Raw genomic sequence first — 113,875 nt, forward strand, 5'->3', positions numbered from 1 at the left:
TGCGGAGAGACGAGCCTTGCTGTCTGTGCCACCGCAACAGGTGAGGGCCACTCTCTGGGGAAACCGGGGAGGTGGTGTGCCGCTGCCGGACCGTCCGGCAGCGGCACACCGCATCCGCGTCAGGGGAGTCATCCCTCGGTCGCCAGGGTGAGGCCCGAGCCCAGTACGTCGTGGCCCGGCCAGCCGGCGTACTCGCGGCGCCAGTACATGAGGGGTCCGCGGGCCTGCAGGGCGTCCCCGCCGACGATCGTGCCGATCACCACGGTGTGGTCGCCCGCCGTGATGGCCGAGTCCAGCCGGCACTCGGCGTAGGCGACGGTGTGGTCCGCAAGCCACGGCAGGCCCAGTGCGTCGGCCGGCTGCCAGGCGACCGAGGCGAACCGGTCCTCGGCCCGGGACGCGAAGTGCGAGGAGACCCACTCGCGGTGGGCGCGCAGGACGTTGACGGCGAAGGCCCCGGTGCCCAGCATCTCCCGCAGGACCCGGCTGCGGGAGTTCACGCAGACCAGCAGCAGGGGCGGGTCCTGCGACACGCTGCACGCGGCGCTGCACGTGAAGCCGCAGGGCTCGCCGCGGGAGTCGAGCGTGGTGACGACGGTCACGCCGGTCGGCAGCGCGCCCATGACGGCGCGGAACGTCTCCGGCTCGACCGGCGGTGCCGAGGACGCGGGTGGTGTCGGCAGCGACATGGACGTCTCCTTCACGGCTAGTGCACGGGGGCGGACGCGCGGCCGACGACGCCCCGCGCGGGCGCGGGCAGCCGCCGGTGCGAGCTGCGCCCCCGGGAGTCGGCGGCGAGGATCTCCTGGTGCAGGTGCCACAGCTCGGACGACGGTTCCAGGCCGAGCTCGCGGCGCAGCAGCTCGCGCACGTTCTGGTAGGCGTGCAGCGCCTCGCTGCGGCGTCCCGCCTTGTTCAGCGCCACGATGAGCTGGCCGTGGAACCACTCGTTGAGCGGGTGCACCGTCACCAGGGAGCGGAGATCGGCGATCATTTCGCGGTAGTTCCCCAGCTTCATTTCCGCCGAGACCCGCAATTCAAGCGCGGCGATATGGCGTTCTTCCAGGTTCACCACATATCCGCGCAGGACGTTTCCGCAATCCACGCCGGCCAGCGGAGTGCCTGTCCAGAGTGCCAGTGCCTCTTTTGCGTGCTGGGCTGTCGCCCGGAAATCCTGGGCCGTTGCCGACACCTTGGCGCGGGCGATGAGCGTGTCGAACTGCTTGATGTCGACCTCGTGGTCCTCGACCCGCAGGACATAACCGGGCGCCGCCGTCCTGACGATGTCCTCGGCCTTCTCCGGACCCACCACACGCGTCAGTGACCTGCGCAGATGGTAGATGTAGGTCTGGGTCGTGGTGATCGCGGTCTGCGGCGACTTGTCGCCCCACAGCTCCTCGATCAGCGTGTCGAGACTGACGACCTGATTCGCCCTGAGCAGGAGCAGGGCTAATACTTTCTTGACTTTCGGGGCGTGCGGCGTGCATAGCTGACGGTCGTGCATCACTTCCAGTGGTCCGAGAAGCCTGAATTCCATTTACCTGTCCTTTCCGGAGCAATAAGACGGGTTCTGGATTACCTCTGGCCTGAACTTTATGTGCAGCAGAGGTTGTGGGCAACGGGGCCTTCTGAAGGTTGCCTCACTTGAACCGGTAGGACCGGTGCCGATGTAACTTTCGATGTAGTCGGACCCGGCGGGGCGCGCCCTATGCGGTGGTTGTCCGACTTGCTCTGTGGCGGGAACCTTTCCTCCGCCGCCGCTTGAACGACTCTCCGATCGCCGATGCCACGGTGTTCGCTCCGTACGCGACCCTTCCTGTGCAGAGGAGCGTCATGCCGATCGCCTCGCCGGTGGCCCCGATCCCGGCTCACTCACTGCTCGTCTTCCTCCTCCAGGCCGGACTGCTGCTGCTCCTGGCGCTGCTGTTCGGCCGACTGGCGACACGCCTCGGACTGCCCGCCGTGGTAGGGGAGTTGTGCGTGGGCGTGGTGCTCGGGCCCTCGGTGCTCACCCATGTCGCCGGGGGCCTCGCGCGGTGGCTGCTGCCCCAGCAGCCGGAGCAGTTCCACCTGCTGGACGCGGTGGGGCAGATCGGGGTGCTGCTCCTGGTCGGCGTCACCGGCATGGAGCTCGATCTCGGCCTGGTGCGCCGCAGGGGACGGACCGCGCTGGGCGTCAGCCTCGTCGGGCTGGTCGTCCCGCTGGGCCTGGGAGTGCTGGCCGGCTGGTACGTGCCGGAGTCGTTCCTCGGCGCGGCGGTGAAGGAGCGTCACGTGTTCGCGCTCTTCCTCGGCGTGGCCATGTGCGTCAGCGCGATACCGGTCATCACCAAGACGCTGTCCGACATGAACCTCCTGCACCGCAACGTCGGCCAACTGACCCTGGCCGCGGGCATGATCGACGACGTCGTCGGCTGGATCCTGCTGTCGGCCGTCTCCGCCATGGCCACCACCGGTGTGCACGCGTCGACCGTCGCGACGTCGCTGATGTGGCTCGCGGTGGTCGTCCTCGGCGCGGCGACCGTGGGGCACCGGCTGCTGCGCGCGGCCCTGCGGGTGTCCGGCCGCGGCCCCGGATCCGGGGGGCCGGTCGCGCTGGCGGTGGCCGCGATCGTGCTGTGCAGCGCCGCGACCCAGTCGATGGGCCTGGAAGCGGTGTTCGGCGCGTTCGTGGCCGGCATCATGCTGCGCCGGTCCGGCGGGATCGAGCTGTCCAGGCTGGCTCCGATGCGGGCCTTCGTGATGAGCGTGCTCGCGCCGCTGTTCTTCGCCACGGCGGGCCTTCGGGTGGACCTCACCGCGCTGCGCCGACCCGAGGTCCTCGGCATGGCTCTGGTGGTCCTGCTGCTGGCCGTGCTCGGCAAGTTCGTCGGCGCGTTCGTGGGGGCCAGGTTCAGCAGGCTCAGCCGCTGGGAGGCGCTCGCGGTCGGCGCCGGCATGAACGCGCGGGGCGTCATCGAGATCGTGGTGGCCTCGGTGGGGCTGCGGCTGGGCGTCCTGACGTCCGAGTCCTACACGATCGTGGTGCTGGTGGCGGTGATCACCTCGCTGATGGCACCGCCGATCCTCCGGTTCGCCACCCGGCGCATCGAGTACACCGCCGAGGAGGCCCTGCGGGCCCGGGTCGCCGCCCAGGCGCGGGGGGAGCGGCTGGACGTGGTCTGAGGACGTGCGGCGACGGCACGGACGGCGCGCCGGCGGGGAGCCCGCAGGTGCGCCGTCCGGGTGTGTGCCGTCCCGGGGCCGGGGGTCAGCCGCTCAGGAGGATGGAGACGGTGGTGCGGATGTGCTCGCGCAGCACGTCGGTGCTCAGGTCCTCGTAGAAGGACGTGTACATCACGAGCGGGCCCATCATCGCGCCGAACGCGCAGCCGAGCCGGATGCGGTCCGAGGGCGGCAGCGAGGCGTCGGCGAAGAGCGCGGCGAGCGGCTCGCCCTGGGCCTCGATCTGGGGGCCGAGGACCGGGTCGTCGGCGAACAGCTTCTGGAACGCGTCGTCGTTGCGGTCCCACACCATGAACAGCCGGCGGTGGGTCAGGGCGATCTCGATGATCTGGTCGAAGGCGCGCTGCCACGCCTCGGCGTCCTTGCCGGCCACGGTGAGCCGGTCGGCGATGCCGCCGTTCACCTCCATGATCTGCTCGACGATGGCCCGGGCGATGTCCTCCTTGGTGCGGAAGTGGTAGTAGATCGCCGCCTTGCTCACGCTGAGCCGCTCGGCGATCTCCCGCAGGGAGGTGCCGCCGTACCCCTGGGTCGTGAAGAGCTCCGTGGCCACCGCGAGCAGCCGATCGCGGGTGTTGCCCGAACCGGAGGATCCGGCGTCCTTCTTGCTGGCCTGGTCCTTTGCTGATGGCGCGACCATGACGTCCGACCTCTCCTTGACGATTGGCAAGTGACTCCCTTACCGTTTGGCAAGTGGCCACTGGCCGGTGTGCCTAATTCGGGCTTGCCGACGGGATCAATTATGGGATGCAGAGTAGCAATCCGGGATCCACGCGCGGTCTCAAGGCCCCGCACAGCGGTCGCAGCGCCCCTGACCCCGATTCGATGAGGAGAAATCCGTGTCTGTCTCTCCTGGAGGCGACATCGCCATCAGCGTCCGAGGACTCGTCAAACGCTTCGGCGACTACGAGGCCCTCAAGGGCGTCGACCTCGAAGTGCCCGCGGGCTCGGTCGTCGGGGTGCTGGGGCCCAACGGTGCGGGCAAGACGACGACCGTGCGCGTGCTCGCGACGCTCCTCAAGCCGGACGGCGGACAGGTGCTCGTGGGCGGCCACGACGTGAGCAAGGACCCCGCGGCCGTCCGCCGGGCCATCGGACTGACCGGGCAGTACGCGGCCCTCGACGAGTTCCAGGGCGGCCGGGACAACCTGGTCATGATCGGGCGCCTGGCCGGTCTGCGGCGCCGCGCGGCCCACGAGCGGGCCGACGAGCTGCTGGCGGAGTTCGACCTCGTCGAGGCGGCGGGCCGCCCGGTCAAGGGCTACTCCGGCGGCATGCGGCGCCGGCTCGACCTGGCCGCCAGCCTCGTGGCCCGCCCGCGCATCCTGTTCCTCGACGAACCCACCACCGGTCTGGACCCGCGCAGCCGCAACGTGATGTGGGACGTCATCCGCGATCTGGTGGCCGACGGCACGACGCTGTTCCTGACCACGCAGTACCTGGAGGAGGCCGATCAGTTGGCCGACCAGATCGTGGTCATCGACCGCGGCCGGGCCATCGCCAAGGGGACGCCCCGCGAACTCAAGTCCATCCTCGGCGGGGCCCAGTTGGAGGTCGTCGTCTCGGCCGGCGGGGATCTCGCCACGGCGGCCCTGGTGCTGGGCGGCTTCGGCACGGGCCCGGCCACCATCGACCCCGAGACCCGCCATGTGCAGGTGCCCGTGACCGCGCGCCCCCGGCTGGCGACGGACGTCGTCCGGTCCCTGCTGAGGTCCGGCATCGAACTGGACGACTGCTCCGTGCGGCGCCCGTCGCTGGACGACGTCTTCCTGGCGCTCACGGGCCACTCGGCCCTCGCCCGGGACGAGTCGGCCAGCGAGGACGGCGTCGTGGCCGCGGCCGGCTGAGCACGGCCCCCGTATTCCTGCATTGGAGAACCCGAGATGACGACCCTCACGGCGGTCCCCGGCCGCCTCGACGCCGGACCCGGCACGATCGGCAAGGTGCGCCAAGTGATCGGCGACACCCTGGTGCTCGCCCGCCGCAACCTCGCCCGGACGCTCAGCGAACCCGAGTCCCTGATCGACGTGACCCTGACCCCGGTGGTGTTCACCCTGCTCTTCGCCTACGTCGTGGGCGGTGCCATCGCGCTGCCCCACGGGGTGAGTTATCACGACTACCTGATTCCGGGCATGTTCGCGATGACCATGGCCTCGGCGTCTACCGGCACCGCGACCGCGGTCAACCACGACATGTCCAACGGGATCATCGACCGGTTCCGGTCGCTGCCGATGTCCCGGGCCGGGGTGCTGGCGGGACAGAGCCTCGCGGACCTGCTGACCACGATCATCGCCGTGATCGTCCTGGCCGCGACCGGTCTCGCCATCGGCTGGCGCATCCACACCGACTTCGCGCACGCCGTGGAGGGCTTCGCGCTCATCCTGCTCTTCGCCTACGCCCTCAACTGGGGGATGGCCTGTCTCGGCATGGTCTTCCGCAGCGCGGAGGGCGTGCAGCAGTTCGGGGTGCTGATGATGCTCGGGCTGACCTTCGTGTCGAGCGCGTTCGTCCCCACCTCGGGCATGCCCGCGTGGCTGCGCGAGGTGGCCAACTGGAATCCGCTGAGCTCGCTGTCGGCCGCCATCAGGGACCTGTTCGGCAATCCGAATCCCGCGAGCAGTGTGCACGCCTGGCCGCTCCAGCACCCGGTCCTCGCGACCACCGTCTACTCGGTCGGAATGATCGTCGTCTTCGCTCCGCTGGCCGTTCGCCTCTACCGTACCCGCACCGGCAAGTAGCAAATTCTGTACGTTTCAGACCCCCGCATTGCTGTGGGGGTCTGCGACGCATTCCCGGACGGCGTGCACGGCGGGCGCGGAGCGTTGAATTCCGCACCATCAAAGCCCGTTCCAATCTTTTACTATTACTGAATCTTTACCTGGTCCCCGGTCCGGTTGGGATACAGTGCATCGAAGGAATGCACTGAAAGTCTTCTCGCGTTGATGCTCTGTTCGATTGGCCCAGCGTGCTGTCGTGGTTCACATCGCACTAAACGGGGGGTTCGACGGATGGTGTCGAGACAGATCAAGATCCTTCTTGTTGATCACCAGACGCTTCTCAGGGAGTCCCTGGGATCGATGCTGGGCGCGGAGCGGGATCTGGCCGTCGTCGGCTGCGCGGTCGGAGGCGCGGAGGCGGTCGATCTGGCGGTCACGGTCCAGCCCGATGTCGTCATCGTCGACGCCGACCGGCCTGAGGGTGTCATGGAGACCTTCATGCAGCTCCGGGTGGCCGTCCGCGACTCCCGCTTCCTGGTGCTCAGTTCGCACGACCAGCCGGCCCTGCTGCAGGAACTCCTCGCGCTGGGAATCAGCGGCTATCTGACGAAAAGCGTGACGGTCCTCGAGCTGGTCACAGCCATCCGGACCGTGGCCGCACGGGACGGCCGGGTGGTGCTCTCGGTGGCCCGCGCCAGTATCGAACGCATTAGCCGCCCCGATGACGAAACCGCTCTCTCCCGCCGGGAGAAGGAAATCCTGACGCGGATAGCGGACGGATTGAGCAATGGGCAGATAGCCCGGCGGCTTTCTATTTCCGAGGGAACTGTGAAACGGCATGTGCACAGTATTTTCGTGAAACTCGGAGCCGTTTCCCGAATTGACGCCGTCAATAAGTATTCCGCTCTGCGTGCGGGGTGGGTGGCAGCGTACGAGTCGGTTTCCTGACCCGGTGCCCGACATGCCGAAAGGGACGGTCCGCGGGGACCGTCCCTTTCGGCGTGCGAGGACCGGTTCAGGTCCTGGCGCGCTCGGGTGCCTCGCCGTCCCGCTGGTGCGTCACGGCCGGCGCCTCCGGTGCCACGAGGTCACCGCCCTCCAGGTCGGGCAGCCGGCTCAGCAGGGCCGGGACGTGCCAGTTGCGCTCGCCGAGCAGGAGCATCGCCGCCGGCAGCAGCATGCCCCGGATGACGGTCGCGTCGATGAGCACGGCGATGGCGAGCCCGAGGCCCATCTGCTTCATCCCCTGGAGCGACAGGGTGCCGAAGATCGCGAAGACGCCGACCATGATGACCGCGGCGCTGGTGACGACGCCGGCCGTGGTCGCGATCCCGTGCCCGATGGCGTCCCGCGTGCTCATGCCGCGCAGTCGCGCCTCACGGATCCGCGACACCACGAACACGTGGTAGTCCATGCTCAGCCCGAACAGGATGACGAAGAGGAACAGCGGCAGCCAGGACTCGATGGCCCCCACACCCTGCGCACCGATCAGCGAGGCGCCCCAGCCCTTCTGGAAGACCGCGGTGAGGATGCCGTAGGCGGCGCCCACCGACAGCAGGTTGAGCACCGTGGAGGTGAGGGCGATGAGCGGCGACCGGAAGGACAGCAGCATCAGCAGGAACGCGAAGGCGATGACGAACGCGAACACCGGGGCGACGCTGGAGCCCAGCTTGTCGGCGAAGTCCTTGGACGCGGCGACGGATCCGCCGATCGGTGCCCGTACGCCCTCGACCTTGCCGAGCGTCTGCGGCCGCACCTCCTCGCGCAGCAGCCGCAGGCTCTTCTCGCTCCTGGCCCGCGAGTCGCCGCCGGTCAGCGGTACCTCGATGACCGCGAGGTTCTGCTTGCGGTGCACGGTCACCTGGACCGGGCCGCCGGAGGCGCCGGAGCTGACGGCGCGTTCGCGGAACGCGGCGATGGCGGCGGTCACCCGGGCGCCGGTGATGTCGTCGGCGGTCACCACGACCTCGGCGGGTTCGGGGCCGCCCGGGAAGGTCGTGCTGATGTCCTCGTAGGCGCGGACCATGGCCACGTCGCCGAGTTCCTGCTTGAGGGTGAGGTCCGCCGGATGCAGGGCCGTGGCCGGGACGGCGAGGGCGATCAGCGCGCCGGCGCCGATCAGCAGCGACAGCTTGGGGCGGCGCAGCACGGTGCCGAGGACGGCGCGCCAGACGCGGCTCTCGGCGTCCGGGGCCTGCCGGGCCGGCCTGCGCCAGGGCAGCCGTCCCTTCTCCACCCGCTCGCCGAGCAGCGACAGCACGGCCGGCAGGACGGTCACCGAGCCGATCATGGCCACGCCGACCACCAGCAGGGTCGCCAGGCCCATGCCCTCGAACTCGGTCATGCCGGTGAGGAACATGCCGGCCATTGCGACGATCACCGTGCTGCCGGAGACGAGGATGGCCCGGCCGGAGGTGGCCGACGCGATGTTCAGCGCCGTCCGGGCGTCCCTGCCGCGGGCCCTCTCCTCGCGCTCGCGGCGGAGATAGAAGAGGCAGTAGTCCACCCCGACGGCCATGCCGACCAGGAGCATCACGATGCCGGAGCTGTCGCTCATGGGCACCGCGTGACTGGCCAGCGCCACCAGACCGGTGGTGGCCACGACCGCGGTCAGCGACAGGATCACCGGCAGGACGGCGGCGACGAGGGCGCCGAAGGCGATGAAGAGGATGCCGATCGCGAGCGGCACCACCGAGTACTCGGCCTGGGCGAAGTCGTCGCTGAACGCGTCCCCGATGGTCTTGTCCGCGCTCGCGGCGCCGAACTCCTCGACCTTCATGTCCTTGTGTCGGTCCGCCACCTCCTCGACGGCGGTGAGGACCGGGCCCACCCGGTCGCCCGCGGTGGCGGGGTCCCCGGTGACGGCGAACTGCACCAGGGCGGCGTGGCCGTCCCGGGAGACGGCCTCGGTGTCGTAGGGCGAGCGGATGTCGGTGACCTGTCCGGTGGCCCGGACCGAGGTGATGACGTCGCTGACCGTGTCGCGGGCGGCCCTACCGGTCACCGCGCCGGTCGAGCGGATCAGCACCGACTCCAGCGCGGGGTCCTGGACGCCCTTGTCGTGCAGGGTCTTGATGACCTGTCCGGCCTCGCCGGGCACGGTGTCGTGGTCCGCCGCGTCGATCTGGCCCACGATGCCTCCGAGGGCCACGGAGACGACCGCGAAGAGCAGCCAGGCGGCCACCGCGGCCCAGCGGTGCTCGGCGCTCCAGCCGCCCATGCGGCCGGCGATGCCGCGCGGCCTGAAGGCCGGTTCCGTAGTGCTTGGGCCGGGTGGTCGGGTCCGGCTCTTTCCGTGTGCTCGCGCCACGGGTCAGCCCCCTTCGAGTGGTCGGGAAGGTCAGGGAAACGCAGATGCGCGGGCCGGCCGGACCGTCACTGTCTCATCGACAAGTACTTACTTGCCAAAAGGTAAGGGAGTCACTTGCCAATCGTCAAGTGAGGAGCTGGGTCAGGGCAGTTCGGAGAAAGGCCAGGTCCCCGCCGGGCCGCGGCGGCAGCAGCGGCACCACCCGGCTGCGCCGCGAGCGCACCTGGGGATGCCGGCGGGCCAGCATCGACAACCCCTGTCCGGGGCCCGTCTCCACCAGGGTGAAGTCGCCGTGCCGCAGCAGGTTGTCCAGCGCGGGCCAGAACAGCACCGGCTCGGCGAGCTGCTGGGCCCAGAAACCGCCGTCCGCCGCCTCGTGCGGGCGCACCGGCCGCCCCGTCCGGGTCGACCACACGCGGATCCGCGGCGTATGGAGCGACACCCCGCTGAACGCCGCCTCGAACACGTCGGCGGCGCCCGCCACCGCCGGGCAGTGGAACGCCTGCCGCGCGGGCACCCGGCGAGCCGCCAACCGGGCCGCGCGCAGGGCCTCCTCCACCTCGGTGAGGTGGGGCTCCAGCCCGCTCAGCACCGTCTGCGCGGGCGCGTTGACCGCGCCGACGGCCACCGCGCCCGGGACGCCCCCGGGGCCGCCCGGCAGCAGATGCGCGAGTTCCTCGGGACGCGCCGCCACCGCCAGCATGCCCCCGGGCCCCACGCCGGCCATCGCGGCGGACCTGGCCGACATCAGCCAGGCCGCGTCGGCCAGGTCGAACACCCCGGCGAGTGCGGCCGCGGCCAGTTCGCCGACGCTGTGCCCGAGCAGCACCGCGGGCCGGACGCCGTGGGCCAGCAGGGTGCGCCCGAGGGCGTAGCCGACGGCGAAGAGCAACGGCTGGGCGCGGCAGGCGTCGTCGAGCGGAACGCGCGGGCGCTCGCTCAGCCAGTCCTCGCGCAGCTCCGTGCCCTCCCGCCCGAGCAGGGTGAAGAACTCGTCCATGACGGCGGTGAACACCGGTTCGGGCCCGTAGAGTTCGGTGGCCATGCCCGGCTGCTGGGCTCCCTGACCCGGTAACAGCAGGGCGACGGGGCCGGTGGGGGAGACGGGGGCCGCGAGGGCGGACGCGCCGGTGGCGGGGACGGACGGCATGGTGGTCCTCCGGTCGAAGAAGTCGACGGGGACGACCGCCTTCGAAGCGGTCGTCCCCGGGCATGCCTCACCGCCGGCGCGGAACTCCGCGCCGGCGGTGAGGCACCGGACGGTGGAAGAGGGGCGGGGGCGCGGCCGTCGGTCAGGCCACGGTGCTCTCGAAGAGGTGCAGATACGAGTTGACCGGGCGGATGTCCCCGACCCGCAGCCCGGCCTGCTCCATCAGGGCCGCCAGCCCCTGCCGGGTGTGCTTCTTGCCGCCCACGTTCAGCAGGAGGAGGAGGTCCATCGCGGTGGTGAACCTCAGCTCGGGACTGCCGTCCACCAGGTTCTCGATCACGAGGACCCGGGCTCCCGGGCGGGCCGCGGCCACCGCGTTGCGCAGCGCCGTGACCGTGCTCCGGTCGTCCCACTCCAGGATGTTCTTGAAGAGGTACACATCCGCCTGGACCGGGATCTCCCGCAGGCAGTCGCCCGGCAGCAGCGTGGCCCGGGACGCCAGCGAACCGCCCTCGCCCAGCCGCGGGTCGGGGTTGGCGACCACACCCGGCAGGTCGAGCAGGGTGCCGCGCAGCCCGGGGTTCTTCTCCAGCAGGGTCGCCAGCACCAGCCCCTGGCCGCCCGCGATGTCGGCCACGCTCCGCACCCCGGACAGGTCGAGCCGCTCGGCGATGGCACGTGCGGAGAGCTGACTGGACTGTGTCATCGCCTTGTCGAACACCTCGGCCGAGTGCGGCGCCCGGGCGTGCAGGTACGCGAAGAACTCCTCCCCGTGCAGGGAGGGGAACACGCCCTTGCCGGTGCGGACGGCCTCGTCCAGGTGGGCCCACAGTTCCCAGGTCCACGGCTCGGTGGCCCACAGGACGTTGTACTTGATGCTGCGCGGGTCGTCCTCGCGCAGCAGCCTGGACTCGGCGGTGTGCACATAGGTGCCCGCACCGGTCTCGGCGAAGACGCCGTACGTCGTCAGCGAACGCAGCAGCCGGACGAGCGCCTCCTGGTCCGCACCCACGGCCTGGGCCAGATCGGCGGCGGTGGCGGGCTCCTCGCCGAGTGCCTCCGGCAGCCCGAGCAGGGCCGCGGCCCGGACCGAGGCGGCGCAGGCGGCGCTGTGCGCCAGCTCCCGCAGCCTCATGACCGGTCCCGGTACGGCGGTTGTCGCGTCGGTCATCACGAATTCCCTTCCCTCCAAGGATGCGCACGGGACACGGGCCGGCCGGCGACGGGGGGCACCGGCCGGCCCGCGGACGCGGTCATTCGCCCGCGTCGGCCTGACGCTCGGTCACCAGCCGGTACGGGCCGGCCTCCGCCCGGGCGAGCTTCATGATCTCCATCACCGGACCGCGGAACCCGTCGCTGGAGACCGCCTGCTTGTGGGCCGCGCCGTCCGTCCACTCCGCGGTCTCCACGTACACCTGCGGGTCCTGCACCGACCGGTACAGGTGGTACGCGCGGAAGCCGGGCTGCTCCGCCATGTAGTCGGTGATCTTCCCCAGCAGGCGCTCGAACTCCTCGGTGTCGCCGGACACGGTGAAACGGTTGACGAAGTGGTGCATGACGGTGGACTCCTTCGGATGGGAGGGGTGTTCCGGTGCGGTCCGCAGCCGTGCGCGCAACTCCTGACGGAGCACCTTGCCGGTGGGCGAACGCGGGATGCGGTCGGTCGCTTCGATGTGCTCGAGCCGTTCGTAGTACGGCAGTCCGGCGTTGACCTCGGCGGCCACGGCGGCCGGGTCGACGGTGCCCGCGCCCTCGGCGAGCACCACGAAGGCGTGCGCCACGGCACCGCTGAACTCGTGCGGCCGGTCGATCACCGCGCAGTCGGCGACGGCGGGGTGGCGCAGCAGCACCCGCTCGATCTCCGTCGGCGACACCAGCCAGTTGTCCCGTTTGAAGACGTCCTTGAGCCGGTCGACGACGTACAGGTACCCGTCGGCGTCCATCAGCCCGATGTCCCCGGTGGAGAACCAGCCCTCCGCGTCCGTGTCGTACGACAGGTCCCGGCCGAGGTAGCCCTTCATGAGCTGGGGCCCGCGGACCTGGATCTCGCCCCGCTCGCCCACCGGGCGCACCCGCCGCGAGTCGACCTCGACGATCCGGCACTCGGTGCCCGCCACCGGCCGCCCGGACGAGCCGGCGCGGGGTGCGGCCAGACTGTCGAAGTGCGTGGAGGGGGAGGTCTCCTGAAGGCCGTAGCCCTGCACCACCGGGACGCCGAAGTGCTGGCCGAGCGTGCCGGCCGCGGACCGCGGCAGGGTCGAGCCGCCGGAGAGGACCGCCCGCAGCGACGGGCACTCCAGCTCGGGCAGCCGCGGGTGCACGGCCAGCCGGGCCAGCCGGACCGGCAGGCTGTAGAAGTGCGTGGCGCGCAGCCGGTTCGCCGCGTCCATCGCGTCCGCCGGATCGGGCTCGGTGCACAGCACGAGGGTCCCGGCCACCGCGACCGTGACGGTCAGGTGCATCAGATGGAACGTCGGAAGGTAGTCGAAGACCACCGCGTCCGGGTCCAGACCGTGCGCCCGCGCCGACTGCGCCGCGTTGACCACCAGGTTGCGGTGGCTGAGCAGCACGGCCTTCGGCGCTCCCGTGGTGCCGCTGGTGAACTGCACACAGGCGACGGCCTCGGGATCGTCGTCCGGCACCGGCGGCCGCTCCAGCGGCCCGGCCCCGGGCAGTTCGTCCAGCACGGGTACGCCCTCGGGTACGCCGGCGTCCCGGTGCGTCGGCACGATGTGCCGCAGCTCCGGCAGCCGGCCGCGGACGCCGTCCAGGCGGTCGTGGAGCTCCGGGGGCGCCAGCACCGCCTGCGCCGCGCTGATGCCCAGGACATGGGCCAGCCCCTCCTCCCGGAGCAACGGGTTGACCAGGGCGGGGATGTTGCCGGAGCGCAGGATGCCGAAGAAGGCCGGGGCGAAGTGCCGGTCCAGCGTCGTGGTGAGGGCCACCACGGCGTTCGATGCGCCCAGCAGGGCGCGCAGCCCGGCGGCGTACCGGTCGGCCAGCGCCGACAGACCGGCGTAGTCGACCGTCCCCTCGTCGGTGCGCACGGCGGTGCGGTGCGGGGCCGACGCCGCGGCCCGCCGCAGCAGGTCGTCGATCCGGGGCCCGCCGAGCAGATCCGCCAGCGAACCGAGCGGCGCCCCGGCCGCCACCCCCTCGTGCGGCGCGCCCGGCATCACGAGCGCGGAAGGTCGTCGCGGTACACCTGCCGGCGCCGCACGAGGAGCCGGTCGCCCTCGCGCACCAGCAGGTCCTCGCAGGAGCAACTGAGCTCCAGTTCGGCCCTGCCGCCCTGGGGGGTGGCGAGCACCTGCGCGTACGTCACGGCCGTCACCGTGCCGTCGGCGTTGCGGGAGACCTCCAGCATGCCCAGCCAGTGACGGCGTCGGACACCCTGCTCCGCGAGCCGGCGGGTGGCCTCGGCCGCGCCCTGCCGGATGGCGGCGCGACCCTCCTGGGGCCGGGGGTGGGCGTTGGCGCGGAACACCCCGTCCTCGGTGAAGGTCTCGGCCCACTCGGCGACGTTCCCCTCGTCGAGGCTGCGCATCTGCCGGGCGTAGAAGTGCAGGACCTCCTGGTACAGCGCGGTGTCGTGGACGCTGTTCGCGGGCGGTGCCGACAACGGCATGACAGTCCCCCTTTCGATCACGGTGGCGTGGTGTGCAGCAGACGCTCGCACCGGCGCCTCGAGAACCGCTGGAGATCTCCTCACCGGTCCGTCCACCCGCCCCGGAAGGGTTCGAGGCATCCTCGGTCGCGCCTCGAACCCGGTCCGGGAGGCTGCCGGGGCATCCCGACGGAGGAGGACGAGATGACCACAGCGCATTCCCCGGGCACGGCCGGGGCGGGCGGTCCGCACCGCGCGGCCCTGGTGACGGGCGGCACCAGCGGGATCGGGCTCGCGGTGGTGACCCGGCTGGCCCGGCGCGGCATCCCGGTGTACCTGTGCGCGCGGTCCGAGGAGAACGTGTCCTCGACCGTCAAGGGGCTGCGGGAGCAGGGCCTGGAGGTGGACGGCCGGGCCGCCGACGTGCGCTCCGGCGAGTCGGTGCGGGCCCTCGTCCGCGCCGCCGTGGAGCGCTACGGGCCGATCACCGCGCTGGTCAACAACGCCGGACGCAGCGGCGGCGGCCGGACCGCGCAGATCACCGACGAGCTGTGGGACGACGTGATCGAGACCAACCTCAGCAGCGTCTTCCGGGTCACCCGCGAAGTCCTCACCACCGGCGGCCTGGAGGGCGTCGAGGGCGGACGGATCATCAGCATCGCCTCCACCGGAGGCAAGCAGGGCGTGCCCTTCGGCGCCCCCTACTCGGCCGCCAAGGGCGGTGTCATCAGCTTCACCAAGGCACTCGCCAAGGAGCTCGCGCCCACCGGGGTCACGGTCAACGCGGTCTGCCCCGGCTACGTCGAGACGCCGATGGCCGTCCGGGTGCGCGAGTCCTACGCGAACACCCGGCACCTGTCCGAGGAGGAGGTGCTCACGGAGTTCCACGCCAAGATCCCGCTGGGCCGGTACTCCACCCCGGACGAGGTGGCCGGCCTCGTCGACTACCTCGTCACCGACACCGCCGCCTCCATCACCGCGCAGGCCCTCAACGTCTGCGGCGGACTCGGCATCTTCTGACCCCGCGGGCCGGCGCCCGGTCCGACCCAGAGAAAGGCACGGCAATGCTGCGCACCGGAACCCAGCGCACCACGCACCACATCGACATCGACGCACCGGCCGGGACGGTCTACGGGATCATCGCCGACGCTCTCTCCTGGCCCGTCCGCTTCGCCCCGACGATCCACGTCGAGCGCGTCGAGGAAGCGGACCCGCAGACGGGGGGCGTGGAACGGCTGCGGATCTGGGCCACCGCCAACGGCGAGGCCAAGACCTGGAGTTCGCGCCGGCACCTGGACCCGGAACGGTCCCGGATCACCTTCCGGCAGGAGGTCTCCACGCCGCCGGTCGCCTCGATGAGCGGCGAGTGGATCGTCGAGGCCGGCACCGCACCGGGCACCGCCCGCCTCACCCTGCTCCACGAGTTCACCGCCGTCGACGACGACCCGGCCGGCCTGGAATGGATCGAGCAGGCCACCGACCGCAACAGCACGACCGAACTCGCCAACGTCAAGGCGCTGGCCGAGCAGGCCACGGACACCGCCGGCCTCGTCTTCGAGTTCGAGGACTCCACGCTGATCGACGCGGACCCGGAGGCCGTCTACCGCTTCCTGTACGAGGCCGCGGCCTGGCCGGACCGGCTGCCGCACGTCTCCCGGATGAGGCTGCGCGAGGACGTCGAGAACATCCAGTGGATGGTGATGGACACCGTCACCAAGGAGGGCTCGGCGCACACCACCGAGTCGGTCCGGGTCTGCTTCCCGGAGCAGCGGCGCATCGTCTACAAGCAGCTCGTCACGCCGCCGCTGATGACCGCGCACCTCGGCGAGTGGACCGTGGTGCCCACCGCCGACGGCGTGCGCGCCACCTCCTGGCACCGCGTGCGCCTGAACGAGGCCGCCATCCCCGACGTCCCACAGGCCGGCGGGACACGCGCGTCCGCGGCGGAGTTCGTGCGCCGCGCGGTCGGCGGCAACAGCGCGGCGACCCTCGCCCTGGCCAAGGCGTTCGCGGAGGCCCGGGATGACTGACAGCTCCGCGGGCCCCGAGGTCCTCGTGGTGGGCGCGGGCCCCGTCGGTCTCACGCTCGCCCACGAACTCGCGCGGCGCCAGGTGGCCGTACGGATCGTCGACCGGGCACCCGGCCCCGCGGTCACCAGCCGGGCCCTCGCCGTGCACGCCCGCACCCTGGAGATCTGCGAACAGATGGGCGTCCTGGACGGTCTGCTGCCGCGCGGCCGCAAGGTCGAGCACTTCACCCTGCACCTGCGCGGACGCACCCTGATCCGCTTCGACACCGACTACTCCACGATGCCCACCCGCTACCCCTTCAGCCTCATGGTCGACCAGGTGGTGACCGAGGAGGTGCTGCGCGAGCGGCTGTCCCAGCGCGGCGTCGAGGTCGAGTGGGGCGTCGCGCTCGACTCCTTCACCCCGTACGACGACCACGTGGAGGTGCGGCTCGTCGCGGCGGACGGCCGCGCGACCACCTCCCGCGTACCGTGGCTGGTCGGCACCGACGGGGCGCACAGCACCGTCCGCAAGAGCCTCGGCCTCCCCCTCCTCGGCGACGCCAGCGAGACCTGGCTCAACGCCGACGTCGAGACGGACGCCCCGCTCCCCGGGGACAGCAACCACCTGCTGCACACCGGCAAGGGCACCCTGCTGATGGTGCCCTTCCCCACCTCGGGCAAGTGGCGGGTGATCGACACCCAGGACATCACGGACGCGGACGACCCGGAGGCGATCAGGAACCGCCTCGCACGGAAGATCTCCACCGCGCTCGGCCGGCCCGTGAAGGTGGCACCGCCCACCTGGATCTCGGTCTTCACCGTGCAGCAGCGGATGATCACCGGCATGCGCGTCGGGCGCTGCTTCGTCGCCGGGGACGCGGCCCACGTGCACAGCCCCGCCTCCGGGCAGGGCATGAACGCGGGCATGCAGGACGCCTACAACCTCGCCTGGAAACTCGCCGACGTGGTCCGCGGCCACGCCGAGGACCGGCTGCTGGACAGCTACGGCGCCGAGCGCGTCCCCGTCGGCGAACGCCTCCTCGGCTCCACCCGCGTGGCCACCGCCCTGGTCGCCCTGCGCAACGCCCTCGGGCCCGTCCTGCTGCCGGTGGGCCTCGGCGCCGTCCGCCGGATCACCCCGCTCAAGCGGAAGCTGGAGCGCAAGATGATCCGCGGCTTCTGCGGACTGACCGTCGAGTACCCCGACAGCCCGCTCAGCCGGCCCGCCCCGCCCGGACCCGGCCCGCGGCCCGGACAGCGGGTGGGCTGCACCGCCGAGGACCGGCGCACCAGGGCCGGCTGGCGGGACCTGTGCGAGGAACTCCACGACCCGCGCTGGACGCTGCTGCTGCCCGCGACGGCCGGCGGGCGGCCCACCGGGGAACTGGTCGGGCGGCTCGACGCGACCCACGGCCGGGCGGTCTCGGTCCGCCGCCTCTGCGACACCGGCGACACCTCCGGGCCCCGCCCGCTGCTGGACCCGGACGGCGTCCTGCGCCGCGATCTCGGCCTCGGGACAAGGGACTTCGCGCTCATCCGGCCCGACGGCCACCTCGCCGCCCGCGGACCGCTGGCCGACGGCGCGGACCTCGACCACGTACTGCGGTCCGCCGGACTCACTGCGGCCCGCAGCACGTCCGCCTCCCTGCCGGAAGCGTCCTGAAGTCCCCAACCCCACACGTCAGTTCACAGCCGTACGAACGGAGAGAAGTCATGAGTCAGAACCAGGAGGACGCCTACCGGCGGCTGCTGGCCGAGCGCAGCGGCGGTCGCGGCGTCCTGGTCACCCTCAAACGCGACGGCCGCCCCCAGCTCTCCAACGTGGGATACAGCTACGACCCCGCCACGGACACCATCCGGATCGCCACCACCGACGACCGGGCCAAGACGCGCAACGCCCGCCGGGACCCCCGGGTCACCTTCCACGTGACGACCGAGGACATGTTCGCCTTCGGGGTCTTCGAGGGCACCGCCTCGGTGTCCGAGGTGGCCGCCGACCCGTACGACGCCGTGGTGGACGAGCTCTGCGACATGTACCGCGCCACCCAGGGCGAGCACGAGGACTGGGAGGAGTTCCGCCGGACCAAGGTGAAGGACCAGCGGCTCGTGCTGCGCGTGCAGGTCGAGCGCACCTACGGCTTCATCTTCCGGAAGAGCTGACGATGACGACCCACGCGGCGCCGGCCGTCACCCGGCAGAGCCTGCTGGACACCCTCCAGGCCTTCAAACGCACCAGTCTGCTCAGGGCCACGGTCGAACTCGGCGTCTTCGACGCGCTCGCCGCCGGCCCCCTGGACCCCGGCCGGCTCGCCCGTGCCGTCGGCGCGGACGCCCGGGCGCTGCGCATCCTGCTCGGCGCGGCCGCCGCCACCGGACTCCTCGTCCGGGACGGCACCCGCTTCGCCCTCCCGCCCGGCGCCGCCGAACTCCTGGTCAGCGACAGCCCCCAGTACGCCGGACACGCGCTGCGGATCAACGTCAGCGACTGGGAGTGGGAGGCGATGCGCGACCTCGCCGCCGTGGTGCGCAAGGGCGGCACCCTGCTCGCCCCCGACGCCACCGAGCCGGGGTTCTCCTACTGGCGGGACTTCGCCGCGGACGGCACCTTCGTGACCCGGGCCGCCGCGGCCGCCCTCGTCGAGTCCACCCGGGCCTGGGCGGACACCGTGCCGGTGCCCCGGGTGCTCGACGTCGGCTGCGGACACGCCCTGTTCGGCCTGGAGTTCGCCCGGCTGCACCCCACCGCCGTCCTGCACGCCCTCGACCGCCCCGACGTCCTCGACCAGGCCCTGGTCCACGCCGGGCGCATGGGCCTCGCGGACCGCACCCACCGCATCGAGGGCGACGCCTTCACCGCCCCGCTCGCCGGACCGTACGACCTGATCGTCGTCGCGAACCTGCTGCCCATGTTCCCCGAGGACCAGGGCGTCGCCCTGCTGCGCCGGCTCTCCGGCGCACTGCGCCCCGGCGGGCGTCTGGTCACCGTCGGGTTCACCGTCGACGGCGGCCCCCCGGCCGAGGAGCACGCGGCCCATCTGCTGTCCCTGCTGATGCTGGTCTCCACACCCGGCGGCGAGGCCCACTCCCTGGACACGACACGCCGGATGGTCGCGGCCGCCGGACTGACGGAGGTCTCCACCCACCGGGTCGATCCGCTGCCCGTACACGTCGTGACGGCCGCCCCGGGCGCGCCGGCGGCCGTGGACACACAGGAAGGAACCAAGCGATGAAGTACGCACGGGTCGGGGACAGCGGTCTGGTGGTGAGCCGGATCGTCTACGGGAACGCCATCACGCACGGGGACCAGGTCGACGAGTCGGTCGCCCGGGACTGCGTACGGGCCGCCCTGGACAACGGCATCACCACCTTCGACACCGCCGACCTGTACGCCGAGGGCCGGGCGGAGGAGATCCTCGGCCGCGCCCTGGCCGGCGTCCGCCGCGAGGAACTGGTCGTGTGCACCAAGTCGGGCCGCTGGGCCAGGCCGGGCGACCCCAACGCCGGCCGGCTGTCCCGCAAGCACATCCTCCAGTCGGTCGACGCCTCCCTGCGCCGGCTGGGCATGGACCACGTGGACCTCTACCAGACGCACCGCCACGACGCGGAGACCCCGCTGGAGGAGACCGTCGAAGCCCTCGCCGACGTCGTCCGCGCGGGCAAGGCCCACTACATCGGGGTGTCCGAATGGCCGGCCGACCGCATCCGCGAGGCGGCCCGCATCGCCCGGGAACTGCACGTCCCGCTCATCGCGAACCAGTCCCAGTACTCCCTCCTGTGGCGGGTCGTGGAGGCCGAGGTGCTCCCGGCGAGCCGGGAGGCGGGCGTCGGCCAGATCGCGTGGATGCCGCTCGCCGGCGGCGCGCTCACCGGGAAGTACCGGCCCGGGGCGCCCTTGCCGGAGGGCAGCCGGGCCGGGTCGGGTCCGGGCGGCGCCAAGTCCATCGGCCGCTGGGACTACCTCAACGAGAAGGTGCTCGCCGCCGTGGCGGACCTGGCGCCGCTCGTGGCCGAAGCCGGACTCACCCTGCCCGAGACGGCGATCGCCTGGGTGCTGGGCCGGCCGGGGGTCTCCGCCACGGTCATGGGCGCCTCCCGCCCGCAGCAGGTGGCGCAGAACGCGGCCGCCGCCGACGTCACCCTCGACGACGAACTCCTGCGCCGCATCGACGCGGTGGTGGCCCCCGTGGTCCGGGACGACCCCTCGCTCACCCTGGATCCGCTCGGCCCCGCCGCGAAACTGTGAGGGGGAGAACCGCGTGATCTTCACCGACAAGGAGATCGAGTACCTCACCTCGCAGCCCTTCGGCCGGCTCGCGACCGTGGGCCCGCACGGCGATCCGCACGTCGTCCCGGTGGGCCTGCACTACAACCCGGACCTGGCGACCATCGACATCGGCGGCCTCAACCTCACCAGGAGCCGCAAGTACCGGGACGTCCGCGCGCGCCCGCAGGTCGCGTTCGTCGTCGACGACGTCGACCCGGCCGATCCGACGGCACCCCGGGGCATCGAGATCCGCGGGCTCGCCGAAGCCCTGGCCGAGGGCGGCCGGCGCCTCGGCGGCCAGGTGGCCCGGGAGCTGATCCGGATCACGCCGACCCGGGTCGTCTCCTGGGGCATCGAGGCGAACTGGCAGGCGGGCCCCTTCGCCCGCAGCGTGTCCCCGGACCACCGACGCACGGAGGAACCCCGATGACCGAACTCACCCATGAACTGACCGCGGCGGCACCCGCCCGCGTCCTCTTCGACCTGGTCGCCGACGTGGTCGAGGCCCCCCAGTACTTCCCCACCCATCTGCACGCCGAGATCGTCCGCACCGAGAGCGCCGAACGCGATCTCGTGGCCCGCTGGGTGATCGACGGCGGCGCGCCCCGGGGCTGGCGCCTGTGGCGGGTCCGGGACACCGAGAACCTGCTCATCTCCTTCGAGCACGAGACGCCCCGGCCGCCGCTGACCGCCATGCGCGGCGAGTGGCGCTTCGAGCGTCTGGCCGACGGCGGGACGAGGCTGCGGGTGCGGCACTCCTTCGACCTGGCCGAGGGTGCCGACCCGGCGGCCGCCGGCAAGGTGGCCCGTCAGCTCGACGACAACGTGCCCCGCCAGCTCGCCGGGATCGCCCGGCTGGCGGGGTCGATCGAGGCACTGCGCCGCGACACCCTGACCAGTGTCCGCACGGTCCGGGTGCGGGCGCCCCGCGAGGAGGTCGCGGCCCGCGCGGCCGGCACCCTCCCGGACGGCGCGGCGCACTGGGTGTGCGTCGAACCGTCCGAGGACGGCCTCGTGTTCAAGCGCCACACCGGGCTCGCCCCTCAACTGCACGCGTCGACAGGGGAGTTCCGGTTCACCGAGGAACAGGGCGGCACGACGGTCCGCCTGCGCAGGACCGTCACCCTGGCCGGCCCGGTCTCCGAGGAGGAGTCCCGCGTCGCCCGCAAGCAGCTCGACGCGGACGTGCGCGACCAGCTCACCGAGCTGGCCGGTACGGCGGCGGGCTGAGCCGCCCCGCTCCCCGCCGCCTGCACGGCTCGGCCCCGGAACCCTTCCCGGTTCCGGGGCCGAGCCGTGCGGTGCCACCGGGTCAGTCGCGCTTCGCGGCGACGACGACCGTGTCGTTGCCCTTCGCCAGCCGGGTGGCCGACAGGAAGGTGAAGCCCGACTTCTCCACCCAGGTACGGCACTCCGACACCGTGTACTCGGAGCCGCCCGGCGTGATCAGCCCGACGTTCAGACTGCCCACGAGGCTGCGCAGGTCCGGTGCCTCCTCGTCGAGCATCTGGTCGTAGACGACGACCGCCCCGCCCGGCGGCAGCACGGCGTGGGCGCGGTCCAGCAGCTCCTGGCGCCCGTCCTGCGACCAGTCGTGCAGCACGTGCCCGAACACCAGCACGTCGGTCTGCGGCAGGGTGTCGGCGAAGAAGTCGCCCGGGTGGAACAGCACCCGCCCGGACAGGCCCAGTTCGGCCATGTGCTCGTCGAAGAACGGCTGCACGGCGGGCAGTTCGAAGACCCCGCCGGTCAGGTGGGGGTGCCGGCGCACCAGTTGGGCGGCGACATTGCCCCGGGCGCCGCCCACGTCGACGAACGACGAGTACGCCGACCAGTCCACCGCCTCGGCGAGCTGCGGACCCACCACCCCGTTGTTGGCGTCCATGTGGACCAGGAAGTTCCGGGTGGCCTCCGGGTTGCTGTACAGCGTGGCGAACGCGTCCGCGCCGACCCCGGCCTTGGGCTCGCCGTCCCGCAGGGCCTCGGTGAGCCGGCCCCACGTGTGGTAGTGGCGCTGACCCGCGGTACGGATCCGGGCGCCCAGGTAGAGCGGGCCCCCGGGCACGAGGAACTGCTCCACCTCGGGCGTGAGGCGATACCGCGCGCCGTCCCGCCGGATCAGACCGAGCGCGGCCACCGCGCCGAGGAAGTCCCGCAGCAGACGCGGGTGGAGCTCCAGCCGTGCGCAGATCTCGCCCTGGCTCAGCGGCCCTTCGGACAGGAGCTCGAAGAGCCCCACCTCGACGGCGCTGTGCAGTATGCGGGCCTCGGCGTAGGAGGCGCTCAGGCGGGCGATCGCCGGCGCGTCCAGGGACGGCCCGGCGCTGGTGTCGCTGATGGTCATGAAGTGTCCTCGCATCCCTCGGGAGTTCGGATGACGGTCCATCGTCCGCACCCCGGGTCGAGGGTTCGTCGAGATGTCGGAGAGCACCCGTGCGGATCCGGACACTGGCGCGAACAGGGCTCTAACGCGGCTGGCTACGTTGCGGGGGACCGGACCAGCCGCTCCCGTTCCCCATCGGAGCCGACGCCCCATCAGGAGGCACAGCCATGCCCGGACGCCTGTTCACCTCGGAGTCCGTCACCGAGGGCCACCCCGACAAGATCGCCGACCAGATCAGCGACACCCTGCTGGACGCGCTGCTGCGGGCGGACCCGGCCTCCAGAGTCGCCGTGGAGACACTGATCACCACCGGCCTCGTGCACGTGGCCGGCGAGGTCACGACCGAGGCCGACGTGCCGATCGCGCGGCTCGTGCGCGAGAAGATCCTGGAGATCGGCTACGACTCCTCGGCGAAGGGCTTCGACGGCGCCTCCTGCGGGATCTCGGTGTCCATCGGCGCGCAGTCGCCCGACATCGCGCGGGGTGTCGACACCGCCTACGAGAGCCGCGTCGACGGCGACGCCGGTGACCTCGACCGGCAGGGCGCGGGCGACCAGGGCCTGATGTTCGGCTACGCCACCGACGAGACCCCGACCCTGATGCCGCTCCCCATCCACCTGGCGCACCGCCTGGCCGAGCGGCTGTCCGCGGTCCGCCGGGACGGCACCGTCCCCTACCTGCGGCCGGACGGCAAGACACAGGTCACCCTGGAGTACCAGGGCAGCCGACCCCTCCGGCTCGACACGGTCGTCGTCTCCTCGCAGCACGCCGCCGGGGTCGACCTCGACGCGCTCCTCGCCCCGGACGTCCGGCGGCACGTCGTGGAACCCGTGCTGGCGGAGCTCGGGGACGAGGGCATCAAGCTGGAGACGGACGGCCACCGGCTGCTGGTCAACCCGACGGGCCGCTTCGAGGTGGGCGGACCGATGGGGGACGCGGGCCTGACCGGCCGCAAGATCATCATCGACACGTACGGCGGCATGGCCCGGCACGGCGGCGGCGCCTTCTCCGGCAAGGACCCCTCCAAGGTGGACCGTTCCGCCGCGTACGCGATGCGCTGGGTCGCCAAGAACGTCGTCGCCGCCGGTCTCGCCCGGCGCTGCGAGGTCCAGGTCGCGTACGCCATCGGCAAGGCCCGGCCCGTGGGCCTGTTCGTCGAGACGTTCGGCACCGCCGTCGTCGCGCAGAGCCGTATCGAGGACGCCGTGCACGAGGTCTTCGACCTGCGTCCGGCCGCCGTCATCCGGGACCTCGACCTGCTGCGCCCGATCTACGCCCGGACCGCGGCGTACGGCCACTTCGGCCGTGAACTGCCCGAGTTCACCTGGGAACGCACCGACCGCGCCGAGGCACTGCGCCGGGCGGCCGGCGTCTGATCCCGAACGCCCGGCACCATCACGAAAGAGAGGCCGCCATGCGCATTGCCGTGACGGGATCGATCGCCACCGACCACCTGCTCCAGTTCCGCGGCCGCTTCACCGAGCAGTTGCTCGCCGACAGCCTGGACCGCGTCTCGCTCTCCTTCCTCGCCGAGGACCTGGAGATCCGCCGGGGCGGAGTGGCCGCCAACATCGCCTTCGGACTCGGCCGGCTCGGTCTGACGCCGTACCTGGTCGGCGCCGCCGGAGTCGACTTCGCCGAGTACCAGCTCTGGCTGAAGCGGAACGGGGTCGACACCGACTCCATCACCGTCTCGGACAGCCGGCACACCGCCCGCTTCATCTGCACCACCGACGCCGAGCAGAACCAGATCGCCACCTTCTACGCCGGTGCGATGGCCGAGGCCCGTGACATCAGCCTCCATCCGCTGATCGACCGCACCGGCGGCCTCGACATGGTCGTCGTCTCGCCGAACGACCCCGAGGCGATGCTCCGGCACACCCGGGAGTGCATCGCCCTGGGCATCCCCTTCGCCGCCGACCCCTCCCAGCAACTCGCGCACCTGGGACGCTCCGAGGTCCGGGCCCTGCTGGACCATCCCCGGCTGCTGTTCACCAACGAGTACGAGTCCGCGCTCCTCCAGGAGCGGGCCGGCTGGACCGAGCCGCAGATCCTGGGCCGCGTCGGCTCCTGGGTGACGACCCTGGGGGACCGGGGCGCCCGCATCCAGCGGGCCGGACACCGGCCGGTGCGGGTTCCCGCCGTCACCACCGCACCCACCGTCGATCCCACCGGCGTCGGCGACGCGTTCCGCGCGGGCTTCCTCGCCGCCGGCGCGTGGCGACTCGGTGAACAGGCAGCGGCCCGGCTGGGCTGCGCGCTGGCCACGCTGGCACTGGAGACGGTCGGCACCCAGGAGTACGCCCCGCGGGCACCGGTCCTGCTGGCCCGCCTCCACGATGCCTACGGCCCCGGGGCGGCCGCCGAACTCGCCCCGTTCCTGGAGGTGTTGCCGTGAACAGCCAAGTGAGCGCGCCCACCGTGCGCGAGGTCCTCGCCGGCGGGGTCCCCTTCTTCTCCTTCGAGGTCTTCCCGCCGCGGACCGAACAGGGCACACAGGCCCTGTGGACCACCGTCCGCCGGATCGAGGCGCTGTCACCGGCCTTCGTGTCGGTGACCTACGGCGCCGGCGGCTCCTCCCGGGACCGCACCGTGGCCGTCACCCGGCGGATCGCCGCGGAGACGACCCTGCGTCCGGTGGCCCATCTCACCGCCGTCGGGCACTCGGTGGCCGAACTGCGCCACATCCTCGGCCAGTACGCCGACGCGGGGGTCCGGGACGTGCTCGCCCTGCGCGGAGACCCGCCGGGGGACCCGAACGCCCCCTGGCGGCCGCACCCGCACGGCTTCCGCCACGCCTGCGAACTCGTCGGCCTGATCAAGGAGTCGGGCGACTTCGGCGTGGGCGTGGCCGCCTTCCCGGAGATGCACCCGCGCTCCGCCGACTGGGACAGCGACATCAGGCACTTCGTGGCCAAGTGCCGGGCCGGCGCCGACTACGCCATCACCCAGATGTTCTTCCACGTGGAGGACTACCTGCGGCTGCGCGACCGGGTCGAGGCCGCGGGCTGCGACACACCGATCATCCCGGAGATCATGCCCGCCACCGACGTACGCCAGATCCGGCGGTTCGCCGCCCTGTCCGGCGCGGCCTTCCCCGAGGACCTGGCCCGGCGCCTGGACGCCGCCCGGGACAGACCGGCCGAAGGGCACCGCATCGGCGTCGAGCACGCGACCGCCATGGCGCGTCGGCTCCTCGCCGAGGGCGCCCCGGGACTGCACTGCATCACCCTCAACCGGACCGCGGCCGCCCTGGAGATCCATCAGGGCCTGCGGACCACCGCGGGCGCGGCCCGGAACTGAGGGGCACCCGGGCCGGGGCGGCACGGAACAGGCCCACCGGCGCCCGACGGGGGATGGCGGGTGCCGGTGGGCCGCTTGAGGGCGGTGGTGCTGAGGTCAGCCGGCCACCAGGGACAGGCCGCCGTCGACCGTGACGACCTGGCCGTGGATCCAGCCCGCGTCGGGACGGCACAGCAGGGCCACGGCGTCGGCGATGTCGTCCGGAGCGGTCAGCCGACCCGCCGGGGTGCGCGCGGCGAGCGCCGCCGCCACCTGCGCCGGACCCTCGGCACCTGGCCCCTTGTCGATCTTCGAGGTGGAGACCGCGTTCACGGTGATGCCCGCCGGGGCCAGCTCCACGGCCAGATAGCGCACCAGGCTCTCCAGAGCGGCTTTGGCCACCCCCTGCGTCAGATAGGAGGGGACGACCCGGCCCGCGCCCGCGCTGCTCACCGCGATGACCCGGCCCGGCCGGCCGGCCATCAGCCCGGTCAGGACGGGCACACCGGCGAGCAGCGGCGCGAGCGCCAGGACGAGATCGTCCCGCACCTCCCGCAGCGAGGCCCGCGGCCCGGCCGGCGGACGCCGGTGCGCGGCCGCGTGCACGAAGACGTCCAGGACGCCCCAGGTCTCCCGCACCTCGTCGAGCACCCGCACGATCCCGCCCGGGGCGGTCAGGTCCGCCCGCACCGCGGTCACCGTGCCCGGCAGCCCGGACAGGGAGTCCAGGGCGTGCTTCGCGTCGGCGTCGCTGTGCCCGTAGACCAGCAGGACGTCGCCGCCGTCCGCGCACAGCCGGCGCGCGACCGCCAGTCCGACCCCCCGGGTACCACCCGTCACCACCGCTTTCCCGCTCATGAACACCCTCCTCCGGGCCGTGTGCGGTCCAGGGTCACCGGCCCCCGTCGACGAATGATCGAGAACGGATCGCGCGAACGCGGCGGTCCCTCGCCACCGTCCGGTCTCTAACCGTCCTCGAAGCGCGGCACCGACGCTGAAGGCCCGCCGGGCGGCGGTCCGTGCCCGAGGTCCAGGAGAAGGAGCCGACATGAGTGAACTCGGCCCGTACGAGCCGCGGTTCGAGGAGGTCGCCGACGGCGTGCACGCCTTCGTCCAGCCGGACGGGAGCTGGTGTCTGAGCAACGCGGGCGTCCTGCCCGGCAGCGACGTCACCCTCGTCGTGGACACCGCCGCGACCCGGGCCCGGGCCCTCAGGCTGCGCGCCGGGGCCGAGCGGCTCAGGGGCGACTCACGCCTGCTGGTGGTCAACACCCACCAGCACGGCGACCACACCTTCGGCAACTGCGTCTTCGCACCGGACGCCCTGTTCGTCGGCCACGACACCACCCGCTCGGACATGGCGACGTCCGGCCTCGGACTCCAGCGACTGTGGCCCGACGTGCCGTGGGGCGAGGTGCGGGTCACCCTGCCGGAGCTCACCTACTCGGACCGGATGACCCTGCACACCGGCCCTGACGAGGTCGAGCTGATCCACCCCGGCCCCGCGCACACCACGGGCGACACCGTCGTCTGGGTGCCGCACCGGCGGGTGCTGTTCACCGGGGACATCGTCATGAACGGGGTGACGCCCTTCTGCCTCATGGGTTCCGTCGAGGGCTCGCTGCGCGCGATACGGCTCCTGCGCGCACTGGGGCCCACCACGGTCGTGCCGGGACACGGCCCGGTCTGCGGACCCGAGGTGTTCGACACCTGCGCCCGCTATCTGCGGTGGGTGCAACGGCTCGCCGAGGACACCGTGTCGGCGGGCGTCTCCCCCCTGGAGGCGGCCCGCGAGACGGACCTGGGGGAGTGGGGCGCCCTGCTCGACCCGGAGCGCCTCGTGCCCAACCTCGTCCGGGCCGTCGCCGAGGCACGCGGCGGACCCCTGGGCGAACCGATCGACGAAATGGCCGCGTTCGGCGAGATGCTGGAGTTCCACGGCGGCCTCCCCACCTGCCACGCCTGAACCCGGCGCCCCCCGTTTCCCGGCCTGTCAGGAGAAAGGGCAGTCATGACCGTCGTACAGGACAATCCGTTCCAGGCGGCCCGCGACCGGGTCGCGGAACTCCACGAGATCCGCGCCGCCGTCCGGGAGGGTCCGGACGAGAGGGCCACCCGGGCCCAGCGGGCCAAGGGCAAGCTCACCGCCCGTGAGCGCCTGGCCCTGCTGTTCGACGACGGTGACTTCACCGAGGTCGAGGGCCTGCGCCGGCACCGGGCCACCGGCTTCGGCCTCGAGCACAAGCGGCCCTACACGGACGGGGTCGTCACCGGCTGGGGCCGGGTCTACGGGCGGATGGTCTTCGCGTACGCCCACGACTTCCGGGTCTTCGGCGGCTCGCTCGGAGAGGCGCACGCCGAGAAGATCCACAAGATCATGGACATGGCGTCCACGGCGGGTGCTCCCCTGGTGGGGCTGTGCGACGGCGCCGGCGCCCGGATCCAGGAGGGGGTCGGCGCCCTCGCCGGGTACGGCGGCATCTTCCGGCGCAACGTGCGCAACTCCGGGGTGATCCCCCAGATCAGCGTCATCATGGGGCCGTGCGCCGGGGGCGCCGCCTACTCGCCCGCGCTCACCGACTTCGTCTTCATGGTCCGCGGCACCTCGCAGATGTTCATCACCGGCCCCGACGTGGTCAAGGCGGTCACCGGCGAGACGATCACCCAGGACGAACTGGGCGGCGCCGACCCGCACGGCACGGTCTCCGGAGTCGCGGACTTCGTCCACGACGACGAGGCGGCCTGTCTGGCGGACGTCCGCTACCTGCTCTCCCTGCTGCCCGCCAACAACCGGGAGGCCGCGCCCGCCGAGCCCCCGTCCGACCCGGCGGACCGGCGCACCGAGACCCTGGCGGCCCTCGTCCCCGCCGACCCCCACCGCCCGTACGACATGCGCCGGGTCATCGAGGAGATCGTCGACGGCGGCGAGCACTTCGAGATCCGCCAGGGCTGGGCCCCCAACGTGCTGTGCACCCTCGCGCGGCTGGACGGCCACGTCGTGGGGATCGTCGCGAACCAGCCGTCCGTGCTGGCCGGAGTGCTGGACATCAAGGGCAGCGAGAAGGCCGCCCGCTTCGTGCGGTTCTGCGACGCGTTCAACATCCCGCTCGTCACCCTCGTCGACGTCCCGGGCTTCCTGCCAGGGGTCGACCAGGAGCACGGCGGCATCATCCGCCACGGTGCCAAGCTGCTGTACGCCTACTGCGACGCCACCGTGCCCCGGGTGCAGGTCATCCTGCGCAAGGCCTACGGCGGCGCCTACATCGTCATGGACTCGCGCTCGATCGGCTGCGACGTCTCCCTGGCCTGGCCCACCAACGAGATCGCCGTGATGGGTGCCGAGGGCGCCGCCGACGTGGTCTTCCGTCGCGAGATCGCCGCCGCGCCGGACCCCGAACTCGCCCGCAAGCAGTACATGGAGGAGTACCGGGAGCAGTTGATGCACCCGTACCACGCGGCGGAGCGCGGACTCGTCGACGACGTGATCGACCCGGCCGAGACCCGCCCCCGCCTGGCGGACGCCCTCGGCATGCTGCGCGCCAAGTACGTCGCCGCGCCCAGCCGCAAGCACGGGAACCAGCCGCAGTGACCGGCGACCTTGCCCGCCGTCCCGCCGCCGCGGCCTTCGAGGTGCGCTCGGGCCGGCCGTCCGAGACCGAACTGGCCGCCGTCACCGCGGTGTTGCTCGCCCTGGTCCGCGCGTCCGCACAGGACGCGGGACCCCGGGCGTCCGGTGCCCGGGCACCGCGCTGGCCGGCCGAGGAGCGCCCGCACGTGCCCTCGGGAGCGTGGGCGGCCGCACCCCGGGGTGCCGCGCGCACCGCGCCCTGACCGGCGGGGGAAGATGTTCCGGCACACGTTCCGATCGCTCGCCGTGCGCAACTTCCGGCTCTTCGTCATCGGCCAGATGTTCTCCGTCACCGGCACCTGGATGATGCTGGTGGCCCAGGACTGGCTGGTGCTGTCCCTGTCCGGTGACTCGGCGACCCAGCTCGGACTCGTCACCGGCCTGCAGTTCGCCCCCGTGCTGCTGCTCACGCTGCACGGCGGCACCCTCGCGGACCGGTGGGACCGGCGACGGCTCCTGGCGGTGGCGAACGGGGTCGCCGGGCTGCTCGCCGGGCTGGTCTTCCTGGTGGCCGTCGGCCCTGGGCTGCGCCTGTGGCACCTCTACGGGTTCGCCGCGGCCCTTGGCATGGTCACCGCCGTGGAGGCACCGACCCGCATGGCCCTGGTGGGGGAGATGGTCGGGGCCGAACTCCTGCCCAACGCCTCGGCGTTGAGCGGGGCGTACTTCAACGTCGCCAGGATGGTGGGTCCGGCGCTCGCCGGTCTGCTCATCGGCCGCCTCGGCGCCGCCTCCGTGTTCCTGCTCAACGCCGTCAGCTACGGCGCGACCGTGGCGAGCATCGCGCTGATGCGGGAGCACGAGCTGTGCTCGGCCCGCCCGCGGACCGACCCGCGCCACCGGAGCGGCGGGGTGAGCGCCGGACTCAGGCATGTGCGGGGGCGTTTTGACCTGCTGCTGCCGCTGGCCCTGCTGGCGGTCGTGGGCACCTTCGGCTTCAGCTTCCAGCTCACCCTGCCCGTGCTCGCCAAGGCGGAGTTCGGGACCGGCCCGTCCTCGTTCGGACTGCTGACCTCCGCGCTCGCGGCCGGCTCGCTGGGCGCCGCGCTCGTCACGACCGCCCGGGTGCGCAGACCGACGGCCGGAGCGGTGATCGGCGCGAGCGCGCTGTTCGGGCTGTGCGAGACCGCCTCGGGCCTGGCACCGACGTTCGCCCTGACCCTCGTGGCACTCGCCGCCACCGGTTTCGGGGCGGGCTACTTCGCGCAGGCGACCAACCACCGCGTGCAGTTGGGCGGCGACGCGCGGTACCGCGGCCGGGTGCTGGCCCTCTACGTCGTGATCTTCCAGGGATCGACCCCGCTGGGCGCCCTCCCGCTGGGCCGGCTCGTCGAGGCGCAGGGCGCCAGATCCGGACTCCTGGCCGGTGGCCTGGTCACCCTGGCGGCGTCGGCCGCGGCGCTGCTGTGGGCACGGCGGCGCGATCCACCCGTATATCGGTTGACCGGCGCGCCGGGCGAGGAGCTCAATACCCTCCATGGCCGACATCCAGGGCACGTACGACGATCTGTTCTCCGCGGTACCCAACGGGCTGGCGGCGCTGCTGGACGAAGGGGACGCGGGGGGCTCGGTGGCCGTCTTCGTGGACGGTGAGCCGGTGGTGGACGTCTGGGGCGGCTGCACCGACGCCGGCCGGACGGTCCCGTGGGAACGGGACACGATCACCAACGTCTACTCCACCACCAAGACGATGACGGCGTTGTGCGCGCTGATCCTCGCCGACCGCGGCGCTCTCGACCCGGACGCCCCGGTGGCCCGCTACTGGCCGGAGTTCGCCGCCGCCGGCAAGGAGAAGGTGCTCGTCCGGCACCTGCTGTCGCACACGGCCGGCCTGCCCCACTGGGAGGGCCCGGTCGAGGAGCTCTACGACTGGCCGGCCGCCACCTCCCGGCTCGCCGCCCAGCCCCTCCTGTGGGAGCCCGGCACCGCGGCCGGCTACCACTCGCTCACCCAGGGCTTCCTGGTCGGCGAGGTCCTGCGCCGGATCACCGGCCGCACGGTCGGCGAGTTCCTCGCCCAGGAGGTCACCGGCCCCCTCGGCGCCGACTTCCACATCGGCCTCCCCGCCGACCAGGACCACCGGGTCGCCCGCACGCTCCCGCCGCCCGGCCGCGACGAGGACTACACCGCGGGCGCCGCGAACAGCGACGCCCCGCGCACCACGGCGACCGCCTTCCGCCTCCGGGACGGCAACAGCACGGCCTGGCGGCGCGCCCAGATCCCCGCCGCCGGCGGGTTCGGCAACGCCCGTTCGGTGGCGCTCGTCCAGTCCGCGCTCGCCTGCGGCGGCACCGTCCGGGGCGTACGGCTGCTGTCGGCGGCGGGCGCCGAACGGGCCCGGGAGGAGCAGTTCAGCGGCGAGGACCAAGTGATCGGCATGCCCCAGCGGTACGGACTGGGCTACGGCCTGTTCGGCACCTCCTTCGGCTGGGGCGGCTGGGGCGGCTCCCTCGTCATGATCGACCCCGACGCCCGCATGGTGGTGGCGTACGCGACCAACCAGATGCGCGAACCCGCCGAGGACACAAGGGGGTTGGACCTCGTCATGGCCGCCTACGACGGCCTCCAGGGCCTCTAGCGCCGGCATCCCGTCCGAAGGGGCGGGGCACGGGAAAAACCCCGTGCCCCGCCCCTTCCCGTGTCCCTACACTCACCACGCAGCCCATCAAGAGGACGACGAGCGAGGGGAGTACGGCCGTGTGCGTGCGCAGCGCTGTCGCCGTTCCCCGGACGTCGTACGACGTGATCCTCGTGTCCTCGACCCTCCGGTGCCCGCTGCGCGGCCGGCACCGGACGCCCGCGACGACCGCCTGACCGAGGCCGGACACCGCCCCGCAGCCGCGGGCGACGTGCCGCCATGTCGTCGTACGGGACATCGCGCAGCCCTGTCATACCCACCACCCGAAAGGCCATGGGCCGTGCGCACCGACCGTCACACCGACCCGCTCGCCGTCGTCCGCAACCTCGGCATCCTCGCCCACGTCGACGCCGGCAAGACCACCGTCACCGAGCGGATCCTGTTCGCCACCGGCGCCACGCACAAGCGCGGCGAGGTCCACGACGGCACCACCGTCACCGACTTCGACCCGCAGGAGCGCGACCGCGGGATCACCATCTTCGCCGCGGCCGTGAGCTGCGCGTGGGACGGACACCGCCTCAACCTGATCGACACCCCGGGGCACGTCGACTTCGCCGACGAGGTGGAGCGCTCGCTCCGGGTGCTCGACGGAGCGGTCGCGGTGTTCGACGCGGTCGCGGGCGTGGAGCCGCAGAGCGAGTCGGTGTGGCGGCAGGCGGACCGGCACGGTGTCCCGAGGATCGCGTTCGTCAACAAGATGGACCGCGCGGGCGCCGACCTGGACGCCGCCGTCGACTCCATCCGCCGGCGACTGCATCCGGCCCCGCTTCTCGTGCAGATGCCCATCGGCAGCGAGGACGGCTTCACCGGTGTCGTCGACCTGGTCCGGATGCGGGCGCTGACCTGGCCGGTCGGCGGCACGCTGCTCGAAGGGCCGGTGCCGGACCCGCTGCGCGAGGAGGCGCTCGGACGCCGCCGCACGCTGGAGGAGGCCGTCGCGGAACGGCACCCGGCCGCCCTGGAGGAGTTCTGCGACCGGGAGACCCTGTCCGCCGGCACCCTCACCGCCGCACTGCGGGACCTCACCCGCGGCGGCGACGGCGTGGTCGTCCTGTGCGGCTCGGCCTACCGCGACCGCGGTGTCGAACCGCTGCTGGACGCCGTCGTGGCGTACCTGCCGTCACCGCTCGACGTGCCCGCCGTACGCGGCGGGAACGGTGAGGAACGGCCCTGCGACCCGGCGGCGCCCTTCGCGGCGCTGGCGTTCAAGGTGCACGCCACCGCGACCGGACGGCTGACGTACCTCCGGGTGTACGCGGGAACGATCGAGAAGGGAGCCACCGTGTGGGACGCGGGTGCACGCCGTACCGAGCGCGTCGGACGGATCCTGCGCGTGCAGGCCGACCGGCACGCCCCGCTGGAACGGGCGGTCGCCGGCGACATCGTGGCCGTCGTCGGGCTGCGGTCGGCCCGGGCGGGCTCGACCCTGTGCGCGCCGGACGCCCCGCTCGTGCTCGAACCGCCGAGCGTGGCCGACCCCGTCGTGTCCGTGGCGGTCGAGCCGCAACGGGCCGTCGACTCCGACCGGTTGGCGTCGGCGCTGGCCCGGCTGGCCGAGGAGGACCCCTCGCTCGTCGTCCGAACGGACCCCGAGACGGGTCAGACCCTGCTGTCCGGCATGGGGGAACTGCACCTGGAGGTCGCGGTGGAGAAGGTACGGCGTGAGCACGGCCTCGCCCTCACCGTCGGCCGCCCGAGGGTCGGTTACCGCGAGACGGTCGGGCGCGGGGTGTCGGGGCTGGTCTTCCGGCACGTCAAACAGGACGGCGGGGCAGGCCAGTTCGCCCACGTCGTGCTGGACGTCGAACCCTCGCGGGAGGCCTTCGAGTTCCGTTCCGCGGTCGTGGGCGGGCGCGTCCCGCAGGAGTACGTCCGCGCGGTCGAGGCCGGCTGCCGGGACGCCCTGGCCGAGGGCCCCCTCGGCGGGCACCCGGTGACCGGGCTGCGCGTCACCCTCACCGACGGGGCGACCCATGTGAAGGACTCCTCGGACACGGCCTTCCGCACCGCGGGCCGGTTCGGCCTCCGGGAGGCCCTGCGTGCCTGTGCGATGGTCCTCCTGGAACCGGTCGTCGAGGTCACGGTCACCGTGCCCGAGGACGCGGTGGGCGCCGTGCTCGGCGACCTCGCGGCCCGCCGCGGCCGGGTCTCGGGCTCGACCGCGCGCGGCGGTTCGACGGTCGTCACGGCGACCGTGCCGCTGGCCGAACTCTTCGGCTACGCCACGAGACTCCGCAGCCGCACCCAGGGCCGCGGCACCTTCACGGCCCGCCCGACGGGGTACGCGCCGGCACCGGCGGTGACGTCGGCACGGTGACGTGACGTGAGATCCGGGACGGCGGTCCCGGACACGAGGAGGAAGGGCCGGGCGGTCGCACCGCCCGGCCCTGCACCCCGCGCGCTGTCCGTTCAGCAGTCCCTGAACTCCGGCGACTGGTTCAGCACCTGCGAGCGCAGCGATGTGAAGCGGGCGTAGGCGGCGCCGTCGAGCGACTCCGGGCGGAAGGCGGCCACGCGGTGGCAGTTCTGGAAGGCCAGGGCGACGCCGAAGTGGCGTTCCAGGCTGCCGCGGATGGCGTCGCTGGCGAGCGCCCGCAGGAGCTGGCCGCGCTCCTTCTCGGACGGGGGAGGGGTCTGGTTGTCGGTGAACTCGGCCCGGCCGCCGCGCAGTTCCGCGGCGAGGGAGGCGATCAGGTCGTAGGCGTAGGGGAGGGAGGTGCGGACGGTGTCCACGAAGTCCTCCTCGCGGATGTCGCCCTGTTCGGCTTCGGCGAGGAGCTTCGGGGAGACGTCGAGAGACATGTGCGGGGGGTTCCTGTCCTGTTGTCGTGCACGGAAGGGAGGGGGTCAGCGGAGGGAGGCCGGCCCCGGGACGAAGTCCGGGTCCACCTGGGCGGCCAGGTCGAGGCGGGTCGCCTCGTTCGCCCAGGAGCGGGCGTTGCGCAGGTGGAAGTCGACGGCGTGGCGGTGGAGCGTCGGCCAGTCGCGGGGGTGGGCGTCGACCGTCTCGCGCAGGATCGACAGGGCGTGCCGGTTGTGCGGCTCCAGGCCGTCCGGGCCGTCCAAGTCGCCTTCGGTGCGGCCCTGTTCGGCGGCGCGCACCCACGGCGACTGGACCAGATGGGTCAACAGGTCGTCGCCCACGTGCTCCTTGAGGAAGAGCAGGTCGTCCTCGCCGGTCACCTTGTTGCCGACCACGGCGATCCGGATCCCGAACTCCCGCGCGTGGTCCCGGTACTGGCGGTACACGGAGACGCCCTTGCGGGTGGGTTCGGCCACCAGGAAGGTCACGTCGAAGCGCGTGAACAGGCCCGAGGCGAACGCGTCCGCGCCGGCTGTCATGTCGACGACGACGTACTCGCCGGGGCCGTCGACCAGGTGGTTGAGGTACAGCTCCACCCCGCCCAGCTTGGAGTGGTAGCAGGCCACGCCGAGGTCGCTCTCCTCGAACTCGCCCGTCACCATCAGCGGGACGTCACCGACCTTCCGGACGTGACGGGCGTGCAGCTCGTCGTCGCCCAGCAGCCGCAGCAGCCGTGAACCCCGGCCCGGCGGTGTGGTCTTGATCATCGCCTCGCGGGAGGCGATGCGCGGGTTGTCGCCGCGCAGGAAGTCCTTGATGTCGGCCACGTGCGCGCCCAGCGGAGGGGCGCCCAGGTCGTCGCCGTCGTGGCCCAGCGCCTCGGCGAGGTGCTGGTTGATGTCGCCGTCCACGGCCAGCACCGGTGCGCCGGAACGGGCCAGATGGCGGGAGAAGAGCGCGGACAGGGTGGTCTTGCCGCTGCCGCCCTTGCCGACGAAGGCGATGCGCACTACCGCTCCATCTTTTTGAAAATGGATGTCATGTCGGTAGGTTCTATGACGTGCGTTCGACCACTGTCAAATCACCCCGCGATCAAGGTCCGGTCCTTAATGCATATGATGTGCAAGTGCGTGACTACAGCATCAGGGCCGCGAGCCCGGACGACCTCGAAGGTGCGCGAGCCGTGATGCTCGACACCGTCTACCGCGACTTCGGAACCGGGTACGTGCCGCGCTGGCACGCCGACATCGTCGACCCGGCCGCCGCCTACCTCGTCCCGGCCCGCCACACCCTCCTCGTCGCCCTCGACCCGGACGACCGGGCCGTCGTCGCCACCGGCGCCCTCGACTCCCGCGGCCCCGCGCACCCGCCGAACCCGCGCGAGCTGGCCGAGCGCTACCCCGACGGCGAGACCGCCCAACTGCGCCGGATCTACGTCCGCCCCGAGCACCGCAGACGCGGCCTCGCCCGCCGCCTGGTCGACGAACTGCTCGCCTTCGCGGCCGCCGACGGCGGCTACCGCCGCGTGTATCTGCACACCGACCCGGCGGTCCCCGGCGCCGAACCCTTCTGGCGCTCGATCGGCAAGGTCGTGCACGACGAACGCGAGACCACGGGCGGCGCGAGCAACGTCGTCCACTTCGAGATACCGATGGGACGGTGACCGCGATGCGCCGCCGTCACGCACTCGGCTCCCTCCTGCTCGCCCCGCTGCTCACCGCCTGCTTCGCCGCCCAGGGCGGCGACTCCGCGGGCGAGACGGGCGACGGCTCCCGGCTCCGCGTCGCCCTCGCCTTCCCGCCCGCCGAGAACCTCTCCCCGTACGGCGGCGACGCCACCCTCCTCAGCCGCCTCGGCGTCAGCGAGGGCCTGACCGTCCTCGACGCCAACGGCGCCGCCGCCCCCGCGCTCGCCGCGTCCTGGCGCCGCGAGAACGACCGCACCTGGCTGTTCACCCTGCGCGAGGCCGCCTTCCAGGACGGCTCCGAGGTCACCCCGGCCGCGGTCGCCGCCGCCCTCACCCACGCCGGCGAGGCCGAGCCCGCCCCGGCCGCCCTCTCCGGCGTCACGCTGACGGCACGGGCCGCGGGCGACGCCGTACGCATCACCACGAAAGCCGCCGACCCCGTCCTGCCGCTCCGGCTGTCCAGCCCGAGCCTCGCCGTGTTCGCCCCGAAGGCCTACGGCAAGGACGGCCGGGTCGATCCCGTCGGCACCGGCGCCGGCCCCTTCGAGCTGACCGAGGTCACCGGCTCCGCCTCCGCCGCCCTCGACCGCTTCGACGACTACTGGGGCGGCCGCGCCCAGGCCCCCGGCATCGACGCCCGCTTCGTCGCCGACGGCACCGCCCGCGCCAACGCCCTGCGCACCGGCCAGGTCGACGTCGCCGAGGCGATCCCCGTCGCCCAGGCCGCCACCCTCGACAAGGCGCTGATCGAGGAGACCGCCACCACCCGCACCACGAGCCTGCACCTCAACACCCGGTCCGGCCCCTTCAGGGACCCGAGGCTGCGCGCCGCCGCCCGCGAGGCCGTCGACAGCTCCGCCGTCGTCAAGGGCGTCTTCGAGGGGTACGCCGACCCCGGCGCCGGCCTCTACGGTCCCGCCGTCACCTGGGCCGAGGGCAAGCGCGTACGGCCCACCGGACGCGCGACCGCCGCCGACGCGCACGGCACCTCCGTCACCCTCGCCACCTACGACAACCGGCCCGAACTCCCCGAGACCGCCCAGGTGCTCCAACAGCAGCTCCAGAAGGCCGGGTTCGAGGTCAGGCTGGTGGTACGGGAGTACGCGCGGCTCGAAAGCGACGCGCTCGCCGGGAAGTTCGACGCGTTCGTCGGCGCCCGCAACAGCCTCGTCGACACCGGCGACCCCGTCGGTGTCCTCGCGAGCGACTACACCTGCGACGGCGGTTACAACCTCGCCCGGCTGTGCGACAGGAAGGTCGACCGGGCGGTCGCCGATGCCGACGCGGTGGCCGACACCGGTGAGCGCCAGGACGCGGCGATGCGCGCCGAGGCGGCCGTCCTCGGCACCGACGCCGTGGTGCCGCTGGCCCACCAGGGCATCATCGTCGGCGTGGCCGACGGCGTACGGGGCGTGCTGCTCGACCCGTACGAACGGACCCTGGTCGGCGCCGGAACGCGACGCTGAGCCGTGGGGCAACGAGTGGCCACCCTGCTGTGGCGTGCCCTGCTCGCGGCGGCCCTGGTGTGCGGGATCGGCCTGCTGCCGTGGCTGTCGCGCACCGACCCCGCGCTCACCGTGCTCAAGGCGCGCTCCGCGGACCGCACCCCGACGCCGCGGGTCCTGGCCGACATCCGGGACCGACTGGGCCTCGACGAAGGCCCCTTGCACCTGCTCGGCCAGTGGCTCGGCGGGCTGCCCCGCGGGGACGCCGGCCGGTCCTGGCTGAACGGCACCCAGGTCACCCCGACCGTCGTCCAGGCGCTCGGGGTGTCCCTGCTGCTGGTGACGGTGGCGCTCGCGGTCGCCGCCGGCACCGCCGCCCTGGTGTGCGCCCGCACCCTGTGGCTCGGCGCGCACGGCCGCCTCGACGGGCGGCGGACCCGGGGCGGCGCCTCGGCGATGCTCGCCGCACTGCCCGAGTTCCTCACCGCCTCCGTGCTCGCCACCGTCGTCGGCGTCCAGCTCGGCTGGCTGCCCGCCCTCGGCTGGTACGGACCCCGCTGGACGATCCTGCCCGCGCTCGCCCTCGGCCTGCCCGCCGGGGCCGTGCTCGGACGCCTCCTCGACGACCTGCTGCCCGGCGCCTTCGCCGAACCCTGGGCGTCCGCCGCGGCGGCCCGCGGACTGCCGGGCCGTGCCGTCGCCGCCAAGGCGGTCCGCCGCTGCGTCCCCGCACTGCTGCCCAACCTGGGCCTGTTCGTCGTCGGCCTCACGGCGGGCTCCGTCGCCGTCGAGCAGATCTACGACATCCCGGGCCTCGGCCGCACCACCCTCCAGGCCGCCCTCGCCCAGGACCTGCCCGTGCTCCAGGCCGGCACCCTCGCCCTCCTGCTCCTCGCGGCCACCGCCACCGGCCTCGCGATCCTCGCCGTCCGCCGCCTGACCGGCCCGGCCCTGCGCGACGGCGCCCTGGACTCCCTGCACCGCCCGCGCCGGCCCACCCGCAGCGCCCTGCCCCTCCTGTACGGCGGTCTCCTGGCCGCCGTCGTGGCGCTCGGCCTGCTCCGCGACCCGCTCGCCCTCGACACCGGGGCCCGACTCCAACCCCCCTCCCGGGCCCACCCGTTCGGCACCGACGCGCTCGGCCGGGACCTGCTCGCCCGGGTCGCGCACGGGGCCCTCGACACCCTGCTGACCGCCCTCGCCGTCAGCGTCACCGCACTGGCGGTCGGCGTCCTGCTCGGACTGCTGCCCCGGCTGTCCGGGCCGCTCGTCGACACCGTCAACGCCGTACCGCCGGTGCTCGCCGCACTGCTCGTGACCGCCGTCGCCGGGAGCGGTGCCGCCACGCCCGCCCTCGCCGTGGCCACCGTCTCCTGGGCGGCGCTCGCCGCGCACACCTCCTCGCTGCTCCGGCAGGAACGCGCCACCCCGCACCTCGCGGCCACCCGGGCCCTCGGCGCGAGCCGCCGCTACCTGCTGCGGCACGAACTGCTGCCCGCGATCCTGCCGCCCGTCACCCGGCACGCCCTGCTGCGCCTGCCCGGTGTCGCGCTCGCCCTCGCCTCCCTCGGCTTCCTCGGCCTCGGCGCCCAGCCGCCCGCCCCGGAGTGGGGCCTGCTCCTGGCCGAGAACCAGCCCTACGCCGAACGCGCCCCCTGGGCCGTCCTCGCCCCGGCCGGCGCACTCGCCCTGCTGGGCGCGCTCGCGGTGAGCGCGGCGGGCGGGGTGCGGTGGCCGCGCCGGCGCGCGCGCACTCGTACCGCCCCGACGTACGTGCCCGCCCGGTCGGCCGAGGCCGAGGCCCGATGACGTCGACGCCGGTCGGCGCGCCCCGGACCGCGGCCCGCCTCCCGCCGCTGCTGCGGCTGCTGATCCTCACCCAACTCGCCTTCAACGTGGGCTTCTTCGCGGTGCTGCCCTTCCTGTCCGCCCACCTCGGGCAGGCCGTCGGGATGGCGGGGTGGCTCGTCGGGCTCGTCCTGGGGCTGAGGACCTTCAGCCAGCAGGGGCTGTTCGTGGTGGGCGGCGCGCTCGCCGACCGGTACGGGATCAGGCCCGTCGTCCTCGCCGGGTGCGTGCTGCGGATCGCCGGGTTCGGCTGGCTGGGGTTTGCCGAGCGGACCGGCGCGGTCATCGGGGCCGTCCTGCTCATCGGGTTCGCCGCCGCGCTGTTCTCGCCCGCGGTGGAGTCCGAGGTCGCGCGGCAGGCCGTCCTCCACGAGGAGGCGGGCGGTCAACGCACCCGTGTGCTGGCCCTGTTCACCGTCGCGGGACAGGCGGGGGCGTTCGTGGGGCCGCTGCTCGGCGCGCTGCTGCTGGCGGTGGACTTCCGCACGGTGTGCCTGGCGGGCGCCGGGATCTTCGTGCTCGTCCTCGCCGGGCACGCGTGGATGCTGCCGCAGCACATCCCGGGGCGCCAACGGGTCCGGCTGGAGGGCGGGTTGGGAACCCTGTTCCGCAACCGCCGCTTCCTCGCCCTGTGCTGCGCGTACGGCGCCTACCTGCTCGCCTACAACCAGCTCTACCTGGCCCTCCCCGACGAGGTGGAGCGCGCGACCGGCTCGCAGGCGGCGCTGGCCTGGCTGTTCGCCCTGTCCTCGCTGCTGGTGGTGACCGCCCAGCTCCCCGTCACCCGCCGGGTCGGCTCCAGGCTGTCGCTGCGCCGGTCGATGATGGCCGGACTGCTGCTGATCGGCGCCGGGTTCGCGGTCGTCGCGGTGTCCCGGCCCGCCGACTGGACCGGTACGGCGGGCCTGTTGCCCTCGGCCGGGTTCGTCGTCCTGCTCACCTTCGGGCAGATGCTCGTGGCGCCGGTGGCCCGCGCATGGGTCCCCGACCTCGCGGAACCGGACCGCCTCGGCCTCTACACCGGGGCGCTCTCCTCGGTCTCCGGCCTGATCGTCCTGGTCGGCAGCTCCGTCACAGGCTCCCTGCTGGCCGCGGACCTGCCGACACCGGTGCCGTGGCTGCTGCTGGCGGCGGTACCGGTGGCGGCGGTGGGGTTGCTGCCACGGAGATAGGCAGAACCCGCGTCGGCGGGAGGACTCCGGGGCGCGGCGATAGGGTCCACCCCATGGAGACTCAGGACATCCGGGTGGAGATCGCCCGGGAGGCGGACCAGGAACTCGTCGACGCCTTCGCGCGGATGCTGCCGCAGTTGTCCTCGACGGCCGAGGCCCTCGACCTCGCCGCGCTCGACCGCATCCTGGCCTGCGACGCCAACACCATGCTGATCGCCAGGTCCACGTCCGGGCCGGTCGTCGGCACCCTCACCCTCGTGATGTTCCCGGCGCCCGCGGGACTGCGGGCCCGCATCGAGGACGTGATCGTCGATCACGCGGCCCGCGGCCAGGGCATCGCCGGGCTGCTGATCAGGGAGGCCATCCGGCTCGCCCGGGAAGCCGGGGCCCGTACCGTCGACCTGACCTCCCGCCCCGACCGCGCGGCCGCCAACCGGTTGTACGAGCGGCAGGGGTTCCGCCAGCGGGAGTCGACGGTCTACCGGGTACCGCTGAAGGGCTGAGCCCATCGGAGCGAGTACGGGATCGGTTCCGCGCGTACCGCTGAAGGGCTGAGCCCCCTTCACGCGGTGACCGGGGGCGGCTTCGGGAGGTCCCGACAGTCACCGCGTCGGCCCGCGGACGCGGCGGGCTCTCAGGCACCGGCAGCGCACGGTGCGGACGCCGTACGGTCTGCCCGGCGCGGGCCGCGACCGGCCGCCGCTGCCACGCCGTCCCCGGTCAGGACGCCACGACCTGCGGCGTCGCTGCCGGGACGAGGTCCAGGAGTTCCTCCACGGCCGCCTGGTCCGCGCGGTGGGTGCGCCACAGCCACAGGACGTCCCGGCCGAACGACCACACCAGCGTGGCCAGGGCCACGGCCACCACGCCGAAGGTCGCCGCGAACGGCAGGTACCCGGACGCGGCCACCAGCAGCAGGATCCCCTGCAGCGCGGCCACCGTCTTGCGGGCCATGCTCGGCGGCAGCGGGGCGTTGAGCCAGTTCCAGACGCGGGCCGCGGCGACGAAGCCGTAGCGCATGGCGCCGATGAGGAGGACCCACGGGCCCTGGGACATCGACACGTACACACTGAGCACCAGGATCAGGAACGCGTCGACCTCCATGTCGAACCGCGCGCCCAGCGGGGTCGAGGTGCCCGTCGCACGGGCCACCTTGCCGTCGACGCCGTCGAGGATCAGGGCCACCGCCGTCAGGCCGACGAAGAGGGTGACCGGCGGGGAGTCCTGGAAGGAGTCCGCGACCAGGGCCGTGACCCCGCCCACCAGGGTCGCCCGGCCGAGCGTCACCCGGTTGGCGGGCCCGAAGGACCGCGGCCGGGTGCGGTGCAGCGCCCTGGAGAGCACGGCCCAGGTGGCGACGGCGAAGGCGAGGCCGGTCAGCCAGCCCGCCGGCCCCATGCCGATCGCCGTGCCGAGCAGGGCCAGCAACAGGATCTGAACGCCCGCTCCGACAGCGGTCTCCTGCTGGACCAGCCTTGCTTCGTAAGTGTTGTTCAGGGCCACCGCACATTCCTCCGGCCAGATGACAGAGTCGATCAAGGCCGCGTACTGTGCGCGGCCTGTGCACATCTCGGTACGTGAACGAGGTACGTGCACGGGTTGCCGATCGTTCAGGAGGTTCTCGATGAAGGCCGCCGCACGCGCGTTCTGGCTCCGCTCCCCGGGTGCGGGCGAGATACGGGACGCCCCCCTTCCGGCCCCCGGCGAGGACGAGGTGCTGGTCCGCTCGCTGTACTCGGGAGTCAGCCGGGGCACGGAGACACTCGTGTTCCGCGGCGGGGTGCCCGAGAGCCAGTACGCGGCCATGCGGGCACCGTTCCAGGAGGGCGACTTCCCGGGACCCGTGAAGTACGGCTACCTCAGCGTGGGGCAGGTGGAGCAGGGGCCCGCCGCGCTGAAGGGCAGGACCGTCTTCTGTCTGTACCCGCATCAGACGCGGTACGTAGTGCCCGCGAGCGCCGTGACGGTCGTACCGGACGACGTGCCCGCCCGGCGGGCCGTCCTCGCCGGCACCGTGGAGACCGCGGTGAACGCCCTGTGGGACGCGGCGCCCCTGGTGGGCGACCGGATCGCGGTGGTCGGCGGCGGCATGGTGGGCAGCTCGGTCGCCGCGCTCCTCGCCCGCTTCCCCGGCGTACGGGTCCAGTTGGTGGACGCCGACCCGGCCCGCGCCGCCACCGCCGAGGCCCTCGGCGTCGGTTTCGCGGCCCCCGCGGACGCCCTCGGCGACTGCGACCTCGTCGTCAACGCCAGCGCCACCGAACAGGGCCTCACCCGCTCGCTGGAGCTGCTCGGCGCCGAGGGCACCGTCGTCGAACTGAGCTGGTACGGCGACCGGAAGGTCGCTCTCCCGCTCGGCGAGGCCTTCCACTCCCGGCGCCTCACCATCCGCAGCAGCCAGGTCGGCACCGTCTCCCCGGCCCGGGCGAACCGCAGCTACGGCGACCGGCTCGCCCTCGCGCTGGAGCTGCTCGCCGACCCGGCGCTCGACGCCCTCATCACGGGGGAATGCGCGTTCGAAGAACTGCCGGAGGTGATGCCGGGGCTGGCCAGTGGGGAGATTGCGGCCCTCTGTCACCTCGTGAGGTATGACAAGAGCGCCTGACCTGAGAAAAGAGTGGGACCCGGCTGAACACGGGGAAGCGAGGAGCCGTACTACACGGCATCCCCCGGCAGGGATCAGTCGGGGGACCAGACGCGCCGCACCTGGAGGGTCGTCCGTTGTTCAGCATCACCGTCCGCGATCACATCATGATCGCCCACAGCTTCCGCGGCGAGGTCTTCGGACCCGCGCAGCGTCTGCACGGAGCGACGTTCCTGGTGGACGCCACCTTCCGGCGCCAAGAGCTGGACGACGACAACATCGTCGTCGACATCGGACTGGCCACCCAGGAACTCGGTGCCGTCGTCAGCGAGTTGAACTACCGCAACCTCGACAACGAACCCGACTTCGCGGGGATCAACACCTCCACGGAGTTCCTGGCGAAGGTCATCGCGGACCGGCTCGCCGAGCGCATCGAGAAGGGCGCGCTGGGCGAGGGCGCCAAGGGCCTGTCGGGCCTGACCGTCACGCTGCACGAGTCGCATGTGGCCTGGGCGAGTTACGAGCGTGCCCTGTGACCGACATGACCGCCGGGCGGACGGCCACACTCGACTACGTGCCCGTGCAGCACTCCGCCCTCAAGAAGGCCGAGATCATCCCGATGTCCCTGCGGTCCGTGCACTTCGTGATGCCCGGCGGCGTGGACGACCCGACCGCGCCGAGCGGCGGCAACGCCTACGACCGGCGGGTCTGCCTGGACCTGCCCGGCTTCGGCTGGCAGGTCGAGCGGCACGCGGTGGCCGGGAGCTGGCCCCGCCCGGGAGCGGCGGCCCGTACCGAACTGGCCCGCACCCTGCGGGACCTGCCCGACGACACCGTCGTCCTCATCGACGGCCTGGTGGCCTGCGGGGTCCCGGAGATCGTCGTCCCCGAGGCGCAGCGGCTGCACCTCGCCGTCCTGGTCCACCTGCCGCTCGGCGACGAGACCGGACTCGAACCCGCACTCGCCCTCGAACTGGACGCCAGGGAACGCGAGGTGCTGCGGGCCGTGTCCGCCGTGGTCGCCACCAGCGACTGGGCCGTACGGCGCCTCGTCTCCCACCACGGTCTCGCCCCCGAGCGGGTCCACGTCGCCACCCCGGGCGCCGACATCGCCCCGCTGGCCTCCGGCACCGACGGTGTCTCCCGGCTGCTGTGCGTGGCCGCGGTGACCCCCCGCAAGGGCCAGCACCGGCTGATCGAGGCCCTGGCCGGGGCGCGGGACCTGCCGTGGAGCTGCGTGTGCGTCGGCGGGATCACCCAGGACCCCGAGTACGTCGCGCACCTGCGGACCCTCATCGCGAAGTACGGCCTCCAGGACCGCCTGCACCTCGCCGGACCGCAGGCCGGGGCCGAGCTCGACGCCAGTTACCACGCCGCCGACCTGATGGTCCTCACCTCCTACGCCGAGACCTACGGCATGGCGGTCACCGAGGCCCTCGCCCGGGGCATCCCGGTGCTGGCCACCGACGTCGGCGGACTGCCCGAGGCGGTCGGCCGCGCCCCCGACGGCGGGGTGCCCGGCATCCTCGTCCCGCCGGAGGACCCCGCCGCCCTCGCCGCCGAACTGCGCGGCTGGTTCGGCGAGGCCGACGTACGACGCAGGCTCAAGGCGGCTGCCCGGGGTCGGCGGGCCGCCCTGGACGGCTGGGCGACCACGGCCCGCAGCCTGGCCGGCGTACTCGGCCGACTCCCGAGCGAGCCCAGGAGGGCGGCATGAGGAAGACGGCGACCGAGCAGAGCGGGAAGATCCCGGCCCAGCCGGGACCCCGGGAGGTGACGGCGGTGGAGTCCGGTGTGCCCTCCGACGCGGACGCGGTGATCCCCGGTGCCGGTCCCAGCACCCGTCCCGGTGAGCGTCCGACCGTACGTCTGCGGGACGCCGGGCCCGACGACGCCCCCCGGTACGCCCCCGAGTGGCTGGAGCTGCGGGAGGGGCCCGACGCGGCAGCGCGGGCGGCCGACCTGCTCGACCCGCTGCGCATCCGGCTGGCCAACCTGCCGGGCCGGGCCGGTCTCGTCATCCACGACCTGGGCTGCGGCACCGGCTCGATGGGCCGCTGGCTGGCGCCCCGCCTGGACGGCCCCCAGCACTGGATCCTGCACGACCGGGACCCCTACCTCCTGCACTTCGCCGCCGTCGCCTCCCCGCGCTCCGCGGCCGACGGCAGCCGGGTCACCGTCGAGACCCGCCGCGGCGACGTCGGCCTGCTCACCCCGGACGCCCTCGCCGGCGCCTCCCTGGTGACGGCCTCCGCCCTGCTGGACGTCCTCACCCGCGAGGAGATCGACGCCCTCGCCGCCGCCTGCACGGGCGCCGGCTGCCCGGCCCTGCTCACCCTGTCCGTGGCGGGCCGCGTCGAACTCGACCCGGCCGACCCGCTCGACGAGGAGATCGCCGACGCGTTCAACGCCCACCAGCGGCGCGGCGCACTGCTCGGCCCGGACGCCGTCACCGTCGCCTGCGAGGCGTTCTCCGAGCGGGGCGCGACGGTACGGCTGCACCCGAGCGCCTGGCGTCTGGGCCCCGCCGAGTCCGCGCTCACCGAGCAGTGGCTGCGCGGCTGGGTCGGCGCCGCCGTCGAGGAGCGCCCCGCACTCAAGGAGCGCGCCGAGTCCTACCTCAGGGACCGGCTGGAGGCGTGCCGCGCCGGTGAGCTGAAGGCCGTCGTCCACCACAGCGACCTGCTGGCGCTGTCCCGCCCGACGGGCGGAGCGTCATGAGCGTGGAGACGGTGCGGCCGGGGACGGGCCGCACCGAGGCGGGCCTGCCGGTACGGCGCCCCGCGGAACCGGCCGCGCCGACCACGCTCTCCCACCGGGCCCGCACCCTGCGGGCCGAGGTGGTCCGGACCCGGGACGACGTGCTCACCGCACGGACCGAGGCGCTGGTGGCCCGGGCCGAGATCCTCGAAGCGGCCGGTGTGCCCGCCACGGACCTGACCGAAGCCGCCGTCGCCCGGGACCGGATCGGCGTCATCGTGGCCGAGGCCCGGCCCCGCCGGCGCACCGCCTGGCGGGCGGCGCTGAACTCCCGTGCGCTGCGCACCCACTTCGGCACCGTCGCCGGCGTCACCATCCTCGCCCTCCTGCTGTGGCGCCTCGGCACCGGCGTCTTCCTGGACGGGCTGCGCCGGATCGACGCTCCCGCCCTGCTGGCGGCCCTCGCGATCGGCGTCCTGACCACCGTCTTCAGCGCCTGGCGCTGGCAGTTGGTGGCCCGCGGGCTGCGCATCCGGCTGCCGCTCGGCGAGGCCGTGGCGGACTACTACCGGGCCCTGTTCCTGAACGCGGCCCTGCCGGGCGGTGTGCTCGGCGATGTGCACCGCGCGGTGCGGCACGGGCAGAGCGCGGGCGACATGGGCCGCGGGGTACGGGCCGTCGTCCTCGAACGGGTCGCGGGACAGATCGCGTTGGCGGTCGTCGGCGGTGCCGTGCTGCTCTCCCTGGACTCCCCGGTACTGGCCGAGGCCCGCCACCTCGCGCCCCTGGCCGGTCTCGCCGCCCTCGGCGCGCTCGCCGTCGCGGTGGCCCTGCGGATGAACCGCACCCGCTCCGACCGCCGGAGCCGGGCCCTGGGCGCCGGTCTCGGCGAGGCACGCGAGGCACTGCTGTCCCGCCGCAACTGGCCCGGCGTCGCCCTCTCCTCGCTGGTCGTCCTCGCCGGCCACCTCGGGATGTTCGTGCTCGCCGCCCGCATCGCGGGCTCCGACGCCTCCGTGGCCGCCTTGCTGCCGCTCGCCGTGCTCGCCCTGCTCGCCATGGGACTGCCCCTGAACATCGGCGGGTTCGGCCCCCGAGAGGGCGTCACCGCCTGGGCGTTCGCCGCCATGGGCCTCGGAGCCGAGGTCGGCCTCGCGACGGCGATCGTGTACGGCGTCCTCAGCTTCGTGGCGAGCCTGCCGGGCGCGGCCGTCCTGGTCGTCCGCTGGTACCAGGGCCTGCGGCGCCCGGCGACGGCCTACTCCGCGTCGGATTCCGTCAGCATCGAGAAATACGCCCCGAAGGATGCCGCGAGGCTCTCCAGCAAGGCTTTCCCCTTTTCCGCCGAGCCCAGTGAAGGGCGCCCGATGACACCGGAATCGGTGTAACCGGACATACCGAGGGTGAGGAGATGACGACGGTCGTCCGCGACGAAATCGGAGGTCTCGTAACCGGGGCGCAGACATTCCGGGTGCGCGTGCAGAAGAATGGAGGTCTCGATTTCTCCGGCGTGCATGTCGGTGAGCAGCGAGGTGAGCACCCCCGCCTCCGTACGGGCGCTCTCCCAGTCCTCCGCGGCCGGGAACAGCGCCATCCGCTCCCCGCGGGCGGAGGCCTCCTGCACGACGTTGCCCAGCACGTAGTTGCCCCCGTGCCCGTTGACCACGACCAGGGCCTCGACGCCCGAGCGGCGCAGCGAGGCGGCTATGTCCCGAACCATCGAGTGAAGGGTGACGGCGGAGATGCTGACGGTCCCCGGCCAGGCCGCGTGCTCGTGCGAGCAGGAGATCGTCACCGGGGGGAGGAGGTGCACCGGGTACGCCGCGGCGATCTGCCGCGCGACGGCACAGGCGACGAGGGTGTCGGTCGCCAGCGGAAGGTACGGACCGTGCTGTTCGAAGCTCCCGACCGGAAGGACGGCGACCTGAGTTGAGACGCCCGCCCCCCGCGTCCGTACGTCTTCCGTAGTGTCCGTCGGCAACAGACCGTTCGCCGCCGACCGCATTCCCGAACCGCTCATCTTTTCACGGCCTTTCGTCTCTGCTTAGGAAACAGATCATGACAGACAAAGTTGGCGTCCTCGGCAAGAAGGCACCACAGCGCACCGGCGTGGAACGCGTGGTGAATGCCCCGCTGCCCACCGTGTACGGGAAATTCCAGGCGATCGGCTACCTCGATCACGACCGCGGTGACGAACAAGTCGCCCTGGTGCACGGCGACATAGGCGCGGACGACGTCCTCGTGCGACTGCATTCCGAATGCCTGACCGGTGACGCGTTCGGCTCCCAGCACTGCGAGTGCGGTGACCAGCTCGACGCCGCGCTGCGGGCCGTCGTCAAGGCGGGTAGCGGCATCGTCGTCTACCTGCGGGGACACGAGGGCCGGGGTATTGGTCTGCTCGCCAAGCTGCGCGCGATGGCGCTCCAGGCGGAGGGCCTGGACACCGTCGAGGCGAACCTCGCGCTCGGCCTGCCGGTGGACTCCCGCGACTACGGCGTCGCCGCCGGGATCTTCCACGACCTCGGCGTGAACTCGGTCCGCCTGATGTCCAACAACCCGCGCAAGCGCGAGGCGCTGCAACGGCACGGCATCAAGGTCTCCGAGACCGTGCCGCTGCTCATCACGCCGTGCGAGAGCAACATCACCTATCTGCGCACCAAGCGGGAGCGCATGGACCACCACCTGCCCCACCTGGACGCGGTGGCCCACCTGTCCTGAGTTCCGGGCGGATTCCGGGAGGGCGGATCCGGACAGGAAGAGGGAATGACCGACGACGTCCTCTTCCTCTCCGGACAGCAGGTCCCCGGCCCGCCCGACGCGGACACGGCCCTCACCGCGCCGCGGCCCTGGCACGGCAGGCCGGGCGACGCCGTGCCGCGGGCGGCGAAGGGGGAGCGCCGGTGAGCACGCGCACGGCCGGTGTCGTCGTCATCGGCGGCGGTGTCATGGGCACCAGCATCGCCCGCCACCTGGCACGCGCGGGCGTACCCGACGTGGTCCTCGTCGAGCGGGACGAACTCGCCTCCGGCTCCACCTCCAAGGCGGCGGGCGGGGTGCGGGCGCAGTTCTCCGACGAGCTCAACATCCTGCTCGGGGCCCGTAGCCTGGAGGCGTTCGGCCGCTTCGAGGAGGAGACCGGGCAGGACATCGGGCTGCACCGGGTCGGGTACCTGTTCCTGCTGTCGACGCCCGAGGAGGTCGCGTCCTTCGAGGCGGGCGTCCGGCTCCAGAACTCCCTCGGCGTCCCGAGCCGCATGATCGACCCGGCCGAGGCGCGCCGGCTCTCCCCGCTCATCACCACCGACGGCCTGCTCGCCGCCGCCTACTCGCCCGAGGACGGCCACTGCACCCCCGAGTCCGTGGTGCACGGCTACGCGGCCGACGCCCGCCGGCACGGCGCCACCGTGCTGCGGCACACCGAGGTCACCGGCATCGAGGTGCGCGGCCAGGACATCGCGGCCGTCGCCACCACCACGGGCCGGATCGCCACCTCCACGGTGATCTGCGCGGCCGGCGCCTGGTCACGGGCCGTCGGCGCGATGGTCGGCGTGGACCTGCCCGTCGAACCGCTGCGCCGCCAGATCGCGGTCACCGCACCGGTCGACGCGCTCCCGCCCGACCTGCCCATGACCATCGACTTCACCAGCAGCCTCTACTTCCACGCCGAGGGCCCCGGCCTCCTGGTCGGCATGTCCGACCCCGACGAGACACCCGGCTTCGACACCGCCGCCCACGACCGCTGGATCCCCCGCCTGGCGGAGGCCATGCGGCACCGCGCCCCCGCCCTCCTCGACCTGCGCCGCACCGGCGGCTGGGCCGGCCTGTACGAGATCACCCCGGACCACAACGCCCTCATCGGCGAGGCCACTTCGCTCTCCCGCTTCCTGTACGCGACGGGCTTCTCCGGCCACGGATTCCTCCAGGGACCGGCCGTCGGCGAGGTCGTCCGCGACCTGTACCTGGGCCGCGTACCCTTCGTGGACATCAGCCCGCTCAGCGCCGGCCGGTTCGCGGCCGACGCCCCGCGCCCGGAGGCCAACCGCGTATGACCGAGCTCCACCTGTGGCTGCGCCACGAGGTCCGTTCCACCGAGCGACGCACGCCCGTCGTCCCGACCGACGCCCGGCGCCTCGTCGACAGCGGCGTGACGGTGACCGTCGAGGAGTCCCCGCAGCGGATCTTCCCGGTCGAGCAGTACGAGGCGGTCGGCTGCGGTGTCGCCCCGGCGGGTTCGTGGGCCACCCGGGCGCCGCGGGACGCCGTGGTCGTCGGTCTGAAGGAACTCCCCGACGAGCCCGTCGCCCTGACGCACCGGCACGTCTTCTTCGGGCACGCCTACAAGGAGCAGCCGGGCGCCCGGGACCTGCTGCGCCGGTTCGCCACCGGGGGAGGGGCCCTGCTCGACCTGGAGTACCTGGTCGACGACCACGGCCGCCGGCTCGCCGCCTTCGGCTACTGGGCCGGTTACCTGGGGGCGGCCCTGGCCGTGCTCCAGCACCGGGGCAGGCTGTCCGCGCCCCTGGTGCCCACCTCGCAGGAGGAACTGGAGGAGGCGTTGCGGCCCGTCGCCGGGGACGAGGAGTTCACGGCGCTGGTGATCGGGGCGCTGGGCCGCAGCGGCCGGGGCGCCCGCGTCGCGCTGCGGGCCGCCGGGATCGAGCCGACCTGCTGGGACCTGGACGAGACCCGCGACCTGGACCGGCCCGCGCTGCTCGCCCACGACGCGCTGGTGAACTGCGTCCTCGCCACCAGCCCCGTGCCGCCGTTCGTCCGCGAGAGGGACCTGGACGACCCGGCCCGCAGGCTGCGCACCCTCTCCGACGTCACCTGCGACGTCGGCTCGCCCCTGAACGTCCTGCCGGTCTACGACCGCACCACCGAGTGGGCCGAGCCCGTGCGCCGCCTGCACAAGGAACCCGCGCTCGACCTGATCGCCATCGACAACCTGCCGTCCCTGCTCCCCGAGGAGTCCAGCGTCGGCTTCTCGGGCTCCCTGCTGCCCCTGCTGCTGGAGTTCGGGGTCGGCGGCCCGTGGGGGCGCTGTCTGGACCGGTTCCACCAGGCGTGCCGTGAACTCGGCATCGACGAAGGGGAATCGCACCGTGACTGACCCGGTACCCGCGACCGGCACCGTCCACTGGATCGGCGCCGGGCTCTCCACCGGCGGCGGTCTGGCCGCCCTGTGCGACACGGCCGACCGCGTGCTGCTGTGGCACCGCACCGAGGAGCGGGCACAGGAGGCCCTCGAAAGGCTGCGGCTGAACGGACGGGCCGCGCCGCGTGCCTACGCGCTGTCCGCGCTCGCGGCCGAACTGGCCCCCGGGGACGTCGTCGTGTCGATGCTGCCCGCGTCCGAGCACGCCCGGATCCTCGCCGTCTGCGTCCGCGAGCAGGCCCACTTCGCCTGCTCCAGCTATGTGTCCGACGCCGTCCTCGCCCACGTGCCGGCGGCCCGGAAGGCGGGACTGGTCGTCCTCACCGAGGCGGGCCTCGACCCGGGCATCGACCACCTCTTCGCGCACAGCCTCGTCGCCCGGGCCCGCGCGGCGATCGGCGAGGGGACACCGGCGTCGTACGGCCTCACCTCCTACTGCGGTGGTGTGCCCGCCGTCCCGAACGACTTCCGCTACCGCTTCAGTTGGGCCCCCGTCGGAGTCCTGAACGCCCTGCGCTCACCGGCCCGGTACATCGACCACGGCACCCCGGTCATCGCCGAGCGCCCCTGGGAGGCGACCCGGCGCCATGTCGTGGACGGGGAGACCTTCGAGGTCTACCCCAACCGCGACAGCGTCCCCTTCGTCGAGCAGTACGGACTGCCGGCCGCCTGGACCCCGCGGACCTTCGTGCGCGGGACCCTGCGTCTGGACGGCTGGCTGCGGGCCTGGGAGCCGGTCCTCGAGGAACTGCGGACCGGCGACGACACCCGCATCGCCGCCCTGGCCCGGGAACTGGCGGCCAAGTACCCGACGACGGACGCCGACCGCGACCGGGTCGTCCTCGCCGTCTCCCTCGACGTGCGCGCGGAGGACGGCCGCACCTGGTCCGGCGGCTACCTCCTCGACCTGGTGGGCGACGAGGACGACAGCGCCATGGCCCGCTGCGTCTCCCGCACCCTCGCCCTGGGCGTCGGCCACGTCCTGGACGGCTCGCTCCCGGCCGGGCTGCACCGCGCCGCCGAGACGGCCGCCCGCTCCGACCAGTGGCTGGGCGAACTGGCGCGCGGCGGCGTGCACTTCACCCTGCGCGTCGACGCGTAGGCCGCTCGGTGCACCGGGCGGCCGGACCTAGGCCACGACCGCCTCGTGGACCAGCCGCTTGAGGTCGGGGAAGAGCTTCAGCGTCTTCGGCCGCACCTGGGTGTGGAACTGCACGGTCAGATCGCGGACCGGGTCGACCCAGAAGGTCGTGGACGCCGCGCCGCTCCAGCCGAAGGTCCCGGGAGTGGTGGGTGCCAGGGTGCGGGCCGGGTCGATCACCACGGAGACGCCGAGGCCGAAGCCGACGCCGTCGTTGCCGGGTTCGTCGTGGGCGGGTCTGGTGCCGAAGGCACGCAGGTCCGCGCCGCCCGGGAGGTGGTTGGAGGTCATCAGGTCCACGGTCTCGGCCGACAGCAGGCGGGTGCCGTCCAGTTCGCCCCGGCGGCGCAGCAGCTCCGCGAACCGGTGGACGTCGTACGCCGACGCCGCCAGGCCGCCGCTGCCGGACAGCAGGCGGGGGCGGCCCCGCAGCGGGAGCCCGGGGACCGGCTCGATGGAGCCGTCGTCCTTCTCGCCGTACAACTCCGCGAGCCGGTGCGCCTGTTCGTCCCGCACCCAGAAGCCGGCGTCGGGCATCCCGAGGGGGCCGAAGACGCGCTCGGCGAAGAAGGCGTCGAGGGTCCGGCCGGAGGCGATCTCGATGACCCGGCCGAGGACGTTGGAGGCGACCGAGTAGTTCCACTGGGTGCCCGGCTCGAACTGGAGGGGCAGGCTCGCGTAGACGTCGACCGTCCTCGCGAGGTCGGAGCCGGGCAGCACGGACGACTCCAGGCCGGCCTCGCGGTAGAGGGCGTCGACGGGGTGGGAGCGGTAGAAGGCGAAGGTCAGGCCCGCGGTGTGGGTCATCAGGTGCCGGATGCGTATCGGACCGTCGGCGGGGCGGGTCGTGACGTCGTCGCCGGAGCCGGCCACGTACACGCGGGGTTGCGCGAACGCCGGCAGGTAGTCGGCGACCGGGTCGTCCAGCGACAGCCTGCCCTCCTCGACCAGCATCAGGGCGGCCACCGTGGTGACCGGCTTGGTCATCGAGTAGATCCGCCACAGGGTGTCCGCCTCGACCGGCAGGCCGGCCGCGAGGTCCCGGTGGCCGTGCGTGGTGAGGTGGGCGACGCGGCCGCCGCGGGCGACGGACACCAGGAAGCCGGGGATCCGGCCCTCGTCGACGCAGTGGACGAAATGCCGGTCGAGACGGTCCAGCGCCTTCGCGTCCAGCCCCACCTCACCGGGATCGACCTCTTGCCGAAGCTGTGCCATCGCTCTCCTCCGTCGCGTACGTCGAGGTGCGGACCGACCTACCCGGCCCGGACCGCCTCAGACATCATCGTCGCTCAGAAAACGGCGCCGAGCTGCGGGTCTGCCGTGATCGCGCGGCAACGGGAATGCCGGGCACGGCCGGGCCGGTTGATCGTGGCATGACCGAGAAAGCGACGCAGGACGCACTGCTCCGGCTGCTCTTGGAGAGCCACGGCGGGGTGCTGACCACCCTCAAGCGCGACGGCCGGCCCCAGCTCTCGAACGTCAGCCACGCCTACTACCCCGACGAGCGGATCATCCGGGTCTCCCTGACCGACGACCGCGCCAAGACCCGCAATCTGCGCCGGGATCCGCGTGCCTCGTACCACGTGACGACGCCGGACCGGTGGGCGTACACCGTCGCCGAGGGCACGGCCGAACTCAGCCCCGTGGCACAGGACCCGCACGACGACACGGTCGAGGAGCTCGTCCGCCTGTACCGCGACGTCCAGGGCGAGCACCCCGACTGGGACGACTACCGGGCGGCGATGGTCCGCGACCGACGGCTGGTGCTGCGGCTGCGGGTGGAGCGGGCGTACGGGATCCCCACCGCCACGGACTGACGACCGTGCCCCCGGTCCGCCGGTCCTACGCCCAGCGGCGCAGGACCGGCGGGCGATGCGTTCGGGGCCGGTGGCTGGCTACGGTGGCCGGTACATCGAGGGAAGAGGTCTCCATGCCCGTCAACGGCCGCAGCCACCTGCGCATAGCCCGTCCCTCCCGGGACCTGGCCGCCGCCGAGCGGTTCTGGGCCGAGGGGCTCGGGCTGGGGGTCGTGTGGCGTGCCGAGGGCGGATCCGAACCCGGTGAGCACGACCTGCTGATGCTCGGGTGGCCGGACGCCGGCTGGCACCTGGAACTCGTGCACGAGCAGGGCCGTCCCGTCGAACCCCGCCCCACCGAGGAGGACCTCCTGGTGGTCTACGTCGACGGGCCGGTGCCGGACGACCTGGTCGCCCGGCTGGAGGCGCACGGCGGCAAGCGTGTGCTCTCCCCGAACCCGTACTGGAACGAGTGGGGCGTCACCGTCGAGGACCCGGACGGGTACCGGCTGGTGCTGTGCACGCGGGGCTGGTCCAACCGGTAGCCGCGCCCGGCGGGGTCAGGCCGTCACCTTCTGCGGGTGCGGCACCTGCCGGGGCGTACGGGAGCCGAGGTCCTCGGTGGGGACCCGGTGGGTCTCGCGGGCGGTGAGGGCGGCGATCAGCGGCGGGACGCACAGGGCCGCGGTGAACAGGGCGACCGAGGACCAGTCGGTGCCGTCGGGGCCCGCTATCCGGGCCGCGAAGGTGACCGCGAAACCGGCCACCGCGAACCCGATCTGGGTGCCGATCGCCATGCCCGAGAGCCGGACCCGGGTGGAGAACATCTCGCCGTAGAAGGACGGCCAGACCCCGTTCGCGGCGCTGTAGACGACACCGAAGGCGACGATGCCGAGCAGCAGCGTCAGCGGGTAGTTGCCCGTGGAGATCGCCCACAGGTACAGGAACATCGTCACCGCGCTGCCCACCGCTCCGACCAGGAAGACCGGGCGCCGGCCGACGCGGTCCGACAAGGTGGCCCACAGGGGGATCGCGGCGAGCGCGACGAGGTTGGCCAGCGCGCCCACCCACAGCATCGACGAACGGCTCATCCCGACCGCGTCGCTCGTCGCGTACGCCAGCGCCCACACCGTGAAGATCGTGGAGACCGAGGCGATCAGCGCACCCCCGATCACCCGCAGCACGTCCGCCCAGTGCTCCCGCAGCAGCACCACGAGCGGCAGCTTCGGGACGCCCACCGACGCGGCGTGCTGCTCGAACGCCGGGGTCTCGTCCAGCTTGCGGCGGATCACGAAGCCGACCACGGCGACCGCCACGCTCAGCCAGAACGGCAGCCGCCAGCCCCAGGACAGCAGTTGGTCCTCGGGCAGCGCGGCGACCGGCAGGAAGACCAGGGTGGCGAGCAGTTGCCCGCCCTGGGTGCCGCTGAGCGTGAAGCTGGTGAAGAAGCCCCGTCGGTGCGCCGGCGCGTGCTCCAGGCTCATGGAGTTGGCGCTGGCCTGCTCCCCGGCCGCGGAGATGCCCTGGAGGACCCGGCACAGCACCAGCAGGACCGGGGCGAGGGTGCCGACCTGGTGGCGGGTGGGCAGACAGCCGATGAGGAAGGTCGACAGGCCCATCAGGATCAGCGTGAAGACCATGATCTTCTTCCGGCCGACCCGGTCGCCGACATGCCCGAGGAAGAGCGCGCCGACCGGCCGGGCCGCGTAGGCGACACCGAACGTGGCGAGCGACAGCAGGGTCGCGGTGGCCGGGTCGGACTCGTCGAAGAACACCTTCGGGAAGATCAGGGCTGCGGCGCTGCCGTAGATGAAGAAGTCGTAGTACTCCAGGGCGCTGCCGATCCAGGCGGCGGTGGCGGCCTTTTTCGGTTGCCCGACGGCTTCGGCGGGGTCGCGGGGGACGACGGTGGGCGTCACGGGGGTGCTCCTTCGGGGGGACTCCGGGAGCTATCCAGTTAATTAACCCACTGGATAGTTAGTAGCGGTTGCGGAGGATGGTGCGCCCACCGGTCTCGCGTGTCAAGGGGTGCCGCCGGGCCCGGATCAGTCCGCGGCGCGGTCCGCCGTCAGGTAGGCGATCACCATGTCGCCCAGCATGGCCCGGTAGTGCTCGCGCTGCTCCGGGGCGACGAGGTCGCGACCGAAGAGCGCGCCGAAGGTGTGCCGGTTGGCCACCCGGAAGAAGCAGAACGAGCTGATCATCGCGTGCAGGTCGACCGCGTCCACGTCGGCCGTGAACAGGCCGGACTCCTGCCCCGAGGCCAGGATGCGGCGGATCACGTCGAGCGCGGGGGAGCCGATCCTGCCGAGCTTCTCGGAGCCGGAGATGTGCTCGGCCCCGTGGATGTTCTCGATGCTGACCAGGCGGATGAAGTCGGGGTGCTGCTCGTGGTGGTCGAAGGTCAGCTCCGCCAGGCGCCGGATGGCGGCGACCGGGTCCAGGTGCTCGACGTCCAGCTCCTGCTCCGCCTCCCGGATCACGCCGTACGCCCGCTCCAGGACGGCGGTGAACAACTGCTCCTTGCCGCCGAAGTAGTAGTAGATCATCCGCTTGGTGGTGCGGGTGCGGGCGGCGATCTCGTCGACGCGGGCGCCGTCGTAGCCGGCCCGCGCGAACTCCTGGGTGGCCACGTCGAGGATCTCGGCCTGGGTGCGGGCGGCGTCACGGATCCGCCCGCCGGGTCGTGCCGGTTCGTCGACGCTGGTCATCGGGTTCCTTCGGGAGAGCGGCCGGTGCCGCAGATTGTAGAAGGCGCGGCCCCGCTCTTCCCCGGCAGCCGTCCGGCTGATATAGCTAACGTACTGGTTCGTACATTAGCGCTCGGCTCAGGAGGTCGCGTGGCCAGGGACTCGATTCTCGTCGGACTGATCGGCGCCGGTATCGGCCCCTCGCTGAGCCCGGCGCTGCACGAGCGGGAGGCGGACCGGCAGGGCCTGCGCTGTCTGTACCGGCTCATCGACATCGACGTGCTCGGTGTGCGCCCCGAAGCGGTCGGCGAGCTGGTGCGGGCCGCCCGCGACCTCGGCTTCGACGGGCTGAACATCACCCATCCCTGCAAGCAACTGGTCATCGGGCACCTGGACGCGCTCAGTCCGCAGGCCGAGGCGCTCGGCGCGGTCAACACCGTGGTCTTCGAGAACGGCCGCTCGACCGGGCACAACACGGACGTCACCGGCTTCGCCGCGTCCTTCGCGCGCGGGCTGCCCGACGTGCCCCTGGAGCGGGTCGTGCAACTGGGCGCGGGCGGTGCCGGTGCGGCCGTCGCGCACGCCATGCTCACCCTGGGCGCCGGGCGGGTCACCGTCGTCGACGCGCTCGCCGACCGGGCCGCCGCCCTCGCCGCCGCCCTGAACCGGCACTTCGGCCAGGGGCGTGCAGCCGCGGCCGGTCCCGACCGGTCGGCCGCGCTGCTCGCCGACGCCGACGGCCTCGTGCACGCGACCCCCACCGGTATGGCCGCCCATCCCGGCCTGCCCCTCCCGGCGGGTCTGCTGCGCCCCGAGCTGTGGGTCGCTGAGGTGGTCTACCGGCCCCTGGAGACGGAACTGCTGCGCACCGCCCGCGCGCTCGGTTGCGCCACGCTCGACGGGGGCGGCATGGCCGCCTTCCAGGCCGCGGACGCGTTCCGGCTGTTCACCGGGCGGGAGCCGGACGCGGCACGGATGCTCGCGGACATGACGGAACTGACGGGAGCGGTCGGCGCCCCCAAGTGATCCGGTGTCACTGCCGGTTGACGGTCCGGGTGACACCGGCGAAGACCGTCGTCGCCAGGATCCAGCCCGCGATGACCAGGGCGTACGACAGCGACTGGTACCAGCCCCGCGGGGCGAAGGCGCCCTCCTGGCCGAAGGAGATCACCGGCAGCAGCAGGTCGAGGGTGTAGAAGACCGGGTCGAAGTGCGGGGCCTCGTCCGCCTTCAGCGGCGGCGGATGGTGCAGGCCGAACGCGATCGAGCCGACGGCCAGCAGGGAGACCAGCCACACCCCCGCGCGCAGCGGGTGGAAGCCGTAGCCGACGGCGGCGTCCTGGACGTGCCCCCACAGCCGTCCGTACCAGGGCAGCGTCGCGCGACGGCGGCGCTGCTTGGCGAGCTGCACCAGCCGGGCGGCGTGGTCGTCGCCGATCCGGCGGTAGGCGGCCGTCAACTGCTCGTAGGCGTGCGGGACGTAGCCCTCCCGGTCGCGCTCCAGCATGGGCAGCCGGCGCTCGGCGGGCTCCTGGGGGGTGAGCGAGGTGTAGACGAGCTTGTTGAACTGCACCTCCTCCGGCACCACGTCGGGTTCCAGGAACAGGTCGTCGATCTGCGCCCGGCGCAGGCTGAGGGTGCCCTCGACGGGTGGCCCCTTGCGCAGCCAGAGCTCCCCGATGGTGGAGCTGTTCGCCCGGAGGGCGGCGTCGCCCGGGTTCGACAGATGCGCGTACGACAAGTCCAGCCGGCCCGCGATCCGGGCGCCCCGCAGGCCGATCCAGCCGAAGGTGTGCGACCGGCGCAGATGGAAGTCGCCCTCCACGACGAGGGTCTGCGCGTCGAGGACGACGTCGCCGGGGCGGCTGAGCCGGGCGTCGTTCAGGTTCACGGACCCGGCGACGGTGGCGCCGTTGAGCCGGACCTCGCCGTGGGCCCGCAGGCCCGGCGCCCACAGGTCGTCGCCGATGCTCATGTGGTTGAGCTGGAGCGCGGGTTCACCGGCGTCGACCGCGGTGATCTCGGCGCGCTCCATGAACAGCGCCCCGGCGATCTGCGCCCCGCCGAGCCGCACCGGGCCGTTGACCCGCGAGTCCGTCAGCCGGAGCACCGCCTCCACGTGCAGGGTGGCGGCGGTCAGCCCCGGCAGCACGGAACCGCTGAGGTTCAACTGGCGCAGCCGGCAGCCGTACAGCAGCGGTGTGTCGTCGAAGAAGCAGCGGCTGAGGCGTACGGCGTGCTCGACGGTGCCGTACTGCAGCTTGAGCACGCCGGTGATCCGGGCGCCCGCGAGCTTGAGCGCGGGTATCTCCCCGTCCTCCTGGGGGCCGTTGAGCATCAGCGCCCGCAACACGGAGGCCCGCACGGTCCGTTCGTCGCCCCACTCGGCGCCGCCCGTCGCGTCCTCGTCCTCCGTCGTCCGGAAGTCCACGGCCTCGCCCTTCGGGAAGGCGCGCCACACCCGCAGTTCGGCCGGGGTCAGGTTGTCGATCTCCATCAGCGGTGACTCTCCAACGCCCACGGCACGGTGTCAACACGCCCCGGGACGGCGACGGCCCGGGAGCCTGTGCTCCCGGGCCGTGGCACAACCGCCTTGCTACACCCTGGTGTTCCACTCCGCGATCACCGGGCGGTCGTGTTCCGTCGACAGACGGCTCACCGTGCCGGTCGCGAGCTGGAACAGACGCCCTTCCGCCGGGCCGAGGCCCAGCCGGCGGGCCGTCAGGACCCGCAGGAAGTGGGCGTGGGCCACCAGCACCACATCACCCTCGGGGAGGGCCGCGTCGACGCGGGCGAGGACCCGGTCGGCCCGGCGGCCGATCTCCTCGGGCGACTCGCCGGGGTGCCCCTCCGCGCCGGGCGGTACCCCGTCGGTCCACAGGTCCCAGTCGGGACGGGTGCGGTGGATGTCGACGGTGGTGACGCCCTCGTAACCGCCGTAGTCCCACTCGTGCAGGTCGGGGTCGGTCGAGGCGCCGGTGATGCCCGCCAGCTCGGCGGTGCGTATCGCGCGGCGCAGCTCACTGGTGAGCGCGAGCGAGAAGGTCCGGCCCGACAGGAGCGGAGCGAGGGACTTGGCCTGTTCCTCGCCGTGCTGGGTGAGGGGCAGGTCGGTCCAGCTCGTGTGCCGGCCCGACACGCTCCACTCCGTCTCGCCGTGGCGGACCAGCAGAAGATCCCCCACGACGCGCCTACTTCTTCGCTTCGACGGCGTGCCCGCCGAACTGGTTGCGCAGCGCCGCGACCATCTTCATCTGCGGGGAGTCGTCCTGACGGGACGCGAACCGGGCGAACAGCGACGCCGTGATCGTGGGCAGCGGCACCGCGTTGTCGACGGCCGCCTCCACGGTCCACCGGCCCTCGCCGGAGTCCTGGGCGTAACCGCGCAGCTTGTCCAGGTGCTCGTCCTCGTCGAGGGCGTTGACCGCGAGGTCCAGCAGCCAGGAACGGATGACGGTCCCCTCCTGCCAGGAACGGAACACCTCCCGCACGCTGTCCACCGACTCGATCTTCTCCAGCAGCTCCCAGCCCTCGGCGTACGCCTGCATCATGGCGTACTCGATGCCGTTGTGGACCATCTTGGAGAAGTGCCCGGCGCCGACCTTGCCCGCGTGGACATAGCCGTACGGCCCCTCGGGCTTGAGCGCCTCGAAGATCGGCTGGAGCCGGTCCACGTGCTCCTTGTCGCCGCCGACCATGAGGGCGTAGCCGTTCTTCAGGCCCCACACCCCGCCGGAGACGCCGGCGTCGACGAAGCCGATGCCCTTGGTGCCGAGCTCCGCCGCGTGCTTCTCGTCGTCCGTCCAGCGGGAGTTGCCGCCGTCGACCACGGTGTCACCGGGGGAGAGCAGCTCGCCGAGCTCGTCCACCACGGACTGGGTGGCGGCGCCGGCCGGCACCATCACCCACACCGTGCGCGGGGCCTCGAGCTTGTCCACCAGCTCGGCGAGGCTCGCCACGTCGGAGACCTCGGGGTTGCGGTCGTAGCCGATGACGGTGTGGCCGGCGCGGCGGATGCGCTCGCGCATGTTGCCGCCCATCTTGCCCAGGCCGATGAGTCCCAACTGCATGTCAGTGCACTTCCTTCAGTTCACGGTAGGCGGCCACCAGGGCGGTGGTGGAGGGGTCGAGGCCGGGGACGTCCGCGCCCTCGGTCAGGGCGGGCTCGACGCGCTTGGCGAGGACCTTGCCGAGCTCGACGCCCCACTGGTCGAAGGAGTCGATGTTCCAGATCGCGCCCTGGACGAACACCTTGTGCTCGTAGAGGGCGATGAGCTGGCCGAGGACGGACGGGGTGAGCTCCTTGGCGAGGATCGTGGTCGTCGGGTGGTTGCCCTGGAAGGTGCGGTGCGCCACCTGCTTCTCGGCCACGCCCTCCGCGCGCACCTCCTCGGCGGTCTTGCCGAAGGCGAGCGCCTGTCCCTGCGCGAACAGGTTGGCCATCAACAGGTCGTGCTGCGCCTTGAGTTCGTCGCTCAGCTCGCCGACCGGACGGGCGAAGCCGATGAGGTCGGCCGGGATCAGCTTGGTGCCCTGGTGGATCAACTGGTAGTAGGCGTGCTGCCCGTTGGTGCCGGGCGTGCCCCACACCACCGGCCCGGTCTGCCACTGCACCGGGTGGCCGTCGCGGTCCACCGACTTGCCGTTGGACTCCATGTCGAGCTGCTGGAGGTAGGCGGTGAACTTCGACAGGTAGTGCGAGTAGGGCAGGACCGCGTGCGACTGGGCGTCGTGGAAGTTGCCGTACCAGACGCCGAGCAGGCCCAGCAGCAGCGGGGCGTTGGACTCGGCCGGGGCGGTGCGGAAGTGCTCGTCGATGATCCGGAAGCCGTCGAGCATCTCCCGGAACCGGTCCGGGCCGATGGCGATCATCAGGGAGAGGCCGATCGCCGAGTCGTAGGAGTAGCGGCCGCCGACCCAGTCCCAGAACTCGAACATGTTGTCCGGGTCGATGCCGAAGTCGGTGACCTTCTCGGCGTTCGTCGACAGCGCCACGAAGTGCTTCGCGACGGCCTTGTCGTCGTGGAGACCGCCCGGGCCCTCCAGCAGCCAGGTGCGGGCCGAGGTGGCGTTGGTGATCGTCTCGATCGTGGTGAACGTCTTGGACGCGACGATGAACAGGGTCTCCGCCGGGTCCAGGTCCCGCACCGCCTCGTGCAGGTCGGCGCCGTCCACGTTGGAGACGAACCGGAAGGTCAACTCCCGTGCCGTGAAGGCCCGCAGGGCCTCGTAGGCCATGGCGGGGCCGAGGTCGGAGCCGCCGATGCCGATGTTGACGACGTTCCTGATCCGCTTGCCGGTGTGGCCGGTCCACTCGCCGGAGCGGACCCGGTTCGCGAAGTCGCTCATCCTGTCCAGCACGGCGTGCACACCCGGGACGACGTTCTCCCCGTCGACCTCGATCACCGCGCCGCGCGGGGCGCGTAGCGCGGTGTGCAGCACCGCCCGGTCCTCGGTGAGGTTGATCCGCTCACCGCGGAACATCGCGTCCCGCAGCCCGAACACATCGGTGGCGGCGGCCAGTTCCTGGAGCAGGGCCAGGGTCTCGTCGGTGACCAGGTGCTTGGAGTAGTCGATGCGCAGATCGCCCACGCGCACCACGTACCGCTCGGCGCGGCCCGGGTCGTCGGCGAACAGCTCACGCAGATGCGCGTGCTGCTCGGCGCGGTGGTCCTCCAGGGCCGTCCACTCGGGGCGGCGCGTGAGAAGGGGGGAGTCAGACATGAGCAGGCGTCTCCTTGGTGCCCTCGCCCCGCAGGGCCACGGCGTACATCTCGTCGGCGTCGAGGCGGCGGAGCTCCTCGGCGATCAGTTCGGAGGTGGAGCGGACCTTCAGCGCGAGGGTGCGGGAGGGCTGGCCCGGCAGGGACAGCGTGGCCAGCGGGCCCTCGGGGCGGTCGATGACGATCTCGCCGTTCGCGGTGCCCAGCCGGACGGCCGTGACGACCGGACCGTCGGTGACCACCCGGTCGATCCTCACCTTCAGCCGCGCCTCCAGCCAGCGCGCGAGCAGTTCGGCGGCCGGGTTCTCGGCCTCGGCCTCCACGGCCCCGGAGATGATCTCCGCGCGGGCCTGGTCGAGGGCCGCCGCCAGCATCGAGCGCCACGGCGTCAGCCGGGTCCAGGCGAGGTCCGTGTCGCCGGGCGCGTAGGAGCGGACCCGGGCGGCGAGGACGTCGAGGGGGTTCGCCACGGCGTACAGGTCGGTGATCCGGCGCTGGGCCAGCGCGCCCAGCGGGTCCTTCGCGGGGTTCTCCGGCGCGTCCACCGGCCACCACACCACGACCGGGGCGTCGGGCAGCAGCAGCGGCAGCACCACGGAGTCGGCGTGGTCGGACACCTCGCCGTAGGTCCGCAGCACGACCGTCTCGCCGGTGCCGGCGTCGGCGCCCACCCGGACCTCGGCGTCGAGGTGCGAGTTGGTGCGGTCGCGCGGGGTGCGGGCGTGCCGCTTGATGACGACCAGGGTGCGCGAGGGGTGCTCGTGCGAGGCCTCCTCGGCCGCCTTGATCGCGTCGTAGGCGTTCTCCTCGTCCGTGACGATCACCATCGTCAGGACCATGCCCACGGCGGGCGTTCCGATGGCGCGGCGACCCTGCACCAGCGCCTTGTTGATCTTGCTTGCCGTGGTGTCGGTCAGGTCGATCTTCATGGCCTGCGCCAGCTCCGTCCGTCTCGTGCGAGCATCTCGTCGGCTTCCTCGGGTCCCCAGGTACCCGACGCGTACTGCGCCGGACGGCCGTGGTTCGCCCAGTGCTCCTCGATCGGGTCGAGGATCTTCCAGGACTCTTCCACTTCCTGGTGACGCGGGAACAGGTTGGCGTCCCCGAGGAGGACATCCAGGATGAGCCGCTCGTAGGCCTCCGGGCTGGACTCGGTGAACGACTCGCCGTAGGCGAAGTCCATCGTCACGTCCCGGATCTCCATCGAGGTGCCCGGCACCTTCGACCCGAACCGGACCGTCATGCCCTCGTCCGGCTGCACCCGGATCACGATCGCGTTGGAGCCGAGCTCCTCGGTGGCCGTGGAGTCGAAGGGCGAGTGCGGGGCCGTCTGGAAGACGACCGCGATCTCGGTGACCCGGCGGCCCAGCCGCTTGCCGGTGCGCAGGTAGAAGGGGACGCCCGCCCAGCGCCGGTTGTCCACGTTCAGCCTGACGGCCGCGTACGTGTCCGTGGTGGAGGCCGCGTCGATGCCGTCCTCCTCCAGGTACCCGAGCACCTTCTCGCCGCCCTGCCAGGCGCCCGCGTACTGGCCGCGCACGGTGTGCTTGCCGAGGTCCTCCGGCAGCTTCACGGCCCTGAGGACCTTCAGCTTCTCGGTGAGCAGCGACTCGGCGTCGAAGGCGGCCGGCTCCTCCATGGCGGTCAGCGCCATGAGCTGGAGCAGGTGGTTCTGGATGACGTCACGGGCGGCGCCGATGCCGTCGTAGTAACCGGCCCGGCCGCCGATGCCGATGTCCTCGGCCATCGTGATCTGCACGTGGTCCACGAAGGACCGGTTCCAGATGGGTTCGTACATCTGGTTGGCGAAGCGCAGCGCCAGGATGTTCTGGACGGTCTCCTTGCCCAGGTAGTGGTCGATGCGGAAGACCTGGTCCGGTTCGAACACGTCGTGCACGAGGGCGTTGAGCTCGCGGGCGCTCTTCAGGTCGCGGCCGAACGGCTTCTCGATGACCGCCCGCCGCCAGGACCCCTCGGGCGCGTTCGCCAGCCCGTGCTTCTTGAGCTGCTGGACGACCTTAGGGAAGAACTTCGGCGGTACGGAGAGGTAGAAGGCGTAGTTGCCGCTGGTGCCGCGGGCCTTGTCCAGGTCCTCCACGGTCTGGCGGAGCTGCTTGAACGCCGTGTCGTCGTCGAAGTCGCCCGGGATGAACCGCATCCCCTCGGCGAGCTGCTGCCAGACCTCCTCGCGGAACTCGGTGCGCGCGTGCTCGCGCACGGAGTCGTGCACGATCTGCGCGAAGTCCTCGTCCTCCCAGTCCCGGCGGGCGAACCCGACGAGCGAGAAGCCCGGCGGGAGCATCCCGCGGTTGGCGAGGTCGTAGACGGCCGGCATCAGCTTCTTGCGGGACAGGTCGCCGGTGACGCCGAAGATGACGAGCCCGGAGGGGCCGGCGATCCGGGGGAGACGCCGGTCGCGCTCGTCGCGCAGCGGGTTCTCCCAGTCGGCGGTGATGGTCATTCCGCGTCCACTCCCTTGCTGTTCAGCGACTTCGTGACGGCGTCCAGGAGGTCCTGCCAGGCGGCCTCGAACTTGGCGACGCCCTCGTCCTCCAACTGCTGCACGACCTCGTCGTACGAGATGCCCAGTGCCTCCACGGCGGCCAGGTCGGCGCGGGCCTGCGCGTAGCCGCCGCTCACCGTGTCGCCGGTGATCACGCCGTGGTCGGCGGTGGCGTTCAGCGTGGCCTCCGGCATGGTGTTGACCGTGCCGGGCGCGACCAGCTCGTCCACGTAGAGGGTGTCCTTGTAGGACGGGTCCTTCACGCCGGTCGAGGCCCACAGCGGGCGCTGCTTGTTGGCGCGGGCGCCACCGAGGGCGGTCCAGCGGGACGAGGCGAAGACCTCTTCGTAGGCATGGTAGGCGAGCCGCGCGTTGGCGAGCGCCGCCCGGCCCTTGAGCGCGCGGGCCCGGTCCGTGCCGAGGACCGTGAGCCGCTTGTCGATCTCGGAGTCGACCCGGGAGACGAAGAAGGAGGCGACGGAGTGGATCATGGAGAGGTCGAGGCCGTTCTTCGCGGCCTTCTCCAGACCGGCGAGGTAGGCGTCCATCACCTCGCGGTAGCGCTCCAGGGAGAAGATCAGCGTGACGTTGACGCTGATCCCGAGGCCGATGACCTCGGTGATCGCCGGGAGGCCCGCCCTGGTCGCCGGGATCTTGATCATGACGTTCGGGCGGTCGACCAGCCAGGCGAGCTGCTTGGCCTCGGCGATCGTCGCCCGGGTGTCGTGGGCGAGGCGCGGGTCGACCTCGATGGAGACCCGGCCGTCCCGGCCGCCGGTGGCGTCGTGCACGGGGCGCAGCACGTCGGCGGCGGCGCGGACGTCGGCCGTGGTCATCATCCGTACGGCCTCGTCGACCGTCACGCCCCGGGCGGCGAGGTCGCCGAGCTGCTCCTCGTAACCCGCTCCGGAGCCGATGGCGGCCTGGAAGATGGACGGGTTGGTGGTGACGCCGACGACGTGCTTCGTGGCGACGAGCCCGGCCAGGTTCCCCGACTCGATCCGTCCCCGTGACAGGTCGTCCAGCCAGATGGAGACGCCCTCGTCGGAGAGGCGCCTGAGTGCTCCCGCGGTCGCGGTCGCTTCGGTCACAGTGATCATCTTCTTTCTGGCGGTCGGATCAACCACGCGCGGCGGCCAGTGATTCCCTGGCGGCCGCGACGACGTTCTCGGGGGTGAAGCCGTACTCGGCGAAGAGGGTCTTCGCGTCGGCGGAGGCGCCGAAGTGTTCGAGGGAGACGATGCGTCCTGCGTCACCTGTGAAGCGGTACCACGTGAGACCGATACCGGCCTCGATTGCGACCCGGGCTCGCACGGACGGCGGAAGGACGCTCTCCCGGTACTCCCGCGGCTGCTCCTCGAACCACTCCACGGACGGCATGGACACCACCCGGGTGCCGACCCCCTCCGCCTCCAGCCGCTCCCGCGCGGCGACGGCGAGCTGCACCTCGGAGCCGGTGGCGATCAGGACGACGTCCGGGGTCCCGGTGGAGGAGTCCCGGAGCACGTACCCGCCCCTGGCCGCGTCCGGGTTCGGCGCGTACGTCGGTACGCCCTGACGGGTGAGGGCGAGGCCGTGCGGGGCCGGGTCGGTGGCGTGCCGCTTCAGGATCTCGGCCCAGGCGATCGCGGTCTCGTTGGCGTCGGCCGGGCGCACGACGTTCAGGCCCGGGATGGCGCGCAGGGACGCGAGGTGCTCGACGGGCTGGTGGGTCGGGCCGTCCTCGCCGAGCCCGATGGAGTCGTGCGTCCAGACGTAGGTCACGGGGAGCTGCATCAGGGCGGACAGGCGCACGGCGTTGCGCATGTAGTCGGAGAACACCAGGAAGGTGCCGCCGTAGATCCGGGTGTTGCCGTGCAGCGCGATGCCGTTCATCTCGGCGGCCATCGAGTGCTCGCGGATCCCGAAGTGGACGGTTCGGCCGTACGGGTCGGCCTCCGGCAGCGCGTTGCCCTTCGGCAGGAAGGAGCTGGTCTTGTCGATGGTGGTGTTGTTTGAGCCGGCGAGGTCGGCGGAACCGCCCCACAGTTCCGGAAGGACCGGGCCCAGCGCCTGGAGCACCTTGCCGGAGGCGGCACGGGTGGCGACGGACTTGCCCTCCTCGAAGACCGGGATCGCGGACTCCCAGCCCTCGGGGAGCTGGCCGGCGACGATCCGGTCGAACAGCTCGGCCCGCTCGGGCCGCTCACCGCGCCACGCGGAGATCTGCTTGTCCCAGGCCGTGTGCGCCTCGGCGCCCCGGTCCAGGGCCAGCCGGGTGTGGGCGAGGACCTCGTCGTCGACCTGGAAGGCGCGCTCCGGGTCGAAGCCGAGGAGCCGCTTGGTGGCCGCGACCTCGTCGGCGCCGAGCGCCGAGCCGTGGGCGGCCTCGGTGTTCCGCGCGTTCGGCGCGGGCCAGGCGATGATCGTGCGCATCGCGATGATCGAGGGCCGGTCCGTCTCGGCCTGGGCCGCCTTCAGGGCGCCGTACAGGGCGTGGACGTCGATGTCGCCGTCGGCAGCGGGCTCGACGCGCTGGGTGTGCCAGCCGTAGGCCTCGTAGCGCTTCAGCACGTCCTCGGAGAACGCGGTGGCGGTGTCGCCCTCGATGGAGATGTGGTTGTCGTCGTAGAGGAAGACCAGGTTGCCGAGCTTCTGGTGGCCGGCGAGGGAGGAGGCCTCGGCGGAGATGCCCTCCTCCAGGTCGCCGTCGGAGACGATCGCCCAGATGGTGTGGTCGAAGGGCGACTCGCCCTCGGGGGCCTCGGGGTCGAAGAGGCCGCGCTCGTAGCGGGCGGCCATCGCCATGCCGACGGCGTTGGCGACGCCCTGGCCGAGCGGCCCGGTCGTGGTCTCGACACCGGCCGTGTGCCCGTACTCGGGGTGACCGGGCGTCTTGGAGCCGTGGGTGCGGAAGGCCTTGAGGTCGTCGAGCTCCAGCTCGTACCCGGAGAGGTAGAGCTGGGTGTAGAGCGTCAGCGAGGTGTGCCCGGGGGAGAGAACGAAGCGGTCACGGCCGGTCCACTCGGGATCGGCGGGGTCGTGACGCATCACCTTCTGAAAGATCGTGTACGCCGCGGGAGCGAGACTCATCGCGGTGCCCGGGTGGCCGTTGCCGACCTGCTGCACGGCATCCGCCGCCAAGAGGCGGGCGGTGTCGACGGCACGCCGGTCGAGTTCGGTCCATTCGAAGCTGTCCGGTGTCTGCGTGCTCATCTTCAAGAAGTCCTCGATCGGAGCGGGATTGCTGGTCTGACGTGTTCAAACTTAAAAGTCTGACTTTTACGAGGGAAGGTCGCCGTGTGTCAGCCTGTGGTGAAAGTGGGACACGGAACGCTCCAGGCAGGCGGCACGAGCAGGACATGGCGGACAGAACATCCCAAGGCTCCATCCAAGGTGGAGACGGTGACGGCGGCGTGGACGGGATCAGAACGTTCCCCTTCCCCAGCGAGCTGAGTGTGTGCGGAGTCGGCATGCAGGTCGGCCCCATGGGAGCCGACCGCACCTGGCACGCGGATGCCCCGTTGGAGCGCGTGCACCGCATCGACTTCCATGTCGTGATGCTCTTCGACGGCGGCCCCGTGCGCCACATGATCGACTTCGCCGAGTACGAGGCCGCAGCGGGCGACCTCCTGTGGATCCGCCCGGGCCAGGTCCACCGCTTCTCACCGACGAGCGAGTACCGCGGAACCGTCCTGATCATGCAACCGGGCTTCCTGCCGCGGGCCACGGTGGAGGCGACGGGGCTCTACCGCTACGACCTGCCGCCCCTGCTGCGCCCCTCCGCCGCCCAGTTGGCGGGTCTCAAGGCCTCGCTGGCCCTGCTGCAGAGGGAGTACGAGGACACCGCCACCCTGCCGCTGAGCCTGCACACCTCGGTGCTGCGGCACGCGCTGACGGCGTTCCTGCTGCGGCTCGCCCACCTCGCCGCGAGCTCGGCGGAGGCCGGGCGGCGCACCGAGTCGACGTTCACCCTGTTCCGGGACGCCGTGGAGAAGGGCTTCGCCACGAACCACAGCGTCAGCGCGTACGCCGACGCCCTCGGCTACTCCCGCCGGACCCTCGTGCGCGCGGTGCGCGCGGCCACGGGGGAGACCCCCAAGGGGTTCATCGACAAGCGGGTCGTGCTGGAGGCGAAGCGGCTCCTCGCCCACACCGACATGCCGATCGGACGGGTGGGAGCGGCGGTGGGGTTCCCCGACGCCGCGAACTTCTCCAAGTTCTTCCAGCAGCACACCGACATGACACCGGCCGCCTTCCGGACGGAACTTCGACAGGAGTGAACCCCATGGCCCGACTGCGCGACATCGTCTTCGACTGTGCGCGTCCCGCCGCCACGGCACGGTTCTGGGCCGCCGCGACGGACGGCTACGCCGTGGCTCCCTACGACGACGAGGAGTTGGCCCGGCTGCGCGCCCTCGGCATCACGGACGTCGAGGACGACCCGACCGTGCTCGTCGAGTCCTCGCGGGGCGGACCCCGGATGTTCTTCCAGCGGGTGCCCGAGCCCAAGAGCGGCAAGAACCGGGTCCATCCGGACCTGTCCGCCCCGGACCCGGCGGCGGAGGCCGAGCGGCTCGTCGGACTCGGTGCGAGGGTCCGGGACCGGTTCGCGGACCACTGGGTGCTGACCGATCCCGAGGGGAACGAGTTCTGTGTCTTCCGCGAGGACGGGTGACTTTCGTGAGGACGGGTGGCATCCGTGAGGACGGGTGACTTTCGTGAGGAGGGGTGACTTTCGTGAGAACGGGTGACATCGCGTCAAACCGCCCAGCGCTGTGACCACTTGACCGTCCCTTTGCTGTGCATGACCTGTGCGTGGGGTGATCTTTGCCTGGCGGAGCCCACGGTTCGCCCGGCCTTCACGTGGACCCGGCCGACGGCTCCTAGGGTTGCGGCGCCGCTCCCCCCGAACGTCCGTCACCTCTGTCCGGAGGACAGTCATGGCCGCCGTCAAGGCACCCCAGCGCAACCGACGTTCTCTCTCCGCACTCGCCGGAGCCCTCGCCCTCACCGCCACCTCGATCGGCGTGTGGGCCGCGACGGCCTCCAGCGCCGAGGCAGCCGCTCTGCCCACCCCCGACCACGTCGTGGTCGTGGTGCTGGAGAACCACGCCTACTCGCAGGTCATCGGCAGCTCCAGCGCCCCCTACCTCAACAACACCCTCAAGGCGGGTGGCGCCAGCCTCACTCAGTCCTACGGCCTCACCCACCCCAGCGAGCCGAACTACTACATGCTCTTCTCCGGCTCCAACCAGGGCCGCACCGACGACAGTTGCGTGAGCGTCGGCTCCATCGGCAAGCCCAACCTCGCCTCCGAGCTGATCGCCGCGGGCAAGACCTGGGCGAGCTACAACGAGTCGCTGCCCAGCCAGGGCTCGACGACCTGCAGCAGCGGGAACTACGCCCAGAAGCACAACCCCTGGTTCGGCTTCTCCAACGTGCCGACCAGCACCGCGAAGACCTTCGCGCAGTTCCCGACCGACTACACGGCCCTGCCCAAGGTGTCCTTCGTCGTCCCGAACCTGTGCAACGACATGCACGACTGCTCGGTCTCCACCGGCGACACCTGGATCAAGAACAACCTGGGCGCCTACGCCACCTGGGCCAGGACCCACAACAGCATCCTCGCCGTCACCTTCGACGAGGACAACAAGCTCTCCGGCAACCGCATCCCCACCCTGTTCTACGGGCAGCACGTCGCCCCCGGCAGCTCCAGCTCCACGACCTACAACCACTACAACGTGCTGCGCACGGTGGAGGACCTGGCCGGTCTGAGCGCCCACGCGGGCAACGCCGCCTCGGCCTCCGACATCACCGGCATCTGGAACTGACGCCCGTGTACCTCGCGGACTCCCGGAGCACGGGTTCCCGCGGCACCGAGGCCGCCGTCGTCCCGGACACCCGTCCGGGGCGGCGGCCGGCCGCCGTGCCCTCCACCGTGCTGGCGCTGGGCGCGGTCAGCCTGATCACGGACGTCTCCTCGGAGATGGTGACGGCCGTCCTGCCGCTGTACGTGGTCGCGGGCCTCGGCCTCTCGCCCCTCGGCTTCGGCCTCCTCGACGGCATCAACAACGGCGTCGGCGCCCTCGTCCGGCTGGCCGGCGGCCACCTCGCCGACCGGGGAGGCCGCCGCCACAAGCTCGTGGCGGGCCTCGGCTACGGCCTGTCGGCGCTGTGCAAGCCGCTGCTGCTCCTCGCCCACACCCTCCCCGTGCTCGGCGCCGTGCTCGCCGTCGACCGGACCGGCAAAGGGCTGCGCACCGCCCCGCGCGACGCGATGATCTCCCTGGCGGCCGAACCCGCCCAGCGGGGACGGGCGTTCGGCGTCCACCGCGCCATGGACACCACCGGCGCGCTCCTCGGCCCGCTCCTCGCCTTCGCCGTCCTGCGGGCCACCGTCGACGGCTACGACGCGGTCTTCGCGGTCAGCGGCTGCGTCGCCGTGCTCGGCGTCCTGGTGCTGGTGCTCTTCGTGCCCCGCCGCGTGGACGCCCCCGCCCCCGCCCCCGCCGTACGGCGGCCCCCGCCGCCCGCACCGGACCGGCCCCCGGGCCTGCGTGACGCGTTCGGGCTGCTGCGGCGGCCCGCACTGCGCCGCCTGACCCTGTGCGCGGCCCTGCTCGGCCTGACCACGGTCAGCGACTCCTTCCTGTACCTGCTGCTCCAGCGGGAAGGGGAGCTGCCCGCCCATCTGTTCCCGCTGCTGCCGCTCGGAACCGCCGCCTTCTTCCTGCTGCTCGCCGTGCCGCTCGGCGCCCTCGCGGACCGCGTCGGCCGCCGCCGGCTCTTCCTGGCCGGCCACGGTGTCCTGCTGCTCGGCTACGGCCTGGTGCTCTGCCCGTGGCACGGTCTCCCGGCCGTGCTCGCCGTCCTCGTGCTGCACGGCACCTTCTACGCGGCCACCGACGGAGTGCTCGCGGCCGCCACCGCCGCGGTCGTCCCCGCCCGGCAACAGGGCGCGGGGCAGGCCCTGGTCGGCACCGCGCAGGCGCTGGCCCGGTTCACCTGCTCGCTCGCCTTCGGCGCGGCCTGGAGCCTGTGGGACGGGCGGACCGCGCTCACCCTCACCGCGGCCGCCCTGGCCGCCGGCGCCGTCATGGCCGCGTTCGTCCTGCGCGGCACGGACGAGACCCCCACCCCCGACGAGGTGCCCGCATGACCCGCACGACCCGTCTGGTGACCCTGCTCCTCGCCGTCCTGCTGCTCGGGACGGTCGGCACGGGCTCGGTGCTGTACGCCGCCCACCGCTCGGGCCTGCGCGACCGGCAGCAGGCCGACGGACCGACCGTGCGGGCCGGCACCGTCTCACTGCGCCCGACGGCCGAACGTCGCCTGCTGGTGCGCAACCTCGCCTGGGGCCCGCACCGCGACGAGATCGCCACCGTCCCCGCCGACGATCCGCAGGGCCTCCGCACCGCCTCCGGATTGAAGTGCCTGCGCTTCCACGCGGCGGCCGGCACCGGCATCTGCCTCCAGGCCGTGCACGGGGCGCTGGAGGACACCTACCGCGCCGTCGTGCTCGACGCGCGCCTTCGTGAACGCCACCGCTTCCCGGCGGCCGGCATCCCCACCCGGGCCCGGGTCTCGCCCTCGGGGCACATGGTGGCCTGGACGGTGTTCGTCAGCGGGGACTCGTACGCCGGCACGGACTTCTCCACCCGCACGGCCGTCGTGGACACCCGTACCTGGGCGATCGACGACAACCTGGAGACCTTCCACGTCGTCAGGGACGGCCGCGCGTACCACGCCGCCGACATCAACGTCTGGGGTGTCACCTTCGCCGACGACAACCGCTTCTACGCCACGCTGGCGACCGGCGGCCGGACGTACCTCGTGCGGGGCGACGTCACCGCGCGCACCCTCACCACCCTGCACCGCAACGTCGAATGCCCCTCCCTCTCGCCCGACGGCACCCGCGTCGCCTACAAGAAACGCGTCAACGGGGCATCCCCCGACGCCCCTTGGCGTCTGTACGTCCTGAACCTGCGGACCATGAAGGAGACCGCGACGGCCGAGCACCGCAACCTCGACGACCAGGCGCTGTGGGCCGACGACGACACGCTCGTCTACGCCCTGCCCGGCGACTACGGTTCCGACCTGTGGACCGTGCCCGCCGACGGCGGCGGCACGGCCCGCCGCCTGATGAACTCCGCGGTCGCGCCCGCCTATCTGGGGTGACAAGCCGCCCCGCGAGACCGCTCGGCGGCCTCGCGGGGCGGCCCGACCGGTCGGTCAGTGCCCGAAGGTGAACCAGTTCACGTTCACGAAGTCGGCCGGCTGGCCGCTGGTGAAGGTCAGATAGACGTTGTGGGTGCCGGTCACGCGGCTGATGTTCGCCGGGACCGTCCTCCAGGACTGCCAGCCACCGGTGTTGGAGAGCGCGAAGCTGCCGACCGGGGTGGCGGTACGGCTGTCCAGGCGCACCTCCACCAGACCGCTCACGCCGCTCGCCGCGCCGCTCGCCACCCGGGCGACGAACTGCGTGGCCGCCGTGGAGCCGAAGTCGACGTTCTGGTAGAGCGCCCAGTCGCCGTTGGCCAGGGAGGCGATGTTCTGGCCGCCGCCGGTGTCGGACGTGGTCTCGGTGCCGACTCCGCTCTGGCTGGTGAAGGACTCCGCCTGGAGGGTGCCGTAGGCGTCACCGCCGCCCGAGGGCGGCGGCGTGGTACCGCTCCCATTCGCCGACAGCACCTGGACGTAGTCCACGACCATGGGCACGCCGGACTGGGTGCCGGAGTCGAGTCCGCCGCCGAACGCGTCCGGGAAGGCGCCGCCCATCGCCACGTTGAGGATGATGAAGTACCCGTGGTTGGTGGCGTTGGCCCAGGTCGTCGCGTCCATCTGGCTCGCGTTGACCGAGTGGAACTGGGTGCCGTCGACGTAGAAGCGGATCGTCTCGGGGCTCACCGAGCGGTCCCACTCCATGGTGTAGGTGTGGAACGCCGACTGGCAGGTCGAGCCGGGACAGGCGACGTTGTTGCCGATGCCCGAGGTCTCGTTGCAGGGACCGCCCGGGTTGGTGCCGCAGTGCATGGTGGCCCAGACGCGGTTCAGGCCCTGGACGTTCTCCATGATGTCCAGCTCGCCGACGCCCGGCCAGTTCTGGTAGTTGCCGCGGTAGGGCGCGCCGAGCATCCAGAAGGCGGGCCAGTAGCCCTCGGCCGCGGTGCCGGTGACGTTGGGCATCTGGATGCGGGCCTCGACGCGCAGCTTGCCGCCGGCCGGGGGCTGGAAGTCGGTGCGGTTGGTCTCGATGCGGCCCGAGGTCCAGTTGCCCGACGCGTCGCGGAGCGGGGTGATGCGCAGGTTGCCGTTGCCGTCCAGGGCGACGTTGCTCGTGCTGTTGGTCATCCGCTCGACCTCGCCGGTGCCCCAGTTGGCGGGGCCGCCGGGGTAGGAGGTGCCAGTAGCGTACTGCCAGTTGGAGGTGGAGACGCCGGTCCCGGCGGACCCGTTGAAGTCGTCGACGAAGACCTGCGACCAGCCCGTGGGAGGGGTGGGGGCGGAGGCGTCGGCGGGGAGGGTGGCGGCCGTCGCGAGGGCGGCCGCCAGACCGAGGGTGCTGAGCACGGCGACGAGGGCCCGTCGCCGTCTGGGGATGCCGGAGGTTTCGCTCATGGGGGTGCCTCTCGGGTACGGGGTGGGGTGCGGGGAGCCCTTCGAGCACGCTCTGAGAGCGCTCTCAAAGTGCGCCCAATGTGCTCTCGGCCACTCCGGTCGTCAAGAGGTGAAACAGTGAAAGTCACTGCACCGCAGGTGAGTTCACCGTGTGAAGGGTGCGCGTCGGAGCCCGCCGACGCCTGCGGTCACGCCCCGCCACGCTTCCCTGGGGCCCAGGTGCTGCCGGCAGGACTCCGGATCGCCCCGCAGAACGCGGTCGCCCTCGCCCGGGGCCGCCCCTCGCCCGGCTCCTGTGACGGCTAGAGCGCGCTGCCGGCCTTCCAGTCCGACCACGACAGGTTCCAGCCGTTGAGCCCGTTGGACGGCTCGACGGTCCGCTCGCCGGAGTTCTTCACGATCACCACGTCACCGAGCATCGAGCTGTCGTAGAACTTGTAGCCGTCCACGGAGCTGTCGTTCGCGCCCTTGGCGTCGTGCAGGCCGATGCAGCCGTGGCTGGTGTTCCGGCTGCCGAACACCGAGGTGGACGCCCAGTAGTTGCCGTGCACGAAGGTCCCGGAGGTGGTCAGGCGCTGGGCGTGCGGGACGTCGGAGATGTCGTACTCGTCGCCGAGCCCGACCGTCGAGGACTCCATGCGGGTCTGCTTGAACCGCTCGCTGATCACCATGATCCCGGACCAGGTGGTGTGGTCGGAGTCGCCGCCGCTGACCGGGTAGGTGGCGACCGTCTCGCCGCCCCGCCTGACGGTCATCTCCTCGGTGGCCAGGTCGACCGTGCTGATCTGCTCGCGGCCGATGTGGAAGGTGACGTCCTTCGACTGCACGCCGTAGACGCCGTCCGCGCCCTGGACGTCCTTGAGCCGCAGACCGAGCGTGATCCTCGTGCCGGCCGCCCAGTAGGTCTCGGGCCGGAAATCGAGGCGGGTGTCGCTGAACCAGTGGCCGACGACCTCCACCGCCGGCTCCGCGGTCACGGTGATCGCCTTCTGGACGGCGGCCCGGTCGGACACGGCACGGGTGAAGTTGATCGACACGGGCATGCCGACGCCGGAGGTGGAGCCCGCCTCGGGGGTGAAGTAGCCCACGAAGGTCTCGCCGGGGGACTTCGTGGTGAAGGTGGCCGTCTCCTCGGTGCCGCCCCGTGCCGTGACCGCGACCGTGTACGTCGTGCCCGAGTACGGATTCCTCGACGAGGTCCATGTCGTTCCGGCGTCGTTGTAGGAGCCCTCCAGCGCGGAGCCGTCCTCGCCGGTCACCTTCACCGCGGCGAGGGTCCCGTCGGTGACCGTGACCTCGACGGGCGTGTCGAAGCCGGCCTTCGTGGTGCCGTTCGCCGGGGTGACCGTGACGACCGCCTTCCTGGTCGCCGCCCGCACCGACGCGCTCGCCGCCGACTCCCGCGAGGTGTCCGCCGTGCCGCCGCCGCAGCCCGTCAGCAGGGTCGCGGCCGGTACGGCGCCGAGAGCGGCGAGGATCCCGCGCCGGGACCACTTCTCCGACTGCTCGGACCGGTTCGATATGTGCCAGTCGCCCACGGGAGGCCTTCCTGAGATGTCCGCCTTTGCGGGTGCATCGTGCGCCTCGTACCTTGGGTGATCCTTTGAATCACCGGGCCGTGGGCTGAGATTCCGATGAGGAGACTCCGGGGGGCGGCGGAGCGACCGCCGTCCGCCGCCTCAGGCGTTCGTCGTCACGGGCCGCTCGGGCGTGGCCGCCTCCCGCAGCCCGAACCGGTCGTGGACCGCGCGCAGCGGCCTCGGCGCCCACCAGGCGCGCCGGCCGAGCAGCGCCATGGTCGCCGGGACCAGCAGCATCCGTACGACCGTCGCGTCGATCAGCACCGCCAGGGTCAGCCCGAGACCGATCTGCAGGATGGGCGAGAACCCGCCGGTCATGAAGGCGCCGAAGACGACCGCGAGGAGCAGCGCGGCACAGGTGACGACCCGCCCGGACCGGCGCAGCCCGGTCACGACGGCCACCTGGTCGTCCCCGCCGCGCTGCCGGGCCTCCCGCATCCGGGCCAGGATGAACAGCTCGTAGTCCATGGCGAGCCCGAAGGCGATCGACACGATCAGCGGCGGGGCGGTCAGGCTCAGCGCGCCCAGCCCCTCGCCGCCGAGCAGCCCGGCCCCGTGGCCGTCCTGGAAGACCCACACCACCACCCCGAGCGCCGCGCCCAGGCTCAGCAGCGTGGTCGCGATCGTGCGCAGCGGGATCAGCACCGAGCCGGTGAAGGCGAACAGCAGCACGAAGACGGCGGCCAGGACGGTCAGCGCCGCCCAGGGCGCCCGGTCGGCGAGCATCGCGCGGAAGTCGACCAGCCGGGCCGCGACCCCGGTCACCTCGACGGGCTCGTCGCCGCGTATGTCCCGTACCCGCTCGACCAGGTCGGTGGCCGCCGTGCCGTCCACCGTGCCGGGCGGGCGCAGTTCCACGACGGTGCTGCCGCCCGGCAGGTCGCGGGACTCGGCGTCCGGGACCAGGGCGCGGACACGGTCGGCCGTCGCGGTGTCGGTGCCGGGCCCGAGGAGGACGACCACGGGGGAGACGCCGGTGCCCTTCGGGAAGTGCGCGCCTACCGTGTCGTACAACTGCCGTGCCTCGGTGCTCGCGGGCAGTTGCCGGGCGTCGCCGATGGCGATCCGCAGGCCGGTCACGGGCAGGGCGAGGACCAGCAGGACCGGGACGACGGTGACCAGGACGGCGATCCGGCGGCGCTGGGCGAAGCGGGCGAGGCGGGCGAAGACGCGGCCCTCCTCGGCCTCGGAACGCGCCTTCGAGGGGCGGATCCGCCCGCCGAACCTCGTGAGCAGCGCGGGCAGCAGCGTGACCGCGGCCAGCATGTCGACCACCACGACGGCGGCGACGGCCAGGCCCATGCTGCGCAGGAACACGCTCGGGAAGACCAGCAGCCCGGTCAGGCTGACGGCCACGGTGAGACCGGAGAACAGGACGGTCCGGCCGGCCGCGTCGACCGTGCGGTGCACGGCCTCGACGAGGTCCTCGGTGTGCCGCCGCTCCTCCCGGAAGCGCACCAGCAGCAACAGCGCGTAGTCGACGGCGAGTCCGAGGCCGAGCATGGTGGTGACCTGGATCGCGTACACCGAGATGTCGGTGACCTGGCTGAAGGCGAACAGTCCCAGGAAGGCGCCCGCGATCCCGCTCAGGGCGATCACCAGCGGCAGCATGGCGGCCCGCAGTCCGCCGAACACGACCAGCAGCAGGGCGAGCACGACCGGCAGGGAGATCAACTCGGCGCTCCTGACGTCCTCCTGGGCGCGTTCGCCGAGCTGCCGGCCGAACAGTTCGCCGCCGCTGACGTGGACGTCGGGTGCGTCGATCCGCTTGACGGTCTCGACGACCGCGTCCGTCGCCTCCTCCTCGGCCTCGTCGCTCAGGCCGCCCTCGAAGGTCACGGGGACCACGAGCGCCTGTCCGTCGCGGGCGGTGAGACCGGGCGTGCGGTACGGGTCCGGCACATGGGCCACCCCGGCGATCTCGCGGACCTCCGCGACGATCCGCTCGACCTGGGCGCGCAGGGCCGCGTCGGCGACGGCCTCGCCCGCGACGACCGCGGTGACGGACTCGCCGGCCGGGTCCACGGCGGAGAGCCGGTCGTCGGCCCGGTCGGACTCGGTGCCCGGCACGTCGGGCACGTCGTCGGAGAGATCGGCGAAGACGCCCGTGCCGAGGCCGAAGCCCAGCAGCAGGAAGGCGGCCCAGAGGCCGATGACGGTCAGCGGGCGGCGGGTCGCAGCCCGGGCGAGGGTGGAGAGCACGGGGGCCTCCCGGCGGGTCGGAGCGGTCGGTGGTCGGTGACACTCAGACTGCTGCCGCGGGCGTGCCCACCGGATCGCCGGGACGGGCGGTTTCGGCGCCTCCGCCGTACGGGTGAGGCGGGTCGGTTCCTCACTCCCGCGGGGGAGGAATCTCCGGTACCGGTCGGGGAGTTGACCGAGCAGACACGAATGAGGAGGCCGCATGTCCGAGGTACCACCCGCCGTCCGTGAACTCCGGCTCGTCGTCACGGCGGACGACTACGACGAGGCGCTGCGCTTCTACCGGGACGTCCTCGGGCTGCCGGAACGAGCCGCGTTCTCCTCGCCCGACGGCCGGGTCACCATCCTGGAGGCCGGACGCGCGACGCTGGAGCTGACCGATCCGCACCACGCCGCGTTCATCGACGAGGTCGAGGTGGGGCGCCGGGCCGCCGGGCACATCCGGGTGGCGTTCGAGGTGGACGACTCGACCGTCATGACGGCGAGGCTGGCGCAGGCGGGGGCGGAGGTGGTCGCCGAGCCGACCCGCACGCCCTGGAACTCCCTCAACTCGCGCCTGGAGGCGCCGGGTTCGCTGCAGTTGACCCTGTTCACCGAGCTCGGCGACTAGGGGGCGCCCGGCGTCACCAGGCCCGTCTCGTAGGCGCAGATCACCGCCTGCACCCGGTCCCGCAGCCCGAGTTTGCCCAGCACGTTGCTGACATGGGTCTTGACCGTGTGCTCGCTGACGAACAGGGTCGTGGCGATCTCCGCGTTGGACAGGCCCCGGGCCAGCATCCGCAGGGTCTCCACCTCGCGGGCGGTCAGGACGTCCAGGCGGTCGGGGGCGGGTTCGGCGGCGGCCTCCTCGCGGCGGCGGCGCACGATGTCCGCGACCAGGCGGCGGGTGACGGTCGGCGCGAGCAGCGAGTCGCCGCCCGCGACCACGCGGACCGCGTGCACGAGGTCGTCCCGGCGCACGTCCTTGAGGAGGAAGCCGCTGGCGCCCGCGTACAGGGCGTCGTACACGTACTCGTCGAGGTCGAACGTGGTCAGCATGACCACCTTGCAGCTCGACTGGGCGCACACCCGCCGGGCCGCCTCCAGGCCGTCCATGACAGGCATCCGGATGTCGAGGAGCAGCACGTCGGGCGTGTGCCGGCGCACCGCGTCGACCGCCTCGGCGCCGTCCCCGGCCTCGGCGACCACCTCGATGTCCTGCTGCGCCTCCAGGATCATCGTGAAGCCGCTGCGGACCAGTTCCTGGTCGTCGGCGACGACCACCCGGATGCTCACCCGAGGGCCGCTTCCCGGCCGGCGGTCGCGGGCAGCCGTACGACGACCCGGAAGCCCCCGTCGGGGCCGGGACCGGCCTGCGCGCCGCCCCCGCAGGCGGCCGCCCGCTCCCTGAGGCCGATCAGCCCGTGCCCGCCCGCCGGGCGCGCGGGGCCCCTGCCGTCGTCGGTCACCGTGAGGGTCAACCCGTCCTCCGCCCAGTCGAGTTCCACCTGTGCGCAGGAAGCGTACGCGTGCTTCACCGTGTTGGTCAGGGCCTCCTGCACCGCGCGGTAGGCGGCGACCTCGGTGTCCGGGGGCAGCGGCCGCGCCCGGCCGCGGACGCTCAACTCGATGCGCAGTCCGGTGGATTCGGCGACCTGGCGGACCAGGCCGGGCAGTCCGGCGAGATCCGGCTGCGGCAGCCGCACGGCCCCGCCGAGGCGTTCCTCCTCCTTCAACACGCCGAGGATGCGCCGCAGTTGGTTCATGGCGTCCCGGCCACTGGCCGCGATCGCGTCGAACGCTGCCTCGGCGCGGGCCGGATCGCTGCGCACCACGACCGGCCCGGCCTCCGCCTGGACCACCATGAGGCTCACCGCGTGCGCGAGGATGTCGTGCATGTCCCGGGCGATGCGGGAGCGTTCCTGGGCGATGGCCCGGGCCGTCTCGGCGGCCCGCTCCCGTTCCAGCCGGCGGGCCCGGTCCTCGACGGCGGCGGTGTACGCGCGCTGGACGCGGGCCAGCACGCCGAGGCCGTAGGCGCAGATCATGCCGGTGATGTGGAAGGCGTACTCGAAGGGCTCGGAGTGCTCCTTGTGCTGCATGGTCAGCACCGCCCCGAGCAGCCAGCCCGCCAGCATCGAGCGGCGCTGCCAGGGCAGCGCCTGGGCGGCCAGGGTGTACAGGACGACCAGCCCGCCGTAGAGGACGTCGGGCGGTGGCGCGTGGTAGTAGGCCATGGCCGTGGTGGCCGCCGAGACGGCCACGGCGCTGGAGTAGGGGACGCGGCGGCGCCAGACCAGGGGGACGGCGGTGGCGGCGCCCAGCAGCCAGCCCACCAGGGTCAGCCGGTCGTCGCCCTCGTCGGGGAACAGCCACTGCAGGGACGCGGCGAACAGCACGAGCGCGGCGAGCGCGCTGTCGACGACGTACGGGTTCGTCGTCCGCAGGCGGGTCACGACGGGGGCGTACCAGGACCGGGCGGCGGGCATGAGCGGCTCCTCGGGGCCGGGGCCGTTCCAGTATCACGAGGCCCGGGCGGCCGTGACCTCACCGGTGCGAGGGATTTCCGGTGCCCGTCGGGGGTGTCACCGCCGGCTGCCAGCCGAGCGCCCGCGAGATCCCGAGCGCCGCGAGCCGTACCGCCGGGACCAGTGCCGGCACCTGGGCGTCGGCGTGCGGCACGACGACCGACACGGCCGCGACCACCGCCCCGTCGGGCCCGCGCACGGGGGCGGCCACCGACAGGGCGTCGTCGGTGACCTGACGGCTGCTCACCGCGACGCCGGTGCGCCGCACCTCGGCCAGGACCCGGCGCAGCCGCACCGGTTCGGCGATGGTGTACGGCGTGAACACGGCGAGCGGGTCGGCGGAGTACTCCTCCTGCTCCCGCGGCTCGCAGTGCGCCAGCAGCACCAGGCCGACCCCGGTGGCGTGCAGCGGCCAGCGCGCCCCGACCCGGATGTGCACGCCGACCGACGCCCGGCCAGCGATCCACTCGATGTAGACGACGTCCGTGCCGTCCCGCACCGCCAACTGCACGTTCTCGTGGGTGGCTTCGTACAGGTCCTCCAGGTACGGCAGCGCGAGCTGCCTGAGCGCGACCCCGCGCGGGGCGAGCGCGGCGACCTCCCAGAGACGGAGTCCGACGTGGTAGACCCCGGTGTCGTCGCGCTCCAGCGCGCCCCAGTCGGTCAGCGCGCCCACCAGCCGGTGCGTGGTCGTCAGCGTGAGTCCGGCCCGCCGGCTGATGTCGGTCAGGGACAGCGCCGGGTGCGCGTGGTCGAACGCGGCGAGCACGGCCAGCAGCCGGTCCGGGGCGGTGGAGGCGCCCCGGCCCAAGCGGGGCCGGGAGTCGGGGCGGGCGGTCATGGCCGGTCGGCGACTCTCAGCAGGAGGGCCTGGAGGGTTTCCCGTTCGGCGGGGTCGAGCGGCGCGAGGAGGTCGTTGGTCACCCGGCGGCCCGCCTCGTCGGTGCCGCGCAGGAAGGCCCGGCCGTCCTCGGTGAGCACGACGATCTTGCTGCGGCGGTCGTCGGGGGAGGGGCGGCGCTCGGTCATGCCCAGCTTCTCCAGGTCGTCGACCAGGCCGACGATCGCGCTGGGGTCGTAGCCGAGCCGGGTGCTGAGCTCCCGCTGGAGGGCGCCCTCGGAACCGGCGAGGTAGCGCAGCACCGCGTAGTGCCGCAGCCGCAGTCCCGACTCCTGGAGGAACGTGTTGAACAACTGACCCGAGCGCAGTCCCAGGCGGTACAGCAGATAGCCGGTGTCCGCGTGCAGCCCGCGCATCCACGGCTCCTCCGAGTCGATGGGCTTCGGGGTGGCGTGCTGGCGTGTGATGGCGGGCTCCTCGTGCTCGGGGTGTCAGGGAGATTCCAGCATGACGCACCCGAAGGTCGCCAACAACTATTGACGTCACCAATTATTGCTCTTAGCTTCGATCTCGCAGTCGCACCGCGCTTCCCGAAGCCGCGCCACCCGCATCCGTTCGTGAAGGGACCTCCTCGTGCCCAGCATCGATCTCACCGGCAAGGTCGCCGTCGTCACCGGCAGCGGCCGGGGCCTCGGCCTCGCCTACGCGCACGCCCTGGCCGCCCACGGCGCCCGCGTGGTCGTCAACGACGTCGACGAGGCGGTCGCCGAGCAGGCCGTGAAGTCCATCGCCCAGGCGGGCGGCACCGCCGTCGCCGAGGTCGTCCCGGTCGGCACCACCGAGGCCGCCGAGCGCCTGGTCGACCGGGCCGTGGCGGAGTTCGGGCGGCTGGACGTCCTGGTCACCAACGCCGGCATCCTGCGCGACAAGGTGCTGTGGAAGATGACCGACGACGACTTCGACGCGGTGATCACCACTCACCTCAAGGGCACCTTCACCTGCGCCCGCGCCGCCGCCGTCCGGATGCGCGAGCAGGGCGAGGGCGGCACCCTCATCCTGGTCGGCTCCCCGGCCGGGCAGCGCGGCAACTTCGGGCAGACGAACTACGCCGCCGCCAAGGCCGGCATCGCCGCCTTCGCCCGCACCTGGTCCATGGAACTGGGCCGCGCGAACATCACCGTCAACGCGATCGTGCCCGTCGCGGCCACCGCGATGACCGAGACCATCCCCGCCTTCGCCCCGTACGTCGAGGCCCTGCGGAACGGCGAGCCGCTCCCGGACTTCCTCCGCAAGGGCGAGGGCTTCGGCACCCCCGAGGACTGCGCGGCCCTCGTCCCCTTCCTCGCCTCCGAGGCCGCCCGGGGCATCACCGGCCAGGCCATCGGCATCGGTGGCGACAAGGTGGCACTCTGGTCCCATCCGCAGGAGATCAGGACGGCGTACGCGGACGGCGGCTGGACCCCGGACACGCTTGCCGACGCCTTCCCCACCTCGGTCGGCGCCGAGCTCCAGACCGTCGGCATCCCGGCACCGAAGCTTCCGGAGGCCTGATGGACATCGACGAGCTGGTCGCCATCGACGTCCACACCCACGCCGAGGTGTCCTCCCGGGGCCACTCCTCGCTGGACGACGACCTGCACGACGCCTCCTCCGCCTACTTCAAGGTGGAGGGCAAGCGGAAGCCGACCCTGGAGGAGACCGCTGCCTACTACCGCGAGCGGAGGATGGCCGCCGTGATCTTCACGGTGGACGCCGAGTCCGCGACCGGTACGACCCCGGTCCCCAACGAGGAGGTCGCCGAGGCGGCCGCTGCCAACTCCGACGTGCTGATCCCCTTCGCGTCCATCGACCCCTTCCGCGGCAAGGCGGGCGTGAAGCAGGCCCGCCGCCTGGTCGAGGAGTACGGGGTGAGGGGCTTCAAGTTCCACCCGAGCATCCAGGGCTTCTTCCCCAACGACCGCTCGGTGGCGTACGACCTCTACGAGGTGATCGAGGAGACGGGCACCATCGCCCTTTTCCACACCGGCCAGACAGGCATCGGCGCCGGGGTTCCGGGTGGTGGGGGAATCAGGTTGAAGTACTCGAACCCCCTCCACGTCGACGACGTGGCCGCCGACTTCCCGCACCTGAAGATCATCCTGGCGCACCCGTCCTTCCCCTGGCAGGACGAGGCCCTCGCCGTCGCCACGCACAAGCCGGGCGTGCACATCGACCTGTCCGGCTGGTCGCCGAAGTACTTCCCGCCGCAGCTCGTGCAGTACGCGAACACGCTGCTCAAGGACAAGGTCCTCTTCGGCTCCGACTTCCCCGTCCTCACCCCCGACCGCTGGCTCGCCGACTTCGCCAAGCTGTCGATCAAGGACGAGGTCAGGCCGAGGATCCTCAAGGAGAACGCCGCCCGTCTGCTCGGGCTGGCCAAGCCGTAAGGGGCCGTCCATGCGCAACGAGGGACTGGGTTCGTGGCCCGCACGCCGGGCTCGCAAGACCCCGCACCGCACCGCCCTGATCCACGGCGACACGACACTCCCGTACGCCGAACTGCACGCCCGTGTCACCCGCCTCGCGCACGCCCTGCGCGCCCGGGGCATCCGGCGCGGCGACCGGGTCGCCCACCTCGGCCCCAACCACCCCGCCTACCTGGAGACGCTGTTCGCGGCCGGCACCCTCGGCGCGGTCTTCGTCCCCCTCAACACCCGCCTCGCCGGGCCGGAGATCGCCTACCAGCTCTCCGACTCCGGGGCCAGGGCGCTGGTCTACGGCCCCTCGCACGCGGGGCTCGTCGCCGGACTGCCGGGCGACACCGACGTCCGTACGTACGTCGAAGTCGGCGCCGAGTACGAGCGGTTGCTCGCCGAGTCGCCGGCCGAGCCCATCGACGAGCCGGTGACCCCCGACGACACCTGCATCATCATGTACACCTCGGGCACGACAGGGCGGCCCAAGGGCGCGATGCTCACCCACGGCAACCTGACCTGGAACGCGCTCAACGTCCTCGTCGACACCGACCTGATCGCCGACGAACGCGCCCTGGTCTCCGCCCCGTTGTTCCACACGGCGGGCCTGAACATGCTGACCCTGCCGGTGCTGCTCAAGGGCGGCACCTGCGTCCTGGTCGAGGCCTTCGACCCCGACGCCACCTTCGACCTGGTCGCACAGCACCGGATCACCTTCATGTTCGGGGTGCCGACGATGTTCGAGCAGATCGCGAGGCACCCGCGCTGGCCGGACGCCGACCTGTCCTCCCTGCGCATCCTCACCTGCGGCGGCTCCCCGGTGCCGAGCCCTCTCATCGCCGCCTACCAGGCGCGCGGCCTCACCTTCCTCCAGGGCTACGGCATGACCGAGGCCTCTCCCGGGACCCTCTTCCTGGACGCCGAGCACGCCGTCAGCAAGGCGGGCTCCGCGGGTGTGCCGCACTTCTTCAGCGACGTCCGGGTGGTACGGCCGGACCTGGCGCCCGTCGACGTCGGCGAGACCGGCGAGGTCGTGCTGCGGGGCCCGCACGTCATGCCCGGCTACTGGGGGCTGCCCGAGGAGACGGCCGCCTCCTTCGCGGACGGCTGGTTCCGCAGCGGGGACGCGGCCCGGGTCGACGAGGACGGGTACGTCTTCATCGTCGACCGCATCAAGGACATGATCATCTCCGGGGGCGAGAACATCTACCCCGCGGAGATCGAGGACCTCCTCCTCGCCCACCCGGACATCGCCGAGTGCGCGGTCATCGGCGTCCCGGACGACAAGTGGGGCGAGGTGCCGCGGGCGGTCGTCGTCCCGCGCGAGGGTGCCACGCCCGACCCCGACGAGATCCTGGCCTCCCTGGCCGGCCGGCTCGCCAAGTACAAGATCCCCAAGTCGGTGGTGATCGCGGACGAACTCCCGCGCACCGCCTCCGGAAAGCTCCTCAAGTCCCGGGTGCGCAAGCGCTACGGCAACAGCTAAGGAACCCCATGAGCCTCACCGTGAACGGCCTCGACGAACTGAAGAAGCTCGCCGGCGGCGACCTCGGCACCAGCGAGTGGATCGAGGTCACCCAGGAGCGCATCGACACCTTCGCCGACGCGACCGGTGACCACCAGTGGATCCACGTGGACCCCGAGCGCGCCAAGGACGGCCCGTTCGGCGGCCCCATCGCCCACGGCTACCTCACCCTCTCCCTGTTCATCCCCCTGTTCACCGAACTCCTGGACGTCCAGGGCGTGACGACGAAGGTCAACTACGGCCTGAACAAGGTCCGTTTCCCCTCCCCGGTGAAGGTCGGCTCCCGCATCCGCCTGGTGGGCAAGCTGACCGAGGTCGAGGACGTACCGGGCGGCGTCCAGATCACCGTCGACGGCGCGATCGAGATCGAGGGCAGCGCGAAGCCGGCGGCGGTGCTGCAGAGCTTGTCGCGGTTCTACGCCTGATCAGGTGGCCCTGCGCAGCGTGCGGATCCGCTGCTGCGCGACGCCGACCGCGTTCTTGAGATCGATGCGGGCGTATTCCTGTTGCATCGCGGCCTCCAGACGCGCGTGCAGGTCGGCGGCCGTGATCTCACCCGGTGCCGGTACCGGCGGAAGCACCGTGGCCAGATAACGGTCGAGGCGCTCCACGACGACCTGGAGTTCAGGGCGGACGGCTTCCGTACCCTGTGCGGTGTCCTCCAGGAGGTGGCGCAGGCCGTGCAGCGGTTCGAAGTGCGCCGCTTGGCACGGCTTGTGGGCGTGTTCGCACAGCTTCTCGACGAGCCTCCTCAGGTAGTTCGTGGCGTCGTCGAGGTCCTGTCCGTCCTCGTCGGACCTGCGCACGTGCTTGATCCAGGCGAGTGCCCGACGATGGTGACGGAGGGTGAGAACGGCGAGCAAGGTCGCGGCCACGCCGCAGCCGGCGCCCACCAGGGCGGAGCCCGTTTCCGCTCCGGCGGCCAGGACGATGGTGCTGGACATCATGGGTGTGATCCGTTCATGAGAACGCGCGCGTACGCCCCTGACGAAGAGCGCGGACACGTTCGGAGGCGGGGACGGGAGCGGGAGCGGTGGCGCGGGGCGGGGAGGGGTGGCGCGGTCTACGCGAGCCCGGCCGCGCGGCGGAGCGCGGGCAGGTCCGTCACGACGAACTGGCGGTATCCGCTGCGCAGTACACCGCCGGGGGGCAGATCGCTGGCGGTGCCGGGGGTGCGCAGCAGACGGAGCGTGTTCTCCACGGTCGAGACGCCCAGCAGGAGGGCGTCCGCCATGTCCTTCTGGCTGGGGCCCTGGATCGTGACCTGGCCCGGCTCGGCCGGGTCGGCGGTCCCGGCGACCGCGGCGAGATGGACGAGCAGCGCACTGACCCGTTGCAGAGGCGTGCGCGTGAGGGTGCCGTAGATCATCTCGTCGGTGCGGTTTCGGTCCTCCAGGCTGCGCAGCAGGGCCAGTTGGATGTGCGGGCGCCGCCGCAGGAGAAGGTTCATGCCCTGCAGAGGGCATGGCATGACCCAGGTCGTGGTGAGACAGGTCGTCCTGACCGTGGCCTCCGGCTCGATGAGTTTGGTCTCGCCGAGCAGTTGGCCGACGCCCCGGAAGCGCGTGATCCTGGGTGCGCGTTTGCCGGGGCCGAAGGGGTGGCGCTCCTGTCGGACGCAGCCGCCCAGCACGATGTGCACGTGCTGGTCGTCCCGCCCGAGGGGCAGTTCGTCGTCGCGCTGGTGGACACGGCTGTCCGCGCCCCAGGAGCTGACCAGCAACGGCCAGGCCCCTTCGGGGAGATGGGCGAGGAAGCTGCCGGGCCGCATGGCCTGGCGACCCTTGAGGACGTCGGCGGTTCGGAAGGCGTCGACCTTCGGGACCATTACCGGGCCCCGGTCGCGCGGGACGCGCTCATGGGCAGGAGGTCGTGCCGCCGTACGGCCGCGTCGTGGTTGTCACGCAGCGTCAGATGTGACGCTGTGTCACGAGGGTGAGCGGAGGATATGCCGAAGCCATCGGCGATGGCGGTGTTCATCGGTCTGAGGTCCTTCTCGCGAGCGAGGATGGGATCCGGGTGCGCCGCTGGCTGCGGCCCACCCGGGCGACGGGTCCAGGTCCTCTCCCTCGCGTTGTCGGCCCGGTGGTTAGCCGGGCTGCGAGGCGAAGACGTTTTGACAAGTTACCCCTCTGCCCCAGGAAATCGCCAGTCACCGATGACGGAGAGCAAAGTTTCCTGTCGAGGAGGACAGCGGAGTAAATCTCTCCCTCGCCAGAGGGAGTTCCCGCACCCGCTGCCTCGGTCGTGTGACGTCCATCACAGGTCGATCGGAAGGGTGGAAGAATGCGGGTTTATCTGCAAGGGGCCTCTGGTAATTTATGCGGTCTGTTGCGAATTTTTACCGCAGGTGAGTGGCGAAGTGCCCGCCGGTAACCGCGAGGAAAAAAGAGGAGGCTCCGGGGAACCACCCCCGGAGCCTCCCGGAAAGGGCCTGGACCCGTCGAGGTTCAGACCGATACCCAGTAAACACCACCTGCCTGGTAAAGGTCACCTGGGCGCCAACTCCCTGCCCCGCAGTCCCCACGGGGAGGGCTTTGCACAGCCGACTTGGGCGGCGAGGGCGTCCGCGCCCGGCGTGATCGTTCCGAGGGCGCAATGACCCCTTTGTCGCGTTGGCGTGTCTATGTTCCGCGTCCTGCGCGGTTCATCGTGTGTTTAGGTGCATCAGTGGTGAATGGTGATCACTTGAGGCCCATTCTGGGCGGGCCGGCGCGGGAGGGTCTTGTCGGAGGTTGGGCTCGTTCGCGTGTTCGGTGTATGCAGTATGTGTGGCTCCCTGCATAAATCTATGTGGCATATTCGCTGAAGCCCGAACCGAACTTTCGGCCTCTGAATTTCCCCACTCCAGGATGTCGTGAGGGGCTGTTGCGATATGTATCGGTGCGAGATGGAGGAATCCCTGAACCCATTGCGCGATACGGCCACCCCCTTCCGTGGAGGGTGTCGGACGCGAATTTGCGGCGGGCGCGCTCGGCCCCTCCTATTGGTCGCTGGCGGCCGACGAAAACGGCGGTGTCGGCTTGGCGCAGAGGCGCCGTGGACGCATTATCCAACTCTGAGTAGCGGTCCGGACACGTTTCGCGCACGGCACGTGTTCTGTCGGCGCCTACGCAAAGTGAACGGCCGGGTGACCAACCGTCAGGAACCGGCAATGTCAACGAAGACCGGGTTCGAGTAGAACCAGGTGTCCTCCCACGGGTCACCGTCGCCCGGTGCGTGCGGAATCGGGCCGTGCGGGTCGACGGCGGCGCCGAGATACCCCGCCCCGTGCCGTTTGCCGTCGCTGCCGCGGAGGCGGACGTAGAAGGACTCGTCCCCGGCGGTCAGCGGGATGCGCAGGGTGTACGTGCCGTTGCGGCCGGACACGTCCGTCGACTGTACGACCTTGGTGTCGGGGGCCTGCCAGCCGTCCCGGTCGGCCGCCGGGCCGCGCACCGCGCCCCGGATCACGTCCACGTGCGCCAACTCCGGCAGGACTCCGTGGGGGTTGGGGCGGGACGCACATGTGATAGTCACGTACAGCGTGATGCGCTCGCCCTTGCGGACCCGCAGCCGGCCGCCCAGCGTGACACCGCGTCCGGAGTCGCAGTCCCGCTTCACCCGGACGTCGAGACCGTCGAGCAGGTGCCCGTGGTCCACCCAGACCCGGCCCGCGCGCAGCCCCGCCATCACTGAGCGGTAGCCGTAGCGGGTCACGCCGACGTGGGTGCGGCTGAACTCGCCGGGCCAGAAGTCGCTGCCGGGCTGCGGGGTGTCGGTGTTCACCGGGTCGGGCAGCCTGCCGGTGTTGTCGAAGTTCTGCCCGGCCGGCCAGTCGCCGTTCCTCCAGGTGTCGAAGACCGTGCGGTGGTTGTCGGAGTTCGTGGTGATCGAGAACAGGCCGCCCTCGGCCAGCATCGAGTCCCACAGCCCGCCGACGGTCGCCGTCGCCCAGTCGAAGCCGCCGTACGTCACGTACGCCTCGGCCGGATACCCCGCCCAGGACTGCGCCGACGGCTTGTTCTCGTACTCGCCGCGGATCGACGTGGCCCCGCGCAGGCCGGGGATCGCCGCGCCCTGGGCGCCCGGCGCGCCCTCCATGCCGATCATGATCTCGGGGGCTGCGTCCCGCCAGGCCCGCATCTCGTGCGGGGAGTCGATGCCGAGCCGCAGCGGGTGGTTGGCGATCACGAGGACGTCGTCCACGTAGCCCGAACGCCGCTGCTCCGCCAGCCACTTGATCGCCTTGACGGCGTGGGCCTCGTTGCGCGCGGTGTCGGCGGCGCCGGCGGACCCCTCGGTGTAGTTCAGGAGCTTGCCGTCGTAGGCGAGCTCGAACCGTGTGAGCAGGTCGGTCTCGTGGGGCCCGGGAGCCGCGAACACCGTGCCGTGCTCGGCGGCCGGGATGTACCACTCCAGGCCCTGGAAGATGAGCTGGCGCGGGTTCTCCGCCCGGGCCCTGACGATCTCCGCGTGCTCCAGTCGCGCCCCGTGGGAGGCGTGTCCGAAGTTGGAGTGCTCGTTGAAGACCATCCAGTCGAGGCCGTACCGCGCGGCGGCCCTCGCCTGCTGGGAGAAGGTGTACTTGGCGTCGTGGCTGTACACCGAGTGCACGTGGTGGTCGCCCACCAGATAGGCGAGGCGCGGGTCCTCACCGCCGAGGCCCCGCCTCCCGGGAGCGGCGAGGGCTGGGGTGGCAGCCGATCCCAGGGCGAACGCGGCCCCGAACAGGCCCGCCCGCCGCAGGAGTCGGCGCCGCGACACCCCCTGGGCGTCGAGGTCGGAGGGCCGGACGCGGGGGTCGGCCCAGGAGGGCACCTGCTGCTCGGTCATGGTGGTCCCAGTCGGTGAGTCGGGTCAGTGCGTCATGAAGGAGGTCACGGGCAGCGCCCGTCCGACGATCCGGACGTCACCGAGCCGGCCGTGGAAGATCTGGTCGATCCGGCCGCCGTACTCGTAACCGCCCAGCAGCCACGGCAGTCCGACCGAGGTGATGCCGACGGCGGGCGCCCTCGGGTTGCGGACCACCGGACAGCCCTGGACGTACAGCGTGGAGTGCCTGCCGTCGTTGACGAGGGCCAGGTGCCACCAGGTCTCCAGCGGGGTCTCCTGGCCCCAGTTGGTGGCGATGCCCTCCTGGTTGAGCGGGCGCATCGCCCACTGCGGCTCACGGTCGTTCGACAGCGAGAGCGTGGCGAGCGGCTCGTCGGGGTCGTCGGCCGTCTTTCCGGCGGCACCGCCGGTACCGGTCCGGCTCACCAGGCCCGACCAGGCGTGGTGAGCCGGGTCCCAGTCCGCGGGGAGGCGGTAGAACGCCTCGATGGTGTAACCGCCCTCGAAGGTCGCCGAGTTGAGGGGAGCGCCGTCGACCGTGCGCAGATACGCGCCCCTGAGCGGCGACTTGTGGCCCTGGAACTCCAGGCTGCCGTAGCCGGGCTGGTCCGGGTGGTGGTCGGCGGACCAGCCCAGCGAGCCGCCGCCCACCGACACCACGGTGAGGTCGTTGCCGCGGCCGGAGAGGTCGCGGACCGTGCCGGAGACGGGCGACTCGAAGCGCCAGTACGCGGCCGTCCCGCGGACCAGCATCCTCGACACCGGTCGCGCCGGCCGCGCGGGCGCCGGGTCGAAGCCGGCGAAGCGGGAGGCGAAGTCGACGGGCACCGAGAACCGGTCGGCGTCGCCGCTCAGCTCGATCTCCTGCCGTTCCAGTTCGTTGAGCCCCTCGGCGGCCCGGCCGAGGATCCACGGGGAGAGAGTCTCCACGTCGATCACACCGCGGTCGAGGTCGAAGCGGTACAGGCGGATCATGGCGGCGCCGCCGAAGTACCGGTTCTGGTAGTTCGTCAGGTGCAGGTGGACCTCGTGGCCCGCCGCGTTGGCCCGGGTCGCCCGGGCGGCGGGCCAGTAGTGCCCGTTGAGGGTGAGGAAGATCTGGTCGTGGTCCTCGACGAGCCGGTCCCACACCTGCTGCCCGTACGCCGACAGGCTGTCGTCCCCGACGACCAGCTCGTGCGTGGTGAGGATCACCGGCGTCCTCGGGTGGGCGGCCAGGACGCTCCGCGCCCAGGCGTACCCCTGGTCCGACAGCCGCCAGTCCAGCGCGAGCACCATCCACTCGCGACCCGCCGCCCGGAAGAGGTGGTAGGTGTTGTACCCGTCGGGCGAGGCACCGCCGAAGGTCCTGTGCCGTGCGAAACGGTCGGGCCCGAACACGTCCAGGTACGGCGTCGCACCGCGCTGGTCGGTGCTGGACGACCGCACGTCGTGGTTGCCCGCCAGGACGCTGTAGCCGACCCCGCGCCGGTCGAGCAGCGCGAACGCCTCGCCGATCGCGGCGAACTCGGCCGCGGCGCCGTTCTGCGTGAGGTCGCCGAGGTGGGACAGGAAGACGATGTTCTCCTCCCCGCCCTGCTCCAGCAGGTACCGCAGCGAGGCCTCGACCGGCGCGCTGTCGATGCTGGGCCCGTCGAAGAGGTACTGCGTGTCGGGCATCACGGCGAGCGTGAAGCGCCGGCTCTCCGTGTCGGGGCGCCACGTGGGCGAGGCCGCGGAGGCGGGCCCGGCCGCGGCGGCGGGCAGGGCGACGCCCGCCGTGGCCGCGGCACCCAGCAGGGCCGTGGCCCGCAGGAAACCGCGCCGGCCGGCACCGGCCTGAGCGGCCTCCTGGCCGTGGTCGTGCTCATGCGAAGTACACACGTGTGCTCCAGGACATGACGGGGGGTCGGTGAGGGGTCAGAGCGTGCGCAGTGTCCAGCTCCAGCGGTGGACGCCCGGCGTGACGAGGTAGGAGGCGAAGGTGTCGGGGCCGCACGAGGCGGTGCCGAGGCCGCGGTGGGCGGCGTCGATGTGCACCACGCAGCCCGCCCTCGGGACCAGCTCGTCGTGGTGGGCCACGGCGCTGAGGTCCGCCGCCCGGTAGCGGGTCACGCCGACCTGGCGCGGTTCGTCCAGGACGACCGAGAGGCCGGTGGCATCGGGCGCGCGGAGCCCGAACTGCCGTACCCCGTGCCGTCCGCCGCTCTCCTGGGGGCGCAGATAGGGGGTGAACAGCTCGTCCACGGGCACCGAGTGATGGCCGACGGGCGCCCCGAAGGCGCGGTCCGGGTACGACTCCCAGGGGCCCTGTCCGAACCACTCCATCAGGTCGAGCCCGGCGACCGTCTCGAACACGGAGCCGACCCGCGCCACGTCGGCGAGGGCGTCCGGCAGCTCGGCCGACTCCTCGACGTGCACCCCGCCCTCGACCGCGGTGAGGACCTGCACATGACGCACGACACCGGCGTCGGAGACGTACTCGGCGCGGACGGTGACCCGTCCCGTGGTCTGCCGGATGTGCGCGACCTTGCGCACCAGGGTGTCCAGGCCCCAGCCACGCCAGCGCGAGGCCGTTCCGCCCAGTTCGTCGTTGTCGGTGGGCGCCCGCCACAGGGAGAGCGTGGGGGCTGCGGTGAGCAGCGGGTGGACCAGCAGCCCGTCGTCGTCGACCTTGACGGAACGATTCCGCACCGGCCTCGGTGTCCGGGGCTCCGCCTTCCGCAGGCGCACCTGAGGCAGGCACACCACCGTCCCGCGCGGCGCCCACGGCTCGTCCCGCGCGGTCGTCACCCGCAGCGTCAGCCACGCCTCGCCGCCGTCGTCGGGCAGCTCGAAGGGCAGCGGTACCGCGGCCGTCTGGCCGGGCCGCAGGTCGGGCAGTTCGGCCGGTGCGGTCAGGGTGCGGCCGTCGGCGAGGGAGAGCTCCCACTCGGCGGCCAGCCAGTCGAGGCCCCGGAAGTGCTGGTAGTTGCCGAGCACGATCCCCTCGTGCCGGAAGCACTCGATGCGCACCGGCGCCGCGATCTCCCGGTGCTCGTACATCACCGGCTTGGGCGTGCGGTCGGGCAGGACCACGCCGTCGGCGACGAAGGCGCCGTCGTGGTCGTCCTCGCCGAAGTCGCCGCCGTACGCCCAGCGGTGCCCGGGCGCGGCGACACCGTTGCCGTGGAGGCCGACGCCCCCACGTCCGACCGGTCTGCCGTCGTTCACACGCTGGAGGATGCCGTGGTCCCGGAACTCCCAGATGAACCCGCCCTGAAGACCCGGCGTTGACTCGATGGCCGCCCAATGGTCCGCGAGCGTGCCGTTGCTGTTGCCCATGGCGTGCGAGTACTCGCACCAGATCAGCGGCTTGGTCTGCCGCCCGGACAGGGCGTGCTCCACGCACTCCTCCAGCGAGGCGTACATGGGGCAGGCGATGTCGGTGGCGTCGCCGGCGGCCGCCCAGTCCAGCTTGGCGGCGCCCTCGTACTGGACCGGCCGTGTCGGGTCGTGCCGGCGCACCCAGCCGGCGGCCGCGTCGTGGTTCGCGCCGTAGTCGGACTCGTTGCCCAGCGACCAGACGATGATCGACGGGTGGTTCTTGTCCCGCAGCACCATCCGCGAGACCCGGTCCACGAAGGCGTTGAGGTAGCGCGGGTCGTCGGCGATCTCGTGGGCGTGGTCGTGCGACTCGATGTCCGCCTCGTCGACGACGTAGAGACCGAGCTCGTCGGCGAGGTCGTACAGCGCCGGGTCGTTCGGGTAGTGCGCGGTGCGGACCGCGTTGAACCCGAACCGCTTCAGCGTGACCAGGTCCGCGCGCATGTCGTCGTACGACACCGTCCGCCCGGTCAGCGGGTGGAAGTCGTGCCGGTTGACGCCCCGGACGAACACCCGCTCGCCGTTGACCAGCAGGTCCCGGCCCATGATCTCGACGTCCCGGAAGCCGATCCGCTGCCGTGCGGTGTCGGCGACCGTGCCGTCGGCGCGGTGCAGCCGGACGGTCAGCGCGTACAGCTCGGGTGTCTCGGCGGTCCAGGTGCGGACGTCCTCGACGACGGTCCGCAGCCGCGCCTCGCCGAGGAAGTCGGAGACCCGCTCGTCCTCCCGGTTGAACCGGTCGAACTCCGCGTCCTGCGCCAGCTCCCGTCCGTCCAGCTCCCCGCTGACGTACCACCCCGCGGGCAGCGCCCCGCCGGCGTCCCGCACCCGGCAGTCGATCCGCAACGAGCCGTCGCGGGAAGCCCGCACGGTCACGTCGGACAGATGCAGCGGGTCCGTCGCGTACAGCAGCACCGAGCGGGTGATCCCGCCGTGCCACCACTGGTCCTGGTCCTCGAGGTGCGAGGCGTCCGACCACTTGACCACGGTCAGCCGTACGACGCAGCGCGCGCCGGCGCGCACCCGTGCCGTCAGGTCGAACTCGGCCGCCAGGTGGGAGTCCTTGGAGACGCCGACGGGCCGCCCGTCCACATGGACGAGGAGCACGCTCTCGGCGGCCCCGACCTGGAGCACGATCCGGCGTCCGGCCCATTCGGCGGGGACGTCCACCTCCCGCTCGTACACGCCCGTGGGGTTCGCGGCGGGGGAGTGCGGCGGGAACTCGGGGAACGGCATGCGGACGTTGAGGTACCGCGGCAGGTCGCCGGTGTCCTGCATCGTCCAGGCGCCGGGGACGTGGGCCGTCGACCAGGAGCCGCCGACCGGCGCGTCCGGAGTGGGCAGCAACCGGAAACGCCAGTCGCCGTCCAGGGGGAGTGCTCCGGAGCGCCGGTCGACGGCGTTTATGGGCAGCCGCCCCCAGGAGGTCACCTCGGGTGCCTCCCAGGGGCGCAGGGCGATCAGAGGATCGTCCGTCATCCGCGCACGGCTCCCTTCGCGAGGTCGCCGATGATCTGCTTGGCGCCGATCGCGAACACGATGAGCAGCGGGACGAGGGCGAGCAGGGCGCCGGTCATCACGATGCCGTAGTCGGTGGTGCCGTGGGTGCCGTTGAGCTGGGACAGCGCGACCTGGAGGGTCACGTTGTCGGGGTTGGTGAGGGCGATGAGGGGCCAGGCGAAGTCGTTCCACTGGCCCATGAAGGTGAAGATGCCGAGGAAGGCGAGGCCGGGCCGGACCACCGGGAGGGCCACGTGCCAGTACTGGCGCAGGAAGTTCGCGCCGTCCAGCTTGGAGGCGTCGAGCAGTTCGTCGTGGATGGCCGTCCTCATGTACTGGCGCATCCAGAAGATGCCGAAGGCGTTGGCCGCGGCCGGCACGATCAGCGCGGTCATCGAGCCGATCCAGCCGATCTTCGCCATGATCACGAACTGCGGGATGACCGACAACTGCGCGGGCACCATGAAGATGACCATGAGCAGCCCGAACAGCACGTTCTTGCCGGGGAATTCGAACTTGGCGAAGACGAAGGCCGCGAGCGAGTCGAAGAGCAGGACCAGGAAGGTCACCGACACCGCGACCAGCAGCGAGTTCCACATCGACCCGAAGAAGTCGACGGCGTCGAACAGGTTGCGGACGTTCTCCAGGAAGTGCGTGCCCGGCAGCAGCTTGGGCGGGTAGGCGAAGATCTCCGACGAGCTGTGCGTCGACATGATCACGGCCCAGTAGAACGGGAAGGCTGAGACGATCGTGCCGAGGACCAGCGGGAGGTGCAGCGCGATCCCTCTGCGGCGGGACCCCTTGATGGAAGCCATGACGGGCCCTTCCTAGTCGCCCCGGCGCTGCACGAGGCGCCAGTTGATGATCGAGAAGAGGACGACGACGAGGAAGATGCCCCAGGCCACCGCGGCGCCGTACCCGAAGTCGTTGTTGTCGAAGGTCTGCTGGAAGAAGTAGAGGACCATCGTCTGGCCCGAGTGGCCCGGACCGCCCGCGAACGTCGAGTCGTTGGAGGAGGTCTGGAGCAGCACCTGCGGTTCGGAGAAGCTCTGCAGGCCGGTGACCGTGGAGACGACGAGCACGAACAGCAGGGTCGGCCGCAGCAGCGGGAACGTGATCCGGAAGAAGGTCTGGACCGGGCCGGCGCCGTCCACCCGCGAGGCCTCGTAGAGCTCGCCGGGGATGGTCTGGAGCCCGGCGAGGAAGATGATGGCGTTGTAGCCGGTCCACTGCCAGGTCATCAGGGCCGCGATGGTGACCTTGATGCCCCAGGGCGTGTTGAGCCAGGCCACCTGGTCGATGCCCACCGCGTGCAGGACGGCGTTCACCATGCCGGCGTTGGTGGAGAAGATCGAGCCGAAGACGATGGCGATCGCGACGACCGAGGTGACGTTCGGCAGGAAGTACGCGACGCGGTACAGGCCCTTGAACCGGACCGCGGAGTTGAGCATCACGGCCGTGACCATCGCCAGGAGGATCATGGGGAAGGTGGCCAGCGCCCAGATGACGATCGTGTTGCCGATCGAGTTCCAGAAGTCGCTGTCGCTCAGCAGGTACTGGTACTGCGAGAGCCCGGCCCATTCCATGGAGCCGAGGCCGTCCCAGCGGTGGAAGGACAGGTAGAGCGAGAAGCCGACGGGGAAGAGGCCGAAGGCGAGGAAGATCAGGTAGAAGGGCGAGATCGCGGCGTACAGGTGCCAGTACTTGCGCAGGCCCTTCCTGGGCCGGGTCGGTGAGGGCGGCGCCACCACGGGCGGGGTCTGCTCCAGAACGGCCATCAGTAGCTCACCCCCAGGTGCTTCGCGATGCGACGGCACTTGCTCATGGCGTCACTCCAGGCCTTCTTCGGGTCCTTGCCGAGGACGCCGACGTTCTTGATCTCGTCCTTGAGGGGCTGCCCGAGCGCGATGTCGAACGGGCTGTTGTAGGCGACCACGATCTTCTGCGCGGCGGGTCCGAAGACGTCGGTGGTGACCTGGCCGCCGAAGAAGGGGTCGGGCTCCTGCATCTGCTCGAGTCCGTAGGAGGCGGGCGTGGAGGGGAACAGGCCCGCGTCGACGTAACCCTGCGCCTGGTTGGACGCGTTGAGGAGCCAGGTGATGATCTCGAAGGCGCGCTCGGGCTCCCGGCACTCCCTGGTGATCGACAGGAACGAACCGCCGTTGTTGGCGGGGCTCACGGGCATCTGCGCCACCCGCCACCTGCCCTTGGTCCGCGGCACGCCGTTCTTGATGTCGAAGGCGGCCCAGGAGGCGTTGAGCTGGCTCGGCAGTGTGCCGTCCTGGATGGCGGAGAGCTGGTCGGGGGTACCGCTGACCAGGTCCGAGACGATGCCCCGCTGCTTGGCCTCCACGGCCAGCGCCCAGGCGCGGCGCACGTGTTCCCGGTCGCCGATGAAGTGGCGGTCCTTGTCGACGTACCGCTCGGCGCCCTGCTGCACGACGTTCTCGAAGACCGAGTTGACGTCGGTGAGCAGCCTGGCCCCCGACACCCGTTTGCCCAACTGCACGCCCGCGTCGAAGAACTTCTCCCAGGTGTCGAGCCCGGCGGTCACGTCGTCGGGCTCGTAGGGCAGCCCCGCCTTCCGGAACACGTCGTACTGGTAGTAGTGCGCGACCGGGCCGCAGTCGATGGGGAAGCCGACCATCGTGCCGTCGTCGGCGATGCCCTGGTCCCACTTCCAGGACAGGTACTGGTCCTTGTACTTCTCCGCGCCCAGCGACCTGAGGTCGACGAACTGGTCCGCGTTCGGCAGGTAGGCGGCCATGTCCTCGCCCTTGAGCCCCGCGATGTCGGGGATGTGGGCCCGGCCGGTGATGGTGGTGATGAGCTTGGAGCGGTACTGGCCGCCGATCTGGATGGCCTGGAGGTCCACCGAACTGCCGTAGCGGGCCTCGGCCTTCTTGACGACGGTGTCGCTGAGACCACCGCTCCAGTACCACAGGACCATGTTCCGGCCGGTGGAACCGGTCGGGACGGCACAGCCGGTGGCCAGGCCGCCGAGTGCCGCGGCGGCTGTACCGCCCAGGCCCGCGCGGAGCAGACCTCTTCGTGAGAGCCGCACAGCTCCCACCGCCTTTCGGATCTTTTCGGGACGTGCATGCGAAGAGCTTGTGGGGGGCTTGCGGATCAGTTCCGCCGTGCGGTGCCGGGTGGGGCGACGGGGGAGTGCGCGGCGGCCGGCCAGGCCGGGGGTGTGACCGGCGCGGCAGGTGGCGGGGGGCCGACGTCCGCGGGCAGGCGCTCGGCCAGGAAGCCGTACGCGCGCCGCAGCTCGGGGTCCGTCTGCGAGCGCCACCACCGGTCCACTCCGTACCAGCCCGGGGCGGCCAGGGCCCCGCCGTGCCGCCGTACGGACAGACCCGCGGCGAGGACGGCGAACCGCAGCCGTTCCTCCAGCGGCCAGCCGCCCAGGGAGGCGGCGACGAACGCGGCGCCGAACACGTCACCGGCGCCCGTGGCGTCGACGACGTCGACCGGCAGCGCCGGGACGTCCGCGTACTCGCCGGTGAGCTGGTCGACGGCGACCGCGCCGGCCCCGCCCCGGGTGACCACGGCCACCGGCACCAGCTCGGCGAGCGTGCCGAGGGCCGCGACCGCGCTGTCGGTGCGGGTGTAGGCCATCGCCTCCCCCTCGTTGGGCAGGAACGCGTGGCACAGGGCGAGCTGGTCGAGCAGGTCGGTGGACCACCGCTGGGTGGGGTCCCAGCCGACGTCCGCGTAGATCTGCGTGCCGTCGGCGGCGGCCTTGGCGAGCCAGGCGCGCGGTTCGGCCTCCAGGTGGACGAGGGCCGTGCGCGCCTCGGGCGGGTCGCCCATCAGCGCGTCCTGGGAGTACGGCGGCTCCTGGCCGTGGGTGACCAGGGCGCGGTCGGTGCCGTAGGCGAGGGCGACGGTGACGGGGGTGTGCCAGCCGTCCGCGACCCGGGAGAGCGAGAGGTCGACGCCTTCCTGGCCCGCGAGGACCTCCTGGCAGTACGCGCCGTAGAAGTCGTCGCCGAAGACCGTGGCCAGCGAGGTGCGCAGGCCGAGGCGGGAGGCGGCCACCGCCAGGTTGGCGATGCCGCCGGGCCCGCAGCCCATGCCGGCCGTCCAGATCTCCTCGCCCGGCGTCGGCGGCTTTCCCAGACCCGTCAGGACGAGGTCGTAGAAGAGCAGCCCGGTCAGCAGCACCTCGGGCCGGTCGTCGTCCACGTGCGCGCCTCTCGTCAAAACTCGTCAATTTCGATGACGGGAATCGTGCGCCGCTCGACGACATTGGTCAATACCCAAGCAGAACTGAGCATAGAAATGATTGAAGATGACGAGTAGTGTTCACGGCGTGCTGGCTGAACGACGACACCAACTCATCCTGCGGGCCCTGCGCTCGGGCGGCCCCGCGGCTGTGACCGACCTCTCCGAGCAACTCGGTGTGAGCCCCGCCACCATCCGGCGCGACCTCGTCAAGCTGGAGGAGGACGGGCTGCTCACCCGGGTGCACGGCGGCGCGCGCGCCGAGGAGGGCGATCAGCCCTTCGCCGAGGTCGCCGAGGTCCGGGTGGCCGAGAAGGACGCCATAGCCGCCCGCGCCGCGGCCCTGGTCCAGGACAACCAGTCCGTACTGCTCGACATCGGCACCACCGCCTACCGGCTGGCCCGGCAGCTCCACGGCCGCCGCCTCACCGTGATCACCAGCAACCTCGTGGTCTACGAGGAGCTCGCCGACGACGAGGGCATCGAGCTGGTGCTCCTCGGCGGCATGGTCCGCCGCGAGTACCGCTCCCTGGTCGGCTTCCTCACCGAGGACAACCTGCGCCAGCTCCACGCGGACTGGCTCTTCCTCGGCACCAGTGGAGTGCGTCCGGGCGGGCAGGTGATGGACACGACGGTCGTCGAGGTACCGGTCAAGCGGGCGATGATCCAGGCGAGCGACAAGGTCGTCCTGCTCGCCGACACGGCCAAGTTCCCGGGCACGGGCATGGCGAAGGTCTGCGGTCCCGAGGCCCTGGACGTGGTGGTGACGAACGCGCCGGTCGACGCGGCGACCCGGTCCTCCCTGGAGGAGGCGGGCGTCGAGGTGGTCCTGGCAGGAAAGGGACCGGTGTGAAGCCCCGCTCCCGTCCCCGTACGACAAGAACGGCTCGTGTGATCAGTGTGACAAGTGCAAGGAGGCCGTGCGCGACCGCTTCCCGCGACGCGCACGGCGACGGCTCGACCCATCCCCGGCCCGCCCGCCGGAGCACCTCTGGAGGACACCGGTGAAGCTGACGATTCTCGGCGGCGGCGGCTTCCGGGTCCCGCTCGTGTACGGCGCGCTGCTGACGGACCGCGCCGAGGGCCGGGTGACCGAGGTCGTCCTGCACGACCTGGACGCCGGCCGGCTCTCCGCCGTCGGCCGGGTCCTCGCGGAACAGGCGGCCGGTGTGCCCGACGCGCCCACGGTGACCGCGACGACCGACCTCGACGAGGCCCTGCGCGGCGCCGACTTCGTCTTCTCGGCGATCCGCGTCGGCGGCCTGGAGGGACGGGCCGCCGACGAGCGGGTGGCCCTGGCCGAGGGCGTCCTCGGCCAGGAGACGGTCGGCGCGGGCGGCATCGCCTACGGCCTGCGCACGGTCCCGGTGGCCGTCGACATCGCCCGCCGGGTCGCCCGGCTCGCCCCCGACGCCTGGGTCATCAACTTCACCAACCCGGCCGGCCTGGTCACCGAGGCCATGTCCCGCCACCTCGGCGACCGCGTCATCGGCATCTGCGACTCCCCGGTCGGCCTCGGCCGCCGTATCGCCCGCGTGCTGGGCGCGAACCCGAACGAGGCCTGGATCGACTACGTCGGCCTCAACCACCTCGGCTGGGTCCGCGGCCTGAAGATCGCCGGCCGGGACGAGCTCCCGCGACTGCTCGCCGACCCCGACCTGCTCGGCTCCTTCGAGGAGGGCAAGCTCTTCGGCGTCGACTGGCTCCGCTCGCTGGGCGCGATCCCCAACGAGTACCTGCACTACTACTACTTCAACCGCGAGGCCGTCCGCGCCTACCAGCAGGCCGAGAAGACCCGCGGCGCCTTCCTCGCCGACCAGCAGGCGCGGTTCTACGACGAGGTGGGCGCCCCCGGCGTGAAGGCGCTGGACGTCTGGGACCGCACCCGCGCCGAGCGCGAGGCCACCTACATGTCCGAGAACCGGGAGACGGCCGGCGCCGGCGAGCGCGACGCCGACGACCTCTCCGGCGGCTACGAGAAGGTCGCCCTCGCCCTGATGCGGGCCATCGCGCGCGACGAACGCACCACCCTGATCCTCAACGTCCGCAACCAGGACACGCTCTCCGTGCTCGACCGGGACGCCGTCATCGAGGTGCCCTGCCTCGTCGACGCCAACGGCGCCCACCCCGTCTCCGTCGCCCCGCTCCCGGACCACGCCACCGGCCTGGTCTGCTCGGTCAAGGCGGTCGAGCGGGAGGTCCTCGCCGCAGCCGAGTCCGCCTCGCGCACCACCGCGGTGAAGGCCTTCGCGCTGCACCCGCTGGTCGACTCCGTCAATGTCGCCCGCAAGCTGGTCGAGGGCTACACCTCGGTCCATCCGGGGCTCGCGTACCTTAAGTAGCGTCTGTTTTTGGAAAGCGCTTTCCCCCGGCTTCCCGGCCCCACCAGCTCGCCCTCTCCCTCCCTGGAGACCCTTCATGCACGACGAACGCCGCCGCATCGAGGAGCGCGTCCAGCGCGCCCACGACCAGCGCATCAAGCCCGCGGTCTACGCGGCCACCGTTCCCTTCGAGGTCGAGGCCTGGCAGGCGCCGGGCGAGCCGGTCTCCTTCGAGGAGGCCGCGGCCGCCCAATACACGCCGTTCGCGATGGACACCCCGTGGGGCCCGCCCTGGGGCACCACCTGGTTCCGGATGCGCGGCGAGGTGCCCGCCGAGTGGGCCGGGAAGCGCGTCGAGTCCGTCATCGACCTCGGCTTCGTCGGCGACTGGCCCGGCAACCAGGCCGAGGCCCTGGTCCACCTGGCCGACGGCCGCCCCCTGAAGGCCGTCAACCCGCTCAACCAGTACGTCCCCGTCGCCAACCCGGCCACCGGCGGCGAGCGGATCGACTACCTGGTCGAGGCGGCCTCCAACCCGGACATCCTCAAGGACGACTTCTCCCGGGTCACGCCGATGGGCGACAAGCTCACGGCCGGCTCCGCACCGCTCTACACGTTCCGGCGCGCCGACCTCGCCGTCCTCGACGAGGAGGTCTTCCACCTCGACCTGGACCTCCAGGTGCTGCGCGAGCTCATGGTGCACCTCGCCGACCACGAGCCCCGCCGCCACGAGATCCTGCACGCCCTGGACCGGGCCATGGACGTCCTCGACCTGGACGACGTCGCCGGCAGCGCGGCCGCCGTCCGCGAGGTGCTCGCCCCCGTGCTGGCCAAGCCCGCGCACGCCAGCGCGCACACCATCTCCGGGGTCGGCCACGCGCACATCGACTCCGCGTGGCTGTGGCCCATCCGCGAGACCAAGCGCAAGACGTCCCGCACCTTCTCCAACGTCACCGCGCTCGCCGACGAGTACGACGACTTCATCTTCGCCTGCTCCCAGGCCCAGCAGTACGAGTGGGTGCGCGACAACTACCCGCACGTGTGGGCCCGCATCCAGGAGTCCGTGAAGAAGGGCCAGTGGGCGCCGGTCGGCGGCATGTGGGTGGAGGCCGACGGCAACCTGCCCGGCGGCGAGGCGATCGCCCGCCAGCTCGTCCACGGCAAGCGGTTCTTCATCGAGCACTTCGGCGTCGAGACCAAGGGCGTGTGGCTGCCGGACTCCTTCGGCTACACCGCCGCCTACCCGCAGCTCGCCAAGCTCGCCGGCAACGACTGGTTCCTCACCCAGAAGATCTCCTGGAACCAGACCAACAAGTTCCCCCACCACACCTTCTGGTGGGAGGGCATCGACGGCACCCGCATCTTCACCCACTTCCCGCCTGTCGACACCTACAACGCCCGCTTCAGCGGCGAGGAGATGGACCGCGCGGTCCGCAACTACTCGGAGAAGGGCGGCGGCACGCGTTCGCTGGCCCCCTTCGGCTGGGGCGACGGCGGTGGCGGCCCCACCCGCGAGATCATGGAGCGGGCCCGGCGCCTCGCCGACCTGGAGGGCTCGCCCAAGGTCGTCGTCGAGCACCCGGACGACTTCTTCGCCCAGGCCCGCGCCGAGTACCCGGACGCCCCGGTCTGGGTGGGCGAGCTCTACCTGGAGCTGCACCGCGCCACCTACACCTCGCAGGCCCGCACCAAGCAGGGCAACCGCCGCTCCGAGCACCGACTGCGCGAGGCCGAGCTGTGGGCGACGACCGCGGCCCTGCACGCGCCGGGCTACGCCTACCCGTACGACAAGCTCGACCGGCTGTGGAAGACGGTCCTGCTGCACCAGTTCCACGACATCCTGCCGGGCTCCTCGATCGCCTGGGTGCACCGTGAGGCGGAGGCCGAGTACGCCCGGGTCGCCGGGGAACTGGAGGCGCTGACCGCCGAGGCGGTGGCCGCGCTGGGCGCCGGCGGCACCCGGGTCTTCAACACCAGCCCGTTCGACCGCGCCGAGGTGGTCCGCACGTCCGAGGGGACGCTGGCGTACGTCGAGGTGCCCGCGAACGGCAGCGCCCCCCTGGCACAGGCGGCGCCCGCCCGGCCCGTCACGGCCGAGGGCCGGGTCCTCGACAACGGCCTGGTCCGCGTGGAGGTGGCCGAGGACGGCACCCTGTCCTCCGTGTACGACCTGCGGGCCCGGCGCGAGGTCCTCGGCGACAAGGGCAATCTGCTGCGCCTGCACACCGACCTCCCCAACTACTGGGACGCCTGGGACATCGACAAGCACTACAACAACCGCTACACGGACCTCCTGGAGCCCACGTCGGTCGAGCTGGTCTCGGACGACCCGCTGCTCGGCGCGATCCGCGTGACCCGGTCCTTCGGCAAGGGCTCGACGATCACCCAGACCATCACCCTGCGCGCCGACAGCCCCCGCATCGACTTCGAGACCGACATCGACTGGCACGAGGCCGAGAAGATCCTCAAGGCCGGCTTCCCGGTGGACGTCCGGGCCGCGCACTCCTCCGCGGAGATCCAGTTCGGCCACGTCCAGCGGCCCACGCACACCAACACGAGCTGGGAGGCGGCCCGTTTCGAGGTCTCCGGCCACCGCTGGGTGCACGTCGGCGAACCGGGCTACGGCGTCGCGGTCCTGAACGACTCCACCTACGGCCACGACGTCACCCGCACGGTCCGTGAGGACGGCGGCACCACGACCACGGTCCGCCTCAGCCTGGTGCGCGCCCCGCGCATCCCGGACCCCGAGGCCGACCAGGGCAGGCACCGCTTCACCTATGCGCTGCTGCCCGGGGCGAGCATCGAGGACACCGTCGCCGAGGGCTACTCCCTCAACCTCCCGCTGCGGGTGGCGGACGCGGCCGGTGCCCCCGAACCGGTCGTCTCGGTCGAGGGCGGCGGCGTGACCGTCGAGGCGGTCAAGCTCGCCGACGACGGCTCCGGTGACGTCGTGGTCCGGCTCTACGAGTCCGGCGGCGGCCGCGCCCAGGGCGTGCTGCGCACCGGCTTCCCGCTGGCCGGCGCCCAGGTCACCGACCTGCTGGAGCGCCCGCTGGAGGACGCCGCCGTCGAGGAGGAGGGCGTGCCCGTCTCGCTGCGCCCCTTCCAGGTGCTGACGCTCCGGCTGCGCAGGGGCTGAGCCGTGCCGATGCAACGGTGGTTCACCGACGCCAAGTTGGGGATCTTCGTCCACTGGGGCATCTACGCCGTGGACGGTGTCGCGGAGTCCTGGTCGTTCTACGACGGCACCGTCCCGCACGAGCGGTACATGTCCCAACGGGAGCGCTTCACGGGGGCCGGGTACGACCCCCGGGCGTGGGCCGACCTGCTCGTCAGGGCGGGTGCCGGGTACGCGGTGCTGACGAGCCGTCATCACGACGGAGTGGCCCTGTGGGACACGGAGTTCGGCGATCTGCACCTCGGCCGGGACTATGTCGGCCCCTACGCCGAGGCGCTGCGCGAGAAGGGCCTGAAGGTCGGCCTGTACTACTCGCACTCCGACTGGAACCACCCCGACTACGCCTCCACGCGCAAGCCGGGCCGCCCACCGGAGCAGGAGGACAACCCCTACTCCGAGGCCGCCCCCGGGGACGAGGACCCGGCGGCCTGGGAGCGGTACCTCGCCTACCGGGACGGCCAGGTCCGGGAGCTCGTCTCCCGGTACCGGCCCGACCTGCTGTGGTTCGACGGCGAGTGGGAGCGCAGCGAGCAGCAGTGGCGGATCCGCGAACTCGCCGCGCTCGTACGGTCCCATGTGCCGGACGTCGTCCTCAACGCGCGCATGCTCGGCGAGGGCGACTACGCCACCCCCGAACAGGGCGCTCCCATCGAACCGCCCGCCGGGCCCTGGGAGCTGTGCCTGACGATCAACGACTCGTGGGGGTTCCAGCACCGGGACCACAACCACAAGTCGATCGCCCAGCTCGTCCGCTACTTCACCGAGACCATCGGCGGGGGCGGCAACCTGCTGCTGGACGTGGGCCCGCGGGAGGACGGGACCATCCCCGAACCCCAGGTCGAGCGACTCGAAGGGCTGGGGGAGTGGATCCGCGGGCACGCCGAGGCCGTGTACGGGACCGTGCGCGGCCTGCCCGCCGGGCACCACTACGGACCCAGCACGCTCTCCGCTGACCGCCGCACGCTCTACCTGGTCCTCTTCGACGCACCGCGCGCCGAGGTGGGCCTGCGGGGCCTGGTCACCCCGGTCCGCCGGGTCACCGTCCTCGGCACCGGCCGGGAACTGGGCCACCGCACGGTCGGCGGACTCCACGAGGCCGTGGGCGTCGTGTGGATCGACCCGCCGGCCGCGGCCGACCTGGACCCGTACGCCACGGTGCTCAGGGTCGAGCTGGACGGGGAGGCGGAGCTGTACCGGGGGACGGGCCGGGCCTGATTCCCATGGAGTATTAAGGAAGCGGCGAAGCCCCTGGTCACGCCCCCTCGCGCGGGGTCTGCGACCAGGGGCGTTCGCCTTTCCGACACCTGGAGTTCGCCCACCGCCCCTGAGATGCGGTCGAACGGCGAGAGAAAGGTGTCCACGTGCGTGACCCACGTATGTCCGCGATCGGGAAGGGCCTCAGGAGGCGGGGGCGGCTGATGGCCCAGGCGGTGAGCCCGCCGCGCCGGACCCTGGACGCCGTCCCCTCGCCCCGCCCCACCGGACCGTCCTACGTCGCCCCGTGCGCGCCGCGGCTCGTCGACTCCCCGGTGTTCGTCCTGTCCTCCGTGCGCTCCGGCTCGACCCTGCTGCGGGTGCTGCTGAACAGCCACAGCCGCATCCGCGCCCCGCACGAGATGCATCTGCGCACCCTGCACGTCGGGTTGAGCCGCGACTTCTCCGCGGCGGCGATGAGGGCCCTCGAACTGGACCGGCGGGAACTGGAGCACCTGCTGTGGGACCGGGTCCTGCATCTCGAACTCACCCGCAGCGGCAAGGACCTGATCGTCGACAAGACCCCGGCGAACACCCTCATCTGGCCCCGTCTGCACCGGTGTTGGCCCAACGCCCGGTACATCGTCCTGCTGCGCCACCCCGGCGCGGTCGTCACCTCGCTGACCGAGCGCCGCACGGACCCCGACGAGCGTGCCGTCCTGGCCGAGGTCCTGGAGTACGCCGAGAAGCTGGAGGAGGCCCGGCAGGCCCTCGACGCCCGGGTGATCAGGTACGAGGACCTCACCGCCGATCCGGAGCGGACCACCCGCGACCTGTGCGCCCACCTGGGCGTGCCCTGGGAGAGCGCGATGCTCGACTACGGCGGCAAGGACCACGGCACCTTCCGCCCGCAGCTCGGCGACTGGTCCGGCACCATCAGGTCGGGCCGCGTCCAGCCCGCCCGGCAGGCCGCTCCGGAGACCCGACTGCCCCCACGCCTGGCCGCGCTGGCACAGGCGTGGGGGTACCGTCCGGGGTGACTCAGCCGGTGAAGCCGGCCGTGATCGAGGTGAACTGCCAGGTGCTCTGGCTGATGCCGGAGCAGTTGCTGACGACTCCGCCGCCCGGGCACGGCCGGTCCCGGTTGACCGACCAGAAGGCGAGCCGGGCGATGTGGTGGGAGTTCGCCCAGTCGCGGATCTGCGTCCAGATCTGCGGGGTCGTGTTCTCCTGCTGGTCGGAGAGACCGTTCATGCCGGAGATGCCGATGTGGGAGTAGGCGGTCGCGTCGTCCCAGCCGAAGGTGGACTTCAGCTTGGCCTTCAGCCCCTCCGTGGCGTTCACGGTGTTGCCGTACATGTCGGAGCCGCCGCCGAAGTCGAACGGCATGATGGTGAAGACGTCGATGTTCGCGCCCAGCGACTGCGCCTGCTCGATGAGCCGGTTGCCGTAGTAGGACGGGCCGGTGGTCGAGGTGCCGAAGGTGACGATGGTCTTCAGGCCGGGGTTGTTGGCCTTGACCGTCTTCAGCGCGGTCAGGATCCTCGCCTGCACGGCCTCGTTCTCGAACTCGTCGGTGTTCTCGATGTCCATGTCGATCGCCTTGAGCGAGTAGGCGTCGATCACCTTCTGCAGGGCGGCCGCGAGCGCGCTCGCCGAGGAGCAGTTGGCGCCGAGCTTGCTGCCCGACCAGCCGCCGAACGACGGCACGATGTCACCGCCGGCGGCCCGGATCTGGTTGATGGCGGTCTGGTCGACACCGCCGGTCAGCGGCCGGGTGCTGTCCCACGCGGGGTTGCAGCCGCCGGCGTCCAGCATGAACGCCATGGTGAACCACTTGACGCCGGTCGCGCTCATCACCGTGCTCGGGTTCGGCGGATCGCCCCAGCCCTCGTACAGGTACGGAGCGGCCTGCTTGAAGCCGGTGCCGCCACCGCCGCCCGCGTCGGTCGTCACGCTCACGGAGCCGGACGCCCCGGAGCTGTTGCCCGCCGCGTCGCGCGCCCTGACCGTGAAGGTGTACGCCGTGCTGGGCGAGAGGCCGCTGACGGTGGCGGACGTACCGGAGACGGCGAGGACGTTGTTGGAGCCGCTGTAGATGTCGTAGGCGGTGACGCCCACGTTGTCCGTCGAGGCGTTCCACTTCAGCGACACGCTCGACGAGGTCTTGCCCGTGGAGGTCAGTCCGGTCGGCACGGTCGGTGCCTGGGTGTCCGAACCGCCGCCCCCACCGGGGCCGTCGAGGCTGATGTCGTCGGCGTAGTAGGTGCCCTGGGCGTACCAGCCGTGCACGTAGACGGTGGCGCTGGTCTGCCCGGCGCCGGTGGTGAAGCTCGTGGTGAGCTGGCTGTACGCGGACGGGGAGCTCGTCCAGGTGGAGGCGCCGCCGTCCACCCCGAGGTAGACGTACGAGCCGCGCACCCAGCCGCTGAGGCTGTAGGTGGTGTTGGGCTGTACGGAGACGGTCTGGCTGCACCGGGCGTTGTCGCTCGAACTGACCGCTCCGGCAAGGGCCTTGGAGCCCCCGTGGACGGGAGAGGAGACGACCGAACCGAGGTTGCCGGAGCAGGTCCAGGGAGACAGACCGCCCGACTCGAAGCCGGGATTGGGCAGGACGTTGGCCGCTTGGGCCGTACCGGGAAGGGCGACGGCTCCGGCCAGTGCGAGAGCGGCGGAGCCGAGCAGAGCGAGGACTCTGGAACGTCTGAGTGGGTTGCGCATGCGATCTCCCTGAAGAAATGGGGGTGTTCGGGAGTGCAGAGAGGTGGTGCAGGGGGTGCGCAACCAAGTTGGTATGGACCAATCCACCTGTCAAGGAGAACGGCAGGATTGGTCCATACCGGTTGAGGCCTACAGCGGCAGTGCCTGGGCCGCCTCCACCGAGGGGGAGGGCGACGGGACGGACGGCAGCAGCGGCCCGACCTCCTCGACCCGCTGGTGCGGCACCGACACGGGGCGCAGCGGCCGCGGCCCCGACACCACCGTGTAGTCCTGTCCGAGGAACGGCGGCTCGATCGTGCCGGGATCCTCGCCCAGGGCCAACTGCACCGCCGCCCAGGGCACGTTGACCCCGCAGAGGGAGAGCTGGTGCAGCCCGCCCGCCGGACGCGTGTTCACGTCCATCAGCACGGGCCGGTCACCGAGCATCCGGAACTGGATGTTGGACAGGTAGTGCAGCCCGAACCCCTCGGCCACCAGTCGCGCCGGCTCCAGCCACTGCTCGTGCCGCGTGAACCCGCGCCGCCGCCCGTTCTTCGTGCGGCCGATCGCCAGCCGCACCCGGTTGTCGGGCCCGGTGAGCGTGTCGACCGACACCTCCGGCTGCTCCAGACGCGGCATGACCAGCCAGTCCACCTGCTCCTCGGACCGCGAGAGCGCCTCGACGACCGTGTCGAGCGACACGTAGGGACTCGGGAAGCCGTTGAGCTGCGCGAGGGAGAAGGGCTCGCGGGTGACGACCCGGAAGCCGACCCCGCCCGCGCCGGACGCGGGCTTGAAGCAGGCCCGGTGGCCGTCGGCCTCCAGCTCCTCGACGGCCGCGACCAGCTCGTCCGCGGTCCGCACCCGCCACCACGGCGGCACCGGGACACCGACCGCCTGGACCGCCTCGTAGGCGATCACCTTGTCGTGGAAGACGGCCACGGCCTCCGGCGGCGGCGCGAGCAGCGCCGTGCCGATCGCGGTGAACTCGGCGCGGTGGGAGACGATCGCCGCCTGGTGCAGCCGCGGCACGAAGACGTCGATCCCGCGCTTCTGGCACTGGTCCAGGGCGAACTCGACGTAGGCGGCCGGGGACAGCCCCTCCGGCTCCAGCTCGGCGGTGTCGGCGGCGGCCAGCACGGGGGAGTCGGCGTCCGCGTGCGTCGCATGGATCTCGACGGCTCTGTCGCTGGGATTTCGGCGGAGCTGATCCATGAAGAACACGTTCTCCGCGTACGTGCGGTTGAGCCAGACGCGTACGCGAGAGTGCATTCAGGCCGCCTTTCGGGGTTTTCGGGCACGGCGAAGCGGGCCCGTGCCCGGGCAGGGTGATTGGAGGGACACCAAACCGCCCCTTGCGAAGGGAAGTTTCTGCGGTGGTGTTGGGGCGATCATACGGCTTTCAAGGGGCCACGCGTGCAACGCCCGTGTTACGACTTGCCCGATCATGGAACGCCGCCGCCCGGACCCACTCTTGTACCGGGAAACCAAATGTGTTCTCGTGGTGCCACTCGGGTGCTCGGAGGGGGCGAGAGGTGACAGCGACGGCCGGTGGCGCGGCACAGCTCCTGGCCGTGAGCGACCTGCACATCGGCTACCCCGAGAACCGCGCCCTCGTCGAGGCGATGCGCCCCGGCACCGACGACGACTGGCTCCTGGTGGCCGGAGACGTCGCCGAGACCGTCGACGACGTCCGCTGGGCCCTGGAGACCCTCGCCGGCCGCTTCCGCCAGGTCGTCTGGGCCCCCGGCAACCACGAACTGTGGACCCACCCGAAGGACACCGTCACCCTGCGCGGGGTCGCCCGCTACGAGCACCTCGTCGAGATGTGCCGGCAGCTCGGCGTCCTGACCCCCGAGGACCCCTACCCGGTCTGGGACGGCCCCGGCGGACCGGTCGCCGTCGCCCCGCTGTTCCTGCTGTACGACTACTCGTTCCTGCCCGCCGGCTGCACCACCAAGGAGCAGGGCCTGGAGTACGCGCACGGCACCGGCATCGTGTGCAACGACGAGGTCCTGCTGCACCCCGATCCGTACCCGACCCGGGAGGACTGGTGCCGGGCCCGGGTCGCCGGGACCGAGCGCAGACTCGCCGAGCTGCCCGCGGACCTGCCCACGGTCCTCGTCAACCACTACCCGCTGGACCGGCATCCCACGGACGTCCTGTGGCACCCCGAGTTCGCGATGTGGTGCGGCACCGCGCTGACCGCGGACTGGCACCGCAGGTTCCGCGTTGCGACCATGGTCTACGGCCATCTGCACATCCCGCGGACCACCTGGCACGAGGGCGTCCGCTTCGAGGAGGTCTCGGTGGGCTACCCGCGCGAGTGGCGCAAGCGGCCGGAGCCGCCCGGGCGGCTGCGCCGGATCGTGCCCGGGGAGGTCGGCGCGCTGTGATCGAGGAACTCCTGCCGGACTCGGTGGTGGCCGTCGAGGTCCACGGCCACGACGAGCCGGAGAACGCCGCGCTGTACCCCGAGGAGGCCGCGCTCGTCGCACCCGCGGTCCCCAAGCGCCGCCGCGAGTTCGCCGTGGTGCGGGCCTGCGCGCGCCGGGCCATGGAGAAGCTCGGTGTGCCGCCCCAGCCGGTGCTGCCCGGGGAGCGCGGTGCCCCGCGCTGGCCGGCCGGGCTCACCGGCAGCATGACCCACTGCGACGGCTACTGCGCCGCCGCGCTGGTCCGCGTCGCCGACCTGGCCTCGCTCGGTATCGACGCCGAACCCCACGGACCGCTCCCGGAGGGCGTCCTGGAGAGCGTCTCCCTGCCGCAGGAGCGGGTCAGGCTGCGGGAGCTCGCCGAGGCCCATCCCGCGGTCCACTGGGACCGGCTGCTGTTCAGCGCCAAGGAGTCCGTGTACAAGGCGTGGTTCCCGCTCACCGGGACGTGGCTGGAGTTCACCGAGGCCGACATCGACATCCGCGTCGACCCCGGCCGGCCCGCCGGCGGCACCCTGCGCGCCGAACTCCTCGTCCCCGGCCCGCTGGTCGGCGGCGAACGGCGCGGCGCCTTCGAGGGCCGCTGGACGGCCCGCGACGGCCTGGTCGCGACGGCGGTGACGGTGCCGCACGCCTGACCCCGGAGTGCGGCACTCGTCCCGGGCCCGTGCCGCGGCTCAAGCCTCAGGGCCCCTTGGGTCACGGCCGGCCCGGCACGTCACGGCTGTGGGGTCTCCGGTGGGCACCAGGTGTGCAGAAGCCTGAAGAACGACTCCTCGTTGCCCGCGAGGCCCGCGGCCGCCAGAGCCTGTTCGGCCTCGGCGAGGACCGCCGGCGGGACGACCGGTGGTCGGGCGGTGTCGGGCGGGCCGGCCGCGGTGTCGAAGGCGGCTCGGACCGTGTGCAGCAACCGCAGATACGCCTGGACGGCGGTGCGCTCACGGTCGGTCAGTACGGCGGTGGGCATCGGCGGCTCTCCCCGGGTCGGTGTCGGTCGCACCCCCGGACGGGGCGCGTCGGTCGCACCCCGCACGGGCGTGCAACTCCAGCTTGCCGTCCGCCACTGACAATCCGGCTTCCGCGCCCTCGCCCCCGCCCGCTCGGCGGATGCGGGACCGCACCGCCCACGGCCGCGCCCCTCAGCTCTGCGGGCCCAGATACCCCAGGGAGACCTCGATCCGCCCCGCCAGACGGTCCCGCTGCACCGGGCCCCGCAGCGGCGAACCCGCCAGCCAGGTGCGGCACTTGCTCGCCAGCAGCAGGCCGAAGCTCTCCGCCTCCCGCTCGTCGTCGAGGTCGAAGCGGCTGCGGGCGGCGACCTTGCGGACCGTGGCCTGGAGATCGGCGTCGTCGTGGAGGAGGCGGGCGGCGACCGCGGCACCCTCGACGTGGTGGGAGCAGTGGCCGGCGTTCATGTGCCACAGCTCGTGGCCGAGGATGACCAACTGGTGGTCGGGGGCGGTGCGTTCCTCGATCACCACGAGGTCCTGGTCGGCCATGTCGAGCCACAGCCCGCTGGCCGTGCCGGGCGGGAAGGGCGCCGTACGGAAGTGGACCGGGCGGCCCCGGCGTCTGCTCATCGCCCCGCACAGGGCGCCGTAGAGGTCCTCGGGCCGCGCCGGGGTGTCGAGTTCCAGCTCCGCCACCAACTCGCCGCTCAGGCGGCGCATGTGCCTACCGATGCCCACAGTTCTCTCCCGGATCAGGACTCGGGCCGCTTGACGCTCTCCAGGAGCATGTCCAGCCACTCGGCGACCTTGTCACGGTGCTGGTCGGTGGGAAGCTGCGCGGCCCGCCAGGCGATGCCCCGCACGCCGTGGTCCTGCAACAGCCGCTCCAACGGGTCCCGGGCCGCCGCCGCGGCCTCCCGCTCCCGGTCGGCGAGCTTGTGCAGGAGCTCCTGCTCGGTGTGCTGGAGGGCACCCGCGAGCGCCTCGGGGTCCTCGGCCGTGAGGAACCCGGCGTGCACGCGGAAGAACCGCT

101 protein-coding genes and 1 pseudogene (1 of these 102 cut by a window edge) are annotated in these 113,875 nt (G+C 72.2%); 56 read left to right on the forward strand and 46 right to left on the reverse strand.

What is annotated here, in order from left to right; all coding sequences use genetic code 11:
* Positions 1-128: 128 nt before the first annotated feature.
* Both ACZ66S_RS09485 and ACZ66S_RS09490 read right to left on the reverse strand, forming a co-directional pair.
* On the reverse strand, positions 129-689 hold the full coding sequence (locus ACZ66S_RS09485; protein WP_469900917.1) for a flavin reductase family protein: 561 nt from the start codon (positions 687-689) through the stop codon (positions 129-131).
* Between the two features lie 17 nt (positions 690-706).
* The gene (locus tag ACZ66S_RS09490; RefSeq protein ID WP_469900918.1) at positions 707-1,537 is read right to left on the reverse strand and encodes an AfsR/SARP family transcriptional regulator; all 831 of its coding nucleotides are present in this window, start codon (positions 1,535-1,537) and stop codon (positions 707-709) included.
* Between the two features lie 296 nt (positions 1,538-1,833).
* Between ACZ66S_RS09490 and ACZ66S_RS09495 the strand changes: the two genes are divergently transcribed.
* Positions 1,834-3,165, forward strand: coding sequence for a cation:proton antiporter (locus ACZ66S_RS09495; protein ID WP_469900919.1), 1,332 nt, complete (start codon positions 1,834-1,836; stop codon positions 3,163-3,165).
* Between the two features lie 85 nt (positions 3,166-3,250).
* Here ACZ66S_RS09495 and ACZ66S_RS09500 read toward each other — a convergent pair whose 3' ends face one another.
* Positions 3,251-3,865, reverse strand: coding sequence for a TetR/AcrR family transcriptional regulator (locus tag ACZ66S_RS09500; RefSeq protein WP_469901713.1), 615 nt, complete (start codon positions 3,863-3,865; stop codon positions 3,251-3,253).
* 199 nt (positions 3,866-4,064) lie between these two features.
* Between ACZ66S_RS09500 and ACZ66S_RS09505 the strand changes: the two genes are divergently transcribed.
* From ACZ66S_RS09505 to ACZ66S_RS09515, 3 genes are all read left to right on the forward strand, one after another.
* Positions 4,065-5,072, forward strand: a complete 1,008-nt coding sequence (locus ACZ66S_RS09505) for an ATP-binding cassette domain-containing protein (protein WP_469900920.1) — start codon at positions 4,065-4,067, stop codon at positions 5,070-5,072.
* A gap of 36 nt (positions 5,073-5,108) precedes the next feature.
* Positions 5,109-5,963, forward strand: a complete 855-nt coding sequence (locus ACZ66S_RS09510; protein WP_469900921.1) for an ABC transporter permease — start codon at positions 5,109-5,111, stop codon at positions 5,961-5,963.
* Positions 5,964-6,233: 270 nt separating this feature from the next.
* Positions 6,234-6,890 carry a LuxR C-terminal-related transcriptional regulator gene (locus tag ACZ66S_RS09515; protein ID WP_469900922.1) on the forward strand — a complete coding sequence of 219 codons (657 nt, stop codon included), beginning with the start codon at positions 6,234-6,236 and terminating at the stop codon, positions 6,888-6,890.
* Positions 6,891-6,957: 67 nt separating this feature from the next.
* Here the strand turns inward: ACZ66S_RS09515 and ACZ66S_RS09520 are convergent, their stop codons facing one another.
* From ACZ66S_RS09520 to ACZ66S_RS09540, 5 genes are all read right to left on the reverse strand, one after another.
* Positions 6,958-9,162 carry an MMPL family transporter gene (locus ACZ66S_RS09520; protein ID WP_469900923.1) on the reverse strand — a complete coding sequence of 735 codons (2,205 nt, stop codon included), beginning with the start codon at positions 9,160-9,162 and terminating at the stop codon, positions 6,958-6,960.
* Positions 9,163-9,376: 214 nt separating this feature from the next.
* Positions 9,377-10,402 carry an acyltransferase domain-containing protein gene (locus ACZ66S_RS09525; RefSeq protein ID WP_469900924.1) on the reverse strand — a complete coding sequence of 342 codons (1,026 nt, stop codon included), beginning with the start codon at positions 10,400-10,402 and terminating at the stop codon, positions 9,377-9,379.
* Between the two features lie 142 nt (positions 10,403-10,544).
* Positions 10,545-11,573, reverse strand: coding sequence for a methyltransferase (locus tag ACZ66S_RS09530; RefSeq protein ID WP_469900925.1), 1,029 nt, complete (start codon positions 11,571-11,573; stop codon positions 10,545-10,547).
* 82 nt (positions 11,574-11,655) lie between these two features.
* Positions 11,656-13,578: an AMP-binding protein gene (locus tag ACZ66S_RS09535; protein ID WP_469901714.1), complete on the reverse strand. Its 1,923-nt coding sequence runs from the start codon at positions 13,576-13,578 to the stop codon at positions 11,656-11,658.
* Entirely contained in the window at positions 13,578-14,030 is a 453-nt protein-coding gene (locus tag ACZ66S_RS09540; RefSeq protein WP_469900926.1) for a nuclear transport factor 2 family protein, read from the reverse strand. The genes ACZ66S_RS09535 and ACZ66S_RS09540 overlap by 1 nt, the downstream gene beginning before the upstream one ends.
* Positions 14,031-14,213: 183 nt before the next feature.
* Between ACZ66S_RS09540 and ACZ66S_RS09545 the strand changes: the two genes are divergently transcribed.
* The 8 genes from ACZ66S_RS09545 to ACZ66S_RS09580 are packed head-to-tail and all read left to right on the forward strand — an operon-like array spanning position 14,214 to position 21,515.
* Positions 14,214-15,029: an SDR family NAD(P)-dependent oxidoreductase gene (locus ACZ66S_RS09545; RefSeq protein ID WP_469900927.1), complete on the forward strand. Its 816-nt coding sequence runs from the start codon at positions 14,214-14,216 to the stop codon at positions 15,027-15,029.
* 44 nt (positions 15,030-15,073) lie between these two features.
* Complete coding sequence (locus tag ACZ66S_RS09550; RefSeq protein ID WP_469900928.1) at positions 15,074-16,039, forward strand: aromatase/cyclase; 966 nt, start codon at positions 15,074-15,076, stop codon at positions 16,037-16,039.
* On the forward strand, positions 16,032-17,684 hold the full coding sequence (locus ACZ66S_RS09555; protein WP_469900929.1) for an FAD-dependent monooxygenase: 1,653 nt from the start codon (positions 16,032-16,034) through the stop codon (positions 17,682-17,684). The genes ACZ66S_RS09550 and ACZ66S_RS09555 overlap by 8 nt, the downstream gene beginning before the upstream one ends.
* Before the next feature lie 50 nt (positions 17,685-17,734).
* A complete protein-coding gene (locus tag ACZ66S_RS09560) occupies positions 17,735-18,181 on the forward strand; it encodes a PPOX class F420-dependent oxidoreductase (protein ID WP_469900930.1) in 447 nt (148 codons plus the stop codon).
* A 2-nt stretch (positions 18,182-18,183) separates the two neighbouring features.
* Positions 18,184-19,251, forward strand: a complete 1,068-nt coding sequence (locus ACZ66S_RS09565; RefSeq protein WP_469900931.1) for a methyltransferase — start codon at positions 18,184-18,186, stop codon at positions 19,249-19,251.
* Positions 19,248-20,264 (forward strand): aldo/keto reductase, encoded by a 1,017-nt coding sequence (locus ACZ66S_RS09570; protein ID WP_469900932.1) that lies wholly within the window; start codon positions 19,248-19,250, stop codon positions 20,262-20,264. The genes ACZ66S_RS09565 and ACZ66S_RS09570 overlap by 4 nt, the downstream gene beginning before the upstream one ends.
* Before the next feature lie 13 nt (positions 20,265-20,277).
* Positions 20,278-20,715, forward strand: a complete 438-nt coding sequence (locus ACZ66S_RS09575) for a PPOX class F420-dependent oxidoreductase (protein ID WP_469900933.1) — start codon at positions 20,278-20,280, stop codon at positions 20,713-20,715.
* A complete protein-coding gene (locus ACZ66S_RS09580) occupies positions 20,712-21,515 on the forward strand; it encodes an aromatase/cyclase (RefSeq protein ID WP_469900934.1) in 804 nt (267 codons plus the stop codon). The genes ACZ66S_RS09575 and ACZ66S_RS09580 overlap by 4 nt, the downstream gene beginning before the upstream one ends.
* A gap of 82 nt (positions 21,516-21,597) precedes the next feature.
* On the opposite strand, the gene ACZ66S_RS09585 is transcribed toward ACZ66S_RS09580, so the two are convergent.
* On the reverse strand, positions 21,598-22,629 hold the full coding sequence (locus tag ACZ66S_RS09585; RefSeq protein ID WP_469900935.1) for a methyltransferase: 1,032 nt from the start codon (positions 22,627-22,629) through the stop codon (positions 21,598-21,600).
* A gap of 206 nt (positions 22,630-22,835) precedes the next feature.
* Between ACZ66S_RS09585 and metK the strand changes: the two genes are divergently transcribed.
* The 3 genes from metK to metF are packed head-to-tail and all read left to right on the forward strand — an operon-like array spanning position 22,836 to position 25,971.
* Positions 22,836-24,044: a methionine adenosyltransferase gene (gene metK / locus ACZ66S_RS09590; protein ID WP_469900936.1), complete on the forward strand. Its 1,209-nt coding sequence runs from the start codon at positions 22,836-22,838 to the stop codon at positions 24,042-24,044.
* A gap of 38 nt (positions 24,045-24,082) precedes the next feature.
* The gene (locus ACZ66S_RS09595) at positions 24,083-25,066 is read left to right on the forward strand and encodes a carbohydrate kinase family protein (RefSeq protein ID WP_469900937.1); all 984 of its coding nucleotides are present in this window, start codon (positions 24,083-24,085) and stop codon (positions 25,064-25,066) included.
* Positions 25,063-25,971 (forward strand): methylenetetrahydrofolate reductase [NAD(P)H], encoded by a 909-nt coding sequence (metF, locus tag ACZ66S_RS09600; RefSeq protein ID WP_469900938.1) that lies wholly within the window; start codon positions 25,063-25,065, stop codon positions 25,969-25,971. Before ACZ66S_RS09595 ends, metF begins: the two co-directional genes overlap by 4 nt.
* Before the next feature lie 96 nt (positions 25,972-26,067).
* On the opposite strand, the gene ACZ66S_RS09605 is transcribed toward metF, so the two are convergent.
* The gene (locus tag ACZ66S_RS09605; protein WP_469900939.1) at positions 26,068-26,808 is read right to left on the reverse strand and encodes an SDR family oxidoreductase; all 741 of its coding nucleotides are present in this window, start codon (positions 26,806-26,808) and stop codon (positions 26,068-26,070) included.
* 190 nt (positions 26,809-26,998) lie between these two features.
* Between ACZ66S_RS09605 and ACZ66S_RS09610 the strand changes: the two genes are divergently transcribed.
* From ACZ66S_RS09610 to fusA, 6 genes are all read left to right on the forward strand, one after another.
* On the forward strand, positions 26,999-27,916 hold the full coding sequence (locus ACZ66S_RS09610) for an MBL fold metallo-hydrolase (RefSeq protein WP_469900940.1): 918 nt from the start codon (positions 26,999-27,001) through the stop codon (positions 27,914-27,916).
* A 45-nt stretch (positions 27,917-27,961) separates the two neighbouring features.
* Positions 27,962-29,539: an acyl-CoA carboxylase subunit beta gene (locus ACZ66S_RS09615; RefSeq protein WP_469900941.1), complete on the forward strand. Its 1,578-nt coding sequence runs from the start codon at positions 27,962-27,964 to the stop codon at positions 29,537-29,539.
* The gene (locus tag ACZ66S_RS09620) at positions 29,536-29,781 is read left to right on the forward strand and encodes an acyl-CoA carboxylase epsilon subunit (protein ID WP_469900942.1); all 246 of its coding nucleotides are present in this window, start codon (positions 29,536-29,538) and stop codon (positions 29,779-29,781) included. The genes ACZ66S_RS09615 and ACZ66S_RS09620 overlap by 4 nt, the downstream gene beginning before the upstream one ends.
* A 13-nt stretch (positions 29,782-29,794) precedes the next feature.
* The gene (locus tag ACZ66S_RS09625) at positions 29,795-31,171 is read left to right on the forward strand and encodes an MFS transporter (protein WP_469900943.1); all 1,377 of its coding nucleotides are present in this window, start codon (positions 29,795-29,797) and stop codon (positions 31,169-31,171) included.
* Positions 31,056-32,156: a serine hydrolase domain-containing protein gene (locus tag ACZ66S_RS09630; protein ID WP_469900944.1), complete on the forward strand. Its 1,101-nt coding sequence runs from the start codon at positions 31,056-31,058 to the stop codon at positions 32,154-32,156. Before ACZ66S_RS09625 ends, ACZ66S_RS09630 begins: the two co-directional genes overlap by 116 nt.
* A 340-nt stretch (positions 32,157-32,496) precedes the next feature.
* Positions 32,497-34,533 (forward strand): elongation factor G, encoded by a 2,037-nt coding sequence (gene fusA / locus ACZ66S_RS09635; RefSeq protein WP_469900945.1) that lies wholly within the window; start codon positions 32,497-32,499, stop codon positions 34,531-34,533.
* A gap of 92 nt (positions 34,534-34,625) precedes the next feature.
* Here the strand turns inward: fusA and ACZ66S_RS09640 are convergent, their stop codons facing one another.
* Together ACZ66S_RS09640 and ACZ66S_RS09645 are read right to left on the reverse strand one after the other, a co-directional pair.
* Positions 34,626-35,018: an SCO5389 family protein gene (locus ACZ66S_RS09640; RefSeq protein ID WP_469900946.1), complete on the reverse strand. Its 393-nt coding sequence runs from the start codon at positions 35,016-35,018 to the stop codon at positions 34,626-34,628.
* Positions 35,019-35,063: 45 nt separating this feature from the next.
* Complete coding sequence (locus ACZ66S_RS09645; RefSeq protein WP_469900947.1) at positions 35,064-36,029, reverse strand: ATP-binding protein; 966 nt, start codon at positions 36,027-36,029, stop codon at positions 35,064-35,066.
* A gap of 116 nt (positions 36,030-36,145) precedes the next feature.
* On the opposite strand from ACZ66S_RS09645, the gene ACZ66S_RS09650 reads away from it, so the two are divergent.
* From ACZ66S_RS09650 to ACZ66S_RS09670, 5 genes are read left to right on the forward strand one after another with little or no spacing between them, the layout of a single operon-like run.
* Positions 36,146-36,682: a GNAT family N-acetyltransferase gene (locus tag ACZ66S_RS09650; RefSeq protein ID WP_469900948.1), complete on the forward strand. Its 537-nt coding sequence runs from the start codon at positions 36,146-36,148 to the stop codon at positions 36,680-36,682.
* Positions 36,683-36,687: 5 nt separating this feature from the next.
* Positions 36,688-38,172 (forward strand): ABC transporter substrate-binding protein, encoded by a 1,485-nt coding sequence (locus tag ACZ66S_RS09655; RefSeq protein ID WP_469900949.1) that lies wholly within the window; start codon positions 36,688-36,690, stop codon positions 38,170-38,172.
* A 3-nt stretch (positions 38,173-38,175) separates the two neighbouring features.
* Complete coding sequence (locus ACZ66S_RS09660) at positions 38,176-39,960, forward strand: ABC transporter permease subunit (RefSeq protein ID WP_469900950.1); 1,785 nt, start codon at positions 38,176-38,178, stop codon at positions 39,958-39,960.
* Positions 39,957-41,171: an MDR family MFS transporter gene (locus ACZ66S_RS09665; protein WP_469900951.1), complete on the forward strand. Its 1,215-nt coding sequence runs from the start codon at positions 39,957-39,959 to the stop codon at positions 41,169-41,171. The genes ACZ66S_RS09660 and ACZ66S_RS09665 overlap by 4 nt, the downstream gene beginning before the upstream one ends.
* Positions 41,172-41,224: 53 nt before the next feature.
* Positions 41,225-41,674 carry a GNAT family N-acetyltransferase gene (locus ACZ66S_RS09670; RefSeq protein WP_469900952.1) on the forward strand — a complete coding sequence of 150 codons (450 nt, stop codon included), beginning with the start codon at positions 41,225-41,227 and terminating at the stop codon, positions 41,672-41,674.
* A 217-nt stretch (positions 41,675-41,891) separates the two neighbouring features.
* Here the strand turns inward: ACZ66S_RS09670 and ACZ66S_RS09675 are convergent, their stop codons facing one another.
* Entirely contained in the window at positions 41,892-42,674 is a 783-nt protein-coding gene (locus ACZ66S_RS09675; RefSeq protein WP_469900953.1) for a CDP-alcohol phosphatidyltransferase family protein, read from the reverse strand.
* A 121-nt stretch (positions 42,675-42,795) separates the two neighbouring features.
* Between ACZ66S_RS09675 and ACZ66S_RS09680 the strand changes: the two genes are divergently transcribed.
* From ACZ66S_RS09680 to ACZ66S_RS09700, 5 genes and pseudogenes are all read left to right on the forward strand, one after another.
* Positions 42,796-43,776, forward strand: coding sequence for a zinc-dependent alcohol dehydrogenase (locus ACZ66S_RS09680; RefSeq protein ID WP_469900954.1), 981 nt, complete (start codon positions 42,796-42,798; stop codon positions 43,774-43,776).
* A 116-nt stretch (positions 43,777-43,892) separates the two neighbouring features.
* Positions 43,893-44,291 carry a 6-pyruvoyl trahydropterin synthase family protein gene (locus ACZ66S_RS09685; protein WP_469900955.1) on the forward strand — a complete coding sequence of 133 codons (399 nt, stop codon included), beginning with the start codon at positions 43,893-43,895 and terminating at the stop codon, positions 44,289-44,291.
* Positions 44,288-45,472 carry a glycosyltransferase family 4 protein gene (locus tag ACZ66S_RS09690; RefSeq protein WP_469900956.1) on the forward strand — a complete coding sequence of 395 codons (1,185 nt, stop codon included), beginning with the start codon at positions 44,288-44,290 and terminating at the stop codon, positions 45,470-45,472. The genes ACZ66S_RS09685 and ACZ66S_RS09690 overlap by 4 nt, the downstream gene beginning before the upstream one ends.
* Complete coding sequence (locus tag ACZ66S_RS09695; protein ID WP_469900957.1) at positions 45,469-46,476, forward strand: class I SAM-dependent methyltransferase; 1,008 nt, start codon at positions 45,469-45,471, stop codon at positions 46,474-46,476. Before ACZ66S_RS09690 ends, ACZ66S_RS09695 begins: the two co-directional genes overlap by 4 nt.
* Positions 46,473-47,600, forward strand: a pseudogene (locus ACZ66S_RS09700) (lysylphosphatidylglycerol synthase transmembrane domain-containing protein); the annotation flags it as partial. The gene ACZ66S_RS09695 and the pseudogene ACZ66S_RS09700, both read left to right, overlap by 4 nt.
* A gap of 113 nt (positions 47,601-47,713) precedes the next feature.
* Here ACZ66S_RS09700 and ACZ66S_RS09705 read toward each other — a convergent pair.
* Entirely contained in the window at positions 47,714-48,475 is a 762-nt protein-coding gene (locus ACZ66S_RS09705) for a creatininase family protein (RefSeq protein ID WP_469900958.1), read from the reverse strand.
* A gap of 38 nt (positions 48,476-48,513) precedes the next feature.
* Here ACZ66S_RS09705 and ribA point away from each other — a divergent pair, with 38 nt between their 5' ends.
* From ribA to ACZ66S_RS09730, 5 genes are read left to right on the forward strand one after another with little or no spacing between them, the layout of a single operon-like run.
* Positions 48,514-49,173, forward strand: coding sequence for a GTP cyclohydrolase II (gene ribA / locus ACZ66S_RS09710; RefSeq protein WP_469900959.1), 660 nt, complete (start codon positions 48,514-48,516; stop codon positions 49,171-49,173).
* A gap of 45 nt (positions 49,174-49,218) precedes the next feature.
* Entirely contained in the window at positions 49,219-49,359 is a 141-nt protein-coding gene (locus tag ACZ66S_RS09715; protein ID WP_469900960.1) for a hypothetical protein, read from the forward strand.
* Positions 49,356-50,504, forward strand: coding sequence for an NAD(P)/FAD-dependent oxidoreductase (locus ACZ66S_RS09720; protein ID WP_469900961.1), 1,149 nt, complete (start codon positions 49,356-49,358; stop codon positions 50,502-50,504). The genes ACZ66S_RS09715 and ACZ66S_RS09720 overlap by 4 nt, the downstream gene beginning before the upstream one ends.
* Complete coding sequence (locus ACZ66S_RS09725) at positions 50,501-51,565, forward strand: saccharopine dehydrogenase (RefSeq protein ID WP_469900962.1); 1,065 nt, start codon at positions 50,501-50,503, stop codon at positions 51,563-51,565. The genes ACZ66S_RS09720 and ACZ66S_RS09725 overlap by 4 nt, the downstream gene beginning before the upstream one ends.
* A complete protein-coding gene (locus tag ACZ66S_RS09730) occupies positions 51,558-52,712 on the forward strand; it encodes a saccharopine dehydrogenase family protein (protein WP_469900963.1) in 1,155 nt (384 codons plus the stop codon). The genes ACZ66S_RS09725 and ACZ66S_RS09730 overlap by 8 nt, the downstream gene beginning before the upstream one ends.
* A gap of 27 nt (positions 52,713-52,739) precedes the next feature.
* Here the strand turns inward: ACZ66S_RS09730 and ACZ66S_RS09735 are convergent, their stop codons facing one another.
* A complete protein-coding gene (locus ACZ66S_RS09735) occupies positions 52,740-53,966 on the reverse strand; it encodes a serine hydrolase domain-containing protein (protein WP_469900964.1) in 1,227 nt (408 codons plus the stop codon).
* A gap of 158 nt (positions 53,967-54,124) precedes the next feature.
* Between ACZ66S_RS09735 and ACZ66S_RS09740 the strand changes: the two genes are divergently transcribed.
* Together ACZ66S_RS09740 and ACZ66S_RS09745 are read left to right on the forward strand one after the other, a co-directional pair.
* Positions 54,125-54,568, forward strand: coding sequence for a PPOX class F420-dependent oxidoreductase (locus ACZ66S_RS09740; RefSeq protein WP_469900965.1), 444 nt, complete (start codon positions 54,125-54,127; stop codon positions 54,566-54,568).
* Between the two features lie 113 nt (positions 54,569-54,681).
* The gene (locus ACZ66S_RS09745; RefSeq protein WP_469900966.1) at positions 54,682-55,092 is read left to right on the forward strand and encodes a VOC family protein; all 411 of its coding nucleotides are present in this window, start codon (positions 54,682-54,684) and stop codon (positions 55,090-55,092) included.
* Between the two features lie 15 nt (positions 55,093-55,107).
* On the opposite strand, the gene ACZ66S_RS09750 is transcribed toward ACZ66S_RS09745, so the two are convergent.
* Entirely contained in the window at positions 55,108-56,466 is a 1,359-nt protein-coding gene (locus ACZ66S_RS09750; protein WP_469900967.1) for an MFS transporter, read from the reverse strand.
* 126 nt (positions 56,467-56,592) lie between these two features.
* Positions 56,593-57,258 (reverse strand): TetR/AcrR family transcriptional regulator, encoded by a 666-nt coding sequence (locus ACZ66S_RS09755; protein WP_469900968.1) that lies wholly within the window; start codon positions 57,256-57,258, stop codon positions 56,593-56,595.
* A 129-nt stretch (positions 57,259-57,387) separates the two neighbouring features.
* Here ACZ66S_RS09755 and ACZ66S_RS09760 point away from each other — a divergent pair, with 129 nt between their 5' ends.
* The gene (locus tag ACZ66S_RS09760; RefSeq protein ID WP_469900969.1) at positions 57,388-58,263 is read left to right on the forward strand and encodes a shikimate dehydrogenase; all 876 of its coding nucleotides are present in this window, start codon (positions 57,388-57,390) and stop codon (positions 58,261-58,263) included.
* A 7-nt stretch (positions 58,264-58,270) separates the two neighbouring features.
* On the opposite strand, the gene ACZ66S_RS09765 is transcribed toward ACZ66S_RS09760, so the two are convergent.
* The 8 genes from ACZ66S_RS09765 to tkt all read right to left on the reverse strand — a co-directional run bounded on the left by ACZ66S_RS09765 (position 58,271) and on the right by tkt (position 68,658).
* The gene (locus ACZ66S_RS09765; protein ID WP_469900970.1) at positions 58,271-59,734 is read right to left on the reverse strand and encodes a membrane-associated oxidoreductase; all 1,464 of its coding nucleotides are present in this window, start codon (positions 59,732-59,734) and stop codon (positions 58,271-58,273) included.
* 99 nt (positions 59,735-59,833) lie between these two features.
* Positions 59,834-60,421 carry a histidine phosphatase family protein gene (locus ACZ66S_RS09770; protein WP_469900971.1) on the reverse strand — a complete coding sequence of 196 codons (588 nt, stop codon included), beginning with the start codon at positions 60,419-60,421 and terminating at the stop codon, positions 59,834-59,836.
* Positions 60,422-60,428: 7 nt separating this feature from the next.
* The gene (gene gnd / locus ACZ66S_RS09775; RefSeq protein ID WP_469900972.1) at positions 60,429-61,307 is read right to left on the reverse strand and encodes a phosphogluconate dehydrogenase (NAD(+)-dependent, decarboxylating); all 879 of its coding nucleotides are present in this window, start codon (positions 61,305-61,307) and stop codon (positions 60,429-60,431) included.
* A gap of 1 nt (position 61,308) precedes the next feature.
* Entirely contained in the window at positions 61,309-62,961 is a 1,653-nt protein-coding gene (pgi, locus tag ACZ66S_RS09780) for a glucose-6-phosphate isomerase (protein ID WP_469900973.1), read from the reverse strand.
* Positions 62,954-63,889 carry a glucose-6-phosphate dehydrogenase assembly protein OpcA gene (gene opcA / locus ACZ66S_RS09785; protein ID WP_469900974.1) on the reverse strand — a complete coding sequence of 312 codons (936 nt, stop codon included), beginning with the start codon at positions 63,887-63,889 and terminating at the stop codon, positions 62,954-62,956. The genes pgi and opcA overlap by 8 nt, the downstream gene beginning before the upstream one ends.
* Positions 63,886-65,421 (reverse strand): glucose-6-phosphate dehydrogenase, encoded by a 1,536-nt coding sequence (zwf, locus tag ACZ66S_RS09790; RefSeq protein WP_469900975.1) that lies wholly within the window; start codon positions 65,419-65,421, stop codon positions 63,886-63,888. Before zwf ends, opcA begins: the two co-directional genes overlap by 4 nt.
* Complete coding sequence (gene tal, locus ACZ66S_RS09795) at positions 65,418-66,563, reverse strand: transaldolase (RefSeq protein ID WP_469900976.1); 1,146 nt, start codon at positions 66,561-66,563, stop codon at positions 65,418-65,420. Before tal ends, zwf begins: the two co-directional genes overlap by 4 nt.
* 19 nt (positions 66,564-66,582) lie before the next feature.
* Positions 66,583-68,658, reverse strand: a complete 2,076-nt coding sequence (gene tkt / locus ACZ66S_RS09800) for a transketolase (RefSeq protein WP_469900977.1) — start codon at positions 68,656-68,658, stop codon at positions 66,583-66,585.
* A gap of 146 nt (positions 68,659-68,804) precedes the next feature.
* Between tkt and ACZ66S_RS09805 the strand changes: the two genes are divergently transcribed.
* The 5 genes from ACZ66S_RS09805 to ACZ66S_RS09825 all read left to right on the forward strand — a co-directional run bounded on the left by ACZ66S_RS09805 (position 68,805) and on the right by ACZ66S_RS09825 (position 73,623).
* Positions 68,805-69,725 carry a helix-turn-helix transcriptional regulator gene (locus ACZ66S_RS09805; RefSeq protein ID WP_469900978.1) on the forward strand — a complete coding sequence of 307 codons (921 nt, stop codon included), beginning with the start codon at positions 68,805-68,807 and terminating at the stop codon, positions 69,723-69,725.
* A gap of 5 nt (positions 69,726-69,730) precedes the next feature.
* Complete coding sequence (locus tag ACZ66S_RS09810; RefSeq protein WP_469900979.1) at positions 69,731-70,120, forward strand: VOC family protein; 390 nt, start codon at positions 69,731-69,733, stop codon at positions 70,118-70,120.
* 265 nt (positions 70,121-70,385) lie between these two features.
* A complete protein-coding gene (locus ACZ66S_RS09815; protein ID WP_469900980.1) occupies positions 70,386-71,276 on the forward strand; it encodes an alkaline phosphatase family protein in 891 nt (296 codons plus the stop codon).
* Positions 71,277-71,281: 5 nt separating this feature from the next.
* Positions 71,282-72,604, forward strand: coding sequence for an MFS transporter (locus tag ACZ66S_RS09820; protein ID WP_469900981.1), 1,323 nt, complete (start codon positions 71,282-71,284; stop codon positions 72,602-72,604).
* Positions 72,601-73,623, forward strand: a complete 1,023-nt coding sequence (locus tag ACZ66S_RS09825) for a TolB family protein (protein WP_469900982.1) — start codon at positions 72,601-72,603, stop codon at positions 73,621-73,623. The genes ACZ66S_RS09820 and ACZ66S_RS09825 overlap by 4 nt, the downstream gene beginning before the upstream one ends.
* A gap of 54 nt (positions 73,624-73,677) precedes the next feature.
* Here the strand turns inward: ACZ66S_RS09825 and ACZ66S_RS09830 are convergent, their stop codons facing one another.
* The 3 genes from ACZ66S_RS09830 to ACZ66S_RS09840 all read right to left on the reverse strand — a co-directional run bounded on the left by ACZ66S_RS09830 (position 73,678) and on the right by ACZ66S_RS09840 (position 78,845).
* On the reverse strand, positions 73,678-75,063 hold the full coding sequence (locus tag ACZ66S_RS09830; protein ID WP_469900983.1) for a glycoside hydrolase family 16 protein: 1,386 nt from the start codon (positions 75,061-75,063) through the stop codon (positions 73,678-73,680).
* Positions 75,064-75,365: 302 nt separating this feature from the next.
* On the reverse strand, positions 75,366-76,601 hold the full coding sequence (locus ACZ66S_RS09835) for a L,D-transpeptidase (protein ID WP_469900984.1): 1,236 nt from the start codon (positions 76,599-76,601) through the stop codon (positions 75,366-75,368).
* A 141-nt stretch (positions 76,602-76,742) separates the two neighbouring features.
* Positions 76,743-78,845 carry an MMPL family transporter gene (locus ACZ66S_RS09840; protein WP_469900985.1) on the reverse strand — a complete coding sequence of 701 codons (2,103 nt, stop codon included), beginning with the start codon at positions 78,843-78,845 and terminating at the stop codon, positions 76,743-76,745.
* 202 nt (positions 78,846-79,047) lie between these two features.
* On the opposite strand from ACZ66S_RS09840, the gene ACZ66S_RS09845 reads away from it, so the two are divergent.
* On the forward strand, positions 79,048-79,455 hold the full coding sequence (locus tag ACZ66S_RS09845; protein WP_469900986.1) for a VOC family protein: 408 nt from the start codon (positions 79,048-79,050) through the stop codon (positions 79,453-79,455).
* Here ACZ66S_RS09845 and ACZ66S_RS09850 read toward each other — a convergent pair.
* The 4 genes from ACZ66S_RS09850 to ACZ66S_RS09865 are packed head-to-tail and all read right to left on the reverse strand — an operon-like array spanning position 79,452 to position 82,609.
* A complete protein-coding gene (locus tag ACZ66S_RS09850; RefSeq protein WP_469900987.1) occupies positions 79,452-80,120 on the reverse strand; it encodes a response regulator transcription factor in 669 nt (222 codons plus the stop codon). The genes ACZ66S_RS09845 and ACZ66S_RS09850 overlap by 4 nt on opposite strands.
* Positions 80,117-81,313 carry a sensor histidine kinase gene (locus tag ACZ66S_RS09855; RefSeq protein WP_469900988.1) on the reverse strand — a complete coding sequence of 399 codons (1,197 nt, stop codon included), beginning with the start codon at positions 81,311-81,313 and terminating at the stop codon, positions 80,117-80,119. Before ACZ66S_RS09855 ends, ACZ66S_RS09850 begins: the two co-directional genes overlap by 4 nt.
* 58 nt (positions 81,314-81,371) lie before the next feature.
* Positions 81,372-82,193, reverse strand: coding sequence for an IclR family transcriptional regulator (locus tag ACZ66S_RS09860; RefSeq protein ID WP_469900989.1), 822 nt, complete (start codon positions 82,191-82,193; stop codon positions 81,372-81,374).
* Positions 82,190-82,609 (reverse strand): MarR family winged helix-turn-helix transcriptional regulator, encoded by a 420-nt coding sequence (locus ACZ66S_RS09865; RefSeq protein WP_469900990.1) that lies wholly within the window; start codon positions 82,607-82,609, stop codon positions 82,190-82,192. The genes ACZ66S_RS09860 and ACZ66S_RS09865 overlap by 4 nt, the downstream gene beginning before the upstream one ends.
* Positions 82,610-82,826: 217 nt before the next feature.
* Between ACZ66S_RS09865 and ACZ66S_RS09870 the strand changes: the two genes are divergently transcribed.
* From ACZ66S_RS09870 to ACZ66S_RS09885, 4 genes are read left to right on the forward strand one after another with little or no spacing between them, the layout of a single operon-like run.
* Positions 82,827-83,744 carry an SDR family NAD(P)-dependent oxidoreductase gene (locus ACZ66S_RS09870; protein ID WP_469900991.1) on the forward strand — a complete coding sequence of 306 codons (918 nt, stop codon included), beginning with the start codon at positions 82,827-82,829 and terminating at the stop codon, positions 83,742-83,744.
* Complete coding sequence (locus ACZ66S_RS09875) at positions 83,744-84,619, forward strand: amidohydrolase family protein (protein WP_469900992.1); 876 nt, start codon at positions 83,744-83,746, stop codon at positions 84,617-84,619. Before ACZ66S_RS09870 ends, ACZ66S_RS09875 begins: the two co-directional genes overlap by 1 nt.
* Positions 84,620-84,629: 10 nt before the next feature.
* Positions 84,630-86,132: an acyl-CoA synthetase gene (locus ACZ66S_RS09880; RefSeq protein ID WP_469900993.1), complete on the forward strand. Its 1,503-nt coding sequence runs from the start codon at positions 84,630-84,632 to the stop codon at positions 86,130-86,132.
* A gap of 8 nt (positions 86,133-86,140) precedes the next feature.
* Positions 86,141-86,596 carry a MaoC family dehydratase gene (locus tag ACZ66S_RS09885; protein ID WP_469900994.1) on the forward strand — a complete coding sequence of 152 codons (456 nt, stop codon included), beginning with the start codon at positions 86,141-86,143 and terminating at the stop codon, positions 86,594-86,596.
* Here the strand turns inward: ACZ66S_RS09885 and ACZ66S_RS09890 are convergent, their stop codons facing one another.
* The 9 genes from ACZ66S_RS09890 to ACZ66S_RS09930 all read right to left on the reverse strand — a co-directional run bounded on the left by ACZ66S_RS09890 (position 86,597) and on the right by ACZ66S_RS09930 (position 100,025).
* Positions 86,597-87,118 (reverse strand): hypothetical protein, encoded by a 522-nt coding sequence (locus ACZ66S_RS09890; RefSeq protein WP_469900995.1) that lies wholly within the window; start codon positions 87,116-87,118, stop codon positions 86,597-86,599.
* A gap of 116 nt (positions 87,119-87,234) precedes the next feature.
* Positions 87,235-87,999, reverse strand: a complete 765-nt coding sequence (locus ACZ66S_RS09895; protein ID WP_469900996.1) for a cyclic nucleotide-binding domain-containing protein — start codon at positions 87,997-87,999, stop codon at positions 87,235-87,237.
* Between the two features lie 1,313 nt (positions 88,000-89,312).
* Positions 89,313-90,986 (reverse strand): histidinol-phosphatase, encoded by a 1,674-nt coding sequence (locus ACZ66S_RS09900; protein ID WP_469900997.1) that lies wholly within the window; start codon positions 90,984-90,986, stop codon positions 89,313-89,315.
* A gap of 24 nt (positions 90,987-91,010) precedes the next feature.
* A complete protein-coding gene (locus ACZ66S_RS09905; RefSeq protein ID WP_469900998.1) occupies positions 91,011-92,849 on the reverse strand; it encodes a LamG-like jellyroll fold domain-containing protein in 1,839 nt (612 codons plus the stop codon).
* 36 nt (positions 92,850-92,885) lie between these two features.
* Positions 92,886-95,810: a glycoside hydrolase family 2 TIM barrel-domain containing protein gene (locus tag ACZ66S_RS09910; protein ID WP_469900999.1), complete on the reverse strand. Its 2,925-nt coding sequence runs from the start codon at positions 95,808-95,810 to the stop codon at positions 92,886-92,888.
* The gene (locus tag ACZ66S_RS09915) at positions 95,807-96,646 is read right to left on the reverse strand and encodes a carbohydrate ABC transporter permease (RefSeq protein WP_469901000.1); all 840 of its coding nucleotides are present in this window, start codon (positions 96,644-96,646) and stop codon (positions 95,807-95,809) included. The genes ACZ66S_RS09910 and ACZ66S_RS09915 overlap by 4 nt, the downstream gene beginning before the upstream one ends.
* 12 nt (positions 96,647-96,658) lie before the next feature.
* Entirely contained in the window at positions 96,659-97,609 is a 951-nt protein-coding gene (locus ACZ66S_RS09920; protein ID WP_469901001.1) for a carbohydrate ABC transporter permease, read from the reverse strand.
* Positions 97,609-98,895 carry an ABC transporter substrate-binding protein gene (locus ACZ66S_RS09925; protein WP_469901002.1) on the reverse strand — a complete coding sequence of 429 codons (1,287 nt, stop codon included), beginning with the start codon at positions 98,893-98,895 and terminating at the stop codon, positions 97,609-97,611. Before ACZ66S_RS09925 ends, ACZ66S_RS09920 begins: the two co-directional genes overlap by 1 nt.
* A 65-nt stretch (positions 98,896-98,960) precedes the next feature.
* Entirely contained in the window at positions 98,961-100,025 is a 1,065-nt protein-coding gene (locus ACZ66S_RS09930) for a carbohydrate kinase family protein (protein ID WP_469901003.1), read from the reverse strand.
* A gap of 127 nt (positions 100,026-100,152) precedes the next feature.
* On the opposite strand from ACZ66S_RS09930, the gene ACZ66S_RS09935 reads away from it, so the two are divergent.
* The 5 genes from ACZ66S_RS09935 (at position 100,153) to ACZ66S_RS09955 (ending at position 107,797) form a co-directional block, all read left to right on the forward strand.
* Positions 100,153-100,917, forward strand: a complete 765-nt coding sequence (locus ACZ66S_RS09935) for a DeoR/GlpR family DNA-binding transcription regulator (RefSeq protein ID WP_469901004.1) — start codon at positions 100,153-100,155, stop codon at positions 100,915-100,917.
* Positions 100,918-101,068: 151 nt separating this feature from the next.
* The gene (locus ACZ66S_RS09940) at positions 101,069-102,406 is read left to right on the forward strand and encodes a 6-phospho-beta-glucosidase (protein ID WP_469901005.1); all 1,338 of its coding nucleotides are present in this window, start codon (positions 101,069-101,071) and stop codon (positions 102,404-102,406) included.
* A 76-nt stretch (positions 102,407-102,482) separates the two neighbouring features.
* A complete protein-coding gene (locus ACZ66S_RS09945) occupies positions 102,483-105,524 on the forward strand; it encodes an alpha-mannosidase (protein ID WP_469901006.1) in 3,042 nt (1,013 codons plus the stop codon).
* A 3-nt stretch (positions 105,525-105,527) separates the two neighbouring features.
* On the forward strand, positions 105,528-106,778 hold the full coding sequence (locus ACZ66S_RS09950; protein WP_469901007.1) for an alpha-L-fucosidase: 1,251 nt from the start codon (positions 105,528-105,530) through the stop codon (positions 106,776-106,778).
* 146 nt (positions 106,779-106,924) lie between these two features.
* Complete coding sequence (locus ACZ66S_RS09955; RefSeq protein WP_469901008.1) at positions 106,925-107,797, forward strand: sulfotransferase family protein; 873 nt, start codon at positions 106,925-106,927, stop codon at positions 107,795-107,797.
* 1 nt (position 107,798) lies between these two features.
* Here ACZ66S_RS09955 and ACZ66S_RS09960 read toward each other — a convergent pair whose 3' ends face one another.
* Positions 107,799-109,478: a carbohydrate binding domain-containing protein gene (locus ACZ66S_RS09960; RefSeq protein ID WP_469901009.1), complete on the reverse strand. Its 1,680-nt coding sequence runs from the start codon at positions 109,476-109,478 to the stop codon at positions 107,799-107,801.
* A gap of 129 nt (positions 109,479-109,607) precedes the next feature.
* The gene (locus ACZ66S_RS09965; RefSeq protein ID WP_469901010.1) at positions 109,608-110,729 is read right to left on the reverse strand and encodes an ATP-grasp domain-containing protein; all 1,122 of its coding nucleotides are present in this window, start codon (positions 110,727-110,729) and stop codon (positions 109,608-109,610) included.
* A 263-nt stretch (positions 110,730-110,992) separates the two neighbouring features.
* Here ACZ66S_RS09965 and ACZ66S_RS09970 point away from each other — a divergent pair, with 263 nt between their 5' ends.
* Both ACZ66S_RS09970 and ACZ66S_RS09975 read left to right on the forward strand, forming a co-directional pair.
* Complete coding sequence (locus ACZ66S_RS09970) at positions 110,993-111,853, forward strand: metallophosphoesterase family protein (protein ID WP_469901011.1); 861 nt, start codon at positions 110,993-110,995, stop codon at positions 111,851-111,853.
* Positions 111,850-112,530 (forward strand): 4'-phosphopantetheinyl transferase family protein, encoded by a 681-nt coding sequence (locus ACZ66S_RS09975; RefSeq protein ID WP_469901012.1) that lies wholly within the window; start codon positions 111,850-111,852, stop codon positions 112,528-112,530. Before ACZ66S_RS09970 ends, ACZ66S_RS09975 begins: the two co-directional genes overlap by 4 nt.
* A gap of 80 nt (positions 112,531-112,610) precedes the next feature.
* Here the strand turns inward: ACZ66S_RS09975 and ACZ66S_RS09980 are convergent, their stop codons facing one another.
* The 3 genes from ACZ66S_RS09980 to ACZ66S_RS09990 form a co-directional block, all read right to left on the reverse strand.
* Positions 112,611-112,859: a hypothetical protein gene (locus ACZ66S_RS09980; protein ID WP_469901013.1), complete on the reverse strand. Its 249-nt coding sequence runs from the start codon at positions 112,857-112,859 to the stop codon at positions 112,611-112,613.
* Between the two features lie 172 nt (positions 112,860-113,031).
* Positions 113,032-113,562: a toxin-antitoxin system, toxin component gene (locus ACZ66S_RS09985; protein WP_469901014.1), complete on the reverse strand. Its 531-nt coding sequence runs from the start codon at positions 113,560-113,562 to the stop codon at positions 113,032-113,034.
* A gap of 32 nt (positions 113,563-113,594) precedes the next feature.
* A protein-coding gene (locus tag ACZ66S_RS09990; RefSeq protein ID WP_007386039.1) for a helix-turn-helix domain-containing protein crosses the window boundary here: on the reverse strand, positions 113,595-113,875 show its final stretch. Its footprint extends 376 nt past the window's final position; the window shows 281 of its 657 coding nt (coding positions 377-657); its start codon lies off the right edge, out of view — the gene reads right to left on this strand; it ends in the stop codon at positions 113,595-113,597.

It is taken from the genome of Streptomyces sp. NPDC107471 (genome assembly GCF_055582845.1).

Coding starts and splice junctions, on each gene's coding strand:
- ACZ66S_RS09515 (WP_469900922.1), top strand. CDS start 6,234: ATGGTGTCGAGACAGATCAAGATCCTTCTTGTTGATCACCAGACGCTT.
- ACZ66S_RS09735 (WP_469900964.1), bottom strand. CDS start 53,966: ATGGCACAGCTTCGGCAAGAGGTCGATCCCGGTGAGGTGGGGCTGGAC.
- ACZ66S_RS09520 (WP_469900923.1), bottom strand. CDS start 9,162: ATGGGCGGCTGGAGCGCCGAGCACCGCTGGGCCGCGGTGGCCGCCTGG.
- ACZ66S_RS09655 (WP_469900949.1), top strand. CDS start 36,688: ATGCGCCGCCGTCACGCACTCGGCTCCCTCCTGCTCGCCCCGCTGCTC.
- ACZ66S_RS09565 (WP_469900931.1), top strand. CDS start 18,184: ATGACGACCCACGCGGCGCCGGCCGTCACCCGGCAGAGCCTGCTGGAC.
- ACZ66S_RS09495 (WP_469900919.1), top strand. CDS start 1,834: ATGCCGATCGCCTCGCCGGTGGCCCCGATCCCGGCTCACTCACTGCTC.
- ACZ66S_RS09885 (WP_469900994.1), top strand. CDS start 86,141: ATGAGCCTCACCGTGAACGGCCTCGACGAACTGAAGAAGCTCGCCGGC.
- ACZ66S_RS09910 (WP_469900999.1), bottom strand. CDS start 95,810: ATGACGGACGATCCTCTGATCGCCCTGCGCCCCTGGGAGGCACCCGAG.
- ACZ66S_RS09605 (WP_469900939.1), bottom strand. CDS start 26,808: ATGAGCGGGAAAGCGGTGGTGACGGGTGGTACCCGGGGGGTCGGACTG.
- ACZ66S_RS09490 (WP_469900918.1), bottom strand. CDS start 1,537: ATGGAATTCAGGCTTCTCGGACCACTGGAAGTGATGCACGACCGTCAG.
- ACZ66S_RS09580 (WP_469900934.1), top strand. CDS start 20,712: ATGACCGAACTCACCCATGAACTGACCGCGGCGGCACCCGCCCGCGTC.
- ACZ66S_RS09860 (WP_469900989.1), bottom strand. CDS start 82,193: ATGACCGCCCGCCCCGACTCCCGGCCCCGCTTGGGCCGGGGCGCCTCC.
- gnd (WP_469900972.1), bottom strand. CDS start 61,307: ATGCAGTTGGGACTCATCGGCCTGGGCAAGATGGGCGGCAACATGCGC.
- ACZ66S_RS09545 (WP_469900927.1), top strand. CDS start 14,214: ATGACCACAGCGCATTCCCCGGGCACGGCCGGGGCGGGCGGTCCGCAC.
- ACZ66S_RS09555 (WP_469900929.1), top strand. CDS start 16,032: ATGACTGACAGCTCCGCGGGCCCCGAGGTCCTCGTGGTGGGCGCGGGC.
- ACZ66S_RS09825 (WP_469900982.1), top strand. CDS start 72,601: ATGACCCGCACGACCCGTCTGGTGACCCTGCTCCTCGCCGTCCTGCTG.
- opcA (WP_469900974.1), bottom strand. CDS start 63,889: ATGAAGATCGACCTGACCGACACCACGGCAAGCAAGATCAACAAGGCG.
- ACZ66S_RS09725 (WP_469900962.1), top strand. CDS start 50,501: ATGACCGAGCTCCACCTGTGGCTGCGCCACGAGGTCCGTTCCACCGAG.
- ACZ66S_RS09980 (WP_469901013.1), bottom strand. CDS start 112,859: ATGCCCACCGCCGTACTGACCGACCGTGAGCGCACCGCCGTCCAGGCG.
- ACZ66S_RS09845 (WP_469900986.1), top strand. CDS start 79,048: ATGTCCGAGGTACCACCCGCCGTCCGTGAACTCCGGCTCGTCGTCACG.
- ACZ66S_RS09755 (WP_469900968.1), bottom strand. CDS start 57,258: ATGACCAGCGTCGACGAACCGGCACGACCCGGCGGGCGGATCCGTGAC.
- ACZ66S_RS09920 (WP_469901001.1), bottom strand. CDS start 97,609: ATGGCCGTTCTGGAGCAGACCCCGCCCGTGGTGGCGCCGCCCTCACCG.
- tkt (WP_469900977.1), bottom strand. CDS start 68,658: ATGAGCACGCAGACACCGGACAGCTTCGAATGGACCGAACTCGACCGG.
- ACZ66S_RS09640 (WP_469900946.1), bottom strand. CDS start 35,018: ATGTCTCTCGACGTCTCCCCGAAGCTCCTCGCCGAAGCCGAACAGGGC.
- ACZ66S_RS09595 (WP_469900937.1), top strand. CDS start 24,083: ATGCGCATTGCCGTGACGGGATCGATCGCCACCGACCACCTGCTCCAG.
- ACZ66S_RS09630 (WP_469900944.1), top strand. CDS start 31,056: ATGGCCGACATCCAGGGCACGTACGACGATCTGTTCTCCGCGGTACCC.
- ACZ66S_RS09680 (WP_469900954.1), top strand. CDS start 42,796: ATGAAGGCCGCCGCACGCGCGTTCTGGCTCCGCTCCCCGGGTGCGGGC.
- ACZ66S_RS09510 (WP_469900921.1), top strand. CDS start 5,109: ATGACGACCCTCACGGCGGTCCCCGGCCGCCTCGACGCCGGACCCGGC.
- ACZ66S_RS09610 (WP_469900940.1), top strand. CDS start 26,999: ATGAGTGAACTCGGCCCGTACGAGCCGCGGTTCGAGGAGGTCGCCGAC.
- ACZ66S_RS09530 (WP_469900925.1), bottom strand. CDS start 11,573: ATGACCGACGCGACAACCGCCGTACCGGGACCGGTCATGAGGCTGCGG.
- ACZ66S_RS09765 (WP_469900970.1), bottom strand. CDS start 59,734: ATGGAGATCGACAACCTGACCCCGGCCGAACTGCGGGTGTGGCGCGCC.
- ACZ66S_RS09805 (WP_469900978.1), top strand. CDS start 68,805: ATGGCGGACAGAACATCCCAAGGCTCCATCCAAGGTGGAGACGGTGAC.
- ACZ66S_RS09665 (WP_469900951.1), top strand. CDS start 39,957: ATGACGTCGACGCCGGTCGGCGCGCCCCGGACCGCGGCCCGCCTCCCG.
- ACZ66S_RS09965 (WP_469901010.1), bottom strand. CDS start 110,729: ATGCACTCTCGCGTACGCGTCTGGCTCAACCGCACGTACGCGGAGAAC.
- zwf (WP_469900975.1), bottom strand. CDS start 65,421: ATGACCATCACCGCCGACTGGGAGAACCCGCTGCGCGACGAGCGCGAC.
- ACZ66S_RS09945 (WP_469901006.1), top strand. CDS start 102,483: ATGCACGACGAACGCCGCCGCATCGAGGAGCGCGTCCAGCGCGCCCAC.
- ACZ66S_RS09560 (WP_469900930.1), top strand. CDS start 17,735: ATGAGTCAGAACCAGGAGGACGCCTACCGGCGGCTGCTGGCCGAGCGC.
- ACZ66S_RS09540 (WP_469900926.1), bottom strand. CDS start 14,030: ATGCCGTTGTCGGCACCGCCCGCGAACAGCGTCCACGACACCGCGCTG.
- ACZ66S_RS09485 (WP_469900917.1), bottom strand. CDS start 689: ATGTCGCTGCCGACACCACCCGCGTCCTCGGCACCGCCGGTCGAGCCG.
- ACZ66S_RS09985 (WP_469901014.1), bottom strand. CDS start 113,562: ATGCGCCGCCTGAGCGGCGAGTTGGTGGCGGAGCTGGAACTCGACACC.
- ACZ66S_RS09880 (WP_469900993.1), top strand. CDS start 84,630: ATGCGCAACGAGGGACTGGGTTCGTGGCCCGCACGCCGGGCTCGCAAG.
- ACZ66S_RS09915 (WP_469901000.1), bottom strand. CDS start 96,646: ATGGCTTCCATCAAGGGGTCCCGCCGCAGAGGGATCGCGCTGCACCTC.
- ACZ66S_RS09715 (WP_469900960.1), top strand. CDS start 49,219: ATGACCGACGACGTCCTCTTCCTCTCCGGACAGCAGGTCCCCGGCCCG.
- ACZ66S_RS09585 (WP_469900935.1), bottom strand. CDS start 22,629: ATGACCATCAGCGACACCAGCGCCGGGCCGTCCCTGGACGCGCCGGCG.
- ACZ66S_RS09960 (WP_469901009.1), bottom strand. CDS start 109,478: ATGCGCAACCCACTCAGACGTTCCAGAGTCCTCGCTCTGCTCGGCTCC.
- ACZ66S_RS09500 (WP_469901713.1), bottom strand. CDS start 3,865: ATGGTCGCGCCATCAGCAAAGGACCAGGCCAGCAAGAAGGACGCCGGA.
- ACZ66S_RS09740 (WP_469900965.1), top strand. CDS start 54,125: ATGACCGAGAAAGCGACGCAGGACGCACTGCTCCGGCTGCTCTTGGAG.
- ACZ66S_RS09895 (WP_469900996.1), bottom strand. CDS start 87,999: ATGGTCCCGAAGGTCGACGCCTTCCGAACCGCCGACGTCCTCAAGGGT.
- ACZ66S_RS09525 (WP_469900924.1), bottom strand. CDS start 10,402: ATGCCGTCCGTCCCCGCCACCGGCGCGTCCGCCCTCGCGGCCCCCGTC.
- ACZ66S_RS09625 (WP_469900943.1), top strand. CDS start 29,795: ATGTTCCGGCACACGTTCCGATCGCTCGCCGTGCGCAACTTCCGGCTC.
- tal (WP_469900976.1), bottom strand. CDS start 66,563: ATGATCACTGTGACCGAAGCGACCGCGACCGCGGGAGCACTCAGGCGC.
- ACZ66S_RS09865 (WP_469900990.1), bottom strand. CDS start 82,609: ATGCGCGGGCTGCACGCGGACACCGGCTATCTGCTGTACCGCCTGGGA.
- ribA (WP_469900959.1), top strand. CDS start 48,514: ATGACAGACAAAGTTGGCGTCCTCGGCAAGAAGGCACCACAGCGCACC.
- ACZ66S_RS09745 (WP_469900966.1), top strand. CDS start 54,682: ATGCCCGTCAACGGCCGCAGCCACCTGCGCATAGCCCGTCCCTCCCGG.
- ACZ66S_RS09670 (WP_469900952.1), top strand. CDS start 41,225: ATGGAGACTCAGGACATCCGGGTGGAGATCGCCCGGGAGGCGGACCAG.
- ACZ66S_RS09535 (WP_469901714.1), bottom strand. CDS start 13,578: ATGCCGGGCGCGCCGCACGAGGGGGTGGCGGCCGGGGCGCCGCTCGGT.
- ACZ66S_RS09900 (WP_469900997.1), bottom strand. CDS start 90,986: ATGACCGAGCAGCAGGTGCCCTCCTGGGCCGACCCCCGCGTCCGGCCC.
- ACZ66S_RS09830 (WP_469900983.1), bottom strand. CDS start 75,063: ATGAGCGAAACCTCCGGCATCCCCAGACGGCGACGGGCCCTCGTCGCC.
- ACZ66S_RS09890 (WP_469900995.1), bottom strand. CDS start 87,118: ATGATGTCCAGCACCATCGTCCTGGCCGCCGGAGCGGAAACGGGCTCC.
- ACZ66S_RS09705 (WP_469900958.1), bottom strand. CDS start 48,475: ATGAGCGGTTCGGGAATGCGGTCGGCGGCGAACGGTCTGTTGCCGACG.
- ACZ66S_RS09855 (WP_469900988.1), bottom strand. CDS start 81,313: ATGCCCGCCGCCCGGTCCTGGTACGCCCCCGTCGTGACCCGCCTGCGG.
- ACZ66S_RS09570 (WP_469900932.1), top strand. CDS start 19,248: ATGAAGTACGCACGGGTCGGGGACAGCGGTCTGGTGGTGAGCCGGATC.
- pgi (WP_469900973.1), bottom strand. CDS start 62,961: ATGTCTGACTCCCCCCTTCTCACGCGCCGCCCCGAGTGGACGGCCCTG.
- ACZ66S_RS09815 (WP_469900980.1), top strand. CDS start 70,386: ATGGCCGCCGTCAAGGCACCCCAGCGCAACCGACGTTCTCTCTCCGCA.
- ACZ66S_RS09875 (WP_469900992.1), top strand. CDS start 83,744: ATGGACATCGACGAGCTGGTCGCCATCGACGTCCACACCCACGCCGAG.
- ACZ66S_RS09550 (WP_469900928.1), top strand. CDS start 15,074: ATGCTGCGCACCGGAACCCAGCGCACCACGCACCACATCGACATCGAC.
- ACZ66S_RS09810 (WP_469900979.1), top strand. CDS start 69,731: ATGGCCCGACTGCGCGACATCGTCTTCGACTGTGCGCGTCCCGCCGCC.
- ACZ66S_RS09695 (WP_469900957.1), top strand. CDS start 45,469: ATGAGGAAGACGGCGACCGAGCAGAGCGGGAAGATCCCGGCCCAGCCG.
- ACZ66S_RS09615 (WP_469900941.1), top strand. CDS start 27,962: ATGACCGTCGTACAGGACAATCCGTTCCAGGCGGCCCGCGACCGGGTC.
- metK (WP_469900936.1), top strand. CDS start 22,836: ATGCCCGGACGCCTGTTCACCTCGGAGTCCGTCACCGAGGGCCACCCC.